The sequence below is a fragment of the Achromobacter sp. ACRQX genome, assembly GCF_022346505.1.
Classification (GTDB): domain Bacteria; phylum Pseudomonadota; class Gammaproteobacteria; order Burkholderiales; family Burkholderiaceae_B; genus Achromobacter; species Achromobacter animicus.
This window is the reverse complement of sequence record NZ_JAKRML010000007.1, coordinates 115,344-213,472: the sequence shown is the minus strand read 5'-3', so window position 1 is coordinate 213,472 and position 98,129 is coordinate 115,344. Positions and strand designations below refer to the sequence as shown.

Sequence of the window (98,129 nt, the reverse complement as noted above, 5' to 3'; positions counted from 1 at the left end):
GGGTCAAGCGCCGGCCCGTGAGGGGGCCCGCGTTTGGGGGGAACAGGGTTAGAAAATGTGGCGGTAGCCCACGGCCGCGCCGAACTGGTTGCTCTTGCCCGCGATTTCGCCGCTGGCGGCATCGCTGACCTTGTTCCAGTCGACGGTGCCGTACAGTTGCGAGCGCTTGGACAGCGAGTATTCGGCCACGGCGACCAGCGCATAGCGCTTGCCCTTGTCGCCTTCGACGACCACGTTCTCGCTGCGGTCGTAGTACGCGGCGCCCGTGATGGCCCAGCGCGGGGTGGCCTGCCAGGTCACGCCGGCGAAGTAGCCGTTGTCCTTGCGGTCCAGGCTGGCGGTAGTGGTGCCGCCCATGACGCCGTTGACCCAGCCCGTTTCATCGCGGCCGTTGAAGTAACCCGCGAAGACCTTGGCCGACTCGAACTGATAGGACGCGTTCAGGTTCCAGGCGCGCTGGCGCTCGTCGGAATCGGTGGCGGCATAGGTTTGCTGCCACGCGGCGCCCAGGCCAAGCTGGCCGATCGTGTAGCGCAGGCTGGCGCCGTACTGCTGGCCCGCCTTGCGGTCTTCCCAGTCGTCGCCGTTTGCCCAGGATGCCACCACGGCCAGGTTGCCGAACGTGTTGGCGTATTTGGTCATGTTGTTGGTGCGCACGCGCGACATGGCGGCGGGCAGCCAGGCGTTCTGTTCGTAGTTGCCGACGGTCAGCGGGTCGAAGTAGTCGGCCAGCAGGTCGAACATGGGGGTGTTCTGCAGACCCAGGGTCAGCGTGCCGATGCTGCCGCCGTCCAGGCCGACATAAGCCAGGCGGCTGAAGGCCTTGGACGTGTCCGATCCCCGGCCGTTCTGCAGATTGATGCCGTTTTCCAGGCGGAAGAAGGCGCGGTTGCCGTTGCCCAGGTCTTCGGAGCCGCGCAGGCCCCAGCGGCTGTTGGAGATGGCGCCGTTTTCCATGGAGATGCGGCTGCCGTCTTCGCCCACGGCGCCCGAGCTGGTGCTCAGGTAGCGGATGCTGACGTCGGCGATGCCGTACAGGGTGACGCTGGTTTCGGCGCTTGCCGCGCCGGCGGCCAGGCCAAGGCCGGCCGCAGCCAGCGATAAGGTGATGCGCTTCATGTTGGACTCCTCCAGGTGTAGCTGATTTGTGGTTGCGCCGCGCTTGTGGCTTGGCTTGCTGCGCCCGGCGGTTGGCCGGATGCCTGGCCGCTGCACCGACGCCAGGGTTGGCGCGGGTCCGGAGCAGAGGCCAGCTTGCAGAAATGCGCCGTGCCGTTGCCGGACACGAGCGACTGGGGATTCTAAGTAAGTTGGGGGATGGCGAATATCGAAAATATTCGGCGTTTTCCCGGGTTTACAGGCCGATAAACCCGCGCCGCCCCGTTGACGGGCGAACTGAAAAGAAAAAACCCCGTTCGCGGGAACGGGGTTTTTGTGGCGTCAGCGCGACGTTACAGCGTCATGTGCAGCGGCAGCCAGGTGGCGATGCCAGGCACCGCATAGAGCAGCAGCACGGCCGCGATCATCAGGAAGAACATCGGCAGCGATGCGCGCGCGATGTAGGGCAGTTCACGTCCGCTCATGCCGGACAGCACAAACAGGTTGAACCCCACCGGCGGCGTGATCTGTGCCATTTCCACCACGAACACGATGAAGATGCCGAACCAGATCAGGTCGATGCCCGCGGCCTGCACCGTCGGCAACAGCACGCCCATGGTCAGCACCACGATCGAGATGCCGTCCAGGAAGCAGCCCAGGATGATGAAGAACACCATCAACGCCATGATCAGGCCGAACTGCGACAGGCCCAATCCGCCGATCCATTCCGCCAGCGCGCGCGGCAGGCCGATATAGCCCATCGCCAGCGTGAGGAACTGCGCACCCGCCAGGATCAGGGCAATCATGCAGTACAGCCGGGTGGCGCCCAGCAGCGACTGCATGAACGTCGAGCCGTTCAGCGATCCCTGCAGCGCCGACAGGATCAACGCGCCCACCACGCCCACCGCCGCCGCTTCCGTGGCAGTGGCGATGCCGGTGTAGATGGAGCCCAGCACCGCGCCGATCAGGAGCAGCACCGGGATCAGATGGCGTGAGCGGGACAGCTTCTGCATGAAGGTCAGGCCGGGATCCGCCGCCGGCACTTCGCCGGGATTGCGGATGGCCCACCAGGCGATGTAGCCGCTGAACAGCAAGGCGAGCAGGATGCCCGGAATGATGCCGGCGATGAACAGCTTGGCGATCGACACATCGGCCGCCACCCCGTACACGATCATGATGATCGAGGGCGGAATGAGCAGGCCCAGCGTGCCCGCGCCGGACAGCGTGCCGAGGATCTTTTCCTCGGGGTAGCCGCGGCGCGTCAGCTCGGGGATGGTCATCTTGCCGACCGTGGCGCAGGTGGCCGCGGACGAGCCCGACACGGCGGCAAAGATCGCGCAACCGATCACGTTCGTGTGCAAGAGGCGGCCCGGCAGCCGGTTCAGCCAGGGCGCGAGCCCCTTGAACAGGTCTTCGGACAGCCGCGTGCGGAACAGGATCTCGCCCATCCACAGAAAGAGCGGCAGGGCGGTCAGCGTCCAGCTGGACGAGGCGCCCCAGATCGTGACGGCCATGGCGTCGCCGGCGGGACGGCTGGAGAAGATCTCCATACCGATCCACGCGGTGCCCGCCAGGGTCAGGCCGACCCAGACCCCGCAGCCAAGCAGGACGAAGATCGAAACGACCAATAAGGTAATGACGAGAAGTTCATTCATGGGTTTGCTGCGAAGTGGCGGCGGCGACGCCGCGCGAACGGCGGACCAGTTCATCGACCAGGGCGACGAAGAACAGGACGGTGCCGACGGCCATGGTCGTTTGCGGGATCCAGAGCGGCGTGGCGTCGTTCGACGTGGACACGTCGTTGAACAGCCAGGAGTCGTAGGTCAGTTTGATGCTGAAGAAGGCGAAAGCGGCAGCCAGCAGGCAGCCGACGGCCAACGCGAAAATGTCCAGACGGCGGCTGCCAGCGGGATTCAGCGAATTGAGCAGCAGCGTCACACGGATGTGTTCACCGTGCTTGAAGGTGCTGGCCAGCGCAAGGAAGCCCGCAGCGGCCATGAAATACCCGGCATAGGCGTCCGTGCCGGGTATGTTGAAGCTAAGCTGGCGGGCGATGATCGCCGCCAGCACCGAGACGAGCACACCTATCGTGCACAGGCCGGCCAGCAGGCCGGCCGCGCCGTACAGGCTATCTAGAAAACGGCGCATGGCGATATCACTGCTTCTTGTAGGCGTCGATCATGGCCTGGCCGTCCGCACCGGCCTTTTTGAGCCAGTCTTCAAGCATGCGCTTGCCGATCACGCTCAGGCCTTCCTTGAGCTCGACCGTGGGCTGGATGGTTTCCATGCCGTTCTTGGCAAGCTCGGCCTGGTACCACTTGTTCTTTTCCTGCGACAGCTTCCAGCCGCGTTCCTCGGCCTGCGCGCCGGCTTTCTTCAGCGCTTCCTGCGTGGCGGGATCCAGCGCGTCGAATGCCTTCTTGTTCACGATGATGGCGTTCTTGGGCAGCCAGGCCTGGGTGTCGTAGAACTTCTTGATGTACTCGTACGTCTTGGTGTCGTAGCCGGTGGACGCCGACGACATGTACGAGTCGATCACGCCGGTGGCGAGCGCCTGGGCCAGTTCGGCCTGCTGCACGGTCACGGGCTGCGCGCCGACCAGTTCGGCGATCTTGGCCGTGACGGGGCTGTAAGCGCGCCACTTCAGGCCCTTCATGTCGTTGATCTGCTTGATGTCCTTGTTGGCGAAGATGCCCTGGGGCGGCCATGCCACCGCATACAGCAGCGTCATGCCTTGCGAGGCCAGCTTCTTTTCCAGGAACGGCTTCTGGGCCTGATACAGCTTGAACGACGCGTCGTAGCCGGTGGCCAGGAAGGGCAGGCCGTCCAGTTCGTAGATCGGGTCTTCGTTGGCAAAGTTGGTCAGCAGGATTTCGCCGATCTGCGCCTGGTTGCCTTGCACCGCGCGCTTGATTTCAGGCGCCTTGTACAGCGAGGCATTGTTGTGCAGCGTGATCTTGAGCTTGCCTTGCGACAGCGAATCGACGTCCTTGATGAAGGTCGTCAGGTTCTCGACGTGGAAGTTGCTGGCCGGGTAGGCGCTGGGCAGATCCCACTTGGTCTGGGCCTGTGCGCCCGCGCTGAATGCCAGGACGATGCTGCCGGTCAACAGCGAGATTTTCTTGTACATGGTGGTCCTTCTTTGCGAATGATGAAGACGGGGCTGACCCGATAGGCATTGCGAAAAAAAGAAAGCGCGGCGCCGCGTCGCGCCGCCTGAATGCCGTGCCATTCTATGTTGCTGTGCGGTAACAAAGCGCGGGAAATCGCCGTATTACGGGTAATTCCTAGGGGGAGTTGTTGTTCATTGGTTGAAGGTTCAATGACCCCGCGAAGTTTGCGTTGCGCGCTGATGGCAAGCCATCCGGCGCGCATTTTTTTCTTCTAAGATTGCGGAATCGCAGATGTGGTGAAGAGGGTCGCGTGAATTTCGTTTTTCGCCGTGATGAGTTGCTGGTCGAAACATCGTCCAGCGTGTTGCCGGATGCGGCGTTGTGTGAACGCATTGGCTTGGCGGCTGCGGCTCTGCAGCCGGTCTGGATGGAAACCGGGTCGCCGTATCGCACGGTCTGCGTCGACCCCGGTCTCGAAGCGCCCGAAGGCTACGCCTTCAAGAAGCTGCGCTCGCTCTTCGGCGTATTCGACGACGAAGGCATGGCGCTGGCCGGCCGCGCCTATCAGATCGCCGAATGGGCGCGCACCCACCGGTTCTGCGGCGCCTGCGGCACGCCCGCCGAACGCGTGGCGCACGAATTCTGCCTGCGCTGCCCGGCCTGCGGCCTGTCCGCGTATCCGCGCATCTCGCCGGCCATGATGGTCCTTATCCGCAAGGGCGACAGCATCCTGCTGGCGCGACATGCCAATGGGCCAGCGGCGCGCTACACAGCGCTGGCCGGCTTTGTGGAACCCGGCGAAAGCATCGAGCAGACGGTCCATCGGGAGGTCTTCGAAGAAGTCGGCCTCAAGGTCGGCAATCTGCAATATTTCGGCAGTCAGCCGTGGCCGTTCCCGCATTCGCTCATGGTCGCGTTCACCGCGGACTACGTGTCAGGCGACATCCGCATCCAGGAAGACGAGATCGCCGACGCCCGTTGGTTCGGCCCGGGCGACGAGATGCCCGACATCGCGGCCCGCATTTCCATCGCGGGCTGGCTGATCCGGGCCAATCTGCCCATGGGTTGGACCGCACCGTAAGGGGCCGCGGCGCCGCCCGCGGGGTAGGGTATTCCCTCGAAACGAGGGATTTTTTGCGGCGTTCGAGTATTTTTTATTGATGAAATGTAGATAAATTATTAGTATTTCGCTCAGTTAAACCTCGCCGTCCGCTCCTATGACCCCCACTTTGATTGCCTCGTCGGCGCATCTTGCCGGCGGCAGCGCGCCCGATCTTTCCGAGGTGGAGTTCGGCCTCATGATCGCCAGCCACGCATTCGACCGCTGGACGGTGCGGTGCATGGCGGCCGCAGGCCTGCCCGATCTGACGCCCACTGATGTGATGGTGTTTCACCACGTCTACCACCGCGAGCGGCCCAAGAAGCTGGCCGACATCTGCTTCACGCTCAACGTCGAAGACACCCACATCGTCAGCTATGCGCTAAAGAAATTGGACCGGCTGGGCGTGGTCCGTGGCGAACGCAGCAGCAAGGAAGTCTTCTACAGCGTCACGCCCGAGGGCGCGGCGATTCTCAAGCGCTACGGCGAAATCCGCGAGCAATGCCTGACCGCGGGCCTGGATGGCCCGGGCGGCGGCGGTCTGGAATTCAGCCGGCAACTGGCGCACACGCTGCGCGCGCTATCCGGCCTGTACGACCAGGCGGCCCGCGCCGCGACATCTCTCTGAACCCAACATGCGGGGCAACGCCCCGATCTGTCAGCAACCCGACCGTGGCCGAACGCGCTCCGGCGGCCTCTTGTTTTCAAGGACACCTATGAAGTGGCAATTCTGGATTGACCGTGGGGGCACCTTCACCGACATCGTGGCGCGCCGTCCCGATGGCACGACCACCACCGCAAAGATGCTGTCGGAAAACCCCGAGCAGTACCGCGACGCCGCAGTGGCCGGCATCCGCAAGCTGCTGGGCATCGCACCCGGCCAGCCGGTGCCCGCCGACCAGGTCGAGTGCGTGAAGATGGGCACCACGGTGGCCACCAACGCGCTGCTCGAGCGCAAGGGCGAACGCACCTTGCTCGTCACGACGCGCGGTTTCCGCGATGCGCTGCGCATCGCCTACCAGAACCGCCCGCGGCTTTTCGACCGCAACGTGCTGCTGCCCGAGATGCTGTACGAATCCGTGGTCGAGGCAGACGAGCGGGTCGCAGCGGACGGCGAGGTCATCCAGCCGCTGGACGAAGCCGCGCTGCGCCGCGACATGCAGGCCGCGTACGACGACGGCATCCGCGCGGTCGCCATCGTCTTCATGCACGCCTGGCACGCCACCGGCCACGAACAGCAGGCCGCGCGCATCGCCAACGAGATCGGCTTTACCCAGGTGTCTGTGTCGCACGAGGTCAGCCCGCTGATCAAGTTCGTCTCGCGCGGCGACACGACCGTGGTGGACGCCTACCTGTCGCCCATCCTGAAGCGCTACGTCGATCAGGTGGCCGGCGAACTGCCGGGCATCCGGCTCATGTTCATGCAGTCCAGCGGCGGCCTGACCGACGCGCACCGCTTCCGCGGCAAGGACGCGATTCTCTCGGGCCCGGCCGGCGGCATCGTCGGCATGGTGCGCACCAGTGAAATCGCCGGCTTCCCGAAGGTGATCGGCTTTGACATGGGCGGCACGTCCACCGACGTGTCGCATTACGCGGGCGAGTTCGAACGCGAATTCGAAACCCAGGTGGCCGGCGTGCGCATGCGCGCGCCGATGATGAGCATCCATACGGTCGCAGCCGGTGGCGGCTCGATCCTGCATTTCGACGGCGCGCGGCTGCGCGTCGGCCCGGATTCCGCGGGCGCCAATCCGGGACCGGCGTGCTATCGCCGCGGCGGTCCGCTGGCGGTGACGGACTGCAACGTCCTCCTGGGCAAGATCCAGCCCGATTTCTTCCCCAAGGTGTTCGGTCCCGATGCCAACGAGGCCCTGGACCGCGACGCCGTGGTCGAACGCTTTTCCGCGATGGCCGACGAAGTGCGCGCCGCCACGGGCCGCGAGATGTCGCCCGAGCAGCTTGCCGAAGGCTTTCTCGAGATCGCCGTGGGCAACATGGCAGAAGCCATCAAGCGCATCTCGGTGCAGCGCGGCCATGATGTCACCGAATACGCGCTGACCGTGTTCGGCGGCGCGGGCGGACAGCACGCCTGCCTGGTGGCCGACGCGCTGGGCATGACGACAGTGTTCGCGCACCCGCTGGGCGGCGTGCTGTCGGCCTATGGCATGGGGCTGGCGGATCAAACCGACATGCGCCAGAAGACGGTCGAGAAGGTGCTGGACGCGAGCCTGATGGGCGAGTTGAAGGACGAGCTGGATGTTCTGGCGGGCCAGGCGGTCGGCGAACTGCGCCGCCAGCACGTCGCCGAAGCCGACATCACGGTGCAGCGCCGCCTGCACCTGAAGTACCGCGGCACCGACACCGCGCTGGAAGTGGCGTACTCGGACCTGGATCAGGCGCGCCGCGACTTCGAAGCCGCGTACCGCCAGCGCTATTCATTCCTGATGCCCAACCGCGAACTCGTGGTCGAGACCATCTCGGTCGAGGCGACGGGCGGCGGTGAGCGCGTTGGCGAAGCGTCCACGTCGCGCACCCGCGAAGGCGCGCTGACAGCCCGCCGCGTGGTCAGCATGTACAGCGCCGGCGCCTGGCGCGACACGCCGCTTTACGTGCGTGAAGACATGGCCGGCGGCGATGTGGTTGCAGGCCCCGCGATCATTTCCGAGCCCAACCAGACCACGGTCGTCGAGCCGGGCTGGCAGGCCGAACTGACGGCGCAGGATCACTTCGTGATCCGCCGCGTGGAAGCGCGCCGCGAGCAGCGCAAGGTCGGCACGCAGGCGGATCCCGTCATGCTCGAGGTCTTCAACAACCTCTTCATGTCGATCGCCGAACAGATGGGCTACCGCCTGCAGAACACGGCGTACTCGGTCAACATCAAGGAACGCCTGGACTTCTCTTGCGCCATCTTCGACGCGCAGGCCCGCCTGATCGCCAATGCGCCGCACATGCCGGTGCACCTGGGTTCCATGGGCGAGTCCGTGCGCACGGTCATGAACGCCAATGCCGGCAAGATGAGGCCCGGCGACGCGTACGTCGTGAACGATCCGTACCACGGCGGCACGCACTTGCCTGACGTCACGGTCATCACGCCAGTGTTCGACAAGGCGGGGCGCGAGATCCTGTTCTACGTGGGATCGCGTGGCCACCACGCCGACATCGGCGGCACCACGCCCGGCTCGATGCCGCCGGATTCCAAGACGGTCGAAGACGAAGGCGTGCTGTTCACGAACTTCCAGCTCGTCAAGGACGGCGAGTTCCGCGAAGCGGCCGCGCGCGGGATTCTTGGATCGGGCCGCTGGCCGGCGCGCAACCCGGATCAGAACATCGCCGACATGCACGCGCAGATCGCCGCCAACGAAAAAGGCGTGCAGGAACTCTTGCGCATGTGCGATCACTTCGGCCTGGATGTCGTGCGCGCCTACATGGGCCACGTGCAGGACAACGCCGAAGAGGCCGTGCGTCGCGTGATCTCGGTGCTGAAGGACGGCAGCTACGAATACCCGCTGGACAACGGCGCGGTGATTCGCGTGGCCGTGCGGGTGGACACCGAAGCGCGCAGCGCGGTGGTCGACTTTACGGGCACCTCGGCGCAGCTGGACAACAACTTCAACGCGCCGGGCGCGATCGCCGTGGCCGCCGTGCTGTATGTGTTCCGCACGATGGTCAACGACGACATCCCGCTGAACGACGGCTGCCTGGTGCCGCTGTCCATCATCGTGCCGGAAGGCTCGATGCTGCGTCCGAACCCGCCGGCTTCGGTGGTCGCGGGCAACGTGGAAACGTCCATGTGCATCGTCAACGCGCTGTATGGCGCGCTGGGCGTGCTGGCCGCCAGCCAGGGCACCATGAACAACTTCACGTTCGGCAACGCGCGCCATCAGTACTACGAGACCATCTCGGGCGGCACGGGTGCGGGTCCGGTGCGCATCGACGCGGCGGGTCCCCACGACGAAGGGTTTGCGGGTACGTCGGTCGTTCAGGCGCACATGACCAACTCGCGCCTGACCGATCCGGAAGTGCTGGAGTTCCGCTTCCCCGTCCGTCTGGAGTCCTACGAGATTCGCAAGGGCTCGGGCGGCAAGGGCCGGTATCCCGGCGGCGACGGCGGCATACGCCGCATTCGTTTCCTGGAAGACATGACTGCGGCCATCCTGTCGAACAACCGGCGGTACGCGCCGTTCGGTCTGGCGGGCGGCGAGCCGGGCGCCATGGGCCGCAACACGATTGAACGCGTGGACGGCACCATCGAGGAGCTCGGTCCGCAGGACAGCGCGCAACTGCGTCCGGGCGATGTCTTCGTGGTGGAAACGCCCGGAGGCGGCGGTTACGGCGCGCAGTGATGCACGCCAGGATGTCCGGTCCCGATCACTCGGGATCGGACATCACGTCCAGCGCGATATCGGCGCGTGCCTTACGGTCGTAGACGCGCAGGACGACCACCTCATCGGTTATTTCGAACATCGCCGTCGCCAAGGTGTTCTCGTCGTCGGGATCGTCCTTGGCGGTCCGCAGGATCGGCAGCTTGCCCTCAGTATCGAGCAGGGCAGCCAGCATGTCGGCGCTGCCCGATTCCGGTAGCCATCCATCCACCAGGCCTTCGATCCGGTTCTGCCGCGCCCGCGACGAATCGGTGACGATCTGCGCCTGGCCGCGGGTGGCCGCGTGCACCATGTGGTTGGCGTGGCCGTAGCGCCGGCCGATCTGCTGAATGGACACCGAACCCGGCGTGACCTCGGCGCTGAGCAGGCGCGGGTCCGACGCCGCGCCCAGCGTGTGATGAAAACCGCCGGCGTGGGGCAGGTCGTGCAGCAGCGCCACCGCCTCGTCCAGCGTCGTGCAGTCCAGGACCGCGCGCGCTGCGAACATGCGGGGCACGCCCGCATGGCGCTGCCGGGTACGCAGGTTGTTGATGGTTTGCACCAGGCCCACGCGATTGGCGGCGAAGGTGTGGCCGGGCAGGGAACCCGGGTAATAGAAGCTGAGATAACCCGGCGCGTCGTCCAGCGCCACGTCCACCAGATGGCAGCGGCCATACAGATAGGGGTCGCCGTCCTCGTTGTGACCGATCCAGCGCGTGCCGTCGGCGGTGCGCAGGGCGGCCGACGTGCAGCCATCCGTGGTGCTGTGCAGCAGATCGCCTCGGCAATGCCATAGCAGCACGTCCTTGAGCGGCATGCGCAGGCCTTCGGCCAAACCTTCGAATTCATCCCAGATCTCGGGCAGGGCGGCCTGCGTCTGCTGCGCCAGCTCGTCGACGAAAGGATGACCGCGCCACGGCCGCAGGGCTTCCCAGGTGCCGCTCTGTTCCAGATAGGACCCCATGATGGGACGGGCCAGCTTGCCCAGCGCCACGCCGACCTGGCGGCGGTTTCCAGCGATGCGTATGTATTTGCAGGCCATCGAAAACCTCCGGATGTCTCGCGGATTGTACGGGGTCTGCCGTTCCGCCGGGCTCCATCCGATGCGTTAAGATCGTCGATAAGTTGCGCCGGCGAACCCGGCGCGGCCCAGGAATCATGCCCTTACAACAAGCCCGGGGTGCCTGGCGCTCCCCAAGAGGAGAGTTTCATGATCAAACGTAAAGTCGCCGCCGCTATGGTGGGCCTGTCCCTGACCCTGTTCGGCGCCGCGTCGGCCGCTCAGGCCCAGGGCAGGGAATTGGTGGTGGCCACCGATACCGCTTTCGTGCCGTTCGAATTCAAGCAGGGCAACACGTACGTCGGCTTCGACGTCGATCTGTGGGCGGCCATCGCTAAGGAACTCAACCTCAAGTACAAGCTGCAACCGATGGACTTCGCCGGCATCATTCCCGGCCTGCAGACCAAGAACATCGACGCCGCGCTGGCGGGCATCACGATCCGCGACGACCGCAAGAAGGTCATCGACTTCTCGGATCCCTACTACGAAAGCGGCCTGGCTATCCTGGTGGGCGAAAAGAACACCGACATCAAGGACGCCAAGTCCCTGGCCGGCAAGACCGTCGCCGTCAAGACGGGCACCGCGACCGTGGACTTCCTGAAGGCCCAGGTGCCGGACGCCAAGCTCAAGCTGTTCCCCAACATCGACAACGCGTACCTTGAACTGGCCACCGGCCGGGTCGACGCCGCCGTCCACGACACGCCGAACGTCCAGTATTACGCCAATACGGCCGGCAAGGGCCGCGTGAAGGTGGTCGGCTCGGTCAAGAGCGGCGACTTCTACGGCATTGCCTTCCCGAAGGGCAGCGAACTGGTCCCCGAGGTCAACAAGGCGCTCGCCAACTTGAAGGCCAGCGGCGAGTACGACGCGATCTACACCAAGTGGTTCGGCAAGAAGCCCTGACCGGCTCGGCAAGCGGCACTTTTCACGGACGCGCCGTGTAAGCCGCGGTGAAGGACCGGGTCCGGCGCGTTGCCGGATTCGGTGGTGGCAAGCGCCACCGCTCCCGACCGCGAGGCGCGTCCGCCATGATGCGGGCGCGCCGCTGCGCGCCATAGGGGGAAGATCGTGGAGTTTGACTGGGCTGTCATCGAGGAAGCGTTACCCAATCTGCTGACGGGTACGCTCATGACCATCAAGATCACGTTCTGGGGCCTGGCGGGCGGCTTTCTGCTCGGGGCGCTGTCGGGCGTGACGCGGGCCTACGGGAACGCGATCTTGTCGGGCATCGCGCAGGTCTATGTCGCGGTCATCCGCGGCACGCCGATCGTGGTGCAGGTCATGTTCATCTACTTTGCGCTGCCGCTGCTGGCAGACATCCGGGTCGACGCCGAATTCGCGGCGATCGCCACCCTCATCATCAACTCGGGGGCGTACATCTCGGAGATCGTGCGGGGGGCGCTGCTGTCGGTCCATAAGGGCCTGAAGGAAGCAGGGCAGGCGATGGGCCTGCCGTTTCACAAGATCCTGCTGCACATCATTGGTCCCGTTGCGTTCCGGCGCATGATTCCGCCACTGGGCAACCAGTGCATCATCAGCCTTAAGGACTCGTCGCTGTTCATCGTGATCGGCGTGGCGGAACTGACCCGTCAAGGGCAGGAAATCATGGCCAGCAATTTCCGGGCGGTCGAAATCTGGTCCGCCGTGGCGATCATCTATCTGATCCTCACGGGGCTGATGGCGTTGACCCTGCATCTGGTCGAAAAGAGGATGCGCATCATATGAGCATGGTTGAATTTCATAACGTCACCAAACGCTTTGGCGACTCGACGGTGCTGAACGGCATCTCGCTCAACATCGATGCTGGCGAGGTCGTGGTGGTGGTCGGGCCTTCAGGCTCGGGCAAGTCCACTTTCCTGCGTTGCATCAACGTGCTGGAGACGATCAACGACGGCGACCTGCTGGTCGATGGCCTCAGTGTGAAAGGCGACCCGGCCACCGTACGCGAGATCCGGCGCGAGGCGGGCATGGTGTTCCAGCAGTTCAATCTGTTCCCGCAGATGACGGCACTGGAAAACGTCATGTTCGGACCCGTCCACACCCGGGGCCAGAGCCGCGACGAGGCCCGTCAGCTTGCCCAGGGGTTGCTGGCAAAGGTGGGTCTGGCCGAACGCATGAATCACTACCCTTCGGAACTGTCCGGGGGGCAGCAGCAGCGTGTGGCAATTGCCCGCGCGCTGGCGATCATGCCCAAGCTGATGCTGTTCGACGAACCCACGTCCGCGCTGGATCCCGAACTGCGTCACGAAGTGCTGAAGGTCATGCGCGACCTGGCGGAGGAAGGGATGACGATGGTGGTCGTGACGCACGAGATGGAATTCGCGCGCAAGGTCGGCAGCCGGCTGATCTTCATCGATGCCGGCAAGATCGCTCATGATGGTCCGCCGGAGGAGCTGCTCAGCAATCCGCCCAGCCAGCGCTTGAAGGACTTCCTGCAGCACGTGACCTGACATGAAAAAGGCGTCCGGCTTGTGGCCGGACGCCTTTTTTTGGTGTGCGCGGTAAGGAGGGCCTCAGCCCTTCACGCGGACGATCTTCTGCACCTGCGGCACGTGCCGGATGGCGCGGATGACCTGGGCTAGATGCTTGCGGCTGTCGACCTGGATGGTCAGGTGCAGCGATACGGTGGACACGGCGTCGTCGTGCATCGTGACATGCATGATATTGGCGTCGGCGGCGGTAACTTCCGCTGCCAGCCGTCCCAACACGCCGCGTTCATTGCGCGTGACGATGTCCAGGCGCGTCGCCAGATGCTTGGCGGTCTGCGCGTCCCAGCCCACGTTGATCCACCGCTCGGGCTCACGCAGGCGCTGGCGCAACGCGACGGGGCAATCGGCCGTGTGCACCACCAGGCCGTGACCCATGCGCATTCCGGCCACGATGGGATCGCCGGGCAGCGGACCGCAGCAAGGCGCAAGCTGCACCGCCTGGCCTTCGTTGCCCTGGATCAGGATGGGGGCGCTGCGCGCCGAGGTCAGTTCGTCGACCGCGGCGGCCGTTGTGGCGACCAGTTGGTGCTCCGGCGCAAATCGGCGGGCAACCACCGCGGCAAGCCGCTTGCCCAGTCCGATGTCGGCCAAAATTTCCTCGCGCGAACTGGCGCCGGTGCTGCGCGCCAGCTTTTGCCAGCCCGGGTCGTCGGTGGCGGGCAAAGGCATGTGCAATTCCTGCATTGCCTGGGCCAGCAATCGTTCGCCGAAAGCCACCGACTCTTCGTACTTGACGGTACGCAGGTAGTGGCGGATTTCAGAACGCGCCCGGCCGGTGCGCACATAGTTCAGCCATTGCGCATTGGGGCGCGAGGCCGGCGACGTGACGATTTCCACGGTGTCGCCGCTGCTCAGTTCGGTGCGCAGCGGCACGAACTCGCCATTGACCTTGGCCGCGACGGCCTGATTGCCGATGTCGGTGTGAATCGCGTAGGCGAAGTCGACGGGCGTGGCGCCGCGGGGCAGCGAAATGATCTTGCCGCGCGGCGTAAAAACGTACACGGCGTCCGGGAACAGGTCGACCTTGACGTGTTCGAGGAATTCGCCTGAATCGCCGGTCTGGCTCTGGATGTCCAGCAGCGATTGCAGCCATTGGTGCGTGCGCTTCTGCAGGTCATTGAGCGTCAGGTCCGCGCCCTTGTATAGCCAATGCGAGGCGACGCCTTCCTCGGCGACGTGGTGCATGTCGCGCGTACGGAACTGGAACTCGACCGGCGTGCCGTAGGGGCCGACCAGCGTCGTGTGCAGGGACTGATAGCCGTTCACCTTGGGGATTGCGATGTAGTCCTTGAACTTGCCGGGCACCGGGCGGAACAGCTGATGCAGCGTCCCCAGCGCCAGATAGCACTCGGGCAGCGTGTGGACCACGATGCGGAAACCGTAGATGTCCAGCACGTCCGAGAAGGACTTTTTCTGGTCGACCATCTTGCGGTAGATGCCGAACAGCGTCTTTTCGCGGCCGCTGACTTCGGCCTCGATGCCGGCGGCGGGCAGGGCGGCCCGAACGGAGTCGGCGATCTTGGTGATGACCTCGCGGCGGTTGCCGCGCGCGGCCAGCACGGCCTTGTACAGCACCTGGTAGCGGTTCGGGTGCATCGCGGCAAAGCACAGGTCCTGCAGTTCGCGGAACAGCAGGTTCAGGCCGAGCCGATGCGCGATGGGCGCATAGATGTCCAAGGTTTCGCGGGCGATGCGGCGGCGCTTTTCGGGATTGACCGCGTCCAGCGTGCGCATATTGTGCAGCCGGTCGGCCAGCTTGATGAGGATGACGCGCACGTCGCGCGCCATCGCCAGCAGCATCTTGCGGAAGCTCTCTGCCTGTTGTTCGGCCTTGGTGGCGAAGTCCAGGCGGTCCAGCTTGGACAGGCCATCGACCAGCTCGGCGACTTCCGGACCGAATTTCTCGGCCAGCTCGTGCTTGGCGATGCCCTGGTCTTCCATCACGTCGTGCAGCAGGGCGGCAGACAGCGCGTTGACGTCGAGCTTCCAGCCCGCGCAGATTTCGGTGACGGCGATGGGATGAGAGATGTAGGGCGAGCCGCTGGCGCGGAACTGGCCCAGGTGCGCCTGGTCCGCAAAGCGATAGGCTTCGCGCACGCGCTCTACATCATTCTTGTCGAGATAGCTGCCGATGATTTCGGTCAGCGGCGCCAGCGAGGCGACCGGGGATCCGGTCGCGTCCGCCGCTTCTTGCGCGGCGACGGACGGTGGCGTGGGGGAATTCTTGTCTTTCTTGCCCGTGCGGCGCCCGAGACGGGAGCCGGCACGTAGTGCGGCAAGCAGACCAGATGAAGCGTACTTCAGCCCGGGAAAAGCCATGCTTGCAGCCCCCCGGAGCGTATCAGGTGGGAACTTTACGCAGCATTTCCACGCCGGTGAGTCCGCCAGCGATTTCGCGCAGGGCCGTGACCGTGGGCTTGTCCTTGCTGTCCAGGCGCGGGGCGTGGCCTTGCGCCAATTCACGGGCGCGGTAGGTCGCGGCCAGCGTGAGCTTGAAACGATTGGGGATTTGATTCAGACAGTCTTCGACAGTGATGCGAGCCATTAGGACACCTGGTGCTGATGGATGATGGGGAGAATGCGTTCGGCTCAGTGTTCGGCCGGGATGCCAAGTTGCGCAAACAACTCGGCGTGACGGGCGGCCTGAGACGAAAAACGCAGCCGTGCGGCGCTGACGATTTGGGTCAGCTCCGACAGGGCTACGCTAAATTCTTGATTAATAATAACATATTCGCATTCAGGCGCATGGGCGATTTCGCCGCCTGCGGCCATCAGCCGGCGGGCGATGACTTGGGGCTCGTCCTGGCCGCGCGCCTTGAGCCGGCTTTCGAGCTCGTCGATGGACGGCGGCAGCACGAAAATGCCGATCGCGCGCGGAAAACGCTGCTTCACCTGGCGCGCGCCTTGCCAGTCGATTTCCAGCAGCACGTCACGTCCCTGGCTGGTCGCCTCGTCGATGCGGTCGCGCGGCGTGCCGTAGAAATTGCCGTGGACTTCGGCCCATTCCAGCAGGTTCTGCGCTTCGCGCATGCGCTTGAAATCGTCGATCGACACGAACCGGTACTCGCGGCCGTCTTCTTCGCCGGGGCGGGGCGCGCGCGTCGTGCAGGAAATGGAAAGCAGGATGGAGGAGTCCTGGGCAAGCAGGGCCTTCACGAGGCTGGACTTGCCGGCGCCGCTGGGCGCGACGACCATGAAGACGTTTCCGGGAGTGGCGTGCATGAATGAATGTGACCGGCTGTGATGCTGAGACTCGAAGAATAGCAAATCGCGCGGTTGGCCGCGCGGTCCGGCAACGCGTGAAGCCATGCCGGGCGGACGTTGAACCCAGGCGGCCGGCCCGCCGTGTGCGGGGCACGACGGGCGGGTCATCCCTTTGGCGGGAATGTAGAAAGTGTGTCGCGCCTGGAACCTTCGCTTGCAGCATCCGTAAGACGATTCGGGTAGGATTTCGCGCATTCATAAGACGGAGAATCCGATGAACACGAACGAGATCGATCCGCCCCGCGTCGCCCTGGTCACGGGCGCCGGCACCGGCATTGGCCGCGCAGTCGCGCTGGAATTCCTGGCGCAGGGTTACCGGGTCGTGCTGGCGGGCCGCCGGCGTGAGCCCCTGGAAGCCACCCGGACGGCCGCCGGGGAAGACGGTCTGCGGGCACTCGTCGTGCCCACGGACGTATCCGACGAGCAGGCAGTCCGCGATCTCTTCGATACCGCCCAGCGCGAATACGGCCGCCTGGACGTGCTGTTCAACAACGCCGGGCGCGGCGCGCCGGCCGTGCCGATCGAGGAATTGCCGGTGGCCGTGTGGCGCGAAGTCGTCGACACCAACCTGACGGGCATGTTCCTGTGCGCGCAGGCTGCGATCCGCATCATGAAAGCGCAGAACCCGCGAGGCGGCCGCATCATCAACAACGGCTCGATTTCCTCGCACGCGCCGCGGCCGTTTTCCATTGCCTATACCGCCACCAAGCACGCGGTGACCGGGCTGACCAAGTCGATCTCCCTGGATTGCCGAGCGTACAACATTGCATGCGGCCAGATCGATATCGGCAACGCTGCCACGGAAATGACTGAGCGCATGGCTGCCGGCATCCTGCAGGCCGATGGCAGCACCAAGGTCGAACCGCGCATGGACGTTGCGCACGTGGCGCAGGCCGTGGCCGCAATGGCCCGTCTGCCGCTGGACGCCAACGTGCAATTCATGACGCTCATGGCCACCAACATGCCGTTCGTGGGTCGAGGCTGAACATTTCTTTCAGGAACGAAACCGCCGGCACGAGCGTGCCGGCGTTTTTGCGTTCATCCCCAGGCGCCCAGTGGGCGCCGTCCGCCGGCCTTGCGCTTAGCGTGAGGCCTGAGCAAGCAGTTGCTTGGGCGGGGTATCCAGATAGGCGCGGGCGCCCAGGTAACGTTTGGACCAGTAGGCCGTCTTCATGTCGTCGACGCGTACCTTGGTGCCGCGGCGGGGGGCATGAACGAACTTGTTCTGGCCAATATAGATGCCGACGTGCGAGGTGACGCCGCGTCCACGGGTGGCGAAGAACACCAGATCACCGGGGCGCAGTTCCTTCTTGGCGGACACGGTCTTGCCTTCGCTGCGCTGGGCGCGCGCGGTGCGCGGCAGCTCCAGGCCCGCGATTTCGCGGTAGACATACAGGACGAGCCCGCTGCAATCGAAGCCGTCGGCGTCATCGCCGCCCCAGCTGTAGGGCGTGCCGATGGCCTCCAGGCCGGCCTGCACGACGCGCTCGCGCAGCGTCAGGACGGTGGGCTCTTGCGCGAGGCTTAAGCCGCTGAGGGTGGGGCGGGCTTGTTCGGCGGCCAGCGAGGCTTGGGCGGCGCCAGGAATCCAGGAGAGCGTCAGGGCCAGCAGGGGCGCTGACAGAAATGCGGGCGTGCGGAATTGGGTAAAGCGAAACTTTCGCGTGGGCGGCGTCATTACGTCACTTCAGAAATCGGAGTGGGCGGCATGGCTTTGCCTATGAGGCAAGCCGGCGGAAAGGGGAGCGGTTTCCAGGCAGAAAGCAAGAAACGCCTCAAGATTATAGTGTAATAATGTTTCATTACATTTGTAGTGCAATGCAGCATAATCGCCGGCCTGTTGTTACTGTGCGCCCACCGCGCCACGTAACAGGCTCATCGGAAATCGCGTATCCGCGGGCCGTTGTGTGCGATAGCCACGACGGCGGCTCTGATGACATTTCATTGCCTAACGCCTCGGGCATAATCGACCGCATCGGCCCTCGGTATTGCCGTTGCGCAAAGCCGATGCCAAAAAAGACAGATAAGAAGGCGGAGTAAAGCTCAATGATGAACGCAGTACACCCTTTGTCGTCCATGAACCGGCCTGAGGCCCTGCCGTTTGAACCCTTCCAGGACGCGTTGTCCGCCGTAGACCGGCTGGCGGAAATCTATGCGCGCAATACGGCGTTCCTGCGTACCGCGTTTCGCGAGGTCTTGAAGGGCACGGGCAATGGCAGCGCGCGATTCCGCGCCTACTACCCGGCCATCCGCATCGTCGTCGAAACCTACGATCCCATCGACACCCGGCTTTCCTATGGCCACGTGGCCGAACCGGGTTACTACCAGACCACCATCACACAGCCGGTCCTGTTTCGCGATTACCTGATCGAGCAGATCGGCCAGTTGTTGCAGAACCATCGGGTGGCGGTCGAAGTGGGCGAGTCGGATTCCCCGATTCCGCTGCATTTCGCGTTTCCCGAGGGCGCCTACGTGGAAGGCGAGCACCTCGAGGCGCTCAAGCGCCCGCTGCGCGACCTGTTCGACGTGCCGGATCTGGCGGTCACCGACGACGCCATCGTGAACGGATCGTGGCGCGGCAAGGAAGGCGAACCCAAGCCGCTGGCGCCGTTTACCGCGCAGCGCGTGGATTATTCGCTGCACCGGCTGCAGCACTACACCTCGACGGCGCCCACGCACTTCCAGAATTTCGTGCTGTTCACCAACTACCAGTTCTATGTCGACGAGTTCTGCGCCCGGGCCCGCGCCCTGATGTCCAGCGGCAACGAAGACTACGAAATGCTGGTCGAGCCCGGCAACCGTATTACGCGCCGCGGCGAAAGCGGTCCGGGCGACGAGGCCCAGGCCGTGCGCTTGCCGCAGATGCCGGCTTACCACCTGGTGCGCGGCGATCACTCCGGCATCACGTTGGTCAACATCGGCGTCGGACCGTCGAACGCCAAGACGATCACCGACCACATCGCCGTGCTGCGTCCGCACGCGTGGCTGATGCTTGGCCATTGCGCCGGCCTGCGAGATTCCCAGCGCCTGGGCGACTACGTCCTGGCGCACGGCTATGTCCGTGAAGACCACGTGCTGGATGACGATCTGCCCACCTGGGTGCCCGTGCCGGCGTTGGCGGAAGTGCAGGTGGCGCTGGAGCAGGCGGTCGAAGAAGTGGCCGGGCTGTCCGGTTGGGACCTGAAGCGCATCATGCGTACGGGCACCGTGGCGACAATCGACAACCGCAACTGGGAATTGCGCGACCACGTCGATCTGGTGGAACGCTTTGCCCAGTCGCGCGCGATTGCGCTGGACATGGAATCGGCCACGATCGCGGCCAACGGATTCCGCTTCCGGGTGCCTTACGGCACCTTGCTGTGCGTGTCGGACAAGCCGCTGCACGGCGAACTGAAACTGCCCGGCATGGCGAGCGCCTTTTACCGGCGTCAGGTCAACCAGCATCTGGAAATCGGCATCCGGGCGCTTGAGCGGCTGCGCGACATGCCGCCGGAGCGGCTGCATTCGCGCAAGCTGCGCACGTTCATGGAAACGGCGTTTCAATAAGACGGCCGCTGCCGGGAGGCCTCCGGGGCGAATCCGTCCCCAGCTCCTGGCCATTTTTCATGTCGGGGCCGATTGCGCTATTCTCGCGCGTTGCTCGGTAATCCCAGGGCGTTCGCAGCGTATTGCGCGAGCGCCATCCAGACGTGAAGGAACGCATTTTGGCACCATCGGAACACGATGACCGTCGCTCAGGCGGCACGCGCAACGCGCAGGCGGACAGGCCGTCCGAATTGCGGCGCACGCTGTCGGCGCGCCACCTGACCATGATCGCGGTCGGCGGGTCCATCGGCACCGGACTCTTCGTGGCGTCGGGCGCGACCATCGCCAAGGCCGGCCCTGGCGGTGCGCTGCTGGGCTATGTGCTGATCGGCATCATGGTCTATTTCCTGATGACCAGCCTGGGCGAACTGGCGGCTGCCATGCCGGTGTCCGGCTCGTTCTCGACCTACGGCGCGCGCTATGTCGAAGACGGCTTCGGCTTCGCGCTCGGGTGGAACTATTGGTACAACTGGGCGGTGACGGTGGCGGTCGACCTGGTCGCGGCGCAGCTCGTCATGGCGTACTGGTTTCCCGATGTGCCCGGCTTCTATTGGAGCGCGCTGTTCCTGGCCATCACTTTCGGACTGAACGCCATGTCCGCCCGCGGGTTCGGCGAGGCCGAATTCTGGTTTGCGCTGATCAAGGTGATTGCGGTGCTGGCCTTCGTCACCATGGGCGTGATGATGCTGCTGGGCATCATCCGCGGCGGCGAGACGGGCGGGCTGGCCAACTGGACGGTGGGCGACGCGCCCTTCGCAGGCGGCTTTGCCGCGCTGATCGGCGTGGCGATGGTGGTGGGATTTTCGTTCCAGGGCACCGAACTGATCGGCATTGCCGCAGGAGAATCCAAGGATCCGGCCCGCAATCTGCCGCGCGCGGTGCGCCAGGTGTTCTGGCGCATTCTGCTGTTCTACGTGGCGGCGATCCTGGTCATCGGCCTCTTGATTCCCTATACCGATCCGCACCTGCTGCGCAACGATGTCGAGGACATCAGCGTCAGCCCGTTCGCGCTGATCTTCGAACGCGCGGGACTGTTGGGTGCGGCCTCCGTGATGAACGCCGTGGTGCTGACGTCGGTGCTGTCCGCCGGCAATTCGGGCATGTATGCGGCCACGCGCATGCTCTACAGCCTGGCGCGCGAAGGCAAGGCGCCGCGGATCTTCGGCCGGATTTCGCGTAGCGGCGTGCCCCTGTGGGCGCTGCTGGCCACCACCGTCGTCGCGGCGCTGTGCTTTTTCACCTTCCTCTTCAGTCCCAACGACGTCTATATCTGGCTGCTCAATACGTCGGGGATGACCGGGTTCATTGCGTGGCTGGGCATTGCCATCAGCCATTACCGGTTCCGGCGGGGTTACGTGAAGCAGGGCAACAGCCTGGCGGATCTGCCGTATGTGTCCCCGTTCTTCCCCTTCGGTCCGATCTTCGCGTTCGTGCTGTGCCTGATCATCACCTTGGGTCAGAACTACCAGGCGTTCCTGGAGGACAAGATCCAGTGGGGCGGCGTGGTCGCCACCTACATCGGCATTCCGCTCTTTTTGCTGATCTGGGCCGGCTACCGCCTGACGCGCGGATCGCGCTTTGTCAGCTACCGCGACATGCGTTTTCCGGACGCGCGCGCCCGTAGTGAATACCTGGATTCGGCCCTGCGGGGCGAGCCGGCGACGGGCGAGAGCCGCTAACAGGGTGGCCGGCAGGCGGGGGTAGCAACCCCCGCGGGCGCCGCGCCCCTTACTCGATGTTCTGCGCCTGCTCGCGCATCTGCTCGATCAGCAGCTTCAGGTCCATGGCGGCGCGGGTGACTTCCATGCTGCCGGCCTTGGAACCCAGCGTGTTGGCTTCACGGTTCATTTCCTGGAACAGGAAATCCAGGCGCTTGCCCGCGCTGCCGGCGTTCTTCTTGCCGGCCGCGGGCTTGCCGCCGCCGTCGGACAGCAGGTGACGCAGTTCTTCCAGGTGCGAACGCAGGCGGGACAGTTCCTCGGCCACGTCGATGCGCAGGGCAAAGAGGTTGGCTTCCTGCGACAGGCGTTCGGACAGTTCCGCGCCGGAAATGTGGGTGAATCCGCCGGGGAATGCGGATTCGACGCTTTCGCGCAGCTTGGCGGCCTGGCGCTCGCGGTGGTCAGCCAGCAATTGCGGCAGATGCGCCTGCACGATGTCCACGACGCGCGCGACGCCATCGGCGCATTCGCGCATCATGCCGGCCAGGCGTTCGCCTTCGCGCTCGCGGCCTTCCTGAAGCTGGGTCAGGGCCTGCTGCGCGGCTTGCAGGCACGCGGCGCCCCAGATCTGCGGGTCCAGGGCGTCGTTGCCGCGCTGGCCGGGCCAGTTGAACAGTTCGGCCAGACGCGGGGACGCGATGTCCGGAATGATGCGGCGCGCGGCCTGCAGCTGTTCGGCCAGGCTGTCGAGCCAGGCGGGATCCAGCTTGGACAGGTCGGCGTTGGCCGCACGGGTGAAGGACACGCGGATTTCGACCTTGCCGCGGGCCAGGTTGGTGGTCAGCAGCTCGCGCAGGGGCGTTTCCACGTGGCGCAGTTCGTCCGGAAGACGGAAATACAGGTCGAGAAAGCGGCTGTTGACGCTGCGCAGTTCTATGGCGAGAGTGCCTTGTTCTAAGTCTGCTCGGGCGTTGCCGAAGGCGGTCATGCTGCGGATCATGGTGTGCGTGTCCTGGTGATTCTTGGAATAGGAGCCGGTTGCGCCGGGGCCCGCGGCGCCCAGGTCCTGGGCAGCGGGTCTGTGTTTTCAACCGGATACATCGCGGCAGGATACTCCAAGCGAGATTGTCTTGTGACGCCTGCCCGTACAATGCCGCGAATCTAAGCCAAGTCTGGAGCCAGTTGTGACCACCATCCCCACGAATGTCCGGCCGTCGGGCCGCGCCGCCGACCAATTGCGTCCGTTTAGCCTGGAGCGTGGCTTTACGCGATACGCCGAAGGCTCCGTGCTGGTGAAGGCGGGCGACACCCATGTGCTTTGCACGGCAAGCGTCCTGGACAAGGTACCGCCTTTTCTGAAGGGCAAGGGCGAAGGCTGGGTAACGGCTGAATACGGCATGTTGCCGCGGGCCACGCACACGCGCGGCGACCGCGAGGCCGCGCGCGGCAAGCAGAGCGGCCGCACGCAGGAGATCCAGCGCCTGATCGGACGCAGTCTGCGGGCGGTGTTCGACATGAAGGCGCTGGGCGAACGCACGCTGCACCTTGATTGCGACGTGCTGCAGGCCGACGGCGGCACGCGCTGCGCCAGCATCACGGGCGCCTGGGTAGCGGCGGCCGACGCGGTGGGTCTGCTGATGAAACGTGGCGATCTGGCCACCAATCCGATCCGCGACGCCGTCGCTGCGGTGTCGGTGGGCTTGGTCAACGGCCAGGCGGTGCTGGATCTGGACTACCCGGAAGATTCGGCCTGCGACGCCGACGTGAACGTCATCATGACGGGCAGCGGCGCATTCGTGGAAGTGCAGGGCACGGGCGAGGGCGCGACGTTCACGCGGGCTGAGCTGGACACGATGCTGGTGCTGGCGGAAAACGGGATTGCCAACCTGGTGAAGGCCCAGCGCGCCGCGCTGGCGTGAGCTGTGTGGCGCCTGGTCCGTCGTGCGAACCCGGTGTCTGACACCCTTGTGAGATGACCGCCAGCTGATGGATGTGCCTGTAAGGTGTCAGGCACCTGCAGCAACTGACGGATGTGCCCGCAGGGTGTGAGACTTCTGCCGCAGACACTTGCAGCGTAGCCACAACGCAAAAAAAAGCCGCAGATGCGGCTTTTTTTTGTGCCTGAGTTTCAGGCATTCGCGAATTACTTCGGCAACAGCGCCTCCACCTTGCCCACTTTTTCAAGCCCCCAGATCGTCGCAATCAAACCGCGCAGTTCCTGTTCCGTCGCCGCGTCGGCGTACCGGCCCAGGCTGAGCGTCTTGTCCTCGATTTCCGGACGGCTGAGCGTGTTGCCCGGGTCGCCCTTGGGTTCGTCGACGCGGCCATGCAGCACGCGGCCGTCGCGGGTGTACACCGTAACCTTGCCGATCCAACGTTGCGGGTAGGCGCCGTCGACTTCGGGGTCGAGCGCCATTTCCACTTTCCCGCGGAAGGCGGCGACGCCCGGGTCGTCGAGGCCCGCGTCAAATTCCGCCAGACCGGCGCGGCCTTGTCGCGCGATCAGCGCCAGCACCGTGCCCATCGAAAACTTGGACTGGTGAACGGTCTGCGGATTCACCACTGGGCCAAGGACGTCGATGGCGCCCTGGTGGACGTGCGCCACGACGCGTTCGACGTCGTCCTCGGTCAGGTGGTTGTCGCGCAGCGCCTGCTGCAGCGCGTCGGCGGCCGGATGCGTGTGGCGGCACGAGGCATGGAACTTGAACGAGGTTTCGGCTAGCGCCCAGCGCTGTCCCAGGCGGTCGCACAGGCGGCTGGGGTCGGCGTCGGTGGACATGCCGGCCGCCATGCCCTGCGGGCCTTCCAGGATGTGGCGTGCGCCGGTGAACCCTTCGCGCGCCAGGTAGGCCGCGGTGATGCCGTCTGCGGCCGCCTTGGCAGTGTGCAATTGCTTGGAATCAGCGGCGTCGCGCAGGAATTCCCACAGCCCCGCGGCCTGCGTGCCGGCCGAGCCCAGCGCGTGCAGCATCTGCTCAGGGGACAGGCCCAGCAGCCGGCCGGTGGTGACCGCGGCGGCCAGCGTGCCTGCCGTGCCGGTCGTGTGGAAGATCTTGTAGTGCGAGCGGCCCAGAAACTCGCCGACCCGAATGCCGACCTCGTAGCCGGCCACGGCGGCGGTGAGCAGATCGCGGCCCGAGGAGCCCAGCGCCTGCGCCACGGCCAGGGCAGGCGGAAACACCACGGCCGCCGGGTGAAAGACCGAGCCGTTGTGCACGTCGTCCTGTTCCACCACGTGCGCGGCCGCCGCGTTGACCATGGCGGCAAAGAGCGGCGTGGTGCGGCGGCGGGTGATCAGGACTTCACTGGGACCATCCGCCGGCCCCATCGCGGCGGCATAGCGGTCGATCGCCTGGACCGCGCGGGCCGACGCGCCGGCCAGGATGGAGGCCAGGCAATCGAGCAGCAGGTCTTCGGCGCGGCGCAGCACCGGGGCGGGAATGTCTTCGTAGCGCAGGTTGGCGGCAAAGGCCGCGAGTTCGGCGCTCAGGTGCGGGGTGTCTTTGTCTGCGGTCATGTCGGAAGATGGCGTGTCAGAAGGAGCGGGGCAGGCCCAGGATGTGTTCGGCGACGTACGACAGGATCAGGTTGGTCGAGATGGGCGCCACCTGGTAAAGGCGCGTCTCGCGGAACTTGCGTTCGACGTCGTATTCATTGGCAAAGCCGAAGCCGCCATGGAACTGCAGGCAGGCGTTGGCGGCTTCCCAGGATGCGTCCGCCGCCAGCAGCTTGGCCATGTTGGCCTGGGCGCCGCAGGGCTCGTGGGCATCGAACAGCCGGCAGGCCTCGTAGCGCATCAGGCTGGCCGCTTCGACGTTGATGTGCGCGCGCGCAATGGGGAACTGCACGCCCTGGTTCTGGCCGATGGGGCGGCCGAACACCACGCGTTCCTTGGCGTAGGCGGTGACCTTGTCGACAAACCAGTAGCCGTCGCCGATGCACTCGGCGGCGATCAGCGTGCGCTCGGCGTTCAGGCCATCCAGGATGTACTTGAAACCCTTGCCTTCTTCGCCGATCAGGTTTTCTTCGGGGATTTCCAGGTTGTCGAAGAAGAGTTCGTTGGTCTCGTGGTTGACCATGTTGGGGATCGGGCGGATCGACATGCCGTGCTTGACCGCGTGGTGCAGGTCGACCAGGAAGATCGACATGCCTTCGGACTTGCGCGTGACCTGATCCAGCGGCGTGGTGCGCGCCAGCAGAATCATCAGGTCCGAATGCTGCACCCGAGAGATCCAGACCTTCTGCCCATTGATGACATAGCGGTCGCCGCGCTTGACGGCGGTGGTCTTTATCTTGGTGGTGTCGGTGCCGGTGGTGGGTTCGGTGACGCCCATCGACTGCAGGCGCAGTTCGCCGGCGGCGATGCGGGGCAGGTATTCGCGCTTCTGGGCTTCGGAGCCGTGGCGCAGCAGCGTGCCCATGTTGTACATCTGGCCGTGGCAGGCGCCGGAGTTGCCGCCGCTGCGGTTGATTTCTTCCATGATGACCGAGGCTTCGGTCAGCCCCAGGCCAGAGCCGCCGTATTCCTGCGGGATCAGCGCCGCCAGCCAGCCGGCTTCGGTGAGGGCGCGGACGAAGTCCTCGGGATAGCCGCGCTCTTCATCGACCTTGCGGAAATATTCGGAGGGGAATTGCGCGCAGAGGTCGCGCACGGCTTCGCGGATGTCCTGGTAGGCGTGGGAGGCTTGGTGCATGTGGCTGACTGTTCTATGTGAAGGAATGGTTCGGTACAGGATCGAATGTGCCGCAAGGGCGGCCAGGTGCCAATTCACGAATCATTAATACGGGGTTCCTGAACGCAAAAGCGCACCTTCATGACCGCTGTGCGTCATGTTTCCGCCAAGGTTGTGTCAAGAAATTGCCAAACTGCATCTCCATAATCCGTGGCACTGCCGCGAAGGCGGCCAAGGCTATACACGGATGGATATGCGGAAAAATCTGAGAGTCACGACGGCGCTATCGGCCATTCTTGCGTTGTTCGTCGTGCTGTTCGCTGTCGCTGCGGCGGCGGGTATCACGGTCTTGTGCGACAACCGCGCCGATATCGAGGCCCTGGGCCGGGGCAGCATCGAAAGGGCGAGTGATCTCGCGGATATGACCAGCCGGCTGTTTCAGGCGCGCGCGGCGCTGACCGACGCCAAGACGGCGATGGAAGGCGGGCTGGAAGACGCGCGCAACGCGTCGCTGGCCCAGGCCGATGGGCTGCTCAAGCAGGCCGCCGCCAGTCTGGCGCGCCTGCGCGCCAATCCCGACGACAGTGCCCAGGGCGCGCCGCTGTTCGGCCAGGTGCTGACGGCCTATGCCGCCTTTGCGGACCAGACGCTTGCGCCGATGAGCAAGGCGATCCAGGGCTGGAACGGCATCGAGGTCAACCGGCTGACGGACAAGGCGCTGCCCGCCAGTGGCGCGGGCTATGTGAAGCAGGTCGAGGCCTACCAAGCCTACGCCCGCGAACACGGGCAGGAGGCGGTGGCCGGCGCAAGCCGCACCCTGGAGCGTGTGATCGTGGTGGCGGCCGCCGTGCTGGGTTTCGTCCTGGTGCTGGCGATCCTGATCCGGCTGGGATTCCGCCGCAGCATCGTGCGGCCGCTGAACGAGGCGGGGGCGCACTTTGACCGCATCGCGGACGGCGATCTGACCGGCGCGATCACGCAGCGCGGCGACAACGAGATCGGCGTGCTGTATTCGGCCATGCGCCGGATGCAAACAGGGCTGTCGACCGCGGTCGCGTCGGTGCGCCTGGGCGTCGAAGAGATCCATACCGGCGCCGGCGAAATCGCGGCCGGCGGCGCGGACATGTCGGACCGCGCGGCCCGGCAGGCGGGCTCGCTGCAGGAAGCGTCGGCCAACATGACGCAGCTGGCGCACACCGTGCAAATGACCGCCGGCAACGCGGACCTGGCCAGCCGGCAAGCGGTCAGCGCGACGCAGTTGGCGCAGCGCGGCGGCCAGGCCGTCGACGAAGTGGTGCACAGCATGCAGGGCATCGCCGACAGCGCGCGGCGCATCGGCGAGATCGTGGGCGTGGTGGACAGCATTGCGTTCCAGACCAACATCCTGGCGCTCAACGCGGCCGTGGAAGCGGCGCGCGCGGGCGAGCAGGGCAAGGGCTTTGCCGTCGTGGCGGGGGAAGTGCGGTCGCTCGCGCAGCGCAGCGCCCAGGCGGCGCGCGAGATCAAGGGCCTGATCGAAGACTCGGCCGCGCGCGTGGATGCGGGGGTGCGTCACGTGAACCTGGCGGGCGACACCATGCGCGATATGGTGGCTTCCGTCGACCGTGTGACGCAGATCGTGAACGAGATTTCCAGCGCCACCGCCGAACAGGCGTCCGGTATTGCGTCGGTGAACGATGCGGTGGCCGATATCGAGCGGTCCACGCAGGAAACGGCCGCTATGGTCGAACAGACGGCGGCCGCTGCGGCGGCGCTCGAAGCCCAGGCGCAAGGACTGCGCCGGGCCGTGGCCAAATTCCAGATTGCAGAGGGCGCGCAGGCGGCGGCGCGCGAAGCCTCAGCCGGTGAGCTGCGGCAGGATGGCGCCCGTGTAGCGCTCGGCCACGAGCGACAGGTTCCCGTGCTTGACCTTGTGCTTGACATGGGCAGCCGCCGAGGCGATGTCCTCAGGGCGGATGCGCTCGCATAACGAGGGCGTGACGGTCAGGGCGCCCACGCCCAGCGTCACGAACGGAAAGAAGCGCGGCACGCCGTAACGGTCTTCGGCCTCGATGCCCCCGTTGCGGCGGCCCTGTTCGTCGTACAGGGCCATGGCGCCCTCGTTGAATTCGGCAATGATGCGCTCGATGCGCGTCATCCAGTCCGGACTGCGCAGCAGCACCACGAAGTCGTCGCCGCCCACATGCCCCACGAAATCGCGCTGCGGGTCGCAATGGCGTTTGATGACGTCGGCGGTCAGCATGATCATGTCGTCGCCGCGCCAGTAGCCGTAGACGTCGTTGAAGGGCTTGAAATTGTTCAGGTCCCCGTAGCAGATCGTGAAGTCCGCGGCGTCTTCCAGCAGCGTGGCAATGTGCCGGCTGATGGGGATATTGCCGGGCAGGGACGTCAGTGGATTGGCGTAGCGCGCCGCCTCGATACGCATCTCGGTCACCGAGCGCACCAGGGTTTCGCCCGTGGCCAGGCCGTCATAGCGGCCGTCGCGCGTGATGATCAGCCCGTCCATCAGGTAGCGCTGGTCCTCGGAAATCAGCACGTGACTCAGCTGGTCGATCGACACGTTCACGTCCACCAGCACCGGCTCGGCGTTCATGAAGGTCGAGCAGGCGTCGCGGCCGAAGAGCTCGCGCGTGTAGCGCTGCGCGTAGTGTTCGGAGAAGTCCCGCCGGTTGATGATGCCGACCGGCCGGTTGTCGGCATCGACCACTGCCACCGCGTGCAGGTTCTTGTGCTCGATGAAGAGGCGATGTACGTCGTCGTTGGTGTGCTTGGTCAGGAGCGCGGCGGGGGCCTCGACCCGCAGACTGATGGCCGTGCCGCCGGCGGCGCGCTGCGACACCGGCGCCGACGTGCGCGAGCGCAGCGAGTCGCGCAGGGGCGGGGTCAGTTCGGTCAGCAGGGTTTCGTCGGGCATCCCCAGGAACCAGCCCTGCGCGTAGCGGATGTCCAGCTCGCGCACGACGGCAAGGTCCTCGGCGGTTTCGATGCCTTCGGCGATGACCGACGTGCCCAGGTGCTGCGCCACCTTCAGGATGGCACGCACCATGTTCTGCTTGCGCTCGTCGTGGCCGATGCCGTCAAAGAAATAGCGGTCAATCTTGACCAGCTCGGGCTGGGTTTCGGCCCAGAGCTGCAGGTTGGAATTACCGACGCCGTAGTCGTCGAGCGCGATGCGCATGCCGGCCTCGCGCAGGCAGGCAAAGGCGTTGTGCAGTTCGCCCATGCGGTCCGACAGCGGATCCTGCTCGGTCAGTTCGACGACGATGCTGGCCGGTTCCAGCGCGCAGTCCTTAAGCAGCCTGCCTGGCATGTCGTGGCCCCAGAGGGTCCAGTAATGGAGCAGGGCGGAGCCGGACAGGTTCAGGAACAGCTTGCCCGCAGCGTCGTTCTGTTCGAACCCGCGTGCGCCCGCGCGGAAGCTGGCCAGTTCGAGCTGCGGGTGCAGCCCCTGGCGTCGCGCTTCGGCGAACAGGGCGTCGGGAAAGTGCAGGGGGGTGTCGGCGGGACCGCGGATGAGGCTTTCGTGGCCGTAGATGCGGCTGTGCGACAGGTCGACCACAGGCTGGAAGCGCGGCCGCAATAATCTTTGGCGCAGGATGCCAGCCAGGCTGGCGTGCGCGGGCGCGCCGCCGGGAGGATTGAGCGGAGCGCGGGCCGCGGCGGGCCGTGGCAAAGCGTGAATGGAGTTCATCGCCGGGGCATTGGGATACGATCAGTGACAAGATCGGTCATATTGACAACAAAATATGTCTGCGTTGTTGCGCCATGTCGTGACGTGCAATCTTCAGTCGCTGTTACATCCGTGTCAACAACGAATTCTCACGTACGTGGTACCCACGCCAATATCGTGGAATGCCCGCCCGCCGCCGGCCTCGCCCTATACAATCCGGCCTATGACTTCCCCCAAGATTCCCGACTCCCTGCGCCGTGTTGTCCTGGCGTCCAATAACGCCGGCAAGCTGCGCGAGTTTTCCGCCTTGTTCGCGCCGCTGGGCATCGAGCTGGTGCCGCAGGGCGACCTCGGCGTGCCGGAAGCCGAAGAGCCGCACGTCACGTTCGTGGAAAACGCGCTGGCCAAAGCCCGCCATGCCAGCCGCCTGACCGGATTGCCCGCGTTGGCGGACGACTCGGGCCTGTGCGTGGCCGCGCTGGACGGCGCGCCGGGCGTGTATTCGGCGCGCTATGCCAAGATGCACGGCGGCGAAAAGTCCGATGCAGCCAACAACGCACTGCTGGTGCGCAACCTGGCGTCCGTCGCCGACCGCAGCGCCTGGTATGTGGCGGTTCTGGCGCTGGTGCGTTCCGAGAACGACCCGCGTCCGCTGATCGGCGAAGGCCTGTGGCATGGCGAGATCATCGACGTGCCCGAAGGCGCCAACGGCTTTGGCTACGATCCGCACTTCTACCTGCCCGACATGGCGCTGACCGCTGCGTCGCTGGATCCCGATGAAAAGAACCGGGTCAGCCATCGCGCCCGGGCGCTGCGCGAGCTGCTCAGCAAGCTGAGCCACGCTTGACCACGGCGCCGCCAAGGCGCCAGGAATTTTTTCGCATGTCCATCACCATTCCCATCCGCAACGATATGGGCGCGACCAAGTCGCGCCTCGTTGTTCCCGCAGGCGCCACGCTGACCAGCCTGCCGCCGCTGTCGGTCTACGTCCACGTGCCATGGTGCGTGCGCAAGTGCCCGTACTGCGATTTCAACTCGCATGCCGCGCCGGGTGAAATTCCCGAACGCGCCTATCTGGATGCGCTGCGAAGCGACCTCGAACAGTCGCTGCCGTCCATCTGGGGCAGGCAGGTGATTTCCGTCTTTATCGGCGGCGGCACGCCCAGCCTGTTGTCGGCGGCCGGCCTGGACGAGCTGCTGGCAATGCTGCGGGCGTACCTGAACCTGTGGCCTGATGCCGAAATCACGATGGAAGCCAACCCCGGCACGGCCGAGGCGGGGCGCTTTCGTGACTATGCGGCCAGCGGCGTCACGCGGTTTTCGCTGGGCATCCAGAGCTTTGACGATGTGCAGTTGAAGAAGCTGGGCCGCATTCACGATGCCAGCCAGGCGCGCGCGGCCATCGAGATGGCGCAGCAGGCGGCGGCCCGGGTCAATCTGGACATGATGTTCGCCTTGCCCGGGCAGACGCTGGAAGCCTGTACGGCCGATCTGCGGCAGGCGATTTCGTTCGGCACCGAGCACCTGTCGCTGTATCACCTGACGATGGAACCGAATACGGTCTTCGCGAAGTTTCCCCCCGAAGATCTGCCGGATGACGACACCAGCGCCGCCATGCAGGACGCGGTGGAAGCCGAGCTGGCGGCGGCGGGACTTGCGCGCTACGAAGTATCGGCCTACGCCAAACCGGGCGCCCGCTGCCGCCACAACATGAATTACTGGGAGTTCGGAGACTACCTGGGCATCGGCCCCGGCGCGCACGGCAAGCTCTCGTTTCATGACCGCATCGTGCGCGAAGCGCGGCTGCGCAGTCCGGATTCGTGGATGCAGGCCGCCATGGCGCGCGACGGCAGCCATCTGGCCGAGAGCCGGCAGGTCGGGCCGGACGAACTGCCGTTCGAGTTCATGCTCAACGCCCTGCGCCTGAAGGACGGCGTGGCCGCCACGGCGTTCAACGAACGCACCGGTTTGTCGCTTGCCGTCATTGCGCACCAATTGGAGGCAGCGTCGAAACGGGGCCTGCTCGACGCCGATCCCACGCGCCTGCGCGCGACGCCCCTGGGCTGGCGCTTCCTCAATGACCTTCAGGAAATGTTCCTGTAAGGTGCAAGCACCAAGATGGGGCGATCACGCCCCATCTTTTGCACCACGATGGTGCTACATTGCCCCAAGACTGACGTGCCTCCCCCCGGGAATACCGGGGCTAAACCTGGCACGCTTATTGCTTCCCTCTTTTATGCCAGTCGACGGGCAAAGCCCTCGACCCTTTTATCTAATGGAGATGACATGGCAAGCCCGAAAGACGTCCTGAAACAGATCGCCGATAACGAAGTGAAATTCGTGGATTTCCGCTTTACCGATACGGTTGGCCGTGAGCACCACGTTTCCGTGCCCACCACCGCTATCGATGAAGACAAGCTGGAAAGCGGGCAGGCTTTCGACGGTTCGTCGATCCCGGGCTGGAAGGGCATCGAAGCCTCCGACATGCTCCTCATCCCCGACTGCGCCACCGCCAACCTGGATCCGTTCCGCGAAGAGCCGACCCTGATCCTGTCGTGCGACGTGGTCGAACCGTCGGACCTGAAGGGCTATGACCGCGACCCGCGCTCGCTGGCCAAGCGCGCTGAAGCCTACCTGAAGTCCTCCGGCCTGGGCGACACCGCCTACTTCGGTCCGGAACCCGAATTCTTCGTGTTCGACGGCGTGACCTGGAACACCGACATGTCGGGCACGTTCGTCAAGATCAAGTCCGAAGAAGCCCCGTGGTCGACCGGCCTGGAATTCGAAGGCGGCAACACCGGCCACCGTCCGGGCGTGAAGGGCGGCTACTTCCCCGTTCCGCCGGTCGATTCGTTCCAGGATATGCGTTCGGAAATGTGCCTGCTGATGGAACAGATGGGCGTGCCGGTTGAAGTGCACCACCACGAAGTGGCTGCTCCCGGCCAGCTCGAAATCGGCACCAAGTTCAGCACGCTGGTGCAGCGCGCCGACTGGACCCAGATCGTCAAGTACGTCGTGCACAACGTGGCCCATGCCTACGGCAAGACCGCCACGTTCATGCCCAAGCCCATCGTTGGTGACAACGGCTCCGGCATGCACGTCCACCAGTCCATCTGGAAGGACGGCCAGAACCTGTTTGCGGGCAACGGCTACGCCGGCCTGTCCGAATTCGCCCTGTACTACATCGGCGGCATCATCAAGCACGCCAAGGCCCTGAACGCCATCACCAACCCGGGCACGAACTCGTACAAGCGTCTGGTCCCGCACTTCGAAGCGCCCGTGAAGCTGGCCTACTCGGCCCGCAACCGTTCGGCTTCGATCCGTATTCCGTACGTCGGCAACCCGAAGGGCCGCCGCGTCGAAGCGCGCTTCCCGGACCCCCTGGCCAACCCGTACCTGGCTTTCTCGGCCCTGATGATGGCCGGCCTGGACGGCGTCCAGAACAAGATCCACCCGGGCGATCCGGCCGACAAGAACCTGTACGACCTGCCGCCGGAAGAAGACGCGAAGATCCCGACCGTCTGCGCCTCGCTGGAAGAAGCGCTGGAATCCCTGGACAAGGATCGCGAGTTCCTGACCCGTGGCGGCGTGTTCAGCAACGACATGATCAACGCCTACATCGACCTGAAGATGGCCGATGTGACGCGTCTGCGCATGACGACGCACCCGGTCGAATTCGACATGTACTACAGCCTCTGATGGTTTGAGGCCGTGGCTGGGGGGAGCGCGATGAGGTAGGCAGAAGCACGGCTTACACACCACGCGCACCACCAGGTAGCCGCCCGACGAATTGCCCGCCCGGCCCCGCGCCGGCGGGCAGGGCGCCGGGTTGGCGCGCCCGTCGCGGACGCGTTCCGCTTTCCCCTGTCCATTCGGGTACGTTGAAAATGAATGTTGAAGCTCTCGATCTGCTAGCCACGTCAGTCTTCCTGGTCAACGAGCGCGGCCACATCGAATACGCCAACGCCGCCGCCGAGGACCTGTTCGGCCGCTCGCGCAAGCAACTGGGCGGGCATTCCGCCGCCACCCTGTTCGACAATCCCGAGAATATCCAGTCATCCATCGACCGCGCCGCGGGCGGCAGGTACGCCGACGTGAGGCAACTGGCCTCGTTGCGCCGCGCCGCCGAATCCGTGGAAGTCGCCGTGACCACCGTGGGACTGACCGGCCAGCGTTGGCCGGTGCTGATCGAAACCCGCGAAATCGAGCAGCGCGTGCTGGCCGACCGCAACCACCGGCTGGTGGACGAGATCGAAGCCCACCGCGAACTGCTGCGCAACCTGGCGCATGAAGTCAAGAATCCCCTGGGCGGGCTGCGCGGCGCCGCGCAGTTGCTGGAAGCCGAGCTGCCCAGCGCAGCCCTGGCCGAATACACCCAGGTCATCATCTCCGAAGCCGACCGCCTGCAGGCGCTGGTGGACCGCCTGAGCGGCCCGCAACGTGTGCCGCTCAATGCGCGGCCGGTGAACATCCATGAAATCTGTGAGCGCGTCTGCGCGCTGATCCAGGCCGAGTTCCGCAACGACGTCACGATCCAGCGCGACTACGACGCCTCGGTGCCGGACCTGAAGGGCGACGCCGCCCGCCTGATGCAGGCCGTGCTCAACGTGGCGCGCAACGCCGCGCAGGAACTGGTGGCGCGTCCGCAAGGCCCGCAGACCGAACCCGGCGTGGTGACGCTGCGCACCCGCGTAGCGCGGCAGGTCATGCTGGCGCACCGGCAGCACCGCCTGGCGCTCGTGCTGTCCATCATCGACAACGGTCCGGGCGTGCCGGACCACATCCGTGACCGCATCTTCCACCCGCTGGTCACGGCCAGGGCTGGCGGTACCGGCCTGGGCTTGAGCCTGGCGCAGGACTTCGTGCAACAGCACGGCGGCATCATCGAATTTGAATCCCGACCGGGGCGCACCGAGTTTCGCCTGGTCCTCCCGATGGAGCCCGCAAACTGATGAAACCCGTATGGATCGTCGACGACGACCAGGCCATCCGCTGGGTCCTCGAAAAGGCCCTGGCCCGCGCTGGCGTCACCACCCGCAGTTTTTCCCAATCGGCCGACGTGCTCGAGGCGCTTTCGCGTGAAACGCCCGTGGCGCTGGTGTCGGATATCCGCATGCCCGGCGGCAACGGCCTCGAGCTGTTGCGCCAGCTGAAAGAGCGGCATCCCGGTCTGCCGGTCATCGTGATGACCGCGTTTGCGGATCTGGACAGCACCGTTTCCGCCTTCCAGGGCGGCGCGTTCGATTACCTGGCCAAGCCGTTCGACGTGAACGAGGCCGTCGCGCTGATCCAGCGCGCCATGCAGGAATCGGCGCAACCCGAAAGCCCGGACGGGCAGGGCGAAGCGGCGCAGAACAACGAGCGCTGGATGATGACGCAATCGTCGTCCACCGCCATGCAGGAAGTCTTTCGCGCGATCGGCCGGCTGGCGCAGTCCAAGGTCACCGTCCTGATCACCGGCGAATCCGGCACGGGCAAGGAACTGGTGGCCCGCGCGCTGCACGGCCACGGCGTGCGCGCCAGCGGCCCGTTCGTGGCGCTGAACGCCGCGGCCATCCCGCGTGACCTGCTGGAGGCCGAACTGTTCGGCCACGAGCGCGGCGCGTTTACCGGCGCCAACAATCTGCGCCGCGGACGCTTCGAAGAGGCGCACGGCGGCACGTTGTTCCTGGACGAAATCGGCGACATGCCGATCGAGTTGCAGACGCGACTGCTACGCGTGCTGGCCGAGGGCAGCTTTTACCGCGTCGGCGGCGCGCAGCCCGTGCGCGTGGACGTGCGCATTGTGGCCGCCACGCACCAGCCGCTGGAGCAGCGGGTCGAGCAGGGCCTCTTCCGCGAAGACCTGTTTCACCGCCTGAACGTGATCCGCCTGCGGCTGCCGCCGCTGCGCGAGCGGGTTGAGGATATTCCCGCGCTGGCTCAGCACTTCCTGACCGCCAGTGCGCGCACGCTGGGCGTGCCCGTCAAGCGGCTGACGCCCGAGGCGCTGGCCGTGCTGACCAAGTTCGACTTCCCGGGCAACGTGCGCCAGCTGGAAAACTTCTGCCACTGGCTGACGGTGATGGCGCCGGGCCAGACAGTGGATCGTATCGACCTGCCGCCTGAAATCCGGGCCATGGAACATCAGCCGCAGCCCGGGTCCGCACCCATGCGGCCCGCAACGCCGACGGCTGGCGTGGGTACGGTGGTGCAGTCGGGCGCCTACGCTGCGGAACCGGCTGAGGACGGCGCGCCGCGCAATTGGCAGGATTCGCTGCTGCGCGATGCGCAGTACCGGCTGGAGCGCGGCGAACCCGCAGTCATGGCGACACTGACGCGCCAGTTCGAAAAGATCCTGCTGCAAAGCGCGCTGGATGCCAGTCGGGGTCGTCGCGTGGAAGCCGCCTCGCGCCTGGGGATCGGCCGCAACACCATCACGCGCAAGCTGCGCGAGCTGGGTATCGAAGACGAGTAACCGATCCGGCGCCGGCCCGGCAGTGGGCCGGTTCCGGACGCTGGACCCGAGCGCATGTGGGCTCGGGCCGGCCTACAAGCCGAGCAGGCTTTCGCACAGGCGCGGCGACTTCAGTTTCTGCAGCCACCACTTCATGGCCTCGCCGGGCGGCTCCGCCCGCCACGCGTACGCCACGTGTTCCGTCAGGGACATGCCTTCATCCGTTTCGCACACCACCAGCAACCCTTGCGCAAGGTAAGGCGCGGCCAGCGTCAGCGGCAGATAGCCGCAGCCCAGGCCGCGCACCTGCGCGTCGATCTTGGCCTGCATCGACGGCATCACCAGCGTCGGCTGCTCCGACAGGATGCCGCGCGACTGCACGGGCAGGTTGCGCGAGGTATCGGCAATCACCACGGCGCAGTAACGCGTGATGTCCGCGCGGCTGAGCGGCTGCGGCAATGAGGCCAGCGGGTGATTCGCCGCCACGCAGAATCCGAACTGCATCACGCCGATCGCTTGTGAACGATACGGGCCCGTGGGTTCGCCCGCCGCGCCCGCGCCGATCACCAGGTCGGCGCGGCCCGACGTCAGGGCGTCCCAGTTGCCGCTCAGCACCTCGGTGGAAAAGCGCAGCGTCGTGGCGCTGCCCACCGCATGGAATTCGTCGATCAGGTCGTAGATGGGCCGCCACGGAATCACGGCACTGACGGCGATGCGCAGTTGCACTTCCCATCCCGTGGCAATGCGCTTGACCCGGCTGGCCAGCTCGTCCAGCGACTGCAGCAGATGCCGCCCATCCTTGAGCAGCGCTTCGCCCGCCGGGGTCAGCAGCGCGCGGTGCCCCGAGCGGTCGAACAGCAGCACGTCCAAGCCGTCTTCGAGCTTGCGGATGGAGTAGGTGACGGCGGAGGGCACCTTGCCCAGTTCGCGCGCCGCCTTGGCAAAGCTGCCGTGGCGTGCGATCGCGTCGACAAGGACAAGAAGTTCCGGGGTGATGGGCTGCATGTCAGAGAGCGAAGAACGGGTATTCAAATAATTTGAACGAAGTCATCAAAATATAGCGCCAAAACCGAGGGGCAAGGCGCGCAGAATACCACTCATGCCGGGGATGCAGACAAACGGCAAGGCAGAAAGCCAGCCAGGATGCACCCCCTAATCATTCATATTATTGAAACAGGAGTTCAAGATGCTTACGATTCGCCGCGCTGCAGAACGGGGTCATGCCAACCACGGATGGCTTGATTCGTTCCACACCTTCTCCTTTGCCAACTACTACGACCCGGCTCACATGGGCTTCGGCGCGCTGCGTGTCATCAACGACGACCGCATTGCGGCCGGCCGCGGCTTCGGCACGCACGGCCACCGGGACATGGAGATCATCACCTACGTGCTGGACGGCGCCATCGCCCACAAGGACAGCATGGGCAGCGGCTCGGAAATCCAGCCGGGCAACGTCCAGCGCATGAGCGCCGGCCGCGGCGTGATGCACTCCGAGTTCAACCCCCGTCCCGATGCCGAAACGCACATGCTGCAGATCTGGATCGAGCCGAACGTGACCGGCATCGCGCCGGAATACGAAGAGCGCGCCTTCAGCGACGAGCAAAAGCGCGGCCGTCTGCAAGCCCTGGTGACGGGCGACGGCGCTGACGGATCGATGACGATCCATCAGGACGCCCGTCTGTACGCCGGTCTGTTCGACGGCGACGAGTCGGCCTCGCTGCCGCTGGCTGCCGGCCGCCGCGCCTGGGTCCACGTGGCCCGCGGCAGCGTGACGGTCAACGGCGCCGCGCTGAATGCCGGCGACGCCCTGGCGATCACCGACGCGGCCAGCGTCGAGGTGTCGGGCGGCAAGGACGCCGAAGTGCTGGTCTTCGACCTGGCCTGACGCCAACTGCCGGGCGGATCCTGGAATCCGCCCGGTTTCACACAATACCGGCCGCGAGGCCATTAAGATGGCCCCAGGCCTACCCATTGCGGAGCATTGCACCATGTCGACCCTGTCCCAAGCCGGCGAAAGCCAGATCGAAACCGTTGTGGTGCCGCGCACCAGCGACTTGGGCGGGTTTTCCGTCCGCCGCGCCATTCCTTCCATGCAGCGCCGCAGCGTCGGTCCGTTCGTCTTCCTGGACCAGATGGGACCGGCGGACTTCGACGTGGGCGCCGGCATCGACGTGCGTCCCCATCCGCACATCGGCCTGTCCACCGTGACGTACCTGTACGAAGGTTCCATGGTCCACCGCGACGGCGCGGGTCACACGCAGACCATTCTGCCGGGCGAAGTGAACTGGATGACGGCCGGTCGCGGCATCGTCCATTCCGAACGTTCCTCGCCGGAAAGCCGGCTTGCGCCGCAGCGCCTCTGTGGCCTGCAGATCTGGGTCGGGCTGCCCAAGGCGCACGAAGAGACCGATCCTGGGTTCACGCACTACGGGCTGGACGCGCAGCCGGTGATCGAAGGCGAGGGCGTGCGCGCCCAGGTCGTGGCCGGTTCGCTGTTCGGCAAGACCTCCTCGGTCAAAACGCTGTCGCCCCTGTTCTATGGCGACCTGCAACTGCAGGCAGGCGCGACCACGGTGCTGCCGGCCGAACACGAAGAGCGCGCCGCCTATCTGGCGCAGGGCGAGGTCGAAATCGACGGCCAGACGTACGAAAGCGGGCGCCTGGTCGTGTTCGCCCCGGGCAAGCCGGTGCAGATCCGCGCCAGGACGGCCGCGCGGTTCGCGGTGCTGGGCGGCGAGCCGCTCGATGGCCCGCGCTTCGTGTGGTGGAACTTCGTGTCCAGCAGCAAAGATCGCATCGAACAGGCCAAGCAGGATTGGCAACGCACGCGGTTCGATCAGATCGTGCCGGGCGATGAGACCGAGTACATCCCGCTGCCGGAAGCCCGCGCCTGAGCGGGGCGGGATGACAATGCGTGATGGGGGGGATGTAATGCCCCTCATGATCGTGTAACTTTTATTGTTTATTTTTGAGGGTTACACTGGCGCCGGAGATCATCATGAACACCAGCCACGCACCCGAATTCCGCCAACTGGGCGACCACGTCGCCCTGGATCTGATCAACACCGTCGAGCAGAGTAGCGCCGGCCCGGTCGACCGATGGCAATCGGACGCGGACGTGGCGGGCTGGCTGGCGCTGGCGGGATTCGCCGCCGCGCAGGGCCCCGCGCCGGCCGGTCTGCTGGAAAGCGCCCGCGGCCTGCGCGAAACCGTCCGGGAATTGGTCGCCCAGCGCAAGGCGCACGCGCCCTTGGCGCTTTCCGCGTTGAATCGCGCCCTGGCGGCGGGGGGCAGTCACCTCGAGCTTGCGCCGGCAGACGATGGCAGCCTGGTGGTGTCGCGCCGTTATCCCTCGCAAACCGCAGCACAGTGGTTGCTGCCGGTGGCCGAGGCGGCGGCCGACCTGCTCGCGTATGGCGATTTTGGATTGGTGCGCAAGTGCGAAAGCGATGCGTGCTCGCTGTGGTTCTACGACAGGACACGGTCGCACAAGCGGCGGTGGTGCAGCATGGCGCTGTGCGGCAACCGGCATAAGGTGGCGGCGTTCCGACAGCGCGAGGCCGCCGACGCCAGTGCCAAGGCGAAATGACAACGATCGATGGTTCTCAGCCCGGCTCATGCCGGGCTTTTTCATTGTTGGCGTCGGGTTGATGTGGGAGCCGGGCGGCCCGCACCGCCACATTCCAGCACCGCATCACACGCCGATTCGATGTTGAGTAACCTGTAAACAGCCTATTGACAGGTTACGTAAAATGCGTAGACTGTGCCGTGAAGCTTCGAAATCCCATCGTCATTCCTTGCCCGAATACCGGAGATCCTCATGACCGCCCAGCCCGACAACACCGTCCATTACCGCCATGCGCAAGCCGACGGCCTGCGCTTCTTCTATCGCGAAGCCGGCGACCCGCAGGCGCCCGTGCTTTTGCTGCTGCACGGCTTTCCCACGTCTTCGCATCAGTTCCGCAACGTCATCCCGCAACTTGCCCAACACTTTCGCGTCATCGCGCCCGATCTGCCCGGATTCGGCTTTACCGAGGTTCCGGCCGAGCGCGGCTACCGCTATACCTTCGACAACCTGGCCAAGTCGCTGGAAGCGTTTGTCGACGAACTGGGGCTGACCCGCTACGCGATGTATTTCTTCGACTACGGCGCGCCGACCGGCTTGCGGCTGGCGGTGGCGCACCCCGAGCGGGTGACCGGTCTGGTTTCGCAGAACGGCAACGCGTACCTCGACGGCCTGGGCGACGCGTGGGCCCCCATCCGCGCCTATTGGAACGACCCGTCGCCCGCAAACCGCCAGACCATTCACGATGCCATCCTGAACTTCGAAGGCACCAAGTGGCAGTATGTGCACGGCGTGGCCGACCCGGACAGCGTCGCGCCCGAAGGCTATACGCTGGACGCGGCCCTGCTTGAACGGCCGGGCAACAAGGACATTCAGCTCGACCTGTTCCTGGACTATGCGAACAACCTGACGCAATACCCCGCGTTCCAGGCGTTCTTCCGTCAGGCCCAGGTGCCCACGCTGGCGATCTGGGGCCGCAACGATCCGTTCTTCATTCCGCCGGGCGCCGAGGCCTATCGCCGCGACAACCCGGATGCCGTGGTTGAACTGCTGGACACCGGCCACTTCGCGCTGGAAACTCACGGCCACTACATCGCCCAGCGCATCATCGATGTGTTGGGGCGCTGACCGGCGGGGGCGGCCTGATGGTTGCCCCGGCCGGATTTCACGGCAGGAGCCCGCATGACGCGCCACTTTGACGACATGCAGCTGGGCAGCATCGAGATGTTCTGCCTGGCTGCGGAACTCAGCAGTTTCACGGCCGCCGCCAATGCTGCGGGCGTCACGCCGGCAGCCGTCAGCCGCAGCGTCTCGCGGCTGGAGGCGCGGCTGGGCATTCGGCTGTTCGTGCGCAGCACGCGGCATATCCGGTTGAGCGACGAAGGGCGTGCCTACTTCGAGCAGGTGCGCCCCGCCATTGCGCAATTGGTCGACGCCGAACGCCAGGTGGGCGGGCAGGGCGCGGCGGGGCGGCTGCGCATCAGCCTGCCGACGCCGTATGCGCATTACCGCGTTCTGCCGCTGCTGCCCGCATTTCGCGACAAGTATCCCAACGTGGACGTGCACGTCCACATCAGCAACCGCAATGTCGATTTCGCCGATGACGGTTACGACCTGTCGGTGCGCGGGCGCGCGCCCGACGACTCGGCGCTGATCGCGCGCAAGCTGGAGGACGCGGAACTGGTGGTGGTCGGCGCGCCGGATTACCTGCGCCGGCGCGGCACGCCGCAAACGCTGGAGGATCTGGCTGCGCACGAATGCATCCAGTTCGACCGGCCCAGCAGCGGGCGGCGCATTCCGTGGACATTTCAGGTGGAGGGCGAAGCGGTCGACATCGTGACCGACGGCGCCTATGGCACGGCCGAGGATGTACTGGGCGGCGTGACGCTGGCCCGTGCGGGTGCGGGTCTGTTCCAGACGTATCGCTTCGTGGTCGAAGACGATCTGCGCGCGGGCAGGCTGACCGAGGTGCTGCAGCAACATGGCGGCAGCACCCGGCCGTTCGTGTTGTTGTACCCGCATGCCCGGCACATATCGCGCCGTGTGCGGGCGTTCGTCGATTTCCTGGTCGACAAGCTGGCGGACTGAGCGGAGTCAGACGCCTTTCAACTGCGCAATCACCACCAGGATCACTGCCGCGTTGCCTGGCTGCTGCGCAACCGAATTGGCGGTGCGCGCGTGGCCGGCTTTCTCGCCCAGCACCCGTGCAAACAGGCCGGACGCGCCATCCAGCACGGCGGGCTGATCCAGAAAGCCCGGCGCGCTGGCGACATAACCCTCGACGCGGACAAGGTGGTCCAGCCGGTCGAAGCTGCCGGTGTGCTGGCGGATCTGCGCCAGCACGTTCAGCGCGGCCAGTTCCGCGGCCTGCCGGCCCTGGTCAACGGTCAGCTCAGCGCCGACGCGGCCCTGCCACACCACGCGCCCGTCGCGCAACGGCAATTGGCCCGAGATGAACAGCAGGTCGCCCGCCTGGCTGACGGCGGTGTACTGGCCCAGCGGCTGGGGCGCGGGCGGAAGGATCAGGCCAAGTTCGGCCAGTCTGGCTTTAATGGACATGGTGGGTCTCTCGAGGTGAGGACGCCCGCCGCACGGCGGGCGGTCGTGGTGATGCTACCAATGACCTGCAGCGGCGCCGCCATCGACCGGAAGGATCGCGCCGGTGGTGTATGCCGAATCGGTCAGATAGGTAACCGCACCGACAATGTCGTCCACCTTGCCCATGCGGCCGGCAGGCTGCAACGAATTCAGAAAGCCGAACGTGGCCGGATCGTGCATCGGCGTCTCGATGATGCCGGGCGCCACCGCGTTGACGCGGATGTTCCGGTCAGACAGTTCTATTGCCAACGCCCGCGTGGCGTGATTCAGGCCGCCCTTGATCAGCACGGGCAGCAGCGCCGGGACGCGGCTGCTGGGCTGCATCGCGATGCTGGCCGTGATGTTGACGATGTGGCCGTCGCGGTATTCCGACATGTGCGCGGCGGCCTGCTGGGTGATGTGGAAGAAGCCCTTCAGGTTCGTATCGATGATGCGGTCCAGGTCTTCGTCGGTGTAGTCGCCCAGGGGCTTGGGAATGAAGATCCCCGCGTTGTTGACCAGCACGTCGATGCGTCCGAACCGCTCGGTGGCCTGGCGCACGATATCGCGGGCAGTGCTGGCCAGGGCGATGTCGCCGGCCACGGCCAGGAAGCGGTCCGGCAAGCCCAGGCCTTCCTTAGCCAGGCGCTCGGCGGCGGCGTTCAGGCCTTCCTGGCTGCGGGCGTTGCCCACCACGTTGTCGCCGCGGCGCAGGTATTCCTGCGCCAGGGCAAATCCGATTCCGCTGGACGCGCCCGTGATCACTACAGTCTTGTTCGACATTTCAATACTCCGGTTTGGCATTTGAGGGTGCCTGCGCGCTCAGACAGTGAGACGAACTATAGGAGCGGGCGCGCAGGCGATAAACGCCCGCGGCGGAACATGAATTGATACCTGGCGGAATAAGCGAGGCGGATCGCGCTGTGCGACGCCGCTGTCCGGCGATAAGATGCGCTACCCGTGCATAACGACAAACGGGAGGGAGACATCATGCATCGCTACACCCACAATGCGCTGCGCGGCCTGGCCGCGCTGGCGTTGATCCAGGGCGCCGTGCCCGCGCACGCCGCCGGCTATCCGGCCAAGCCCATCACCTTCATCGTGCCGTACACCGCGGGCGGCACGACCGATCTGGTCGCGCGCACGGCGGGCCAGAAAGTGGCCGAAAAGCTCGGGCAGCCGGTCATCGTCGAGAACCGTCCCGGCGCAGGCGGCAACATCGGCATGGACGCCGTCGCCAAGGCCGCGCCGGACGGCTACGTCATCGGCTTCGGCGCGATATCCACGAACGCGCTCAATCCGTTCGTGTACCCGAAAATGCCGTTCGATCCGACCAAGGATTTCACGGGCATCAGCATGCTGGGGGCGTCGTCCGTGGTGCTGGAGGTGGGCCCGTCGGTGAAGGTGGACAGTGTCAAGGACCTGGTCGCGTACGCCAAGGCGAATCCCAATACGTCGTACGGCACGCCCGGCACGGGCACGTCCATGCACCTGGCGGGGGTGATGTTCGACCAGTCGACCGGGGCCGGCATGCAGCACGTGCCCTACAAGGGAAGCGCCCAGGCGTTGAACGATCTGCTGGGCGGACACTTGCCGGTCATGTTCGACAACCTGCCCGCGTCGCTGCCGCACATCAATGCGGGCAAGGTCCGCGCGCTGGCGGTCACCGGCAGCAAGCGCGCGCCGGCGTTGCCCGACGTGCCGACGCTGGCCGAACTGGGGTATTCGGGCGCGGTGGTGGATCCGTGGTTCGCGGTCTATGGGCCCGCGGGCATGTCGCCCGACGTGACGCGCGTGCTGAGCGACGCCTTCCAGGCGGCGCTTGCGATGCCGGACGTCAAGGACAAGCTGGAGAAAGCCGGCTTCATGCCTTATGGCTCGTCGCCGCAGGAAGTCGAGCGGCTGACCCAAAGCCAGCACGAGGCCTTCAAGGCCTTGTCGCAGAAGGTGAAGCTGTCGGCGGATTGATCTGCAGTGCGGGGCATGCGGGACGCGGGGGCGCCGAGGTCCGCGCGGGCCTCGCAGGTCCCGCTACCGGCCGCGCGCCAGCGCCTGTTCGCGCTGTTCTTCAAGCGCTTCACGGCGGATGAAGTCGCGCACGAAGGTGTCGGCCGGGTTGTGGTGCAGGTTGTAGGGCGTATCCCATTGCGCGATGCGGCCCTTGGCCATCACCCCGATGCGGTCGGCGATCGCGAACGCTTCGGCCTGGTTGTGCGTGACCAGGATCGCGGTGTGGCCTGTGGTCTTCAGGATCTCGCGCACCTCGAAGGCCAACCGCTCGCGCGTGTCCACATCCAGGTTTGAGAACGGTTCGTCCAGCAGCAACAGGTCGGGCGAGGGCGCAAGCGCGCGGGCCAGGGCCACACGTTGCTGCTGGCCGCCGGAAATCTCATGCGGATAGCTGTTGGCGGCGTGTGCCAGGCCGACCAGTTCCAACATCTCTTCGACGCGGCGGGCGCGGTCCGGACGCGGCAGCTTGCGCAATCCGAACGCCACATTCAGCGCCACGGTCAGGTGCGGAAACAGCGCGTAGTCCTGGAACATCATGCCCACGCGGCGCAGCTCGGGCGCGACCTGTTCGGTGGGCGACGAGATCACCGTGCCGTCCAGCAGGATGCGGCCGGCGCGCACCGGCTCGAACCCGGCAATGGCGCGCAGCACGGTGGTCTTGCCGCAGCCGGACTCGCCCAGCAGGCAGCCGATGTGGCCAGCGGGAAGGCCCAGCGACAGGTCCTGCACGATGGGTTTCAAGCCAGCGGGTGTGTCGTAGGCCAGGGAGATGTGGTCGATTTCTAGCAGATCGGGCACGATGATCAATGTCCCATTTTCAGATTGGTGCGCGCCAGCAGAATGACCGGCAGCAGGCCGGCCAGCACGATGGCCAGCGCGGCCACGGCGCCTTCTTCATACGTGCCGCGCGCGGCTTCCGCGTAAAGCCACGTGGCCAGGGTGTCGAAATTCATGGGGCGCAGCAGCAGGGTGGCGGGCAGTTCCTTCATGGCGTCCACGAACACCAGCAGCGCGCTCGCGGCCAACGCGGGCCGCAGCAACGGCAGGTGGACGCGGCGCAAGGTGCCGCCGGAGGTTTCGCCAAGCAGGCGCGACGCTTGTTCCAAGGACGGCGGGATGCGAGCCAGGCCGGCTTCCAGCGCCCCGGTGGAAATCGCCAGGAAGCGGATCGCATAGGCGCACACCAATGCGCCCATCGAGCCCATCAGGAACAGGCCCGTGCCGCCGAACACCCGTGCGACCGCGGTGTCGATCCACACGAAGGGGGTCAGCAGGCCGATGGCCAGCACCGTGCCAGGCACCGCGTAGCCCAGACTGGCGATGCGCGCGCAGGCGCGGCCCGGATTGAAGCCGGCGCTTTCGCGCAGGGTGCGGCCCGCCCACGCAACGATCAGCCCGCAGAGCAGGGTGACGACCGTGGCGCTGGACGCGACGATCAGGGTGTTGCTCAGGCCGCCGATCAACTGGTCCGAAACGCCGCCCACCAGGTGAAGCCGCTTGTAGGTTTCAACGACCAGATACAGCGCCGGCGCGACAAACCCGATCAGAACGGGAATCCAGCCCAGCACGGCCGCGACGGCAGCCGCCGCGCCACGCAGCCGACGCGGCTGCATCGGGCGCATGCGCTGAGTGTTGGCGTAGCGCTGCCGCTTGCGGCCGTGGCGTTCGAGCAGAATCAGCCCGATGACGATCGCGAGCATGGTCAGCGCAATCTGCGCGGCGCCAGCCAGGTCTGAACGGGTGACCCAGGTGGTGTAGACGGAGACGGTCAGCGTTTGCACGCCGAGAAATTCGGAGGCCCCGATGTCGTTCAGGGTTTCCAGCAGCGCCAGGCTCACGCCCACCACGATCGCGGGACGGGCCAGGGGCAGGGCGACGCGGCAGAACACCGCCACGCGGCCCGCGCCCAACGTGCGGGCAGCTTCGAGCAGGCTGGCGGCCTGCGTCATGAACATGACGCGGGTGCTCAGGTAGACATAGGGGTACAGCACGAAGCCCAGCACGAAGATCGCGCCGTAGATGGAGCGCAGATCGGGCAGGCGGAATTGGCGCGGGCTGTCGAAGCCGAGCATGGCGCGGATCGCCGACTGGATGGGTCCGATGGGGTGCAGCAGGTCCAGGTAGGCGAACGCGATGATGTAGGTGGGCACCGCCAGCGGCAGCAGGAGCGCCCAGGTCAGGACCCGGCGCGTGGGAAACTCGTACGCGGTCACCAGCCATGCCGCGCCGGTGCCAAGCAAGGTCACGACGACGCCCACTCCGGCCAGCAGCATGACGGTGTTCGCGAAGGCCTGCGGCAGCACATAGCTGGCCAGATGCTGCCAGTGTTCCAGGCTGCCGCCCATCGCCCACCAGCCGAGCGTCAGTACCGGCGCCAGCACCGCCAGCGCGATCAGGGCCGCGCCAACCAGCCAGCCGGTTCCGCGTTCAGACCAGCGCAGCCGCAGCGGCGTGGGCAAGGATTGTGTGTGCATGCTTCAAAGTCGGTTGCATCAATGGCAAGGCCTGTTCCCCCGGAAAAGCGGGAACAGGCCCTACGCGTTGCGCCCGGTGCCGGGCGCTCGCGTGTCACTGCATCAAGGTCACGCCATGCCCGAAGGCACGGCGGTCCGGCAGCTTATCAGTTGTCGAAGCCGACCTTGTCGACCAGTTCGCTGGCTTGCTTGCGATGCTTGGCGATCTCGGTCAAGGGCAGGGGATCGACCTTCAGTTCGCCGAAGCTTGCGATCACCGGGTCCAGCTTCACGCCCTTGCGGACGGGGTATTCGTAGTTGGCCTGCGCGTACAGGGCTTGGGCCGGTTCCGACACCAGGAAGTCCAGCAGCTTGACCGCGTTGGCCTTGTTGGGGGCGTGCGCCGCGACGGCCGCGCCGCTGACGTTCACGTGCGTGCCGCCGCTCTTGGCATTGGCGAAGGTCGGGCGGATGACCTTGATGGCATCGCCCCACTTGCGCGCGTCGGTGCCGGGCTCGGCGTTCTTCATGTGGCCGACATAGTAGGCGTTGGCCAGGCCGATGTCGCAGATGCCGCCCAGAATGTCGCGCGCCACGTCGCGGTCGCCGCCGGCGGCCTTGCGGGCCAGGTTGGCCTTGACGCCGCGCAGCCATTTTTCGGTGGCCTCGGCGCCGTCATGCGCGATCATGGAAGCGACCAGCGCGGTGTTGTAGGGGTGCTGGCCGGAACGGATGCAGACCTTGCCCTTCCACTTGGGATCGGCCAGATCTTCGTAGCGGAAGGATTCCAGCTTCAGGTCCTTTTCCACATACAGCACGCGGTCGCGCAGCGACAGGGCGTACCATTTGCCATCGGCGCCGCGCAGGTTGGCGGGAATGACCGAATTCAGCGTGTCGGACTTGACCGACTGCGTCACGCCGCCGTCCACCAGATCCAGCAGATTGCCGATATCCACCGTCATCAGCACATCGGCGGGCGACTTGGCGCCTTCGGCCTTGACGCGTTCCAGCAGACCGTCCTTGACGAAGACGGTGTTGACCTTGATGCCGCTTTCCTTGGTGAAAGCATCCAGCAGCGGCTGGATCAGCTTGGGTTCCCGGGTGGTGTACAGGCTGACTTCCTCGGCGGCGTTGGCCGACACGGTGAAGGCAGCGGCGCCGGCGAGCGCTAGCGCGCGCAGCAGGGAATTCAATTGGGGACGCTTGATCATGAAGGAACTCCAGCTAGGGCCGAAACAAGTGTTGCCGCACGGCTCCGCCTTAATTCGAGGCGCGCCATTGCGAAAAACGGTCTGCTAACGAAAATGATTATCAAGTGAGAACGCGACAATAACAGGAAGCATTGCGCCGTTCAACTAGCAGTAAGTGTTGGGTTCAAGACGTTGATCCCCGTCAAACTGGAATAAGGGTATTACGGAATAATGAGAGCAGTTATCATCAAGACCCTGTAGAATAGGGACAACCCTAATGCCGACCGCGGCCTTTTTTTTGCGGTTCGGAATGACCTCGCGGCACAGCCGGGCTTCGCCCGACCACGATCCGCCCTTACTGAATACGACATGGCTGCTTTCAACACTGAGCGCGTACTTAGCGTGCACCACTGGAACGACACCCTGTTTTCCTTCACCACGACGCGTGATTCGGCCTTGCGGTTCCACAACGGCCACTTCGTGATGATCGGCCTCGAAGTTGAAGGCAAGCCGCTGCTGCGGGCCTACAGCATCGCCAGCGCCAACTACGAAGAAAACCTCGAATTCCTCAGCATCAAGGTGCAGAACGGCCCGCTCACGTCGCGCCTGCAGCACTTGAAAGAAGGCGACACCATCCTCGTCAGCCGCAAGCCGGTCGGCACCCTCGTCGTCGACGACCTCAAGCCCGGCAAGCATCTGTTTCTGTTCGGCACCGGCACCGGCCTCGCGCCCTTCATGAGCATCATCAAGGACCCGGACGTCTACGAACGCTTCGACAAGGTCATCCTGGTGCACGGCGTGCGCTGGGTCAGCGAACTGGCTTACGCCAACTACATCGAAAACGAACTGCCGAACAACGAATTCTTCGGCGACATCGTGCGCGACAAGCTGGTCTACTACCCCACCGTGACGCGCGAACCTTTCCGCAATCAAGGCCGCATCACCGAACTGCTCGAAAACGGCAAGCTGTGCGCCGACATCGGCATTCCGCAAATCAACCCCGAAACCGACCGCGCCATGATCTGCGGCAGCCCGCACATGCTGGCTGACATCAGCGCCATGCTCGATAGCCGTGGCTTCGCGGTGTCGCCGGGCGTGGGCCAGCCGGGCGACTACGTCGTCGAGCGCGCCTTCGTGGACAAATAAGCCAAGCGGTTCCGGCTTTCTGGTTCAAAAAAAACCCATCGCAAGCGATGGGTTTTTTGCTTTGGTGCGCCTGGTGTGAATCACTCCGGCTGAATGCCCGCCTTCTTGATGATGTCGCCCCACTTCTTCGATTCCGCTTGCTGGAACTTTGCCAGCTCGTCGGGTGTCGACGACGCCGCGTCCGTGCCGGTCTGCGCGTAGAACTGCTGAGCGGGCTTGGCCTTGGTGGCATTGACCAGCAATTCGTTCAGGCGCTTGACCACGTCGGGCGGTGTGCCGGCCGGCGCATAGGCGGCAAACCAGTAGCCCATCTCGTAGCCGGGCACGCCGGCCTCCGAAATGGTCGGCACGTCGGGCGCCAGCGGCGAGCGTGCCTGGCCCGTGACGCCCAGCGCACGCAGCTTGCCGGACTTGACCTGCGGCAAGCCCGTGGCGGTGTCGGTGATCATCATGTCGATCTGGCCGCCCAGCAGGTCGGTGACGGCGAGCGGATTGCTCTTGTAGGGAACGTGCAGCAGTTGCACGTCGGCCATCTGCTGCAGCAGTTCACCGGCGATGCGGCTGCTGGAGCTGCCGCTGCCAAAGCTCAGCTTGCCCGGCGACTGCTTGGCCTGGGCCAGGAAGTCGCCCACCGTCTTGGCGGGCGAACTGGGATTGACGACCATGATCTGTCCGCCCTTGCCCAGCAGCGTGAGGGGCGCGAAATCCTTGACGGGATCGTAGGTCAACGACTTGTACAGGTGCTCGTTGGCTGCATGTGTGGTGTTGGTGGTGATCAGGACCGTGTAGCCGTCGGGCGTTGCGCGCGCGCCGGCTGCCGCGCCGATCATTGCGCTGGCGCCGGGCTTGTTCTCGATGACGACGGCTTGGCCCGTTTGTTCGGTGACGCCCTGGCCGATGGCGCGGCCGATCTGATCGGTGGCGCTGCCGGCAGCGAACGGGACGATGAAGGTGATGGGCTTGGTCGGGAATTGCGCCATGGCCGAAAGGGGCAGGGCGGCGGCCAACAGCAGGGCCAGCCGGCCCTTGGTAGCGATGCGCATGTGTGTCTCCTGTGGTGTTTTTTTATCGGAACTGCAAATCAGGCGGCCGCGGGACGGTCGCCGGGTATGTCTGGCAGACGGCTCGCCAGCGCTGCGCCGACCTCCACCGTCATGTCCAGCAATCTGAAAGACAGGCTCTTGCCGTGCGTGTCGAGGTTCAGCGCGTCATTGACGCCGCCGTCCAGCACGCCCTCCAGCACGAAATTCATTGCGTTGAGCATCGGCAGCGCATAGCGTGTCACACGCTTCGGATGGCGGTACGCGAACCACTGTGCGACGCGCGCTTCGGTCACTTGCGCGGCCAGCACGTCATAGCATTCGGGATCCCAGGCGATGAGGCTCAAGTTGGAGATATCTCCCTTGTCCCCGGATCGGCTGTGGGCCAGGCGGTACAGCGGCACGGCGAGCAAAGTCTGGTTCATGGCGCGATCTCCTCCAGGAAGTTCCAGCCGCTCTTTACGGCTTCGCGGGGAATGGTGCAGGACATCATGTTCAAGCGCGGGCGCAGCGCAGTGCGCACGCCGCCGCCGCCGGCCGGGCCGCAGGTATAGAGCGCGGTCACTTCGCGCAATACCCGTTCAGCCTGTGCGCGATCGGCGTTTTCGGTGGCCAGGCGCAGCCGCACGTCGCGGGCATGGCTGTCGGGCAGCGCGCGGCGCATCTCGCCCGCGTCGTCGCCCAGGATGCTGATCGCGCCGATCAGGTCCGCGCGCAGCTTGTAGTCGGCGCCCAGGCGCTTTTGGACGATATCTGCCGCGAGCCGTGCTCGGGCTTCGGCCTGCACGCCCGCATATGAAATCTCCGCTTCAGCCAGCCAGCCGCCGCGATAGCAGACGTTCACCTTCAGTTCGTCGGGCCGGGCGTGACCCGTAATGCCATGGACCGCAACCCGGTTGCCGCCCAGTTCGACGACACGCGCCTGGCTCAGGTCCGCCACCACGTCTGGGGTCAGATACCGAGCCGGATCGTGGACTTCGTACAGCAATTGTTCTTTCACGGTGCGCGCGTCTACGGCGCCGCCGGTGCCATCGGCCTTGCCGATCACGAATTCGCCGTCGGCCTGGATCTCGGCGATGGGGAAACCGGCCGCATGGACGTCCGGCACTTCCTTCAGCCCCGGCACGCAGAAATAGCCGCCGGTCACCTGCAGCCCGCATTCGAGCATGTGGCCGGCCATGGTGGCACGTCCCAGACGCGGCCAGTCGGCGGGATCCCAGCCGAAGTGCGCCACTGCCGGTCCCAGCGTCAACGACGGGTCGGCCACGCGGCCGGCCACGACGATCTGCGCGCCGGCGGCCAGCGCCTCGGCGATTTCGGTGGCGCCCAGATAGGCAGTGGCGCTCACGATGTCCAGGCCGTCCAGTGCGGCGCCCAGTCGATGCGCCAGCAGGTCGCGATGCTCGGCGCCGTTCAGCGCGTCGCCATACACGACAGCGATGCGCGGAACCGGCAAGCCTTGTTCACGCGCCAGCTCGGCAATACGGCGCGCGGCGGCGGGCGGATTGGCCGCGCCGAAATTGCTGACGATGTTGATGCCGTGGCGCAGGCAGTCGCCCAGGACCGGACCCACCAGTTCGTCCAGCAGGGGTTCATAGCCGCGGTTCGGATCGTCGTTGCGCGCAAGCTGCGCCAGCGCCAGCGTGCGCTCAGCCAGCGTCTCGAAGATCAGCGTGCCGCCGCCTTGGGCGGCCAAGGTGCGGACCACGGCCGCGGCGCCATCGGTGCGATCGCCGGAAAATCCGGAGGCGCAGCCGATAAGCAAGGGAGATTGAGGCATGAGCAGTCCAGGCGCGTTCAAGGGGTTGGGACGACTATAGGCAAGGCACGATCATCCGTAAAATAGAAAAATCGGATTGATTAATACAAGAAAGCCATGAATCTATCGTCCCGCCAATTGCGTGCCTTCGTGGCGCTTGCGGATGAACGGCACTTCACGCGTGCCGCGCAGCGCTGCCACCTGACGCAGCCGGCCTTCAGCGCGTTGATCCGTTCGCTGGAAGACAGTGCCGGCGTCCGGCTCTTTGATCGCAGCACGCGGCATGTCGAGCTGACTGCCGAAGGCCGCGTGCTGGACGCGACCGCGCGGCGCCTGCTGGCGGACATGGACCTTGCAATGGGCGATTTGCGGGATATGGCGGACCGCCGGCGGGGCAGGGTGACGCTGGCCGCGCTGCCGTCGCTTGCGGCGGGGTGGCTGCCGGATCTGCTGGCGCGCTTCCGGCAAGATCATCCTGGCATCGCGCTGGACCTGCGGGACGCCTTGCTCGATCCTTGCCTGGACATGGTGCAGAGCGGGGTGGCCGATTTTGCCGTGGCCTCGAGGCGGCCTGACATGACCGATCTGGATAGCGAATTCCTGCATGCCGACCGCTACTTTCTGGTGTGCCGCGTGGACCATCCTTTGGCGGACCAGCCTCGCGTGCGGCTGCGCGACGTGCTGCGGCACCCGATCATCCAGCTTGCGCGCGGCAGCAGTGTGCGCAAACATCTGGACGAAGCGCTGGGCGCCGAGGCGCCCCTGCCGGTTTTCGAGGTCGAGCATCTGGCGACCGTCACGGGTCTTGTGCGTGCGGGGCTGGGTGTGTCGGTCGTACCCGCGATGACGCTTTTTCACTTTCGCAGCGCCGACCTGCGTGTCGTACCGTTGGCGGGCCGCGCCTTGACGCGGCCGCTGTATCTGGTGCGCCGTAAAGGACGCAGCCTGTCCGTGGCCGCGCAGGCACTGGCCGAACTGCTGATTGCGCATCGTGGCGATATCGGCGGGGCAGGGCATCCGCCGGCTGCGCAGGACCAGTCCTAAACCCTCTTTACGGCGAACCGCTACTTTCGCAAAAGTCTATTGCTGGATAAACTCCGATAGTTGTAGCTTCTATCCGTCACCAGAAGGATTCCGCCCATGAGCAAGCAAATCATTCATACCGACACCGCGCCCGCCGCCGTCGGCCCTTACTCGCAAGCGGTTGCCGTCAGCGGCACCAAGACTGTCTATCTCTCGGGCCAGATCGGCCTGGAGCCTGGCACCGGCGACCTGGTCTCTGAAAACTTCGACGCGCAGGTGCGTCAGGCGTTTGCCAACATGCAGGAAGTCATCAAGGCTGCAGGCGGCACGCTGGAAAACGTGGTCAAGCTCACGCTGTTCCTGACCGACCTGGGCAAGTTCACGGCGGCCAACGCCATCATGGCCGAGATCATCCCCCAGCCGTTCCCGGCGCGCTCCACGATCGGCGTGGCCAGCCTGCCCAAGGGCGCACAGTTCGAAGTCGAAGCCATCATGGTCCTGTAAGGCGCGCCCGGACGTTTCATTTCAGGGGTTCGTTCCTACATGCCGGCCGCAGCCGTGGCCTCCAAGCGTACCGGCGCCGACAAGAACGGCGCCGGCAAACCGATGACGGATACGGAGCGCAAGCTTCGTAACCTGGGTTTGGTGCTGCCCGAGGACTTCGTGCTGCACCTGCCGCTGCGCTACGAAGACGAAACACGCGTCATCCCGATCAGCGCGCTGCGCCCCGGCTTTGCCGGCCAGGTCGAAGGCGAGATCACCAAATCCGAAGTTCTGTACCGGCCGCGCCGCCAGCTCACCGCCACACTGGCGGACGACAGCGGCGAACTGCAATTGCGCTGGCTGAACTTCTACCCCAGCCAGCAGAAGCAAGTGACCGTGGGCAAGCGCCTGCGCGCCCGCGGCGAAGTGCGTGGCGGGCTGTTCGGCCGCGAGATGGTGCATCCGCGGCTGACCAATGCGGATTCGCCGCTGCCGACTGCTCTTACTCCCGTTTATCCCACTACCGAAGGGCTGCCTCAGCCGGCCTTGCGGCGCGCCATTGCACAGGCGCTGAACACTGCTGACCTATCCGACACGCTGCCCGAGGAGGCTCGCGCGCGCTACGACCTGCCGCCGTTCGAGCCCGCCATCCGCGCGCTGCACACGCCCGCGCAGGGCGAATCCGAACAGGCCCTGATGGATCGCGTGCACCCGGCATGGCGCCGCATCAAGTTCGACGAGCTGCTTGCGCAGCAGCTCTCGCTCGCCGCGGCGCGTGCCGCACGCCGCATCAAGGAAGCCGAATCGCTGCCGGTGCAGAACGGCGCAGGCGGGCTGGTCGCACGGCTGTACGAAACACTGCCGTTCAAGCTGACTGGCGCGCAGCAGCGCGTCGTGGAGGAAATCTCGGCGGATCTGGCCAAGCCGTATCCCATGCACCGGCTGTTGCAGGGCGACGTGGGCAGCGGCAAGACCGTCGTGGCGGCCATCGCGGCGGCGCAGGCCATTGCGGGCGGGGCGCAGGTGGCGCTGATGGCGCCCACGGAAATCCTGGCCGAGCAGCACTTTCGTAAGCTGGTGTCCTGGCTTTCCCCCCTGGGCGTGAACGTCGCGTGGTTGAGCGGCAGCCTGACCGCGAAGGCCCGGCGCGAAGCCGCGGCCGCCGCTGCCGACGGCAGCGTGCAGCTTGTGGTCGGCACGCAGGCGCTGATCCAGGATCACGTCGAGTTCCACCGGCTGGGCCTGTCCATCGTCGACGAACAGCATCGCTTTGGCGTCGGCCAGCGTCTTGCGCTGACACGCAAAGGTGAAACCGTGCGCGGCCGCATCGTGCCGCATCAGCTCAACATGAGCGCCACGCCCATTCCGCGCACGCTCGCCATGACTTTTTTCGCCGATCTGGACGTCTCCGTGATCGACGAGTTGCCACCTGGCCGCAGCCCCGTCGTGACCAAGCTGGTCTCGGACGCGCGGCGCGAAGAGGTTATCGCCCATATCGCGCAGGCCGCGCGCGGCGGCCAGCAGGCTTATTGGGTCTGTCCGCTGGTCGAGGAAAGCGAAGCCCTCGAATTGCAAACCGCCGTCGACACCTACGAAGGCATGCGGACCGATCTGCCGGACCTGCGGATCGGACTGGTGCACGGCCGCCTGCCGCAGGCCGAGAAGGCCGCCGTGATGCAGGCATTCCGCGACGGCGACATCGACCTGCTCGTCGCCACGACCGTCATTGAAGTCGGCGTGGACGTGCCGAATGCGTCGCTGATGGTGATTGAACACGCCGAGCGCTTCGGCCTTGCCCAACTTCACCAGTTGCGCGGGCGCGTGGGGCGGGGCACGGCCGAGTCCGTGTGCGTGCTGCTCTACCAGACGCCGCTTTCGCAGGTTGCGCGCGAACGGCTGCGTGCCATGTTCGAAACGTCCGACGGCTTCGAGATCGCCCGGCGCGACCTGGAACAGCGCGGCCCGGGTGAATTCCTGGGCACACGTCAGTCGGGCATGGCGCTCCTGCGCTTTGCCGACTTGGAGACCGACGCCGCGATCGCCGAAGACGCGCGCGACGCTGCCGTGTGGTTGCGCGCCGAACATCCCGCCGTCGTCGAGGCCCATCTGGCCCGCTGGATGCGTGGCCGCGAAGACTTCCTGCGCACCTGACATGCGGCCCATCCACTCTCTTGAATCCTCAAGCGCCGGCCACCGGGCCGGCGCGTAACCCCGGGGGCGTAGTCCACCATGACTCTCACCGAACTCAAGTACATCGTCGCCGTCGCCCGCGAGCGGCACTTTGGCCGCGCGGCCGAGGCCTGTTTCGTCAGCCAGCCGACGCTGTCCGTGGCCATCCGCAAACTCGAGGACGAACTGGGCGTGACCCTGTTCGAACGCGGCGGCTCCGAAGTCGGCGTGACGCCCATCGGCCAGCGCATCGTCGCGCAGGCGCAGAAGGTGCTCGAGGAAAGCGCCAGCATCAAGGAGATCGCCCGGCAGGGCCACGATCCGCTGGCCGGCCCGCTACGCGTTGGCGTGATCCACACCATCGGACCCTACCTGCTGCCCAAGCTGGTGCCCGTGCAGATCGGCCGCACGCCGCAGATGCCGCTCCTGCTGCAGGAAAACTTCACCGTCCGTCTCGTCGAACTGCTGCGCCAGGGCGAGATCGACTGCGCCATCATGGCCTTGCCGCTGCCCGAAGCCGGCCTGGTCATGCAGCCGCTCTACGACGAGCCCTTCGTGGTGGCCGTGCCCAACGACCATGAACTGGCCCAGCGCAAGTCCATCGACGCCCAGGATCTGAAACAGCAGACCATGCTGCTGCTGGGCAGTGGCCATTGCTTCCGCGATCAGGTGCTTGAAGTCTGTCCGGAACTGTCGCGCTTTTCGGCCGCTAGCGATGGCATCCAGCGCACCTTCGAAGGCTCCTCGCTCGAAACCATCCGCCACATGGTCGCGGCCGGCATCGGCGTCACCGTGCTTCCGGTCACCGCCGTCCCCGAAAACCCGCCCTCCAACAGCCTGTTGCGCTATCTGCCGTTCGAAGGCCATGTGCCCGAGCGCCGCGTCGTCCTTGCATGGCGGCGCAGCTTCCCGCGCCTGGCGGCAATCGAAGCGCTGGCGCAGGCCGTCTATGAATGCGAGCTGCCGGGCGTGAAGATGCTGGCCGGCGAAGCGGCGGCCGTGCAAGATTGAACGCTAAACGACGGCCAATGGCCGGCGCGGATTTGCGTGGGCGTCCTTGCGTAAGACGGGCCCCTCGCACCGCGTCAATTGGTCGCAGCCCATCGTGAGAACGGCGCCTCCACAACGCCTGTTCTGTCGTGTTTGCAGTGGTATTCTTATTTCCGCCTTTTTCCATAGGAGCTAGCAATGGCCAAGTCCACCAAGAAGACCTCGAGCGTTCCGCGCATCAACATCGGTATTTCGGACAAGGACCGCGCCGCGGTTACCGGCGAACTGTCCAAGTTGCTGGCCGATTCATACACGCTGTACCTGATGACGCACAACTTCCACTGGAACGTCACGGGGCCCATGTTCAACACGCTGCATCAGATGTTCATGACGCAGTACACCGAAGAATGGAATGCGCTGGACAGCATCGCCGAGCGTATCCGCGCGCTGGGCCACTACGCCCCGGGCACGTATCGCGAATACGCCAAGCTGTCGTCGATCTCTGAACCGGAAACCGTGCCGGACGCGCTGGAAATGGTGCGCCTGCTGGTGGACGGCAACGAATCGGTCGCCAAGACCGCCCGCGCAGCCTTCGAAAAGGCCGACGCCGCCAACGACCAGCCCACGGCCGACCTGCTGACGCAGCGTCTGGACGTGCATGAAAAGAACGCGTGGATGCTGCGCAGCCTGCTGCAGTAATAAATTTCTTAACTTCGCATACAATGGCCGGCCGTCTCACCCGCAAGGGGGGACGGCCGGATCTTTGTGAACACCGACAATGGCCGCCGCAAGGCGGCCATGTCTATACGACGTGCCACAGATAACGCCCCAGACGCCACCCTCTGTCATCCTCGCTTTTGCCGCGGTTACGCCGCGTCGGCTCCGCGCGCCAGTTTGCCATCAGCGAGCATCCGAAAACCTGCGCTCGGGACCCGTCTGGACAGGCAGGTCATGAGTCGTACCGTAGTTCGCGAACCCGGATCCCCAAGATGCGTGCTGATCACCGGAGCCACCGGCGGCATTGGCGGCGCGCTGGCGCTGGAGTATGCGTCGTCTGGCGCCAAGACTCTCATTCTGCAAGGGCGCAACAGTGCACGCCTTGCCGAGTTGCGGCAAGCCTGCGAGCAGCATGGCGCGCGAGTCGTCACGCATGAATGCGACGTGCGCGATCACGACACCTTGATGTCCTGGCTGGCCGCCATCTCCGAGGCCGAGATGCCGGAACTCGTCATCGCCAATGCGGGCGTCAACATCAACACCGGACCCGAGCGCCAAGGCGAGGATTGGCAGGATGTGCACCGGCTGCTCGACGTTAACGTCAAGGCGGTGTTTGCCACGGTGCACGGCGTGCTGCCGGCCATGCGCAACCGAGGTTTCGGTCAGATAGCCCTCGTCAGCTCACTGGCCGCCTGGCGCGGCCTGCCCGAAACGCCCAGCTACAGCGCCAGCAAGGCCGCCGTCAAGGTTTACGGAGAGGCCATGCGCGATGCGCTTGCGGACGTAGGTATCCGCTTCAACGTCATCATGCCCGGCTACGTCGAATCACAGATGTGCTTCGACATGCCCGGCCCCAAACCGTTCTTGTGGAAGGCGGACAAGGCAGCCCGGGTGATCCGCCGTGGACTGCAAGCCAACCGTGCTCGTATCAGCTTTCCGTTTCCTTTGAATTTGGGGTGTTTTCTGCTGTCGGTGATTCACCCGGCTGTGTCCGGGTGGATTTTGAAGAGGCTGGGCTACGGTGATTGAGGCTTTCTGGATACCGTTGCTGCCGCCGTATCTGGTGGGTCTGATTCTGACATTTGTGGTCGAGGCGCTGCTGACCCCGAGACCTGTGCTGCCCTGGCGCCGGCAGGCCGCTGCGGTTTGCGTACATCTGGGTGTCTGGACTGCCGCGTTCGCGCTCGAGCTCGCACTTTTCCGCCGACCGTACTTTGCGGTCGCAAACGTATTGGCCATCGAACTACTCATCGTGTTGGTAAGCAATGCGAAGTTCCTCGCGCTTCGCGAGCCCTTTGTGTTTCCTGACTTTGAGTACTTCACAGACGCGATCAAGCACCCCCGTCTCTATCTGCCGTTCTTTGGCATGACTCGGGCGGTCGCGGCTGGGGGCGCGTATGGCGCCGCGCTATGGGCCGGTTTGGCGCTTGAAGACTCAATCACAGCCGGCGCCGGAATCTGGGTTGCGTCTTTCGCCGAACTGCCTGAAGAACAGATCTTTGACCCGGCTGGGGCAACCGGCCCCTTTTTCGTGTCTGCATTCGGCCTTGCCGCCGCAGGCTTGGCGTTGGCCCTTTGCGCAGGAAGGCGCATCGATGTCGAATTCAAGGCTGGCGTAGACCTGGCCCGCCTGGGCTTGGTCGCTGCGCTTTGGGCATACGGCCGAAGGGAGCGCCAGTCGCTGGACGATTTCCGCCGCCGCGCTCCGTTTGCCAGGATTGCCGCTCCAAAGGTCCTGCCGGAATGTTTGCCCGACCTGATTGCCGTTCAAAGTGAATCATTTTTCGACATCCGGCGCGCCTATCCGGACATGATCCGCTCGGACCTACTGGCCAATTTTGATTTGCTCAAATCTGAAGCCGTCGCGCACGGCCAGTTGCAGGTTACAGCTTGGGGGGCAAATACTGTCCGCACCGAATTCGGATTTTTGGCGGGAATGGGACCACACGCATTGGAAATCCACCAATACAACCCATATCGCAGGTTGGCAAAACAAGGATTCCAGACGATTGCCTCATATTTGAAATCACTTGGATACCGCACGGTCTGTGTACATCCGTATCACCGAGGATTTTATAGCCGGGACAAGGTGTTGCCGGCCCTTGGATTTGACGAGTTCGTTGGTATCGAAGCCTTTCTGACCGCGCGTAAGGACGGCCCATACGTCGGGGATATTGCATTGGCCGATTATGTTCTCGGGGTTCTCAAGGATTCCAGCCAGCCGCTGTACCTGCATGTAATCACCATGGAAAATCACGGCCCGTTGCATTGGGAAGCCGTGAACGAGTCTGACGCGGCTGAAGTTTTAAATAGGCATGTGCCAGAGGGATGCGAGGACCTGGTGGCATATGCGCGCCACTTACGGAACGCCGATTCCATGTTCGGTATGCTAAGGGATGCGATCAGACAGCGTGGGCGTCCCGGATCAATCTGCATCTTTGGTGACCATGTGCCAATCATGCCCCGGGTTTATCGCGCTTGCGGGGAAGTTGAAGGGACGACGGATTATGTGATCTGGCAATCCGATGCGCCCCATTCGACACAAGCGCGGGTGGCATCCGTTACCGCACTGAGCCGTAAGTGGTTGCAAAGTCTAGGCTTGACATCATTAGCGGCAAGCTTCCAGGGCGAAGAGGAGGGGAAGGCCGCGCTTCAACCCAGGCGCGGACCCATCGCCGCTGCGGAGAGGTAGCCGTCCCCATCGCAATATTTGAAATGTCGTACAATCCCCGCGCCCGGACGAGATACCGGCCTCAGGCGATGAAAACCAGCGTGACAGCGCTCAATAAGATTCCGTAGCTAAGTAGATGATCAACTTTGAAAAACTAAAATCAAGGCGCCTGTTTTGGTGGTTGGTTGGCATTCCCATGCTTCTGGCAGTCATTTATTACAGCTTCTTCGCGTTGGACCGCTACGTAAGCACCGCGCAGGTCGCTGTGCGTCAGGTTGGCAATAACGAGGCGCCTCAGGTTCCGGGCCTTGCGGTGATGCTTAGCGGGTTGAACCCGACGTCTAGGGAAGAGACCTTATATCTTAGAGAATTTCTGACGTCGCAAGATATGTTGAATGTCTTGCAGGCAAAGCTAGATTGGTCTGCGCATTATGCGGATCGTTGGCATGACCCCTTGTATTTCCTGTCGAAAAACTCGCAACGCGAGGATCTACTTGATTATTACCGTCGACTGGTCACGGCACATTTCGATGAACAGACTGGTCTGTTGAGCGTGAGTGTGGAGGCGTTCGAACCAAAGTTCGCTGAAAGAGTCCTGAAAGTGATGCTCAGCGAAAGTGAGCGCTTTGTAAATGAACTGTCCCACCGCATGGCGCGAGAGCAGATGACCTTCGCGCAGAGCGAACTCGCCAAGGCTCGTGCCGCATACGAGGAGCGTAGGGAAGACATGTTGACGTTCCAGAGCTCCAATAATCTGCTGGATGCGGAGGCAACCGCAAAGGCTCGCGCCGAGATCATCGCCGAATTAGAGGCCAACCTTACAAAGGAGCGGACGACTCTGAAAAGCCTGGCGGCAACGCTTAACGCAGATACGCCTCAGGTTCGTCAGCAGCGCAACCGCATCCACGCGCTTGAGCAACAACTGGCCTCGGAAATTCAACGCCTTGTTTCGCAGAAGGGAGGCGACAAATTGAACGTAGTCGCGTCTCGCTACCGAAATCTGACCATTGATGCCGCTATTGCCGAAGAGGCATACAAGTTTGCGGTAAGTTCGGTGGAATCCGCCCGGATCGAAGCGAGCAAAAAACTTCGCAGCCTCGTCACAGTGGTGTCTCCCAATGCACCGGACCGGGCAATTCATCCTGACCGCATCTTCAATCTGGTCACGCTGTTTATGGGGCTGCTTTTGTTCTATGGCATCGCGCGCTTTGTCATCGCTACGATTGAAGATCATCGCGACTAGACCTCCGAATCTGAAGAGTAAAATGAAACATCGATTTTCATCCGTTCGCTCGGTTGCATTGGTTTTGCCTTTGTTATTAGGCGGATGCGGCAGTTTACTGTCTTCGGCGGGGCCGTCGCGGTTCGCGATCATGAACAGCGAAGAGGCGCAGAACTATGTGTTGGTGGACTTGTCCGCCGACACGCTCGGCCCATATATGCGTCCGCCGGAGTCGGAAGTTGCCAATACTGTTGCGCTTCCCACCGTCCCTGATATTAATCTGGTTCCAGGCGACGTGTTGCGAATCATGATCGCCGATTCGGCCATTGATGGCGCGATCTTCGCGCCTTTGGCCAGCGGCGGAACCGTATTCGAGAATATTCGAGTTGACAGCAAAGGGACCGTATCTCTGCCTTACGTTGGGCGGGAGCGGGTGGCAGGCAAGACCTTGGAAGAGGTTGAGACCTTAGTACGTCGAAAACTCAAAGGAATTACGAGTGACGTACAGGTACAGGTGACCCTTACGGGTGATCTATCTGGATCCGTACTCGTTGCTGGGGCTGTTAAAAATCCGGGGCGTTTCTCGGCGCTACAAGGTCCCCTGACGCTGCTGGACGCAATCAACAGAGCCGGGGGACCTCTACTCGAGCCGCACCTCATCAAGGTCGTTGTCCGGACGGGGCAGAAGTCGTATCAGTTCAACTACCAGGACCTGCTGGCTGGAAAAAACCAAGTTCTGCCTCCTGGGGCAGAGGTCGTGCTCGAACGTGCGCGGAAGCGGTTTGTCGCCATGGGGGCCGTGGGCGATCCAGGTTTGCACGATTTGCCTTCCAATAATCCGAGTTTGCTGGAAGTGCTTGGTAGCGTAAAAGGGCTCAGTGAAATGAAGGCCGATGCGGCCGGCGTCTTTGTCTTTCGATTGGACGAATCTCACAAAAATGATGGCGGTGCAACGGAGCCGGTAGCCAAAGTCTTCCGGTTGAACCTGAAGGAACCGGAGTCTGTGTTCATCGCGCGACAGTTCTTGGTCCAACCTGAAGACGCTATTTTCGTCACCAATGCGGCCGTCCACGAATGGCAGAAGATTATTTCGCCGATCGTTCAGGTATTGGTGCTGGGAAGGACCATTGAAAACCTCTGACGACCAATCCGGAGCGGCTGCGGATATCACGAAGCGGACGTCCTTCGGAATATTTCGTGCGGTGATATTCGCGCTGGTGCTTAGAGAAGTGCGAGGACGGTTCGGGAGCCATCGCTACGGTGCTTTTTGGCTGCTTTTTGAGCCGATGGCGCATATCGTCGCGTTGATGGGGATTTATGCAATCCTGCGCGGTCACGCCAATAGCGGCCTAGATTTGTCCGTTTTTCTTGTCACTGGAATTATTCCATTCATTCTGTTCAAGAATATTTCGCTCAAGGGTATGGAGGCGGTAAACGCCAACAAAGGACTGTTTGCGTACAGACAGATCAAGCCCATTGACACCATAGTCGCGCGAGGCATTGTTGAGTGCGCATTAATGGCGTGCGTGTACGGACTTATTCTCTTTGGTCTCGGGCTCTGGGCGGGGAGTGATGTCTCAATTCACCAGCCATTGCGCTGGGGTTTGGTCATGTTCGTCGGCACCGTATTTTCATTCGGCCTCGGATTGATTTTTTGCGTTGTGGCAGAAGCTCTACCGGAGGCGAAGACATTTATTCGTCTTTCATACATGCCGCTGTATTTTCTTTCTGGAATTATTATGCCTCTGTGGCTGATCCCAGAAAAATTTCAGAAGTTCATGCTATGGAATCCGTATCTTCATCTGATTGACTCATTGAGGTCGAACGTCTTTGAGCATTATCCAAAGGTTGTGGGTATCAGCATGTGGTATGCGTCTTTTTTAGCGCTGGCAACCCTGTTTGTCGCAATGGCTCTATATCGTGTGCGGCGGTTGAATTTGGTGGCGGTATGATTCACATCGACAACGTCACGAAATCGTATCTGACCAATAAGGGAAGAAAGTTCGTATTTCGGAACCTCAGCCTATCGCTACCTTCTAATAAGAACATAGCCCTGATTGGTAGAAATGGCGCTGGAAAATCAACGCTCATGAGGCTTCTGGGCGGACAAGATGTTCCTGATAGTGGAAAAATTGTCACTTCCAACTCCATATCTTGGCCGGTGGGACTGTCGGGCGGATTTCAGGGCTCCATGACTGGCAGGCAGAACGTCAAGTTCGTTGCTCGAGTTCAAGGCGCGCATGCGGATAGTCTGCGCAGAGTAGTCAAATTTGTCGAGGAATTCGCAGAGATTGGCGAATACTTTGACTTGCCGGTAAACACATACTCCTCAGGAATGCGGGGACGTGTTGCTTTCGGGCTTAGCCTGGCTTTTAATTTTGATTATTATCTAGTGGACGAAGCAATATCAGTCGGGGATGCTCATTTTCGTGAGAAGGCGCAGCATCTTTTTTCGGAGCGAACGGGGACGTCCAACTTGATCCTCGTGACGCATGGCATGGGTCAGGTCCGCAAAATGTGCGATTACGTGGTGCTGCTGCGGAGCGGAGGAGTGGTGGAGCAGTATGACGATGTGGAGAAAGGCATCGCTGCCTACCAAAGCCTCTAGCTTCCTGAAAAGAATTTTATAAATAATTAACGCGACGAGAAATGAACAACAGCGGCAACATCCTTGGCATTGCATATGCCGGCAGGTCTGTCACCTTCCAGTTTCAGGATCCCAGCGACTATATAGCGAAGAAGATCAGTGATGCCAAGACCTTTTACGAGCTTGACGTCCTGGAGGAGATTTCCAGTCTGGGGGTGGGAGATGGCGTATTCGTCGATGTTGGCGCAAATATAGGAAACCACTCGCTGTTTTTCTCGATCATCCTTGATCGACAGGTCGAAGCCTTCGAGCCGGCAGACGACGCGTACACTCAATTGGTACAAAATGTCCGCTTAAATCGGGCTGAGAGCCTGGTGTCCTGCCACCGGATGGCACTTGGGGAAGAGGAAGGCCGAGGACTGATGAACTTAGTCCCCGGGAATCTGGGCGCCTCCAGCTTTTCCCGCGATGATGCGGGATCGGTTCAGCTTAGTACGCTTGACGCGGTGTTGCTCCGACGAGCTCGTAAGGTCGCACTCATCAAGATTGATGTGGAAGGCTTAGAAATCGCTGTGCTTAAGGGCGCGACGGAGATACTAAATCGCGATAATCCTGTCCTCATCGTCGAAGGGCAGACGAATGTCGCTTTTGCAGCGATTTCCGGCTTTCTGACCGAGCAGGGCTATGTCCCTGTGTCAATGCGGGGGGTAACTCCCACCTATTTCTTCGTGCATCGCTCGAAATTGGACGCTGTTCAGGAGCGCTCGCTATTCTTCGCAAGACGCGACGTTGATCACAACAGGCGGATACTTCAAGGCTATCTCGCCCGGATAGAGTCGAATTTACGCGGGGCGCTAACCAAGGCGGACTTCGAGAAGCACGCCGCGGCCCTTGAATCGAGGGAAGAGACTATCCGGGGCTCGCTGCCCGATTATAAGACTTACCTCTCGGAATGCATCGAATCGGTTGTCGTAGACGTCAAATCTGCAGTGGCAACGTCGTCTGGTGACCAAGGACAGCGTATCCAGTTGCTTTCCGAGGTCGTTGAACACAAGTTCCGCGTGCTTATGCGAGAGTTGGAACTTGATCGAGAAGCGCACGCGCAGTCTTCCGAGGAGCTTCTCGGTAAGCTGCTGTCTGCGGTTCGCGCGGCTACCGACGATCTGTTGAGCGAAGAGCGATCTCAATCTTTTGAGGCATTAACCAGCCAGCGGAAACTGTTCGAGCATAACGAAAGGGCGTTGAGGGAAATTGCCGAATCGGTAGGCAACGGGATATCGGAGTTGTCCGACCGTCTGTTAACTGTTGGCGAGTCGCTCCGAACGGAAGTCGCCGCCGCCGCGAGCGCTGATGTGTCCACCGCAGAAGCGTTGCTCAAACTCCAGGAAAACTCGGTCCAGCAACTTGGCCACTCCCTTGGAGCGGAGATTAGGTCGGTTCAGGAGGGGCTTGGGCGCCTGACTGCCGCTTCGTCGTCTCAGGTCAAGTCGAAGGAGCTGGAGGCGTTGCGGTTGGAAAGCCAGCAGGCCATGTCGCGCAAGGACAAGGAACTGGACTTCGCGCTAGCGGAAGCCGATCGGCTGCAAGATGAGGTCAATCGCCTCATTGTGGCCGTACAAACTGAACGTGCTCGTGCAAGATTTGCGGGACGTCGTCTTAAAGTGTTGTACACCACAGGCGTACGGGCCACGGTTGGAAAGCTGAGAAAGCTCCTTTCACCCGTCACGTTCAGCGCGTTGAAGCCTTATGAAAGCTGGGCTGCGTTTGAAAAGCGGATGGAAGCCCGGGTTGTCCGGGAGGTGCAGGACTTTAAGAAGTTGCATGCCAACTCGTTGAAACGCGCTGCTCGTGAATTGGAGCCCGCCGAGCGAAGCGGCCCGGTGGCATTGTTCGAGCCGGCTATCAGGAAGCCCCGCCAACCGTTTGAGACGTCATTTCGCCGAGACCGTGTTCGAATCGGGATCGCTTCGATCGAGATTCGACGCACTGCGCTGTCTCGGGTTATTGATTGCTTGTACGAGCAAGCGGACGAAATCGTTGTCTATCTGAACGATTACGCCGAGATCCCACAGTTCCTACGTCGTGAAAAGATTACGGTGGTCCATAAGCAGGGCGATGTCGGAGATCGGGGGAAGTTCTACGACATAGACAACTACTCCGGGTACTTCTTCACGTGCGACGATGACATTGATTATCCTCCATACTACGTTCAGCACTGCATTGACGCCATCGAACGGTATGGACGTAAAGCCGTAGTGGGCTGGCACGGCTCTTTGCTGAAGAAGCCCTTTGTTGATTATTACAGTCCGGAGTCGCGGCGTGTGTTTTCTTTCCGGTCCGGACGGCCTCACGACCTGCCGGTTCACATTCTCGGAACAGGATGCTCGTCGTTCCACACCGATACGATCGATGTGAAATACGCTGACTTCCACACCCCGAATATGGCCGACGTGTATTTTGCCTTGCTTGGCCAGCAACAGCGGATTCCATTCGTCGTCATCAAGCACGACGCTTCGGAGGCGTTGCCGCTTGATATTCCGGATGACAAGCCCATCCATCGCGAGTCCATGCAAAAGACGGGCTCGAGAGCAGACACCCGCGAAATCCAGAATCGGTGCGTCAGCGAGTGGAAGGAGTGGCGCGCGGATGCGCCGACGCCTGTTTATTCCCGGTCCTCTTTCACGATTGCTTATGTTGGGCGTGTTGACGCGGCTCGTTGGAAGAAGGGTGGAATTCTTAAATCTGGCGGCTTGATCACGGAGGCCTTGCGAGCGTTGGGCCATCGCGTCATAGACGTAGAGATTTCGCAAGAGTTCCAATCCATCACCGAGCAGATTCGACCGGCGGAGATCGTCTGGATTTACCCCGGTGACCCGGAACGGCCGGATTTTGCACCCGTGGAAGAGCTTATCAATCTGGCTGCGACCGAAGGAAAACAAGTGTATGTCAATCTTTCCTATAACCTTATTCCGTCTCGCACGCGCTGGATAAGTGAAAAACTGAAGGCATGGAAGCGGCTCTACGGCAGTCGGGTAAAGGCGTGCCTGTTCACCTACGCGGCATTGAACGAACCGCTGTTCGATGACTTGCAGGGGAATTTGATTTGCATTCCGAAATCGATTGATTTCAGTGAGGATATCCGGGCAAATTTCGAGGCTTCGGAGGGAATATTCCTCGGAGATCTTCAAAAGCTGTTGAATCGGGGCCTGGTTGGCGGAGATATCGAGGATTGGATCAACGCATTGCGACAAGCATTGCCGGGCATACCCTTGTATGCAGTCCGACAATATGGGGGAAAAATAGACCGCGAACTTGGGCTGACCGTCTTGCCCTATACGCAGGGCGAAGCATGGGAGGAATGGCTCGCAGCAAAACGAATCGTGTGCTGCCTTACGCCCCATGCCACTTATGAAATGATTCCCGTCGAAGCTGGAGGCCTGGGGGTTCCGACCGTGTACCGCCCGATGCCTCAATCGCATTCGGAAGATCTCTCGACGGCAGGCATTCAGGTGCGCACGCCGGCCGAGTTTGCGGCAGCTTGTTCCGCTATTTATCACGACTATACGTTGTGGAACATGTACAGCCGCGCTGCGAGCGCAAGAGCGAGGAGTGCACACATCAGCCGTATGGCAGGCTCGCTGCACGTCCAGCTTGCTTTGGGACGCGTTTAGGGAAAGGACTGCCCGCAGCGGGAGGGGGCGGATCACAATCATTGTGTTGTGATCCGGCCACTTGTCGCGTGACGTCCGGTTCGGCCGGCTCGGCCAGTTACCGCCTCAATCCGGATCGCGCGATTCTTAAAAGTCTTTCCGCACGCTTATTTCTGTAGCCCACGCGCTTTGCCGAATGACCACGTTCATCAAGTCCCGTCGCCGGGTTGTGCATGAGCGAGGTGGGCAGCCCCATCGCAATCAGCATCACTTCCTTGTGGAACATTAGCCGTCGGTCTCCAAAATACGCTCTGATGCGCTCGAAAAAGTCAGTGTCGGCACCGAATCTGACTTGGTCGAATCTACCAATAGAATCGAAAACCGGTGCGCGCCGTAAAACGAGCGTATTTGGGGACCATTGCCTCAAAGGCCAGACATTTGGCGAGAAGAAGCGGCCGTTGTGGTCGAGCCTGACATACCTTGAAGTGGCGGCAATATGCTGATCATTTGAATTTAGCCAGGTGATTGCCCTCTTAAGCCGTTCAGGGTGTGACCAATCATCTGCGTCCTGAAACGCCACGTATTCTGTGTCGCACATGTCGAGAGCAATATTTTTGGCCTTGTATGTGCCGACATTCTGATGCAGACGTTTGGAAACGATTTTGTGCGGAAATTCCCGCACGAGATCGCAAATCACGTTCCACGTTTCGTCAGTGCTGGCGTCGTCAATAACGATGATTTGGGTGCACACGCCGACTTGATTCAGCATCGAAAGCATTGACGGTTTTAAATATTGTGCGCCATTAAAAACCGTCATGATCACGGAGACGTTAGGCGTGCTGGACATAGACCCGTGGCTCTCGCGTTCAAGCGGGATGAGCGCCTGGATGTCGAACATAGTGTTCGCCGGATCTTGTAGTATGGGCGACAGGCCCATCTCGTGCCAGTACGCGTTCAGGCATTGCAGCTTTTGCGCAATAGCGGCGGCGCAGTTGGCATTAAGCAAGTGCTCGTCCCCAAACGGTTGCGAGACTGCGGACAAGCTACCTCCATCTTGTATAGACAGACGTACGCACTCGTATAGACGGGTTCTGGCAGTTTTTTTTGACCAGGCGAGGACGGCCGAAGGACTAAGGCGAGTGAGCAATTTTGTCGCCCGTTGCCGTTCTTGCGCGCCTTCGAATGTTAAAGACGCCTCGAGGTGCTTTGATGCAATATTGTGGTTGCCCCGAAGATACTCCAGCTTACCCAGAGCAGCTGCGGTGAAGAGTTCGGGCTTTTCCTGATAGATCGCTTCAGCTCTTGCAAGCAGGCCGCAGTCCAGCATGCGATGAATGGTCTCCTGCCTTACGCCGATAGCCATCTCAAAGGCAATTTGATGGTAAGGCGAGTGCCAACGGCGGCCGGCTCGCACCCAGTTTTTATAGACGAAACACAGTCTATTCAATCCCATCTCCAATTGCCTACTCTGGCGCATATTGAGCGCGCCAAGCGCGTGTATTTCGTGCGCGACTGTCTAAGATTTTGGTCTGCCCAGAGGCTTACACGTCACAATAAAAGTTTACTCAGCGAATTTTTTACCGACAGTCTGATTCCAGACGAGCAGTAAAAGCCGCCATTGATCTGAGTATCGTGGATGACCACGTTCCGGAACGTTCGGAACAGCTGCAGGTCTGGCTTGTCTTGATGACTCCAGAATTCAGCGAGCGTCTTTTGATCGGTGAGGCCCGGCATGTCATAGATGGCTCGGCCAAGGGTCTTCGTCGGTTTGCCATGCAGAAGCGCAGATGCGCCCACGGTGCTGTTCACCGTTATGACGCCAGTGGTGCGGTTGATCAACGAGGGAAGATGGCCTCCGTCCATGTAAATCACTCGCTTGCCAAGCATGAGTTCTTTGCTCAATCTCCGGATGATTCTAGAGTAATTAACTAGTCCGGGATCAAGTGGATGTGCCTTCATAAGCAGCACGGCCTGTTCCGGAGCATGGCGCGCGAAGGACCGCATCACCTTTTCCAGAGCCTGGCTCATACTGTCAAAATCCGAATGATGGCTAATCTGCGAGTCGGTAGTAAGTTGCAGCGGAAACAGGAAGTACTGTACGGGCTGCGTATCGAGCGTAACCATTGTTTGGATGGCTTTGGCGCGCCGACGATTGACCTGCGTACTGATGCCTTTTTTCACATAGCCCGCGTACTCCGTTGCCGGGGTATATGGCACGTGACTTTTGACGCCGCGATGGAGGAGTGGATTTAAGCCTGCCCAAAAGTTATAGCCCACGTCGTAGGCTGCTCGCTTCCAGAACGGGGAAACGAACGAGGTGCCATTGTCATAGTTGGGAACTTCCTTTGCGCGCTTTCGATAGTAGTCGGGGTCTCGCGGGAGCGCGGAATTGCCGTTCACGCCTCCGCGTTCCAGCGTTACCCAATACGGTCGGAAGTATCCTTCTTCGAACACGTGGACGCGTATGCCGGACTGCTTTGCAAGTTCGATGGCCGACCGGTGTACGGGGCGACAGTCGCCAAAGAGAACGACGTCCGTTATTCCGTGCGTCTCGAACTCTGCATGGTAGAAGCCCGGCAGGTCGTGCATTGGTCCGCGGTAAGAGGTGGCGTCGCCTTGTCGCCAATAGATCCGGTCGCCAACGGAAAAATTGACCTTGCGAACTCGCATGCCTTGCTGGCGCAACGCTTTGGCGAGGGCCGGAAAGAACGGCGAGCAAACACCTTGCAGAAATAGAAACCTTTGTTTGGCGTTCATCGCTTCAGTACAAATCCGGCTTTTGCCCAGAGGCGAACTTTATGCAACTGGCGTTGGAAATAGTTCTTGCGCACGGACTGGATTCCGCCTGTCGCAAGGATGTGGGTGCGCTGAGCGATGATGCGTCGTAATGACGCTTCGCAGGTGGTATATCCGTTCAGCGTCCAATCCCAATAGATTGGATAGTGAAGCATCACACCAGCTATCAGCTCATTAAGCGTGAGGGTTCGGCTGCGTCGAGGAACGCTCATCCGGTCTTCGGTTAGCCCCCAGCCGGAATAGAAAGGCATCCCATATACGACGACCGATTTTCCGCGCAGCAGCGCATCGAACCCGCTTAGCGAAGTCATCGTATGCACTTCATGGCACACGTCCAGGCAACTGGTTATCGATACCTTGGTTTCAATGTGATCGGCATAGCGCAGTGCGTCCGAAGCATGCACCTTACCCTTCCGATTCTGCACTGCCACGTCGGGGTGGGGCTTGTACACAATGTAGGAGTCAGGACGCGCTTGTCTGGCAGATTTGAGCAGCGACAGATTGTCATGCACGGGACCGCATCCGTACCGGATGGAGGCGTCGTCCTCGACCTGTCCAGGTACGAGCACCACATGGCGGTCGTGCGTGCGCCATGCAGGAAGCTGGGCGGGCTCGATGTTGTACTTGGTGAGATCGTTGTCGACGATCAGCCGGCGCACGCTGCTGGCGCGTTCCGTGTCCTGCGCGGTAAACGTGCGGGTATTGAGCAACGTTTCGAGGTCATGGGACTGGCGCGCGTCGAAATAGAGACCCGCTGCATCAAGCACGAGCGCATGCGGCGGCACGAAGTCGGATCCCAGTCCCACGGAGCGAATGAATCCGTCTTCCATTCGCAGCAATGTGGCACCCGTACGCTGCGCCAGATCGACGGTCGCGGGCGAGGGCGAGGCCCCCCATACAATCAACCGGTCATCTGAGTTGGGGACCAATTCACTGGCCGCCTTTGCGTGCGGTACAAAGTGGATCTGCTCAGGATCAGGGCCCAGAAACGGACGAACGTTTGTGGCCTTCCAGCGGCGATAACCAACCGCGATACTTCTGCCGGTCATTGCACGCTGCATGCGCCGCTGCAGATCGAGCCATTCAATCACTCCAAAAATGGACCCCGGCTGAAGCGTCTCGGGGTCGAGATAGCGTGTGTAATGCAGATAGGCTGCCGCAAACAGTTCGTCTGTATTGCGGCGTCGATGGCGCCGCTCGCATTTCAGTCGATCCGTCGTTGCACCCCATCCGGCATACCAGGGCATGCCGAAGCAGCTCACCGGAAGCCCATGCAGCAGCGCTTCGAATCCCAGTTGTGAGGTTACGACATAGACTCGGTCGACTTGGCGAAGAAGACTGCCAGGCGCGATGGGATCGCGCAGCAAGATCGTCTTGTTGTCTTCGGCGGTTTCCGATAGGTAACCCTTTTTTGATCCGCGGCTGACCTCGGGATGCGTCTTCACATAGATCGTTGCGCCCGGATTCTCATCACGCGCGCACTGAAGCATCTCAGCGAAGGTTTCGGTACGTGCCAGCCCGAAACCAATGCTCGTATCGCCGACTGTCTGGTCGACGACAAGGATTTTGGGACCGTGGGCTGGGCCGGGCAGGGTGTGACTATCGGGCGCAAGGTTGTATTTGCTCAGGCCTCTGGCGATGATCTGGTCTCGCGCGTCGGAGTATGCGGCGCCTGCACCGCTTAGAACATCGCTGTTGGAGGCAAGCAGGCCCTCGAGTTGTGATTCGCGGTCGGCCGCATAATAGATGCCACAATCATCCACCACGAGCGAGAGCGTCGGGTACTGCTGTCCAGTGCCATAAGAGCGGAGGAATCCATCCTCCAATCCGATAAACGGCAATCCGCGTTTGGCTGCGAGCGCTCGCGGTCGTGTCGTGGACGGGCGGAATCCCCACCCTGCCAATGCGCTGATGTTCCTGGAGGCCGGAAGTTGACCCGGTCGTAAATGAACGAGCGGTTGCCCAAGGAGGGCTTCAATGCCCGGGAGTTGGGACAAGCGGCGCGAATAGGTTCCGATGGTCACGAGCTTATTGGCAGAAGGCGCAGTTGAGGGAGATGACGAGTCGGGGATCAATGCGATTGCGCGAGCGCTTGCACTGTTCTTTGAATTTCGGATTCAGAATGCGTGCAGGAGATAAAGAACCTCAACCTCGCCGCCTTCTCAGGTACGGCGGGATATAGGATCGGCTGGACGTTAATTCCCAGCTTAAACAACGCCGCCGACACTCGCGTCGCCTTCAACGAACTCCCCGTAATCGCCGGCACCACCGCCAACCCGGTACTCGTCCCGGTATCAATCCCCGCCGCCTTCGCCTGCTCCAGAAAAAACTTCCCCCGCGCCTGCAGCGTCGCCACGCGATCCGGCAGTTCCTTCATCCGTCGCAACGCCGCCAGTGACGCCGCCGCCACCGTCGGCGGCATGCCCACGCTGTACAAAAATCCCGGCGCCAAAAACTTCAAATGCTCGACCAGCGCCGTTTCGCCCGCGATATACCCGCCGCACCCAGCCAGCGTCTTGCTCAGCGTGCCCATCCAGATATCGACGTCCTTGCCGTCCATTCCGAAATGCTCACGGATGCCATAGCCGCGCGCGCCCATCACGCCAAGCGAATGCGCTTCATCCACCATCAGAAAGGCGCGATGGCGTTGTTTGACTTCGACGAAACGAGGCAGGTCCGGGTAATCCCCGTCCATGCTGTAGATGCCTTCCAGCACGATCAGCACGCGTTCGAACTGGTGCCGTTGATCCCGCAGGATGGCGTCTAGCGCTTCCCAGTCGTTGTGGCGGAAGGGCAGGCGGCGGGCGCCTGACAGCTGAATTCCTTGCAGGACGCTGTTGTGGATCAGTTCGTCGTGCAGGACAAGGTCGCGCGGGCCGAACAGGTAGCCGATCGTGGAGACGTTGGTGGCGTGGCCGCTGACGAAGGTGATCGCGTCGTCCACGCCATAAAGCGCCGCGAGTTCGGCTTCCAGTTCGCGGTGCACGGGACGTTCGCCGGAGACCAGGCGGCTGGCGGATACCGACGTGCCGTAGCGATCGATGGCGGCCTTGGCTGCGGCGATCACGGCCGGGTCGCCGGACATGTTCAGGTAGTTGTAGCTGGCGTAGTTGATGTAGCCGTTGCCATCGATCTGCGTGCGCGCGCCGGCGGTGCCTTCGTGCAGTTTGAAGAAGGGGTTCTTCACGCCCAGGCGACTGGCGCCATCGTTGATGATGCGCAGTTGCTGATAGCCGGGATGCAGGTGGAACCGATAGTGTTCCTCAGGGATCTCGGCTTTCTTTTCGGCGGGACGCGCAAGCGCGTGCGCGCCGGGCTCGGCCGCCTGGCGAAGCTTGCGCTCCAGCGCCTGCTGGATGAGTCTGTCCTTGATGCCGGCCGCAAGGCCGGGCAGCTTCTTCACGGTGCTCACTTCAGTCCTACTGGATCATGCGTTGCTTGGAGAGGCTTGCGCCGAGTTTGATCTCGTCGACGAACTCCGTGACCGAGCTGGAAGTAACCTCCGCGGCGTGGCTCGCGACCACCTGTTGCACGCTGACGGTGACGGCGTCTGCAGCGTCGGCGTCGTGTTCGTCGCGCAAGAGGAGCACGAGCTTCTCGGCGAGTTTGGCCGGGGTGGGGCTTTCGCTCAGCGCCATGACGGGCAGGCGGATGCCGAAGCGGTTCTCCAGCGCGACCACCAGTTCCACGCCCATCAGCGAATCGAGGCCCAGGTCATAGACCGACCGGGTGGCTTCGATCTTGTCGGGCGCGACGCGCAGGATTTCCCCGATCTCTGCCTTGAGCATTTCGGTGAAGCGTTCGTGCAGGGCCTCGTCGTCGAGCGTCGCAAGCAATTGCGCGATGTCGTCCGCGCTGCCGTCGTCCTCGCCCGCATCGGCGCTGCGGCGGGCGATGTCCGAGAACTTGGGCAGACCGGCCGAAGGAAGGAAGCGGCTCAATGCGCGCCAGTCCAGTTCCAGCACGCCCAGTCCGTATGCGTCGGACACCAGCATGGCCTCCAGCGCGTCCAGCGCGACGTGGGACGCGAGGGCGCCGCCGCCCATCCGGCTCTGGAGGGCGTCCTTGATTTTCTCGTTGCGGGCCAGGAAGCCGACATCGTCGATGGCGCCCCAGCGCACGCAGGTGGCGGGCAGGCCTTCGGCGCGGCGCTGCGCGGCCAGGCGTTCTAGCCAGGCGTTGGCGGCAACGTAGTTGCTCTGCCCCGGGTTGCCGAACAGGGTGGTGGCCGACGAGTAGAAGATGAACAGGTCCAGGGGCAGAGCACGCGTGAGGTCGTGCAGGTGCTGGGCGCCCAGCACTTTGGCGGCAAGGGTGCGTTGGATCTGTTCGGGCGTGGCGCTGCGGGCGAGGCCGTCGTCGATGACCACTGCGGCGTGGACCACGCCCTTGAGCGGCGGAAGCGTGACTGCGGTTTCCTGCAGCAGGCTGGCCAGCGCGGCCCGGTCGGTGACGTCGCAGGCGGCGGCGTGGACGCGTACGCCCTGGGCTTCGAATGCCGCGATGGCCGCCTGGGCGGTTTCGCTGGCGGGGCCGCTGCGGCTGATCAGGACAAGGTTGCGCGCGCCGCGCTCGGCCAGCCACTGCGCGGTTCGCAAGCCGAATCCGCCCAGTCCGCCCGTGACGAGATACGTGGCGTCGGCCGGCAGTGCCAAGCCGTCGGTGGCCGGCGCAACAGGATGATGCACGCCGCTGATGCCGTTGCGATACGTGACGACGATCTTGCCGATCTGTCGCGCCTGCTGCATGTAGCGGAACGCGTCGACGATGTCGTTGGCGTCGAAGACGGTATAGGGCAGCGGGTGCAGTGCGCCCTGACGGAACAGGCCCATCATTTCGCCGAACAGCCGCTGCGTGAGGTCGGGCCGCTCGTTCATCAATTGGTCGGCGTCGATGCCGAAGTAGCTGATGTTGTTGCGGAACGGACGCAGCCCGATGCGCGTGTTCTCGTAGAAATCGCGTTTGCCCAGTTCAAGGAAGCGGCCAAACGGCTTGAGCACGCGCAGGTTGCGGTTGATGGCTTCGCCGGCCAGGGAGTTCAAAACGACATCCACGCCGCGTCCGCCGGTGTCGGCCAGGATCTCGTCGGCATAAGACAGGGAGCGCGAGTCGTAGATGTGACGCACGCCCAGCAGGCGCAGGAGGTCGCGTTTCTCGTCGGAGCCGGCGGTGGCGTAGATCTCGGCGCCCAGGCATTGGGCGAACTGGATGGCCGCGATGCCGACCCCGCCCGCGGCACCGTGAATCAGGATCTTCTCGCCTTCTTCCAGGCGGGCCAGGTGCTGCAGCGCGTAGTAAACCGTGAAGAAGGTGCTGGGAATGGTGGCGGCGGCCTCGAACGAGAAGCCGTCGGGAATGTGCGAGATGGCGCTGGGACGGGTCAGCACCCGGTCGCCAAAGCTGGCGGGTCCGAAGCCCACCACAGCGTCGCCGACGCTGTAGCCGGCAGCGTCGGGTCCGACGCGGGTGACCGTGCCGGAGAACTCGAGGCCCAGGGTCGGGCCAGCAAAGCCGTTCTCGATGGCTTCGTCGGACAGCAGACCCAGCGCGTACATGACGTCGCGGAAGTTCAGGCCGGTGGCTTCGATGCGTACCTCGAGCTCGTCGCCGGTCGGGGCCGGCGCGGGGCACGATTCCCAGCGCAGGTTGCGCAGCTGACCCGGAAATTCGAAACCCAGGCGCACGGCTTGCGCGTCGGTGTCTTGTGCCGTTTGCGGAGCCGGACGCGCGGCGAGTCGCAGGCGCGGCACGTAGCGTTCGCCATCCGGCGCGAGGAGGATTTCGTCCTCATCATCCACGGACGTCAATTCCCGCGCCAGCGCGTCGGCCATCTGGCCTGCCTGGGCCAGCGGCACGTCGACCATGCGGATTCGGTAGTTCGACGCCTCATTGGCCAGCGTGCGACCGTAGCCCCACAGCGAGGCGTCGTTCAGCGCGTGCATGCCAGCGGCTTGCGGCGCCTCGCGCAGGTACTGCGCGGCATCCGCCGTGATGAGCCAGACGGTGGCAGGCACCTGCGTGCGCTCGCACGCCTGGATGGTGGCGGCCGCCATCGCGCAGCGGCGCGTCTGCTTGGCAAGCAGCTCGTCTGGCGTTTCGTGCGCATCTGCCCAGGCGAGGCCGGCCAGGTGCACGATGTGTGCCACCGGCGCGGATGCGTCGCCGGCAAGCAGGGCGTCGAGGGCATCAGGCGCAGCGTCGGTCACAAGGCGGACCTGATGGCCGGCTGCACTGAGGCTGGCTTCCAGGGACTGCGCCAGGAAAGCGCCATGCTCGGGGTTCCGGTCTGCCAGAATCAGCCAGCGCGCCGGCGTGGTGGCCGAAGGTTGCGGCGGGGCGGCGGTCAGGGCGGCGTCGAGGCGGGCGGTCAGCAGGTAGGCGCCGGTCGCGAGCGAATCCGTGAACCCCAGCGGCGCATCGTATTGCAGGCCGAGCGCCAGCAGCTCTTCTTGCCAGAAGCGGGCGGGTTGCTGCGTGGAAAGCTGTTCGCCTTGTTCGCTGGCCTGCCACCACTGGGGGTTGCCGCCAAAAACGAAGTCCGCCCACGTGGCAGGATGGGCGCCGCAGAACACCAGCTGGCCGCCCGCCCGCAGGCTGGCGCGGGCGTGCTTGAGTGCAGCGCGGGCGGCTTCAAGCGTGTCGAAGTCGCAGTGGAAGATAACCAGGTCGCAACGCGCAACGGCGGCATCGCCATCCTTGGCGATGCGCTCGATGCGGGCGTTGGGATAGCGCTCGGATTGCTGGTGGCCGACGTGGTCCAGCATGTCGACATCGGTCGAAGCAAAGCAGTAATCGGCCACATTGAAGTCGAGCGCGTCGCAGCAGCTGAAGTTGAACAGCGGCGCGGACTGGCCGACCTCCATGACGGCAAGGCGCTGGCCGGGCAGGCGTGCCGCCAGCGCCTGTTCCAGCACTTCGCGCAGCGCGAGTCCCAGGCGTTGACCGCTGGCGGCTCCCAGGAGGCTGCGCAGGATGGTGGCAGGGGTGGTGGCGCGCGGGCAGATCTGATCGACGGCCGCTTCGCCACGCAGCAGGGCAGGCAGGTGCAAGCCGACGCGTCCGACCGCGTGGACGATTTGCGCGTAGTCAGGATATTCGCGCAGCAGCGTGTTCCAGATGTCTGAAGCGGCGCCTTCGCCGTCATCGGCAGGCAGGTCGATGCCCGAGGCCCGCACGTCGATGTGACCAGCCGACGTCAGCCGGCCGATGACGTTCTGCAGCAGCGGCGCGGATTCCGGCGCGTGACGGCCTAGTTCGGTGATCAGCGCCTGCGGCACATGCTTGCCGTCGGGAGCGATGACGCGCAGCGCGTCCACTGCGAAGCTGTCGCACAGGCTTTCCAGCAGCGGGTCGACTTCGTCCGCGTAGCGCGCATGCGCCCCGCCAGCCATGCATTCGGCAACGGCGCCTGCGAGCGCGGCGCGAAGGCCTTCGTGGCTGACCGGATTGGCGCCGAACGGGGCGTGTGGGCGCGGGATGGCGACCGTGTCAAGGAAGCTGAGGTGGTCGGCTGCCGCCTTGCGCAGGCGGATGCTGCGAAAGCGCGCCTGTTCGACGGCGGCGATCTGCACGCCTTCCGCGTTGTAGATCTCGAAACTCGCGGTGAGTGAATGCGGGGCGCGGCGTTCCAGCCGCACGCGTGCAGCGGCGGGCTGGCCGGCGTTGGCGCGCAGGCTCAGACGGCCGATCTTGGACGGCACGTAGGCGATGCCCAGGCCCATCGCGGGGTCGTTCCGCAGCAGCTGGATGATGAGCTGGAAGGTGCAGTCGAGCAGCGCCGGGTGCAGATGCGTGGCGTGCAGTTCCGTGGCCAGGGAGGCGTCGGGTTCAAGCACGGCGAGCGCACTGGTCCCGGATTCGATCCAGCCGTGGCTGACGGCGCGGAAAGCCGGACCGTAATCCAGCCCCACGGCGCGAGTCAGCGCAGTGTGGCTGTCGCCCGTAAAGTCGGGCCCGCGATCGGGTAGCGTCAGTTCAGCCTGCGTCAGGCGGGTCAGGCGCGGTTCGCGCAGCAGGCGGCCACTGGCGTGCCTGACCCACGGTTCCGTACTGCCGGTGTCCTTCGCGTTGATGCGGAAACGGCCGTCGCTGTCGTCGAGATGCAGCCGCAGCAATTTGCTGGGCGCGGCGTTGAGCAGCAGCGGGGCGTGGATTTCCAGATCTTCGAGTTCGGCGCAGTCTGCGCTGCCGGCTTGCCACCGCAGCGCGGCGGCAAGGGCGATCTCCGCAAAACCGGTGCCAGGGAAAACGACCGCGTCGCCGACGACGTGGTCAGCCAGCGCGGGATGGGATTGCGTGTCGAGCTGGTTTTCCCAACTGTGCTCATGCTGCGGCATGGCGTAACCCAGCAGCGGGTGCGCCAAGCGTCGCGTGAGCTGGCCCAGGGATTCCGAGGTGACCGGGTGCCAGTGGCGCTCGCGTTGCCAGGGATAGGTCGGCAGGTCGACGAACGGGCCAACCCACGGGAAGAGCGACTGCAGGTCCAGTTGGCCGCCGCCGACAATGACTTGGCCGGCAGCGTTCCAGATCTTTTCCGGATCGTCGCCGCCGCGCGTGGCGGTGCTGAGGACACGGCCTTGCATGCCGGCAGTCTTGAGCGTGTCGTTCAAGTAGGACCGCAGCACCGGGTGCGGGCCGACTTCGACGTAGACGTTGCGGCCTTCGGCGGCCAGGACATTGGCGGCTTGCTCGAAGCGCACGGCCTCGCGCACGTTGCGCCACCAGTAGCCAGCGTTGAGTTCCGCGCCGTCCAGCAGCGTGCCGGTAACGGTGGAATAGAAGGGCACTTCGCCCGCGCGCGGTTGAATGTCTGCCAGCGATTCGCGGATGCCGGCTTCGATGCTGTCCATGGCCGGGCTGTGAAAGGCGTAGTCCAGATCCAGGCGACGATGGAACAGGGATTGCGCGGCCAGCGCGGCTTCCAGGACGACAAGCGCATCCGGCGAACCGGCCAAGGTGGCGCCACGGCTGCTGTTGAAGCCGGCGACGCAGACGCTTGCGCCCAGGTTGTGCTGGGCGATCAGCGCCAGGGCTTCCTCGCCGCTGATGCCCACAGCCGTCATGCGGCCGAGTCCCCTGGTCTGACCTTGCAGGCGGCTGCGCTGGAAGATGACGTGGACGGCGTCGGCCAGGGTCAGCGCGCCGCACGCCCAGGCGGCGGCGACTTCGCCGACGCTATGGCCGATGACGGCGCACGGCACGACGCCGCGCTGCGCCAGCATGCGGGTGATGCCCACCTGAAGCGCGAACAAGGCGGGTTGGGCGACTTCGGTGCGTTCGTAGCGGTTGGATCCGTTCTCGCCGGCCAGTTCCTTGCGCAGCGAGAAATCGGCGTATGCGGAGAAGAGCGCGTCCACTTCGTCGACGGCGGTGGCGAACACGGGATCGGCCAGCAGCCGACGCCCCATGTTGGTCCATTGCGAACCGTTGCCCGAATACACCAGCACCGGGCCGCTGGCCTCCGGTACGACACTGCCAGCAACGACGTGGGCGTTGGCCTCTCCGCTTTCCGCGAACTGCTGGAGCACGTCAGCCACGGCGTTGCACTGCGTGCCGAACACCACGGCGCGCTCGTTGTGCCAATCGCGGCGCATGGCGGCGTGGTAGGCCGCGTTGTAGAGGAACTTGGCTGGCTGGCCGCGCAAGGCCTCGGCCATGTCGGCGGCCGCGGCGCGCAACGCGGGGACGGATTTGCCCGACACCACGACCGGGATCGGGGCCGTCTTGGCCATCTTCCCTTCGGTGGCCGCGCCGCGCGGCGGGGCGCTTTCCAGGATCACGTGGGCATTGGCGCCGCCGAAGCCGAACGAGTTCACGCCGACGATCAGTTTGCCGGCAGGCCGCAGCTTGCGGTTCTGGGTGACGACGTCCAAATTCCAATCCTGGAACTCGATCCTGGGATTGAGCGTCTTGATGCCGATGGTGGCGGGCACCTCGCGGTGGCGCAGTACGTACAGCGCCTTGACCAGCCCGGCGACGCCGGAGGCGGCCTCCAGGTGGCCGAGATTGCTTTTCACGGAGCCGATCGGCAACGGTGCGTCTTTGCTCCGTTGCTGGGCCAGGGCCAACCCGATGGCGCGGGTCTCGATCGGGTCACCGACTGCGGTGCCGGTGCCGTGCGCTTCCAGGTAGTCGATCTCGGCGGGCGAGATGCCAGCCTGCTCATAGGCCTGGCGCATCAGGGCCGCTTGCGCGTCGGCGCTGGGAACGGTCAGGCCAGATTTGCGGCCATCGGTATTGACGGCCGTTCCCGCGACTACCGCCAGAATGTTGTCGCCGTCGGCGATGGCCTGGTCGTAGTCCTTGAGCAGAAACATGCCGCCGCCTTCCGAACGGACGTAGCCGTCGCCCGAGGCGTCGAAGACGTTGCAGCGGCCGCGCGGGGACAGCATGGACGCCTTGGAGAACGTAATGAATCCGTAGGGATGCAGGTGCAGGCTGACGCCACCGGCCAGCGCCTGGCTGCATTCGCCCGATTGAATGGCACGGCACGCCTGATGAAAGGCGACCAGCGACGACGAACATGCGGTGTCCATCGCAATGCTGGGGCCTCGCAGGTCCAGGAAGTACGACAGGCGATTGGCGGCGATGCTGGCGGTGTTGCCGGTGGCCATCGACGCGTCGACGGCGCCCAGATCTTCGGCAATGCGATAGGCGTAATCCGAGCTGGCAATCCCGATGTAGACGCCACAGTCGGAACCGCGCAGTGTCGATGCGGGAACGCCGGCGTGCTCCACCGCTTCCCAGCTCATTTCCAGCAGCAGGCGCTGCTGCGGATCCATGAGCGCTGCCTCGCGCGGAGAAATGCCGAAGAATCCGGCATCGAATCCCGAGACGTCTCCGATGGAGCCGGCGGCGAAAGTGTAGGCGGTGCCGGGATGATCCTTTGCGGGATGCAGGTAGGCGTCCGCAGACCAACGATCCTCGTCGACTCGGGTAACCAGGTCGCGGCCTTCCAGCAGAGCAGGCCAATAACTGTCATTGGTGGTGCTGGGGAATCGGAACGACAGTCCGATAATGGCAACGCGCTTACGCATGCGGAGTCCTTCTGGGCCGACCGGAAGGCGGCGGGTGTTGAGCTGAATGCGATGGGTGTGAAGTCTGATTCAGCATGCTGAATCAGACTTATGACCGGCGTGTCCGCCGTACACGATCAGGGGGAATGGGATGGCCCGGGCCAGCGTTCAGGCGCGGGCAGTGGATCCCAGGATGAGCGGACAACTCCGGCCAGCGTGGGGAGGCAGGGTGACGATGCTTGCGCGCGCTCGGCGCAGATGGCGTCCAAGCGTAATGAGATTGCTCTGCATTTTCGTTTATTGTGGCGGCCTTGCCGGTATCGCGACCCTGCCTTCCGCGCTTCAATCAAAATGTAAGCGGGTTGGGGGCGTCGCAGCCGCCGTAACATTTAGATAAGGCGGCCATTTTACTATATGTGTCGGATTTGTCCGAACCAGTGTCGGTACGTGCGAATTATCCTGCACAGCATTAACTCGAAACGGCGCTTCGTGCGTACGAGTTATCAAGGCGCGAGAGCTTACCAATCGGGCTGTAACGAAATTTGCTCTAAATCGATCAAAACGATTCACAGCGGGGCGGGAATGGCGATTGAGCAAGCAGTGCGGGCGCGTATTGGTTCGTTAATGTGTGAAGCGCCAAGTCGCATTATGTGACGACCTATTACCTGACCGCTGTGCGCGCCGAAATTGGGGCCGGTGAACACAGTGCCGCTACGTCCAGGAGGCGTGCGAAGGTGGCGCGCCGCCCGTCGCAATCAATCTACAGGTCGTACACCGGAATCGGCGGAATGCGTTTGGCCGGCGGCGGAATCCGCCACGACGCTCTCCGGCGCAGCGCGCCCAGCAGTTTCAGCCCCTGCGGCCAGTCGTCCAGGCCGCTTTCCGCATTGATATGACCGGCGCCGGGCAGGACGACGACACGGCTTCCCCAGTCCGCCGCGAAGACGCGCGCGCGTTCCAGCGTGCAATAGGGATCGTTGTCGCTGGCAACCACCACGCTTTGGAAAGGCAGCGGCTGGCGCGAAATGGGCGCGAAGGCGCGCAGGCATTCGGGCATGTCGGCGCGTTCGACGTCGGCGGGTGCGACCAGCAGGGCGCCGGCGACCTTGGCGCGCAAGGGCACGGGGAGGGCGGCGCTGATCAGGCAGCCGAGGCTGTGCGCGACGAGCAGGACCGGGCTGCGGGCTTCGTCGACCTCGGCGGTCAGACGGGATATCCAATCGGCCGCGCGGGGATTTTCCCAGTCGTGCTGCTCGATGCGCCGGGCGTTGGGCAACAGGGCCTGCCACCGGGACTGCCAGTGGTCGGGGCCGGAGTTTTTCCAGCCCGGGACGATTATCGGTTGGAGTCTCATGCGGCACATGATGCCGCCGCCGTTTAGTAACTCAAACGAATTAATGGTCTTTTGCATATACGGCGTTCGGAATAAGGGCGGCGGTGCGAATCATGCCGCGGTGCAATAAAAAAACCCCGGAAAACCCTGCGCCAACCGGCCCAAAAGCCGCGAAATTTCAGTGTATGCTTGCCGGGCAAATGCACCGCCAACGGGCATGACATCTACGTTTCCGGCCGTCAGCCCGTTGATGGATCAACGATTAAAAGTCATTCGAGGAGTCCACTCATGAAGCCAGTTTTCCGTCTGACCCCGGTCATCGCAGCGCTGGGCGTCGCCGCTGGTTTGACGTTTGGCGCGGCCGCGCACGCGCAGACCATCAAGATCGGCGTCGTCGGCCCCACCACCGGCGCGGTCACGCAGTATGGCGATATGGTCCGTGAAGGGGTCGATACCGCGGTCGAGCGCATCAACGCCGCCGGCGGCATCAATGGCAAAAAGCTGGAAACCGTGGTCATCGACGACGGCTGCGAACCCAAGCAGGGTCCCAACGCCGCCAACCGCGTCGTCAACAGCAAGATCGGTTTCGTCGTGGGCCACGTGTGCTCGGGCGCCACCATTGCCGCCGCCGACATCTACAACAACGAAGGCGTGGTCATGGTGACCCCGTCGGCCACGTCGCCGGCACTGACCGACGGCAAGAACTACGAGTTCATCTTCCGCACCATTGGCCGTGACGACCAGCAAGGTCCCGCCGCCGCAAAGTTCATCCTCGACAAGATCAAGCCCAAGAAGGTCGCCGTGCTGCACGACAAGCAGTCGTATGGCCAGGGCATCGCCACCGCGGTCAAGAACGACCTGGAAAAGGGCGGCGTGGCCGTCGCCGTGTTCGAAGGCATCAACGCGGGTGACAGCGACTACTCGGCGGTCATCACCAAGCTCAAGAGCCAGGGCGTGGATTTCGTCTACTACGGCGGCTACCACCCCGAAATGGGCCTGTTGCTGCGCCAGGCGGCCGAGCAGGGCGTGAAGGCCAAGTGGATGGGTCCGGAAGGCACGGGCAACCCGGACATCAACGCCATCGCGGGCGACGCCGTCGAAGGCATGCTGCTGACGCTGCCGGCCGACTTCACGCAGAACGCCGCCAACGCCGACATCGTCAAGGCTTTCGAAGCCAAGAAGCGCAATCCCAGCGGCGCGTTCCAGATGACCGCCTACGCGGCCACGCAAGTCATCGCGGACGGCATCAAGGGCGCGGGCTCGGACGATCCCACCAAGGTGGCCAAGTACCTGCACGCCAATTCTTTCGACACGCCGATCGGCAAGGTGTCGTGGAACAAGCAGGGCGACCTGACGAACTTCCAGTTCGACGTGTTCACCTGGCACAAGGACGGCTCCAAGACCGTCTACAAGTAAATCGCAGTGCGGCGGGCCGCTCCAGGCTCGCTTCACGCGAACGAACGGCGGCGCGTGTCGGATGCAGCGCATCCGGCCACACGCATCAGGCGCTGCAAAAGGGAACCGGGCCGCAAGCCATCAGCTTGCGGCCCGGTTTGTTTTTGCGGGGCGCGGGGCAGGGGGCTGACGCCCCGCCGACTTACAGGCCCTGGACGCGGCGGCCGGTGTCGGCCTCGAACCAGTGCAGGGGATGGCGGCCGTCCGGGCCCACGTTGACCTGCATGCCGACCTTGGCGGACGACTCGGAAAGCTGGCGCGTCGTGCAGCGTACGACCAGCGTGCTCTTGCCGCAGCGGGCGTGCACGAGTTGCTCGGAACCCAACGTCTCGACCATTTCGACTTCGGCGGGAATGCCCTGGGTGTTCAGCAGCATGTGCTCGGGGCGCATGCCCATGATGATCTTGCGGCCGCGGACCTGCGAGGGAACCTGCAGCGGCGAGATCTCGAGCTGGTTGCCGTCGGCGGTCTGCACCGTGCCGTCGCCAGCGACCTGGACTTCCATCAGGTTCATCGGGGGCGAGCCGATGAAGCCGGCAACGAATGTCGAGGCGGGCTTTTCAAACACTTCCATCGGGGTGCCGATCTGCTCGGGAACGCCCTGATACATGACGATCATGCGGTGCGCCAGCGTCATGGCCTCGACCTGATCGTGCGTCACGTACAGGCTGGTCGTGCCCAGGCGGCGATGCAGCTTCATGATTTCCAGACGCATCGCCACGCGCAGCTTGGCGTCCAGGTTGGACAGCGGCTCGTCGAACAGGAACACCTTGGGTTCACGCACGATGGCGCGGCCCATCGCGACGCGCTGGCGCTGGCCGCCCGAAAGCGCGCGCGGACGGCGGTCCAGCAGGTGACCCAGTTCCAGGATCTGCGCGGCGATGTCGACGCGCTTCTTGATCTCGTCCTTGGAGAATTTGCGGATCTTCAAGCCATAGGCCATGTTCTCGAACACGGTCATGTGCGGGTAGAGCGCGTAGTTCTGGAACACCATGGCGATGTCTCGCTCGGCGGGTTCCAGGTTGTTGACGACCTTGTCGTCGATGACGATGTCGCCGCTGGTCACGGTTTCCAGGCCGGCGACCATGCGCATCAGCGTGGATTTGCCGCAGCCCGACGGGCCGACGATGACGATGAATTCACCGTCCTTGACGTCCATGTCGATGCCATGGATGACCGGCACGTTGCCGGCATAGGTTTTCTTGACGTTGCGGAAGCTGAGAGTAGCCATGAGATATTCGTGTTCGAGGTCGTTTTCGGTAGGCGAGGGATGGGCGCGATCACTTCTCAGTGTCGACCAGACCCTTGACGAACCATTTCTGCATCAGGATGACGACCAGCGCCGGCGGGATCATCGCGAGCATGGCGGTGGCCATGGTGATGTTCCATTCGGTCACGCTGTCGCCGCCGCTGATCATCCGCTTGATGCCGATGACGACGGGGTACATGTCTTCCTGCGTGGTGACCAGCAGGGGCCACAGATATTGGTTCCAGCCGTAGATGAACTGAATCACGAACAGCGCGGCGATGCTGGTCTTGGACAAGGGCAGCAGCACGTCAAAGAAGAAGCGCACGGGACCGGCGCCGTCGATACGCGCAGCCTCGATCAGCTCGTCCGGCACCGTCAGGAAGAACTGGCGGAACAGGAACGTGGCCGTGGCGGACGCGATCAGCGGCAGGGTCAGGCCCGCATAGCTGTTGAGCAGGCCCAGATCGGCCACGACTTTGTAGGTGGGCGCGATGCGGACTTCGACCGGCAGCATGAGCGTGACGAAGATCATCCAGAAAAAGAACATGCGGCCCGGAAAGCGGAAGTACACGACCGCAAAAGCCGACAGCAGCGAGATCGCGATCTTGCCGATCGAGATCGCCAGCGCCATGATCAGGCTCACGTACATCATGCGGCCGACGGGCGCGCCCGACGAGCCGCCTGACGAACCGCCAAAAAGCGCCTGCATGTAGTTGTCCACGAAATGCGGACCGGGAATCAGGGACATCGGCGCCTGAGCAACTTCCTGCGCGGTCTGGGTGGACGCGACGAAAGTGACGTAGAGCGGAAATGCCACCATCGCCACGCCGCAAAGCAGAATGACGTGGGCCAGAATATCCAGCCAGGGACGGCGTTCAACCATTGTTATCAGCCTCGGACAAAATCAATACTGCACTTTGCGGTCGACGTACCGGAACTGTACGACCGTCAAGGCAACCACAATGAACATCAGGACGACGGACTGGGCGGCGGACGAACCGAGGTCCAGACCGCGGAAGCCGTCGCTGTACACCTTGTAGACCAGGATCGAGGTCGCCGTGCCCGGGCCGCCTTGCGTCGTCGTGTCGATCACGGCAAACGTGTCAAAGAAGGCGTAGATGATGTTGACCACCAGCAGGAAGAACGTGGTGGGCGACAGCAGCGGGAAGACGATGGTCCAGAAGCGGCGCGCGGGGCTGGCGCCGTCGATCGCGGCGGCTTCGATGAGCGAGCGCGGGATCGATTGCAGGCCGGCCAGGAAGAACAGGAAGTTGTACGACACCTGCTTCCAGACGGCCGCGATGATCACCAGGGTCATCGCCTGGTTGCCGTCCAGGCGGGGATTCCAGTCCACGCCCGATTTGCGCAGGGCCACGGCCAGGATGCCGACCGACGGCGAGAACAGGAACAGCCACAGCACGCCGACGACGGCGGGCGCCACGGCATACGGCCAGATGAGCAAGGTCTTGTAGAGCCCGGCGCCGCGGATCACGCGGTCGGCCATCACGGCCAGCACCAGCGACACGCCAAGGCCAACGCCGGCCACCAGCACCGAGAAAACGGCGGTGACGCGGAAGGAATCCAGGTAGCTCTGTTGCGAGAACAGTTCCATGAAGTTGTCCAGGCCGACGAACTGCGAGGACAGGCCGAAGGGATCTTCAAGGCGCATGGACTGCCACATGGCTTGTCCGGCGGGCAGGAAGAAGAACACCACGGTAATGATCAGCTGCGGCAGGAGCAGCAGATAGGGCAAGGTCTTGTGCCCGAATACAACGCGTTTTTCCATAGGGGGAACCCAAGGTACAGAAAAGCGGCGGTTGAAATAACCGCCGCCTGAAACCGCCAGCGCGCGTGTCGCGCGTGGCGCCCGGAGCCCGAAAGCACCGGCACTCATAAAAAGCACGATAGGCTTAAAGCCCCTGAAAAACCAGGGCTTTAAGCCTCGTATGTCCTTGTCGCAACATGGAAAATGCTGATTGACAAGGCGGCGGTCAAGTCGCGCGAAAGGGCGTTACTTTACACTCTTCTCGAACTTTTCCAGCAGCTCGTTGCCGCGCTTGACGATGTTCTCGGCGCCGTCCTTGGGAGCAACCTTGCCCGAGACGATGCGTTCGATTTCAGCATCCTCGATTTCGCGGATCTGGGGCAGGAAGCCAAGACGCAGGCCGCGCGATTGGGCGGTGGTTTCGACGTTCAATTGCTTGACGCCGACTTCGGTGCCCGGGTTCTTGTCGTAGAAGCCTTCCTTCTTGGTCAGCTCGTAGGCGGCCTTGGTGACGGGCACGTAGCCGGTCTGCTGGTGCCAGCGGGCGGCGATTTCGGGGCTGGCCAGGAACTTGAAGAACGCGGTCACGCCCTTGTAGGTTTCGGGCTTCTTGTTGGCAAAGACCCACAGCGAAGCGCCGCCGATGATGGTGTTCTGCGGCGCGCCTTGCACGTCGGCATAGTAGGGCAGCGTCGAGGTGCCGAATTCGAACTTGGCGTTCTTGGCGATGTTGGCGCGCAGGCCGGACGAACCGGTGATCATGGCGCACTTGCCGCTGATGAACAGCGAATTCGGCTCGTCGCCGCGGCCGCCGTACATGAAGATGCCTTCCTTGCCGAGCTTGGCCAGGTTTTCCAGGTGACGCACGTGCAGCGGGGTGTTGATGGCGATGCGCGCATCCAGGCCGCCGAAACCGTTGTCCTTGGTGGCGTACGGCACGTTGTGCCAGGCCGAGAAGGTCTCGAGCTGGGTCCACGACGGCCACGAGGTGGTGTAGCCGCATTCCTGGCCAGCGGCCTTCAGCTTCTGGCCGGCGGCGGCCAGTTCTTCCCAGGTCTTGGGGGGATTGTCGGCGTCCAGGCCAGCCTTCTTGAAGGCGTCCTTGTTGTAGTAGAAGACGACGGTCGAGCTGTTGAACGGCATCGACACCAGTTTGCCGTCGGCCGACGAGTAGTAGCCGGCCACGGCGCCGATGAATTCCTTGGGATCGATCGGGTTGCCGGCTTCTTCGGACATCTGTTGCACCGGCTTGATGGCGCCCTTGGCGTACATCATGGTGGCGGTGCCGACTTCGAAGACCTGCAGGATGTCCGGCGCGTTGCCGGCGCGGAACGCGGCGATGCCGGCGTTCATGGATTCACCGTAGTTGCCCTTGTAGATGGCCTTGACCTGGTAGTCGGGGTTCTGCTTGTTGAATTCCTCGACCAGGCCGTTGACGCGGTCGCCCAGGGCGCCTTCCATCGAATGCCAGAACTGGATCTCGGTGGCTGCTTGCGCGGAAGCGCCGGCGAAAGCCGTCATGATGGCGGCAAAGGTCAGTGCAATACGATGGGATCGCATAAAGGGTTCTCCAGTTGGGCGTGTTGCGAACGGGGTGTCCGGCCGCATGAAACACGACACCTTATGAATTGTTTGTGACAAAACCGTGACTTTCACATCACTCCCTGCGCCTGTCAAATTGCGCGTTTCAGGCGCGAACGAACATTTCGCCGCACTATCCGCAGGGAGTCGAGCGTTTACAATCGCCGCCTATGGAAAACGAACTTTCGATTGCGTTCACCGGAGCGGGCAGACGGCCGCCTGCGACGGCCTCGCGCGCGGCTGCCAAAGTATGCGCCGTGCGGGGCGTAAATGTCATTGACATAAACGAGCAAGCGCGCGGTGCCGGGCAGGGCCGTGACACGGCCGGTGTGCGGGTTTGTGGCGCCCCGCGCGCGTATGCTGGCGGGCTGTTCGCCGGCGCGACACGGAACATGCAAGGTGTTGCGGCTTGGAGACGTCATTCGTCGCGCATTGACGGGCCGATGACGCGCATGGCGAGCGCGGGACGGGCGCGCGGCGCGGCCGGGGCGGGTCGCAAATGAAGCCGTCCTCCGTGCGCTTTCCCGCCATGACGCGCCTGCAGTTCGGCATTTCGGTGCTGTGCATGCTGGCCGTCGTGGTGGGTTCCAATATCCTGGTCCAGGTGCCGCTCAATGACTGGCTGACATGGGGCGGGCTGTCGTATCCGGTGGCTTTCCTGGTCACCGATGTTCTCAACCGGCGTTTCGGCCCGGCCGCCGCCCGGCGCGTGGTGTGGTTTGGCTTTGCCGCCGCACTGGCGGTGTCGGTCTGGGTGGCGTCGCCGCGCATCGCGTTGGCGTCGGGGCTGGCTTATATATGTGCGCAGCTCGTCGACATCCAGGTGTTCGACCGCCTGCGCGACCAGCGCTGGTGGCGCGCGCCGCTGGCGTCGGGCGTGCTGGGCGCCATATTGGATACGGCGGTGTTCTTCAGCGTGGCATTCGCCGCTACCGGGGCGCCGTGGGTCACATGGATGCTGGGCGATCTGGCGATCAAGCTGGTCGTCAATATCAGCATGCTGGCGCCATTCCGTGCCTTGATGTGGAATCTGGCAAAGCCTGCAAACGCCTAGCCGAACTTTAACCGCCTTCGCGGCGTAATGAATGCGCGCGTCCGATGCTGATCTCAGCAGGGCGCGCGTTTTTCATTAATGCGCCGGACATTATTTCTGAGGCCCTTTCTGCGGCATGTAGTAAGTCCCGCGTAAGCACTGTATTTAAATGCGAGTTTAAACACCGTATTAATCCACTCGGTATTAATCGCCCAACCATAAATCCCGGAAAAGCGCCAGCAGACAACGTAACCGGAATTGCGATTTCTCCAACGAATTCACGGCACTACGCGGCCTATCCGTCACGAATAAAAGCCCCGCCTGAAATATTGGGGATTACACGCAGTGACAGTATGACGGCTTGCTTTCAGAATACCGCCCACACCGTGTTTTTGCCCAAGAAGCCGGCGACGGGCAATGCGGACGTAGGGGTACTCTCCCGATAAACCGTGTTGGACAGAGCCGCTCAAAACCTCGCTGGAGAACTCCGCATGAAGTTTCTGAATCGCCTTACCCCGGTAGCCATGGCGCTTGGGGCACTTGCCTTGGCTGGCGCCGCGCACGCCGCCGACACGATCAAGATCGGCATTCCCCAGCCCATGACCGGTCCCAACACCCAATACGGCGACCAGATCCAGGCCGGCGCGCTGACCGCCATCGAGACCATCAACGCCAAGGGCGGCGTCAAGGGCAAGAAGCTCGAGCCGATCCTGATCGACGACGGCTGCGAACCCAAGCAGGCCGTGCCCGCCGCCAACCGCGTGGTCAACTCCGGCGCCAAGTTCGCCGTGGCCCATGCGTGCTCGGGCGTCACGGTCGCCGCCGTGAAGGTCTACGAGGAAGAGGGCATCGTCGGCATCACCCCGGGCGCCACGTCGCCGCTGGTCACCGACACGATCAAGCCGCACTTCTTCTTCCGCACGATCGGCCGCGACGACCAGCAGGGTCCGTACGCCGCCGGCTACATCGCCAAGACCTTGAAGCCGCAGAAGGTTGCCGTGCTGCACGACAAGCAGACCTACGGCTCGGGCGTGGCCACACAGGTCAAGGACGCGCTGGCCAAGGAAAAGGTCAACGTCGCGCTGTTTGAAGGCATCAACGTCGGCGACAGCGACTACTCGGCCATCATCACCAAGCTGAAGTCCTCTGGCGTGGACCTGGTCTACTTCGGCGGCTACCACCCCGAGCTGGGCCTGCTGCTGCGCCAGGCGCGTGAACAGGGCCTGAAGGTCCAGTTCATGGGTCCGGAAGGCACGGCCAACCAGGATCTGGTGGCCATTGCCGGTCCGGCCATCGACGGCCTGCTGGTCACGCTGCCGGCCGACTTCACCAAGCTGCCGGGCAACGAAAGCATCGTCAAGGCCTTCAAGGACGCCAAGCGCGATCCGGACGGCGCCTTCCAGATGCCGGCCTACGCCGCGGTCCAGATCCTGGCGGACAGCATCAACGCTGTCGGCGAAGATCCGGCCAAGGTTGCCGACTACATGCACAAGACCACGTTCAATACGGGCATCGGCAAGGTCGAATACGATGCCAAGGGCGATCTGAAGGACTTTGAGTTCGCCGTCTATAAGTGGGACAAGGACGGAAAGAAGACCCAGCTGTAAACTCGCGATCCCGCCGGCGTGTTGCCGGCGTGTAGGGCCTGCTGTCTCCGTCTTGCCGAAATCCGCGTAGCGATGCGCCAAAAGCGCTGTGCGGCCGGCAAGGCGGCGCCGGCAGGCCCTTATAAAATACGCCCAGGTTTCCGGCTCCGGGTCTCACTACCGGAGCCGGAACTATTTGGAGCATTGGAATCATGTCCGACCTCATACCCCAACTTACCCAGCAATTCTTCAACGGATTGTCCCTGGGAGCGATCTACGCGCTGATTGCCATCGGCTACACAATGGTCTACGGCATCATCGGGATGATCAACTTCGCCCACGGCGAAATCTATATGATCGGCGCCTATGTGGGCCTGGTCACCTTGACGGCGATCGGCACCAACAGCGGATTGCCGACCCCGTTCATCATCGCGGCCATGCTGCTCGTGGCCATCACGGTTACCGGCATCTACGGCTTCTCGGTCGAACGCGTGGCGTATCGGCCGGTGCGCGGCAGCCCCCGTCTGGTGGCGCTGATCTCCGCCATCGGTATGTCGATCTTCCTGCAGAACTGGGTGGCCCTCGGCCAAGGCGCGCGCGACATGGCCGTGCCCTCGCTGGTGTCCGGCGCCATGCAGTTCCACATGGGCTCGGACTTCGATGTGACGGTGCCGTACTCGCGCCTGATGATCATCGTGGTGACGGTGGTGCTGATGATCGCGCTGACGCTGTTCATCAAGTATTCCCGCATGGGCCGCGCATCGCGCGCCTGCTCGCAGGACATGCACATGGCCAACCTGCTGGGCATCGACACCAACCGCGTGATCTCGTTCACGTTCGTGATGGGTGCGATCCTGGCGGCGGTCGGCGGTGTCCTGATCGCCATCACCATCGGCAAACTCAATCCCTTCATCGGCTTCCTGGCCGGCATCAAGGCCTTCACGGCGGCGGTGCTCGGCGGCATCGGCAGCATCCCCGGCGCCATGCTGGGCGGCGTGCTGCTGGGCCTGGCGGAAACCTTTGCGGCGGCCTACATATCGTCGCAGTACAAGGACATCGTGGCGTTCTCGCTGCTGGTCCTGATTCTGCTGTTCCGTCCCACCGGGCTGCTGGGCAAACCTGAGGTGGAAAAAGTCTGATGTCGACCAACAATCTCAAAAACGCCACGATGGCGGCCGTGCTGACGGCGGTCATCGTCACCCCGGTCTTCGGTCTGCAGCTCATCCGCCAGGGTGCGCGCACGTCGATGGAGTCGAACTGGTCGCTGGTGGCGCTGGCCGCGGCGGTGGTGTTCGTGTTCCAGCTGCTGCGTCCCTGGCTGGCCATTCCGTTCAAGAAGCTCAAGACCGGCCTGCCCACGCTGTCGTCGGCGCCTGCCCGCAACCACAAGCCGCTGATGGTGCTGCTGCTTGCCATTGCGGTGATCTGGCCGTTCTTCGCGGGCCGCAGTTCGGTGGACATCGCCACGCTGGTGCTGATCTACGTGATGCTGGGCCTGGGCCTGAACATCGTGGTGGGCTTTGCCGGGCTGCTGGATCTGGGCTTCGTGGGCTTTTACGCTGTCGGCGCCTATACCTACGCGTTGCTTTATCACTGGGGCGGCTGGAGCTTCTGGGAAGCGCTGCCGTTTGCCGGTGCGATGTCGGCGCTGTTCGGCTTCGTGCTGGGCTTTCCGGTGCTGCGGCTGCGCGGCGACTACCTGGCCATCGTGACGCTGGGCTTCGGTGAAATCATCCGCCTGCTGCTGATCAACCTGAACCAGGTCACCGGCGGTCCGGACGGCATCTCCGGGATTCCGAAGCCCACGTTCTTCGGCCTGGAAATGACGCGCCGTCCCAGTACCGAGGGCGGCACGACGTTCCATGAGTTCTTCGGATTGACCTTCCAAAACCAGGACATGGTGATCTACCTGTACATGATGGCGCTGCTGCTTGCGCTGGTGACGTTGTTCGTGTCCACGCGCCTGATCCGCATGCCGGTCGGCCGCGCCTGGGAGGCGCTGCGCGAAGACGAGATCGCCTGCCGTTCGCTGGGCCTGAATCCCACCCGCATCAAGCTGTCCGCGTTCACGCTGGGCGCCATGTTCGCCGGCTTTGGCGGCGCGTTCTTCGCGGCGCGCCAGGGCATGGTGAATCCGGAGTCCTTCACGTTCATCGAGTCCGCGCTGATCCTGGCCATCGTGGTGCTGGGCGGCATGGGTTCGCAAGTCGGTGTGATCCTCGCTGCCATCCTGCTGACCGTGCTGCCCGAACTGGCGCGCGAGTTCGCCGAGTACCGGATGCTGATGTTCGGTCTGGTGATGGTATTGATGATGATGTGGCGTCCGCAGGGGTTGTTGCCCATGAAGCGTCCCCACGTGGAGCTGGCTAAATGAGCGAGGCATTGCTGAAAGTTTCCGGCCTGACCATGCGGTTCGGCGGCCTCCTGGCCGTCGACAGCGTGGGTTTCGAGGTCATGTCCGACGAGGTCTTTGCCATCATCGGCCCGAACGGGGCGGGCAAGACCACCGTGTTCAACTGCGTGGGCGGGTTCTACGCGCCGACCGCCGGTGAAATCATCATGGACGGCAAGCCCATCACGGGTCTTGCCAGCCACAAGGTGGCGCGCCATGGGCTGGTGCGCACGTTCCAGAACGTGCGCCTGTTCAAGCAGCTGACGGTGCTGGAAAACCTGCTGGTCGCGCAGCATACGCAGGTGGAATCGCGCCTGCTGCCCGGCCTGCTCAAGACCCGCGGCTACCGCCAATCTGAATCCGAAGCGCTGTCGCGCGCGGCGCAGTGGCTGGATTTCATGGGCCTGCGCGAGTTCGCCAACCGTGAAGCCGGCAATCTGGCTTACGGCCACCAGCGGCGCCTGGAGATCGCGCGCTGCATGATCACCAAGCCGCGTCTGCTGATGCTGGACGAGCCCGCGGCCGGCCTGAATCCTCAGGAAAAGCGCGATCTGCAATCGCTCATCGACCAGCTTCGCCGCGAATTCGGCGTGGCCGTGCTGCTGATCGAGCACGACATGAGCCTGATCATGGGCATTTCGGACCGCATTCTGGTCATGGAACACGGCAAGCCCATCACGACCGGCACCCCCGAGCAGGTGCGCAACGACGAGCGCGTCATCAAGGCGTACCTGGGGGAGGAATGATGCTGAAGCTGGAAAACATACACACGTACTATGGCGCCATCCAGGCGTTGAACGGCGTGTCGGTGGACGTCAACCAGGGCGAGATCGTCACGCTGATCGGCGCCAACGGCGCGGGCAAGACGACGCTGCTGATGACCGTTTGCGGCAATCCCCGGGCGCGCGAAGGCAAGATCACGTTCGAAGGCGAGGACATCACGAACAAGGACACGCACGACATCATGCGCAGTGGCATCGCCATTTCGCCTGAAGGGCGGCGCGTGTTCAAGGACCTGACGGTCGCCGAGAACCTGATGATGGGCGGCTTCTTTTCCAAGCGCGACGAGATCGAGGCCGGCATCGACCACGTCTACGGGCTGTTCCCGCGCTTGAAGGAACGCGCCAGCCAGCGCGCCGGCCTGATGTCGGGCGGCGAACAGCAGATGCTGGCCATCGGCCGCGCGCTGATGACCCGGCCGCGCCTCTTGCTGCTGGACGAACCGACGCTGGGCCTGGCCCCGCTGGTGATCGCCCAGATCTTCGACATCATCCGCGAGATTCGGGAGCAGGGCGTGACCGTGTTCCTGGTCGAGCAGAATGCCAACAAGGCGCTGGGCGTGGCGGACCGCGGCTACGTGCTGGAAAACGGCCGCGTGGTCCTGCAAGACACCGGCGCCAACCTGCTGGTCAACGACAAGGTCCGCAAGGCGTACCTGGGCGGTTGACCTCTTCCCCGCGAAGGAAGTGGGCGCATCGAAAGATGCGCCCTTTTTTTTACGCGGCGATGCGTTCGGCCGGCTGGTCGGCCTGGTAGTGCGCGATGGCGGCGCGGGCGAGGGCGTCGATGGAGTCGGTGAGGGTCACGCCGAGGCTGGGGCGCAGGGCGTGCGGGACCGCCAGGGGCAGTTCCGTGCAGCCGAGCACGACGGCGTCGGCGCCGCGGGCCTTCAGGCGGGCGATGCATTCGGCGGCGGGCGCGAAGGCGTCTTCGAGCTGGTTGCCCTTGACCGCGCGGATCGAGCCCATGCAGAAGCGTTCGACTTCGTCGTCGTCAGGCACGATGCACTCGTAGCCTTGGGCTTCAAGGTGACGCTGGTAGAGGCCGAGCTTGAGCGTGGCGGCGGTGCCCATCAGGCCGATGCGGCCGCTGGGCAGGCCAAGGCGGCGCAGGTCTTCGATGACCGCTTCGATGATGTGCAGCACGGGCAGACGCGTGGACGCGGCGATGTCGTCGAACCACAGGTGGGCGGTGTTGCACGGGATGGCGATGAGCTGGGCGCCGGCCTGTTCCAGGAAGCGTACGCCATCGACCATGTGGGGCAGGGGATTCTCGCCGCCGGCCATATAGGCGCTGGAGCGGTCGGGAATACGGGGATCGTTGCGCAGCAGGGTGGGGATGTGTTGCTGGTCAACCGTGGCGGGCGTCAGCGCCGCCAGGCGGAGGGCAAAGGCCGCGCCGGCCATGGGGCCCATTCCGCCCAATACACCCAGGTAGCAGCCCTGGGAAAACGTCTTCACTTTAAGTACTCCGTGCTCATGCATCACCGGGCGTCAGGACCTGGCCCGGGCGTTCGGTGCCCGTCCGTTCCCCGTCCCAGACCTGCCTGCCGTTGACCCACACGGCGTGGATGCCCCGGCTTGCCTGAATGGGCGCTGAAAAAGTGGCCACGTCGGTGACGGTGGCGGGATCGAACAGCACCAGGTCAGCATGATACCCCTCCCGGAGCAGGCCGCGCCCGGCGACGCCGTACTGGGCGGCGGCCAACCCGGTCATCTTGTGGATGGCGGATTCGAGCGTCAGCAGGTTCTGCTCGCGCACCATGGTGCGCAACACGTTGGTGAACGTGCCCCATTGGCGGGGGTGCGGATGCGGGTCGAAGGGCAGGCCATCCGAGCCGACCATGGTCAGCGGATGGGCAAAGATGCGTTTGACGTCCGCCGGGTCCATCAGGAAATAGATGGCGCCGGCCGGAGCCAGCCGGGCGACCGCGGCTTCGTCGTCCAGGCCAAGTTCGGCCATGACGTCACTGAAGTCACGGCCCGTGGCCTCGGGGTAGCCCGTGGACCACGTGATCATCGTGCGGCTGGCCAGCCGCGCGCGGTCCAGCCGCAGCATGGTCGAGGTGGCCGGATAGGGATGGCAGTCCAGGCAGACCGGCTGCGCCGCCGCGGCGCGGCTGATGAGGTCCAGCGTTTCGCGGGTGCGGCCGTGATTGCGTTCGCCCGCCAGCTTGTGATGCGAGAACACCACGCGGGAGTCGGTTTCGCGTCCAATGAGCAGGGCCTCTTCCATGGCGGGCACGATGTGGTCGGCCTCGTCGCGCAGGTGCGTGGCATAGATGCCGGCGCGGCCGCGCAGCGGCTGGCACACGTCGATGATCTCGTCCGTGGGCGCGGCGCTGGCCGGCGGATAGAAGGTGCCGGTCGACACGCCGAACGCGCCGGCATCCAGCGCTTCCTGCATCAGGTCGCGCATGGCGGCCCGTTCCGCGTCGTTGGCCGCGCGCGAAGTGTCGTCCATGACGGCGACGCGCAAGGTGGTGTGGCCCACCAGCGGAATCACGTTGACCGCGGCCGGCGTGTCGCGCAGAGCGTCCATCCAGGCGCGGAAGGTGCCAAAGCGGAACAGCGCCGGCGGACCCAGCAGGTCGAGCGGCTGCGGAATCTGCGTGCGCGCCAGGGGCGCCAGGCTGATCCCGCAGTTGCCGGTGACGACCGTGGTGATGCCTTGCGACACCTTGGGCAGCATGTCGGGATGCGCGAGGAGGTAGCCGTCGTCGTGGGTGTGCGAGTCGATGAAGCCCGGCGCCAGAACCTGGCCCCGGCCGTCGATGACCGGCACGCCGGCGGGACGGGCAAAGCTGCCCACCGCCGCGATGCGTCCGCCGCGCACGGCCAGGTCGCCCTGGGTGGCGGGCCCGCCCGAGCCGTCGATGAGCGTGGCGCCCGCGACGATGAAGTCAGCCTGCAAGGTGTCTGCCGTCATGAAGCGTGCTCAGTCGAGTTTTTCGATGCCGGCGTTGTCGATGATCTGCTGCCACTTGGCGGTTTCGCGATCGATCAGCTGCTTGAAGTCGGCGGGAGAGCCGGTGGCCGGTTCGGCGCCCAGCGTTGCCAGGCCCTGGCGCACTTCCGGCGCTTGCAGCGCTTTCTGGATGGCGGCGTTCAGCGTGGCCACCACGTCGTCGGGCGTGCCCTTGGGCGCCACCACGCCGCCCCAGGCGACTGTCTCGTAACCCTTCAGGCCGGACTCGTCCAGCGTGGGCACGTCGGGCATCAGCGCCAGGCGCTTCAGGCTGCTGACGCCGATGGCGCGGACCTTGCCGCTCTTGACCAGCGGCGCGGCCTCGGAGGTGTTGACGAACAGGTAGTCCAGGCGGCCGCCCAGCAGATCCTGGATGGCAGCGGGGCCGCCGTTGTAGGGGATGAACATCACGTCCAGCT

At 63.8% G+C, this 98,129-nt stretch carries 77 protein-coding genes and 1 pseudogene (1 of these 78 only partly in view); 42 read left to right on the top strand and 36 right to left on the bottom strand.

The genetic code is table 11. The features are described from left to right. Positions 1–48 precede the first annotated feature (48 nt). From MHZ91_RS09415 to MHZ91_RS09395, 5 genes are all read right to left on the bottom strand, one after another. A complete protein-coding gene (locus tag MHZ91_RS09415) occupies positions 49–1,119 on the bottom strand; it encodes a porin (RefSeq protein ID WP_218343708.1) in 1,071 nt (356 codons plus the stop codon). A gap of 332 nt (positions 1,120–1,451) precedes the next feature. Beyond that, complete coding sequence (locus MHZ91_RS09410; protein ID WP_239213421.1) at positions 1,452–2,753, bottom strand: TRAP transporter large permease; 1,302 nt, start codon at positions 2,751–2,753, stop codon at positions 1,452–1,454. Then, positions 2,746–3,246 carry a TRAP transporter small permease gene (locus MHZ91_RS09405; protein WP_175121685.1) on the bottom strand — a complete coding sequence of 167 codons (501 nt, stop codon included), beginning with the start codon at positions 3,244–3,246 and terminating at the stop codon, positions 2,746–2,748. Before MHZ91_RS09405 ends, MHZ91_RS09410 begins: the two co-directional genes overlap by 8 nt. A gap of 7 nt (positions 3,247–3,253) precedes the next feature. Then, positions 3,254–4,228, bottom strand: a complete 975-nt coding sequence (locus MHZ91_RS09400) for a TRAP transporter substrate-binding protein (protein WP_175121684.1) — start codon at positions 4,226–4,228, stop codon at positions 3,254–3,256. Beyond that, positions 4,204–4,473 carry a hypothetical protein gene (locus tag MHZ91_RS09395; RefSeq protein ID WP_218343710.1) on the bottom strand — a complete coding sequence of 90 codons (270 nt, stop codon included), beginning with the start codon at positions 4,471–4,473 and terminating at the stop codon, positions 4,204–4,206. Before MHZ91_RS09395 ends, MHZ91_RS09400 begins: the two co-directional genes overlap by 25 nt. Positions 4,474–4,521: 48 nt before the next feature. Here MHZ91_RS09395 and nudC point away from each other — a divergent pair, with 48 nt between their 5' ends. The 3 genes from nudC (at position 4,522) to MHZ91_RS09380 (ending at position 9,650) form a co-directional block, all read left to right on the top strand. Then, positions 4,522–5,292, top strand: coding sequence for an NAD(+) diphosphatase (gene nudC / locus MHZ91_RS09390; protein ID WP_239213419.1), 771 nt, complete (start codon positions 4,522–4,524; stop codon positions 5,290–5,292). Positions 5,293–5,428: 136 nt separating this feature from the next. After that, positions 5,429–5,938: a winged helix DNA-binding protein gene (locus MHZ91_RS09385; protein WP_191578669.1), complete on the top strand. Its 510-nt coding sequence runs from the start codon at positions 5,429–5,431 to the stop codon at positions 5,936–5,938. Positions 5,939–6,026: 88 nt separating this feature from the next. Further along, positions 6,027–9,650 carry a hydantoinase B/oxoprolinase family protein gene (locus MHZ91_RS09380; protein ID WP_239213417.1) on the top strand — a complete coding sequence of 1,208 codons (3,624 nt, stop codon included), beginning with the start codon at positions 6,027–6,029 and terminating at the stop codon, positions 9,648–9,650. A gap of 25 nt (positions 9,651–9,675) precedes the next feature. On the opposite strand, the gene MHZ91_RS09375 is transcribed toward MHZ91_RS09380, so the two are convergent. Further along, the gene (locus tag MHZ91_RS09375; RefSeq protein WP_239213416.1) at positions 9,676–10,710 is read right to left on the bottom strand and encodes a C45 family peptidase; all 1,035 of its coding nucleotides are present in this window, start codon (positions 10,708–10,710) and stop codon (positions 9,676–9,678) included. Positions 10,711–10,878: 168 nt separating this feature from the next. Here MHZ91_RS09375 and glnH point away from each other — a divergent pair, with 168 nt between their 5' ends. The 3 genes from glnH to glnQ all read left to right on the top strand — a co-directional run bounded on the left by glnH (position 10,879) and on the right by glnQ (position 13,178). Continuing rightward, positions 10,879–11,631, top strand: a complete 753-nt coding sequence (gene glnH, locus MHZ91_RS09370) for a glutamine ABC transporter substrate-binding protein GlnH (protein ID WP_175121679.1) — start codon at positions 10,879–10,881, stop codon at positions 11,629–11,631. Between the two features lie 165 nt (positions 11,632–11,796). After that, a complete protein-coding gene (gene glnP / locus MHZ91_RS09365) occupies positions 11,797–12,453 on the top strand; it encodes a glutamine ABC transporter permease GlnP (RefSeq protein WP_175121678.1) in 657 nt (218 codons plus the stop codon). Further along, positions 12,450–13,178 carry a glutamine ABC transporter ATP-binding protein GlnQ gene (glnQ, locus tag MHZ91_RS09360; protein ID WP_175121677.1) on the top strand — a complete coding sequence of 243 codons (729 nt, stop codon included), beginning with the start codon at positions 12,450–12,452 and terminating at the stop codon, positions 13,176–13,178. The genes glnP and glnQ overlap by 4 nt, the downstream gene beginning before the upstream one ends. A 63-nt stretch (positions 13,179–13,241) precedes the next feature. On the opposite strand, the gene MHZ91_RS09355 is transcribed toward glnQ, so the two are convergent. The 3 genes from MHZ91_RS09355 to gmk are packed head-to-tail and all read right to left on the bottom strand — an operon-like array spanning position 13,242 to position 16,439. After that, positions 13,242–15,536, bottom strand: coding sequence for a bifunctional (p)ppGpp synthetase/guanosine-3',5'-bis(diphosphate) 3'-pyrophosphohydrolase (locus tag MHZ91_RS09355; RefSeq protein ID WP_175121676.1), 2,295 nt, complete (start codon positions 15,534–15,536; stop codon positions 13,242–13,244). Positions 15,537–15,558: 22 nt separating this feature from the next. Beyond that, positions 15,559–15,762 (bottom strand): DNA-directed RNA polymerase subunit omega, encoded by a 204-nt coding sequence (gene rpoZ / locus MHZ91_RS09350; RefSeq protein WP_006219679.1) that lies wholly within the window; start codon positions 15,760–15,762, stop codon positions 15,559–15,561. A gap of 44 nt (positions 15,763–15,806) precedes the next feature. Further along, positions 15,807–16,439, bottom strand: coding sequence for a guanylate kinase (gene gmk, locus MHZ91_RS09345; RefSeq protein ID WP_175121675.1), 633 nt, complete (start codon positions 16,437–16,439; stop codon positions 15,807–15,809). Positions 16,440–16,695: 256 nt separating this feature from the next. Here gmk and MHZ91_RS09340 point away from each other — a divergent pair, with 256 nt between their 5' ends. Then, positions 16,696–17,466 carry an SDR family oxidoreductase gene (locus tag MHZ91_RS09340; protein ID WP_175121674.1) on the top strand — a complete coding sequence of 257 codons (771 nt, stop codon included), beginning with the start codon at positions 16,696–16,698 and terminating at the stop codon, positions 17,464–17,466. A 96-nt stretch (positions 17,467–17,562) separates the two neighbouring features. Here MHZ91_RS09340 and MHZ91_RS09335 read toward each other — a convergent pair whose 3' ends face one another. After that, complete coding sequence (locus MHZ91_RS09335; RefSeq protein ID WP_175121673.1) at positions 17,563–18,159, bottom strand: C40 family peptidase; 597 nt, start codon at positions 18,157–18,159, stop codon at positions 17,563–17,565. Positions 18,160–18,527: 368 nt separating this feature from the next. Between MHZ91_RS09335 and MHZ91_RS09330 the strand changes: the two genes are divergently transcribed. Both MHZ91_RS09330 and MHZ91_RS09325 read left to right on the top strand, forming a co-directional pair. Further along, positions 18,528–20,027, top strand: coding sequence for an AMP nucleosidase (locus tag MHZ91_RS09330; protein WP_370633028.1), 1,500 nt, complete (start codon positions 18,528–18,530; stop codon positions 20,025–20,027). A 158-nt stretch (positions 20,028–20,185) separates the two neighbouring features. Beyond that, the gene (locus MHZ91_RS09325) at positions 20,186–21,745 is read left to right on the top strand and encodes an amino acid permease (protein WP_175121672.1); all 1,560 of its coding nucleotides are present in this window, start codon (positions 20,186–20,188) and stop codon (positions 21,743–21,745) included. Between the two features lie 49 nt (positions 21,746–21,794). On the opposite strand, the gene MHZ91_RS09320 is transcribed toward MHZ91_RS09325, so the two are convergent. Continuing rightward, positions 21,795–22,727, bottom strand: coding sequence for a YicC/YloC family endoribonuclease (locus MHZ91_RS09320; protein ID WP_175121671.1), 933 nt, complete (start codon positions 22,725–22,727; stop codon positions 21,795–21,797). A 184-nt stretch (positions 22,728–22,911) separates the two neighbouring features. On the opposite strand from MHZ91_RS09320, the gene rph reads away from it, so the two are divergent. Beyond that, positions 22,912–23,646 carry a ribonuclease PH gene (gene rph / locus MHZ91_RS09315; RefSeq protein ID WP_175136609.1) on the top strand — a complete coding sequence of 245 codons (735 nt, stop codon included), beginning with the start codon at positions 22,912–22,914 and terminating at the stop codon, positions 23,644–23,646. A 224-nt stretch (positions 23,647–23,870) separates the two neighbouring features. Here the strand turns inward: rph and MHZ91_RS09310 are convergent, their stop codons facing one another. Together MHZ91_RS09310 and MHZ91_RS09305 are read right to left on the bottom strand one after the other, a co-directional pair. Further along, a complete protein-coding gene (locus tag MHZ91_RS09310; protein ID WP_175121669.1) occupies positions 23,871–25,244 on the bottom strand; it encodes an MmgE/PrpD family protein in 1,374 nt (457 codons plus the stop codon). A gap of 16 nt (positions 25,245–25,260) precedes the next feature. Further along, positions 25,261–26,421 (bottom strand): acyl-CoA dehydrogenase family protein, encoded by a 1,161-nt coding sequence (locus tag MHZ91_RS09305; RefSeq protein ID WP_105238791.1) that lies wholly within the window; start codon positions 26,419–26,421, stop codon positions 25,261–25,263. Between the two features lie 136 nt (positions 26,422–26,557). On the opposite strand from MHZ91_RS09305, the pseudogene MHZ91_RS09300 reads away from it, so the two are divergent. Continuing rightward, positions 26,558–28,087 (top strand): annotated as a pseudogene (locus tag MHZ91_RS09300) (methyl-accepting chemotaxis protein); the annotation flags it as partial. A gap of 150 nt (positions 28,088–28,237) precedes the next feature. Here MHZ91_RS09300 and MHZ91_RS09295 read toward each other — a convergent pair. Then, positions 28,238–30,091 (bottom strand): EAL domain-containing protein, encoded by a 1,854-nt coding sequence (locus MHZ91_RS09295; RefSeq protein WP_239213415.1) that lies wholly within the window; start codon positions 30,089–30,091, stop codon positions 28,238–28,240. A gap of 202 nt (positions 30,092–30,293) precedes the next feature. Between MHZ91_RS09295 and rdgB the strand changes: the two genes are divergently transcribed. The 5 genes from rdgB to ntrC all read left to right on the top strand — a co-directional run bounded on the left by rdgB (position 30,294) and on the right by ntrC (position 36,527). Next, entirely contained in the window at positions 30,294–30,917 is a 624-nt protein-coding gene (gene rdgB / locus MHZ91_RS09290) for an RdgB/HAM1 family non-canonical purine NTP pyrophosphatase (RefSeq protein ID WP_175136607.1), read from the top strand. A gap of 35 nt (positions 30,918–30,952) precedes the next feature. Further along, positions 30,953–32,173, top strand: coding sequence for a radical SAM family heme chaperone HemW (hemW, locus tag MHZ91_RS09285; protein ID WP_239213414.1), 1,221 nt, complete (start codon positions 30,953–30,955; stop codon positions 32,171–32,173). Between the two features lie 183 nt (positions 32,174–32,356). Next, positions 32,357–33,769 carry a type I glutamate--ammonia ligase gene (glnA, locus tag MHZ91_RS09280; protein WP_175136605.1) on the top strand — a complete coding sequence of 471 codons (1,413 nt, stop codon included), beginning with the start codon at positions 32,357–32,359 and terminating at the stop codon, positions 33,767–33,769. A 188-nt stretch (positions 33,770–33,957) separates the two neighbouring features. Next, complete coding sequence (gene glnL / locus MHZ91_RS09275; protein ID WP_056560977.1) at positions 33,958–35,022, top strand: nitrogen regulation protein NR(II); 1,065 nt, start codon at positions 33,958–33,960, stop codon at positions 35,020–35,022. Then, positions 35,022–36,527 carry a nitrogen regulation protein NR(I) gene (ntrC, locus tag MHZ91_RS09270; protein ID WP_239213413.1) on the top strand — a complete coding sequence of 502 codons (1,506 nt, stop codon included), beginning with the start codon at positions 35,022–35,024 and terminating at the stop codon, positions 36,525–36,527. Before glnL ends, ntrC begins: the two co-directional genes overlap by 1 nt. A 72-nt stretch (positions 36,528–36,599) precedes the next feature. Here the strand turns inward: ntrC and MHZ91_RS09265 are convergent, their stop codons facing one another. Beyond that, positions 36,600–37,511, bottom strand: coding sequence for a LysR family transcriptional regulator (locus MHZ91_RS09265; RefSeq protein WP_175121665.1), 912 nt, complete (start codon positions 37,509–37,511; stop codon positions 36,600–36,602). A 181-nt stretch (positions 37,512–37,692) separates the two neighbouring features. On the opposite strand from MHZ91_RS09265, the gene MHZ91_RS09260 reads away from it, so the two are divergent. The 5 genes from MHZ91_RS09260 (at position 37,693) to MHZ91_RS09240 (ending at position 42,159) form a co-directional block, all read left to right on the top strand. After that, positions 37,693–38,391 carry a pirin family protein gene (locus MHZ91_RS09260; protein WP_239213412.1) on the top strand — a complete coding sequence of 233 codons (699 nt, stop codon included), beginning with the start codon at positions 37,693–37,695 and terminating at the stop codon, positions 38,389–38,391. Between the two features lie 103 nt (positions 38,392–38,494). Continuing rightward, the gene (locus MHZ91_RS09255) at positions 38,495–39,400 is read left to right on the top strand and encodes a pirin family protein (RefSeq protein WP_175136602.1); all 906 of its coding nucleotides are present in this window, start codon (positions 38,495–38,497) and stop codon (positions 39,398–39,400) included. A 104-nt stretch (positions 39,401–39,504) separates the two neighbouring features. Continuing rightward, a complete protein-coding gene (locus MHZ91_RS09250) occupies positions 39,505–40,095 on the top strand; it encodes an ABATE domain-containing protein (protein WP_239213411.1) in 591 nt (196 codons plus the stop codon). Between the two features lie 231 nt (positions 40,096–40,326). Next, positions 40,327–41,199, top strand: coding sequence for an alpha/beta fold hydrolase (locus MHZ91_RS09245; RefSeq protein WP_239213410.1), 873 nt, complete (start codon positions 40,327–40,329; stop codon positions 41,197–41,199). Between the two features lie 54 nt (positions 41,200–41,253). After that, complete coding sequence (locus tag MHZ91_RS09240) at positions 41,254–42,159, top strand: LysR family transcriptional regulator (protein ID WP_239213409.1); 906 nt, start codon at positions 41,254–41,256, stop codon at positions 42,157–42,159. Positions 42,160–42,165: 6 nt separating this feature from the next. On the opposite strand, the gene MHZ91_RS09235 is transcribed toward MHZ91_RS09240, so the two are convergent. Together MHZ91_RS09235 and MHZ91_RS09230 are read right to left on the bottom strand one after the other, a co-directional pair. Next, on the bottom strand, positions 42,166–42,630 hold the full coding sequence (locus MHZ91_RS09235; protein ID WP_239213407.1) for a RidA family protein: 465 nt from the start codon (positions 42,628–42,630) through the stop codon (positions 42,166–42,168). A 54-nt stretch (positions 42,631–42,684) separates the two neighbouring features. After that, on the bottom strand, positions 42,685–43,431 hold the full coding sequence (locus tag MHZ91_RS09230; protein WP_175121658.1) for an SDR family NAD(P)-dependent oxidoreductase: 747 nt from the start codon (positions 43,429–43,431) through the stop codon (positions 42,685–42,687). A gap of 207 nt (positions 43,432–43,638) precedes the next feature. Between MHZ91_RS09230 and MHZ91_RS09225 the strand changes: the two genes are divergently transcribed. Then, complete coding sequence (locus tag MHZ91_RS09225; RefSeq protein ID WP_239213405.1) at positions 43,639–44,616, top strand: tripartite tricarboxylate transporter substrate binding protein; 978 nt, start codon at positions 43,639–43,641, stop codon at positions 44,614–44,616. 63 nt (positions 44,617–44,679) lie between these two features. On the opposite strand, the gene MHZ91_RS09220 is transcribed toward MHZ91_RS09225, so the two are convergent. The 3 genes from MHZ91_RS09220 to MHZ91_RS09210 form a co-directional block, all read right to left on the bottom strand. Beyond that, positions 44,680–45,456 carry an ABC transporter ATP-binding protein gene (locus tag MHZ91_RS09220; protein WP_218343727.1) on the bottom strand — a complete coding sequence of 259 codons (777 nt, stop codon included), beginning with the start codon at positions 45,454–45,456 and terminating at the stop codon, positions 44,680–44,682. A gap of 5 nt (positions 45,457–45,461) precedes the next feature. After that, complete coding sequence (locus MHZ91_RS09215; RefSeq protein ID WP_175121655.1) at positions 45,462–47,132, bottom strand: iron ABC transporter permease; 1,671 nt, start codon at positions 47,130–47,132, stop codon at positions 45,462–45,464. Positions 47,133–47,278: 146 nt separating this feature from the next. Beyond that, on the bottom strand, positions 47,279–48,322 hold the full coding sequence (locus MHZ91_RS09210; RefSeq protein WP_105238804.1) for a Fe(3+) ABC transporter substrate-binding protein: 1,044 nt from the start codon (positions 48,320–48,322) through the stop codon (positions 47,279–47,281). Between the two features lie 348 nt (positions 48,323–48,670). On the opposite strand from MHZ91_RS09210, the gene MHZ91_RS09205 reads away from it, so the two are divergent. After that, positions 48,671–49,447 (top strand): ferredoxin--NADP reductase, encoded by a 777-nt coding sequence (locus tag MHZ91_RS09205; RefSeq protein ID WP_175121654.1) that lies wholly within the window; start codon positions 48,671–48,673, stop codon positions 49,445–49,447. Between the two features lie 80 nt (positions 49,448–49,527). On the opposite strand, the gene MHZ91_RS09200 is transcribed toward MHZ91_RS09205, so the two are convergent. The 3 genes from MHZ91_RS09200 to MHZ91_RS09190 are packed head-to-tail and all read right to left on the bottom strand — an operon-like array spanning position 49,528 to position 52,267. Then, on the bottom strand, positions 49,528–50,490 hold the full coding sequence (locus MHZ91_RS09200) for a tripartite tricarboxylate transporter substrate binding protein (RefSeq protein WP_175136599.1): 963 nt from the start codon (positions 50,488–50,490) through the stop codon (positions 49,528–49,530). A gap of 38 nt (positions 50,491–50,528) precedes the next feature. Then, positions 50,529–50,912, bottom strand: coding sequence for a hypothetical protein (locus MHZ91_RS09195; protein ID WP_175121652.1), 384 nt, complete (start codon positions 50,910–50,912; stop codon positions 50,529–50,531). Further along, on the bottom strand, positions 50,909–52,267 hold the full coding sequence (locus MHZ91_RS09190; protein WP_239213404.1) for an acyclic terpene utilization AtuA family protein: 1,359 nt from the start codon (positions 52,265–52,267) through the stop codon (positions 50,909–50,911). The genes MHZ91_RS09195 and MHZ91_RS09190 overlap by 4 nt, the downstream gene beginning before the upstream one ends. Positions 52,268–52,363: 96 nt before the next feature. On the opposite strand from MHZ91_RS09190, the gene MHZ91_RS09185 reads away from it, so the two are divergent. From MHZ91_RS09185 to MHZ91_RS09130, 12 genes are all read left to right on the top strand, one after another. Continuing rightward, positions 52,364–53,290: a LysR family transcriptional regulator gene (locus MHZ91_RS09185; protein ID WP_175136596.1), complete on the top strand. Its 927-nt coding sequence runs from the start codon at positions 52,364–52,366 to the stop codon at positions 53,288–53,290. Between the two features lie 96 nt (positions 53,291–53,386). Then, complete coding sequence (locus MHZ91_RS09180) at positions 53,387–53,773, top strand: Rid family detoxifying hydrolase (RefSeq protein ID WP_056561027.1); 387 nt, start codon at positions 53,387–53,389, stop codon at positions 53,771–53,773. Positions 53,774–53,812: 39 nt separating this feature from the next. Continuing rightward, positions 53,813–55,903 carry an ATP-dependent DNA helicase RecG gene (gene recG, locus MHZ91_RS09175; protein WP_239213403.1) on the top strand — a complete coding sequence of 697 codons (2,091 nt, stop codon included), beginning with the start codon at positions 53,813–53,815 and terminating at the stop codon, positions 55,901–55,903. Between the two features lie 78 nt (positions 55,904–55,981). Further along, positions 55,982–56,932 (top strand): LysR substrate-binding domain-containing protein, encoded by a 951-nt coding sequence (locus MHZ91_RS09170; protein ID WP_175121648.1) that lies wholly within the window; start codon positions 55,982–55,984, stop codon positions 56,930–56,932. A gap of 177 nt (positions 56,933–57,109) precedes the next feature. Further along, entirely contained in the window at positions 57,110–57,610 is a 501-nt protein-coding gene (locus tag MHZ91_RS09165) for a Dps family protein (RefSeq protein ID WP_175121647.1), read from the top strand. A 252-nt stretch (positions 57,611–57,862) separates the two neighbouring features. Further along, positions 57,863–58,657: an SDR family oxidoreductase gene (locus tag MHZ91_RS09160; RefSeq protein ID WP_239213425.1), complete on the top strand. Its 795-nt coding sequence runs from the start codon at positions 57,863–57,865 to the stop codon at positions 58,655–58,657. Then, complete coding sequence (locus MHZ91_RS09155; protein WP_239213402.1) at positions 58,650–60,320, top strand: LTA synthase family protein; 1,671 nt, start codon at positions 58,650–58,652, stop codon at positions 60,318–60,320. Before MHZ91_RS09160 ends, MHZ91_RS09155 begins: the two co-directional genes overlap by 8 nt. A gap of 115 nt (positions 60,321–60,435) precedes the next feature. Next, positions 60,436–61,542 (top strand): Wzz/FepE/Etk N-terminal domain-containing protein, encoded by a 1,107-nt coding sequence (locus tag MHZ91_RS09150; RefSeq protein WP_239213401.1) that lies wholly within the window; start codon positions 60,436–60,438, stop codon positions 61,540–61,542. Positions 61,543–61,564: 22 nt separating this feature from the next. Continuing rightward, the gene (locus MHZ91_RS09145; protein ID WP_239213400.1) at positions 61,565–62,662 is read left to right on the top strand and encodes a polysaccharide biosynthesis/export family protein; all 1,098 of its coding nucleotides are present in this window, start codon (positions 61,565–61,567) and stop codon (positions 62,660–62,662) included. Continuing rightward, the gene (locus MHZ91_RS09140; RefSeq protein ID WP_239213399.1) at positions 62,649–63,473 is read left to right on the top strand and encodes an ABC transporter permease; all 825 of its coding nucleotides are present in this window, start codon (positions 62,649–62,651) and stop codon (positions 63,471–63,473) included. The genes MHZ91_RS09145 and MHZ91_RS09140 overlap by 14 nt, the downstream gene beginning before the upstream one ends. Continuing rightward, positions 63,470–64,129, top strand: coding sequence for an ABC transporter ATP-binding protein (locus MHZ91_RS09135; RefSeq protein WP_239213398.1), 660 nt, complete (start codon positions 63,470–63,472; stop codon positions 64,127–64,129). Before MHZ91_RS09140 ends, MHZ91_RS09135 begins: the two co-directional genes overlap by 4 nt. 41 nt (positions 64,130–64,170) lie before the next feature. Beyond that, complete coding sequence (locus MHZ91_RS09130; RefSeq protein WP_239213397.1) at positions 64,171–67,779, top strand: FkbM family methyltransferase; 3,609 nt, start codon at positions 64,171–64,173, stop codon at positions 67,777–67,779. Positions 67,780–67,876: 97 nt separating this feature from the next. Here the strand turns inward: MHZ91_RS09130 and MHZ91_RS09125 are convergent, their stop codons facing one another. From MHZ91_RS09125 to MHZ91_RS09100, 6 genes are all read right to left on the bottom strand, one after another. After that, positions 67,877–69,211: a glycosyltransferase family 2 protein gene (locus MHZ91_RS09125; RefSeq protein ID WP_239213395.1), complete on the bottom strand. Its 1,335-nt coding sequence runs from the start codon at positions 69,209–69,211 to the stop codon at positions 67,877–67,879. 95 nt (positions 69,212–69,306) lie between these two features. Next, a complete protein-coding gene (locus tag MHZ91_RS09120; protein WP_239213393.1) occupies positions 69,307–70,515 on the bottom strand; it encodes a capsule biosynthesis protein in 1,209 nt (402 codons plus the stop codon). Continuing rightward, the gene (locus MHZ91_RS09115) at positions 70,512–72,578 is read right to left on the bottom strand and encodes a capsular polysaccharide biosynthesis protein (RefSeq protein ID WP_239213391.1); all 2,067 of its coding nucleotides are present in this window, start codon (positions 72,576–72,578) and stop codon (positions 70,512–70,514) included. Before MHZ91_RS09115 ends, MHZ91_RS09120 begins: the two co-directional genes overlap by 4 nt. Before the next feature lie 47 nt (positions 72,579–72,625). Then, positions 72,626–73,957: an aminotransferase class I/II-fold pyridoxal phosphate-dependent enzyme gene (locus tag MHZ91_RS09110; protein WP_370647795.1), complete on the bottom strand. Its 1,332-nt coding sequence runs from the start codon at positions 73,955–73,957 to the stop codon at positions 72,626–72,628. 16 nt (positions 73,958–73,973) lie between these two features. Then, entirely contained in the window at positions 73,974–81,590 is a 7,617-nt protein-coding gene (locus tag MHZ91_RS09105; protein ID WP_239213387.1) for a type I polyketide synthase, read from the bottom strand. A 739-nt stretch (positions 81,591–82,329) separates the two neighbouring features. Next, complete coding sequence (locus MHZ91_RS09100) at positions 82,330–82,923, bottom strand: alpha/beta hydrolase (protein ID WP_175136577.1); 594 nt, start codon at positions 82,921–82,923, stop codon at positions 82,330–82,332. Between the two features lie 267 nt (positions 82,924–83,190). Between MHZ91_RS09100 and MHZ91_RS09095 the strand changes: the two genes are divergently transcribed. Further along, complete coding sequence (locus tag MHZ91_RS09095) at positions 83,191–84,318, top strand: branched-chain amino acid ABC transporter substrate-binding protein (RefSeq protein WP_175136576.1); 1,128 nt, start codon at positions 83,191–83,193, stop codon at positions 84,316–84,318. A 181-nt stretch (positions 84,319–84,499) separates the two neighbouring features. On the opposite strand, the gene MHZ91_RS09090 is transcribed toward MHZ91_RS09095, so the two are convergent. The 4 genes from MHZ91_RS09090 to ugpB form a co-directional block, all read right to left on the bottom strand. Further along, a complete protein-coding gene (locus tag MHZ91_RS09090; RefSeq protein ID WP_175121632.1) occupies positions 84,500–85,588 on the bottom strand; it encodes a sn-glycerol-3-phosphate import ATP-binding protein UgpC in 1,089 nt (362 codons plus the stop codon). Positions 85,589–85,637: 49 nt separating this feature from the next. Then, positions 85,638–86,489: a sn-glycerol-3-phosphate ABC transporter permease UgpE gene (gene ugpE / locus MHZ91_RS09085; RefSeq protein WP_175121631.1), complete on the bottom strand. Its 852-nt coding sequence runs from the start codon at positions 86,487–86,489 to the stop codon at positions 85,638–85,640. Positions 86,490–86,510: 21 nt separating this feature from the next. Next, a complete protein-coding gene (gene ugpA / locus MHZ91_RS09080; RefSeq protein WP_175121630.1) occupies positions 86,511–87,392 on the bottom strand; it encodes a sn-glycerol-3-phosphate ABC transporter permease UgpA in 882 nt (293 codons plus the stop codon). Between the two features lie 225 nt (positions 87,393–87,617). Continuing rightward, positions 87,618–88,931: a sn-glycerol-3-phosphate ABC transporter substrate-binding protein UgpB gene (gene ugpB, locus MHZ91_RS09075; RefSeq protein WP_175121629.1), complete on the bottom strand. Its 1,314-nt coding sequence runs from the start codon at positions 88,929–88,931 to the stop codon at positions 87,618–87,620. A gap of 520 nt (positions 88,932–89,451) precedes the next feature. Here ugpB and MHZ91_RS09070 point away from each other — a divergent pair. From MHZ91_RS09070 to MHZ91_RS09045, 6 genes are all read left to right on the top strand, one after another. Beyond that, the gene (locus MHZ91_RS09070; RefSeq protein WP_239213384.1) at positions 89,452–90,006 is read left to right on the top strand and encodes a queuosine precursor transporter; all 555 of its coding nucleotides are present in this window, start codon (positions 89,452–89,454) and stop codon (positions 90,004–90,006) included. A 470-nt stretch (positions 90,007–90,476) separates the two neighbouring features. Beyond that, a complete protein-coding gene (locus MHZ91_RS09065; protein WP_105238831.1) occupies positions 90,477–91,592 on the top strand; it encodes a high-affinity branched-chain amino acid ABC transporter substrate-binding protein in 1,116 nt (371 codons plus the stop codon). Between the two features lie 191 nt (positions 91,593–91,783). Further along, positions 91,784–92,710 (top strand): high-affinity branched-chain amino acid ABC transporter permease LivH, encoded by a 927-nt coding sequence (livH, locus tag MHZ91_RS09060; protein ID WP_175121627.1) that lies wholly within the window; start codon positions 91,784–91,786, stop codon positions 92,708–92,710. Further along, complete coding sequence (locus MHZ91_RS09055) at positions 92,710–93,945, top strand: high-affinity branched-chain amino acid ABC transporter permease LivM (protein ID WP_175121626.1); 1,236 nt, start codon at positions 92,710–92,712, stop codon at positions 93,943–93,945. The genes livH and MHZ91_RS09055 overlap by 1 nt, the downstream gene beginning before the upstream one ends. After that, on the top strand, positions 93,942–94,709 hold the full coding sequence (gene livG, locus MHZ91_RS09050; RefSeq protein WP_175121625.1) for a high-affinity branched-chain amino acid ABC transporter ATP-binding protein LivG: 768 nt from the start codon (positions 93,942–93,944) through the stop codon (positions 94,707–94,709). Before MHZ91_RS09055 ends, livG begins: the two co-directional genes overlap by 4 nt. Then, entirely contained in the window at positions 94,709–95,410 is a 702-nt protein-coding gene (locus tag MHZ91_RS09045; RefSeq protein ID WP_239213424.1) for an ABC transporter ATP-binding protein, read from the top strand. The genes livG and MHZ91_RS09045 overlap by 1 nt, the downstream gene beginning before the upstream one ends. 49 nt (positions 95,411–95,459) lie before the next feature. Here MHZ91_RS09045 and MHZ91_RS09040 read toward each other — a convergent pair whose 3' ends face one another. The 3 genes in view from MHZ91_RS09040 to MHZ91_RS09030 are tightly spaced (at most 16 nt apart) and all read right to left on the bottom strand, a layout consistent with a single transcriptional unit that may run on beyond the window. Then, on the bottom strand, positions 95,460–96,203 hold the full coding sequence (locus tag MHZ91_RS09040; RefSeq protein ID WP_175121624.1) for an aspartate/glutamate racemase family protein: 744 nt from the start codon (positions 96,201–96,203) through the stop codon (positions 95,460–95,462). Positions 96,204–96,219: 16 nt separating this feature from the next. Continuing rightward, positions 96,220–97,671, bottom strand: a complete 1,452-nt coding sequence (locus tag MHZ91_RS09035; RefSeq protein WP_239213382.1) for an amidohydrolase family protein — start codon at positions 97,669–97,671, stop codon at positions 96,220–96,222. A gap of 9 nt (positions 97,672–97,680) precedes the next feature. Further along, positions 97,681–98,129 carry the 3' portion of a tripartite tricarboxylate transporter substrate binding protein gene (locus MHZ91_RS09030; protein WP_218343732.1) on the bottom strand. The gene runs 529 nt beyond the window's last position, so 449 of the gene's 978 nt are visible here — the last part of the coding sequence; its start codon lies off the right edge, out of view; the stop codon is at positions 97,681–97,683.

Bases quoted from the DNA above. Each gene is read 5' to 3' on its own strand.
- MHZ91_RS09415 (WP_218343708.1), bottom strand. From the start codon at position 1,119: ATGAAGCGCATCACCTTATCGCTGGCTGCGGCCGGCCTTGGCCTGGCC.
- MHZ91_RS09410 (WP_239213421.1), bottom strand. From the start codon at position 2,753: ATGAATGAACTTCTCGTCATTACCTTATTGGTCGTTTCGATCTTCGTC.
- MHZ91_RS09405 (WP_175121685.1), bottom strand. From the start codon at position 3,246: ATGCGCCGTTTTCTAGATAGCCTGTACGGCGCGGCCGGCCTGCTGGCC.
- MHZ91_RS09400 (WP_175121684.1), bottom strand. From the start codon at position 4,228: ATGTACAAGAAAATCTCGCTGTTGACCGGCAGCATCGTCCTGGCATTC.
- MHZ91_RS09395 (WP_218343710.1), bottom strand. From the start codon at position 4,473: ATGCGCGCCGGATGGCTTGCCATCAGCGCGCAACGCAAACTTCGCGGG.
- MHZ91_RS09385 (WP_191578669.1), top strand. From the start codon at position 5,429: ATGACCCCCACTTTGATTGCCTCGTCGGCGCATCTTGCCGGCGGCAGC.
- MHZ91_RS09380 (WP_239213417.1), top strand. From the start codon at position 6,027: ATGAAGTGGCAATTCTGGATTGACCGTGGGGGCACCTTCACCGACATC.
- MHZ91_RS09375 (WP_239213416.1), bottom strand. From the start codon at position 10,710: ATGGCCTGCAAATACATACGCATCGCTGGAAACCGCCGCCAGGTCGGC.
- glnH (WP_175121679.1), top strand. From the start codon at position 10,879: ATGATCAAACGTAAAGTCGCCGCCGCTATGGTGGGCCTGTCCCTGACC.
- glnQ (WP_175121677.1), top strand. From the start codon at position 12,450: ATGAGCATGGTTGAATTTCATAACGTCACCAAACGCTTTGGCGACTCG.
- MHZ91_RS09355 (WP_175121676.1), bottom strand. From the start codon at position 15,536: ATGGCTTTTCCCGGGCTGAAGTACGCTTCATCTGGTCTGCTTGCCGCA.
- rpoZ (WP_006219679.1), bottom strand. From the start codon at position 15,762: ATGGCTCGCATCACTGTCGAAGACTGTCTGAATCAAATCCCCAATCGT.
- gmk (WP_175121675.1), bottom strand. From the start codon at position 16,439: ATGCACGCCACTCCCGGAAACGTCTTCATGGTCGTCGCGCCCAGCGGC.
- MHZ91_RS09340 (WP_175121674.1), top strand. From the start codon at position 16,696: ATGAACACGAACGAGATCGATCCGCCCCGCGTCGCCCTGGTCACGGGC.
- MHZ91_RS09335 (WP_175121673.1), bottom strand. From the start codon at position 18,159: ATGACGCCGCCCACGCGAAAGTTTCGCTTTACCCAATTCCGCACGCCC.
- MHZ91_RS09330 (WP_370633028.1), top strand. From the start codon at position 18,528: ATGATGAACGCAGTACACCCTTTGTCGTCCATGAACCGGCCTGAGGCC.
- MHZ91_RS09320 (WP_175121671.1), bottom strand. From the start codon at position 22,727: ATGATCCGCAGCATGACCGCCTTCGGCAACGCCCGAGCAGACTTAGAA.
- MHZ91_RS09310 (WP_175121669.1), bottom strand. From the start codon at position 25,244: ATGACCGCAGACAAAGACACCCCGCACCTGAGCGCCGAACTCGCGGCC.
- MHZ91_RS09305 (WP_105238791.1), bottom strand. From the start codon at position 26,421: ATGCACCAAGCCTCCCACGCCTACCAGGACATCCGCGAAGCCGTGCGC.
- MHZ91_RS09295 (WP_239213415.1), bottom strand. From the start codon at position 30,091: ATGAACTCCATTCACGCTTTGCCACGGCCCGCCGCGGCCCGCGCTCCG.
- rdgB (WP_175136607.1), top strand. From the start codon at position 30,294: ATGACTTCCCCCAAGATTCCCGACTCCCTGCGCCGTGTTGTCCTGGCG.
- hemW (WP_239213414.1), top strand. From the start codon at position 30,953: ATGTCCATCACCATTCCCATCCGCAACGATATGGGCGCGACCAAGTCG.
- glnA (WP_175136605.1), top strand. From the start codon at position 32,357: ATGGCAAGCCCGAAAGACGTCCTGAAACAGATCGCCGATAACGAAGTG.
- glnL (WP_056560977.1), top strand. From the start codon at position 33,958: ATGAATGTTGAAGCTCTCGATCTGCTAGCCACGTCAGTCTTCCTGGTC.
- ntrC (WP_239213413.1), top strand. From the start codon at position 35,022: ATGAAACCCGTATGGATCGTCGACGACGACCAGGCCATCCGCTGGGTC.
- MHZ91_RS09265 (WP_175121665.1), bottom strand. From the start codon at position 37,511: ATGCAGCCCATCACCCCGGAACTTCTTGTCCTTGTCGACGCGATCGCA.
- MHZ91_RS09260 (WP_239213412.1), top strand. From the start codon at position 37,693: ATGCTTACGATTCGCCGCGCTGCAGAACGGGGTCATGCCAACCACGGA.
- MHZ91_RS09255 (WP_175136602.1), top strand. From the start codon at position 38,495: ATGTCGACCCTGTCCCAAGCCGGCGAAAGCCAGATCGAAACCGTTGTG.
- MHZ91_RS09250 (WP_239213411.1), top strand. From the start codon at position 39,505: ATGAACACCAGCCACGCACCCGAATTCCGCCAACTGGGCGACCACGTC.
- MHZ91_RS09245 (WP_239213410.1), top strand. From the start codon at position 40,327: ATGACCGCCCAGCCCGACAACACCGTCCATTACCGCCATGCGCAAGCC.
- MHZ91_RS09240 (WP_239213409.1), top strand. From the start codon at position 41,254: ATGACGCGCCACTTTGACGACATGCAGCTGGGCAGCATCGAGATGTTC.
- MHZ91_RS09235 (WP_239213407.1), bottom strand. From the start codon at position 42,630: ATGTCCATTAAAGCCAGACTGGCCGAACTTGGCCTGATCCTTCCGCCC.
- MHZ91_RS09230 (WP_175121658.1), bottom strand. From the start codon at position 43,431: ATGTCGAACAAGACTGTAGTGATCACGGGCGCGTCCAGCGGAATCGGA.
- MHZ91_RS09225 (WP_239213405.1), top strand. From the start codon at position 43,639: ATGCATCGCTACACCCACAATGCGCTGCGCGGCCTGGCCGCGCTGGCG.
- MHZ91_RS09215 (WP_175121655.1), bottom strand. From the start codon at position 47,132: ATGCACACACAATCCTTGCCCACGCCGCTGCGGCTGCGCTGGTCTGAA.
- MHZ91_RS09210 (WP_105238804.1), bottom strand. From the start codon at position 48,322: ATGATCAAGCGTCCCCAATTGAATTCCCTGCTGCGCGCGCTAGCGCTC.
- MHZ91_RS09205 (WP_175121654.1), top strand. From the start codon at position 48,671: ATGGCTGCTTTCAACACTGAGCGCGTACTTAGCGTGCACCACTGGAAC.
- MHZ91_RS09200 (WP_175136599.1), bottom strand. From the start codon at position 50,490: ATGCGCATCGCTACCAAGGGCCGGCTGGCCCTGCTGTTGGCCGCCGCC.
- MHZ91_RS09195 (WP_175121652.1), bottom strand. From the start codon at position 50,912: ATGAACCAGACTTTGCTCGCCGTGCCGCTGTACCGCCTGGCCCACAGC.
- MHZ91_RS09190 (WP_239213404.1), bottom strand. From the start codon at position 52,267: ATGCCTCAATCTCCCTTGCTTATCGGCTGCGCCTCCGGATTTTCCGGC.
- MHZ91_RS09185 (WP_175136596.1), top strand. From the start codon at position 52,364: ATGAATCTATCGTCCCGCCAATTGCGTGCCTTCGTGGCGCTTGCGGAT.
- MHZ91_RS09180 (WP_056561027.1), top strand. From the start codon at position 53,387: ATGAGCAAGCAAATCATTCATACCGACACCGCGCCCGCCGCCGTCGGC.
- recG (WP_239213403.1), top strand. From the start codon at position 53,813: ATGCCGGCCGCAGCCGTGGCCTCCAAGCGTACCGGCGCCGACAAGAAC.
- MHZ91_RS09170 (WP_175121648.1), top strand. From the start codon at position 55,982: ATGACTCTCACCGAACTCAAGTACATCGTCGCCGTCGCCCGCGAGCGG.
- MHZ91_RS09165 (WP_175121647.1), top strand. From the start codon at position 57,110: ATGGCCAAGTCCACCAAGAAGACCTCGAGCGTTCCGCGCATCAACATC.
- MHZ91_RS09160 (WP_239213425.1), top strand. From the start codon at position 57,863: ATGAGTCGTACCGTAGTTCGCGAACCCGGATCCCCAAGATGCGTGCTG.
- MHZ91_RS09150 (WP_239213401.1), top strand. From the start codon at position 60,436: ATGATCAACTTTGAAAAACTAAAATCAAGGCGCCTGTTTTGGTGGTTG.
- MHZ91_RS09145 (WP_239213400.1), top strand. From the start codon at position 61,565: ATGAAACATCGATTTTCATCCGTTCGCTCGGTTGCATTGGTTTTGCCT.
- MHZ91_RS09135 (WP_239213398.1), top strand. From the start codon at position 63,470: ATGATTCACATCGACAACGTCACGAAATCGTATCTGACCAATAAGGGA.
- MHZ91_RS09130 (WP_239213397.1), top strand. From the start codon at position 64,171: ATGAACAACAGCGGCAACATCCTTGGCATTGCATATGCCGGCAGGTCT.
- MHZ91_RS09125 (WP_239213395.1), bottom strand. From the start codon at position 69,211: ATGGGATTGAATAGACTGTGTTTCGTCTATAAAAACTGGGTGCGAGCC.
- MHZ91_RS09120 (WP_239213393.1), bottom strand. From the start codon at position 70,515: ATGAACGCCAAACAAAGGTTTCTATTTCTGCAAGGTGTTTGCTCGCCG.
- MHZ91_RS09105 (WP_239213387.1), bottom strand. From the start codon at position 81,590: ATGCGTAAGCGCGTTGCCATTATCGGACTGTCGTTCCGATTCCCCAGC.
- MHZ91_RS09100 (WP_175136577.1), bottom strand. From the start codon at position 82,923: ATGAGACTCCAACCGATAATCGTCCCGGGCTGGAAAAACTCCGGCCCC.
- MHZ91_RS09095 (WP_175136576.1), top strand. From the start codon at position 83,191: ATGAAGCCAGTTTTCCGTCTGACCCCGGTCATCGCAGCGCTGGGCGTC.
- MHZ91_RS09090 (WP_175121632.1), bottom strand. From the start codon at position 85,588: ATGGCTACTCTCAGCTTCCGCAACGTCAAGAAAACCTATGCCGGCAAC.
- ugpE (WP_175121631.1), bottom strand. From the start codon at position 86,489: ATGGTTGAACGCCGTCCCTGGCTGGATATTCTGGCCCACGTCATTCTG.
- ugpA (WP_175121630.1), bottom strand. From the start codon at position 87,392: ATGGAAAAACGCGTTGTATTCGGGCACAAGACCTTGCCCTATCTGCTG.
- ugpB (WP_175121629.1), bottom strand. From the start codon at position 88,931: ATGCGATCCCATCGTATTGCACTGACCTTTGCCGCCATCATGACGGCT.
- MHZ91_RS09070 (WP_239213384.1), top strand. From the start codon at position 89,452: ATGAAGCCGTCCTCCGTGCGCTTTCCCGCCATGACGCGCCTGCAGTTC.
- MHZ91_RS09065 (WP_105238831.1), top strand. From the start codon at position 90,477: ATGAAGTTTCTGAATCGCCTTACCCCGGTAGCCATGGCGCTTGGGGCA.
- livH (WP_175121627.1), top strand. From the start codon at position 91,784: ATGTCCGACCTCATACCCCAACTTACCCAGCAATTCTTCAACGGATTG.
- MHZ91_RS09055 (WP_175121626.1), top strand. From the start codon at position 92,710: ATGTCGACCAACAATCTCAAAAACGCCACGATGGCGGCCGTGCTGACG.
- livG (WP_175121625.1), top strand. From the start codon at position 93,942: ATGAGCGAGGCATTGCTGAAAGTTTCCGGCCTGACCATGCGGTTCGGC.
- MHZ91_RS09045 (WP_239213424.1), top strand. From the start codon at position 94,709: ATGCTGAAGCTGGAAAACATACACACGTACTATGGCGCCATCCAGGCG.
- MHZ91_RS09035 (WP_239213382.1), bottom strand. From the start codon at position 97,671: ATGACGGCAGACACCTTGCAGGCTGACTTCATCGTCGCGGGCGCCACG.